This window comes from Pseudomonas aphyarum (genome assembly GCF_028657055.1).
GTDB classification, from domain to species: domain Bacteria; phylum Pseudomonadota; class Gammaproteobacteria; order Pseudomonadales; family Pseudomonadaceae; genus Aquipseudomonas; species Aquipseudomonas aphyarum.
In genome coordinates this window covers 57,672-170,612 of the sequence record NZ_JAMDGS010000016.1, presented here as the reverse complement: position 1 = coordinate 170,612, position 112,941 = coordinate 57,672, and the positions used below count along the sequence as shown (strand labels likewise).

General features: G+C 59.5%; 115 protein-coding genes, 3 tRNA genes, 1 other RNA gene and 2 pseudogenes (2 of these 121 running past the window's edge). 34 read left to right on the top strand and 87 right to left on the bottom strand.

Going from position 1 to position 112,941, the window contains the following annotated elements:
* Positions 1–46: the 5' end (the start) of a tetratricopeptide repeat protein gene (locus tag M5G18_RS25080; protein WP_273898358.1), read on the bottom strand. 713 nt of this gene lie to the left of the window's left edge; only the first 46 of its 759 coding nucleotides appear in the window; it begins with the start codon at positions 44–46; the stop codon falls past the left edge of the window.
* Positions 47–727, bottom strand: coding sequence for a Fe2+-dependent dioxygenase (locus tag M5G18_RS25075; RefSeq protein ID WP_007953697.1), 681 nt, complete (start codon positions 725–727; stop codon positions 47–49).
* 207 nt (positions 728–934) lie between these two features.
* On the opposite strand from M5G18_RS25075, the gene M5G18_RS25070 reads away from it, so the two are divergent.
* Together M5G18_RS25070 and M5G18_RS25065 are read left to right on the top strand one after the other, a co-directional pair.
* Positions 935–3,256 carry a TonB-dependent receptor gene (locus tag M5G18_RS25070; protein ID WP_273898357.1) on the top strand — a complete coding sequence of 774 codons (2,322 nt, stop codon included), beginning with the start codon at positions 935–937 and terminating at the stop codon, positions 3,254–3,256.
* Between the two features lie 132 nt (positions 3,257–3,388).
* Positions 3,389–5,917 carry a sulfite reductase flavoprotein subunit alpha gene (locus M5G18_RS25065; protein WP_273898356.1) on the top strand — a complete coding sequence of 843 codons (2,529 nt, stop codon included), beginning with the start codon at positions 3,389–3,391 and terminating at the stop codon, positions 5,915–5,917.
* A 54-nt stretch (positions 5,918–5,971) separates the two neighbouring features.
* On the opposite strand, the gene M5G18_RS25060 is transcribed toward M5G18_RS25065, so the two are convergent.
* The 4 genes from M5G18_RS25060 to ptsP are packed head-to-tail and all read right to left on the bottom strand — an operon-like array spanning position 5,972 to position 13,117.
* Positions 5,972–7,513 carry an alkaline phosphatase D family protein gene (locus tag M5G18_RS25060; protein ID WP_273898355.1) on the bottom strand — a complete coding sequence of 514 codons (1,542 nt, stop codon included), beginning with the start codon at positions 7,511–7,513 and terminating at the stop codon, positions 5,972–5,974.
* Positions 7,514–7,572: 59 nt separating this feature from the next.
* Positions 7,573–9,306: a PTS fructose-like transporter subunit IIB gene (locus M5G18_RS25055; protein WP_273898354.1), complete on the bottom strand. Its 1,734-nt coding sequence runs from the start codon at positions 9,304–9,306 to the stop codon at positions 7,573–7,575.
* 11 nt (positions 9,307–9,317) lie between these two features.
* Entirely contained in the window at positions 9,318–10,259 is a 942-nt protein-coding gene (pfkB, locus tag M5G18_RS25050; protein WP_273898353.1) for a 1-phosphofructokinase, read from the bottom strand.
* Positions 10,259–13,117, bottom strand: coding sequence for a phosphoenolpyruvate--protein phosphotransferase (gene ptsP / locus M5G18_RS25045; protein WP_273898352.1), 2,859 nt, complete (start codon positions 13,115–13,117; stop codon positions 10,259–10,261). The genes pfkB and ptsP overlap by 1 nt, the downstream gene beginning before the upstream one ends.
* A 306-nt stretch (positions 13,118–13,423) precedes the next feature.
* Here ptsP and cra point away from each other — a divergent pair, with 306 nt between their 5' ends.
* Entirely contained in the window at positions 13,424–14,419 is a 996-nt protein-coding gene (gene cra / locus M5G18_RS25040) for a catabolite repressor/activator (protein ID WP_085647662.1), read from the top strand.
* A gap of 3 nt (positions 14,420–14,422) precedes the next feature.
* Entirely contained in the window at positions 14,423–15,199 is a 777-nt protein-coding gene (locus M5G18_RS25035) for a TatD family hydrolase (protein WP_273898349.1), read from the top strand.
* On the opposite strand, the gene M5G18_RS25030 is transcribed toward M5G18_RS25035, so the two are convergent.
* The 5 genes from M5G18_RS25030 to M5G18_RS25010 form a co-directional block, all read right to left on the bottom strand.
* On the bottom strand, positions 15,200–15,589 hold the full coding sequence (locus M5G18_RS25030) for a hypothetical protein (RefSeq protein ID WP_007953715.1): 390 nt from the start codon (positions 15,587–15,589) through the stop codon (positions 15,200–15,202).
* A gap of 154 nt (positions 15,590–15,743) precedes the next feature.
* Positions 15,744–17,774 carry a methyl-accepting chemotaxis protein gene (locus M5G18_RS25025; RefSeq protein ID WP_273898348.1) on the bottom strand — a complete coding sequence of 677 codons (2,031 nt, stop codon included), beginning with the start codon at positions 17,772–17,774 and terminating at the stop codon, positions 15,744–15,746.
* A gap of 157 nt (positions 17,775–17,931) precedes the next feature.
* On the bottom strand, positions 17,932–18,765 hold the full coding sequence (gene ampE, locus M5G18_RS25020) for a regulatory signaling modulator protein AmpE (protein WP_273898346.1): 834 nt from the start codon (positions 18,763–18,765) through the stop codon (positions 17,932–17,934).
* Positions 18,762–19,322, bottom strand: coding sequence for a 1,6-anhydro-N-acetylmuramyl-L-alanine amidase AmpD (gene ampD, locus M5G18_RS25015; protein ID WP_273898345.1), 561 nt, complete (start codon positions 19,320–19,322; stop codon positions 18,762–18,764). The genes ampE and ampD overlap by 4 nt, the downstream gene beginning before the upstream one ends.
* A 64-nt stretch (positions 19,323–19,386) precedes the next feature.
* Positions 19,387–21,576, bottom strand: a complete 2,190-nt coding sequence (locus tag M5G18_RS25010) for a DUF1631 domain-containing protein (protein ID WP_273898344.1) — start codon at positions 21,574–21,576, stop codon at positions 19,387–19,389.
* Positions 21,577–21,831: 255 nt separating this feature from the next.
* On the opposite strand from M5G18_RS25010, the gene nadC reads away from it, so the two are divergent.
* Positions 21,832–22,680 carry a carboxylating nicotinate-nucleotide diphosphorylase gene (gene nadC / locus M5G18_RS25005; RefSeq protein ID WP_273898343.1) on the top strand — a complete coding sequence of 283 codons (849 nt, stop codon included), beginning with the start codon at positions 21,832–21,834 and terminating at the stop codon, positions 22,678–22,680.
* A gap of 51 nt (positions 22,681–22,731) precedes the next feature.
* On the opposite strand, the gene M5G18_RS25000 is transcribed toward nadC, so the two are convergent.
* From M5G18_RS25000 to rlmE, 17 genes are all read right to left on the bottom strand, one after another.
* Entirely contained in the window at positions 22,732–23,031 is a 300-nt protein-coding gene (locus tag M5G18_RS25000; RefSeq protein ID WP_179692675.1) for a DUF6388 family protein, read from the bottom strand.
* A 248-nt stretch (positions 23,032–23,279) separates the two neighbouring features.
* Positions 23,280–23,355, bottom strand: a tRNA-Thr gene (locus tag M5G18_RS24995).
* A 129-nt stretch (positions 23,356–23,484) separates the two neighbouring features.
* Positions 23,485–25,590 (bottom strand): polyribonucleotide nucleotidyltransferase, encoded by a 2,106-nt coding sequence (gene pnp, locus M5G18_RS24990; protein WP_273898341.1) that lies wholly within the window; start codon positions 25,588–25,590, stop codon positions 23,485–23,487.
* A gap of 194 nt (positions 25,591–25,784) precedes the next feature.
* Complete coding sequence (gene rpsO / locus M5G18_RS24985) at positions 25,785–26,054, bottom strand: 30S ribosomal protein S15 (RefSeq protein WP_011332409.1); 270 nt, start codon at positions 26,052–26,054, stop codon at positions 25,785–25,787.
* A 141-nt stretch (positions 26,055–26,195) separates the two neighbouring features.
* Positions 26,196–27,113, bottom strand: coding sequence for a tRNA pseudouridine(55) synthase TruB (truB, locus tag M5G18_RS24980; RefSeq protein ID WP_221615029.1), 918 nt, complete (start codon positions 27,111–27,113; stop codon positions 26,196–26,198).
* Positions 27,114–27,117: 4 nt separating this feature from the next.
* Positions 27,118–27,519 carry a 30S ribosome-binding factor RbfA gene (gene rbfA, locus M5G18_RS24975; RefSeq protein WP_007953741.1) on the bottom strand — a complete coding sequence of 134 codons (402 nt, stop codon included), beginning with the start codon at positions 27,517–27,519 and terminating at the stop codon, positions 27,118–27,120.
* Positions 27,520–27,678: 159 nt separating this feature from the next.
* Entirely contained in the window at positions 27,679–30,198 is a 2,520-nt protein-coding gene (gene infB / locus M5G18_RS24970) for a translation initiation factor IF-2 (RefSeq protein WP_207985001.1), read from the bottom strand.
* Between the two features lie 27 nt (positions 30,199–30,225).
* Positions 30,226–31,707, bottom strand: coding sequence for a transcription termination factor NusA (gene nusA, locus M5G18_RS24965; protein WP_003221546.1), 1,482 nt, complete (start codon positions 31,705–31,707; stop codon positions 30,226–30,228).
* A gap of 47 nt (positions 31,708–31,754) precedes the next feature.
* The gene (gene rimP, locus M5G18_RS24960; protein ID WP_039769696.1) at positions 31,755–32,213 is read right to left on the bottom strand and encodes a ribosome maturation factor RimP; all 459 of its coding nucleotides are present in this window, start codon (positions 32,211–32,213) and stop codon (positions 31,755–31,757) included.
* Between the two features lie 138 nt (positions 32,214–32,351).
* Positions 32,352–32,428, bottom strand: a tRNA-Met gene (locus M5G18_RS24955).
* 97 nt (positions 32,429–32,525) lie between these two features.
* Positions 32,526–32,611 (bottom strand) — tRNA-Leu (locus M5G18_RS24950).
* Positions 32,612–32,633: 22 nt separating this feature from the next.
* A complete protein-coding gene (gene secG / locus M5G18_RS24945; RefSeq protein WP_011332406.1) occupies positions 32,634–33,017 on the bottom strand; it encodes a preprotein translocase subunit SecG in 384 nt (127 codons plus the stop codon).
* 4 nt (positions 33,018–33,021) lie between these two features.
* A complete protein-coding gene (tpiA, locus tag M5G18_RS24940; RefSeq protein ID WP_007953744.1) occupies positions 33,022–33,777 on the bottom strand; it encodes a triose-phosphate isomerase in 756 nt (251 codons plus the stop codon).
* Between the two features lie 65 nt (positions 33,778–33,842).
* The gene (gene glmM, locus M5G18_RS24935) at positions 33,843–35,180 is read right to left on the bottom strand and encodes a phosphoglucosamine mutase (protein ID WP_115076510.1); all 1,338 of its coding nucleotides are present in this window, start codon (positions 35,178–35,180) and stop codon (positions 33,843–33,845) included.
* Between the two features lie 16 nt (positions 35,181–35,196).
* The gene (gene folP / locus M5G18_RS24930; protein WP_273898335.1) at positions 35,197–36,048 is read right to left on the bottom strand and encodes a dihydropteroate synthase; all 852 of its coding nucleotides are present in this window, start codon (positions 36,046–36,048) and stop codon (positions 35,197–35,199) included.
* Between the two features lie 8 nt (positions 36,049–36,056).
* Positions 36,057–37,964: an ATP-dependent zinc metalloprotease FtsH gene (gene ftsH / locus M5G18_RS24925; RefSeq protein ID WP_011332403.1), complete on the bottom strand. Its 1,908-nt coding sequence runs from the start codon at positions 37,962–37,964 to the stop codon at positions 36,057–36,059.
* Between the two features lie 202 nt (positions 37,965–38,166).
* Entirely contained in the window at positions 38,167–38,796 is a 630-nt protein-coding gene (gene rlmE, locus M5G18_RS24920) for a 23S rRNA (uridine(2552)-2'-O)-methyltransferase RlmE (RefSeq protein WP_007953751.1), read from the bottom strand.
* Between the two features lie 101 nt (positions 38,797–38,897).
* On the opposite strand from rlmE, the gene M5G18_RS24915 reads away from it, so the two are divergent.
* The gene (locus tag M5G18_RS24915; protein WP_007953753.1) at positions 38,898–39,206 is read left to right on the top strand and encodes a YhbY family RNA-binding protein; all 309 of its coding nucleotides are present in this window, start codon (positions 38,898–38,900) and stop codon (positions 39,204–39,206) included.
* A gap of 9 nt (positions 39,207–39,215) precedes the next feature.
* Here the strand turns inward: M5G18_RS24915 and M5G18_RS24910 are convergent, their stop codons facing one another.
* From M5G18_RS24910 to grpE, 8 genes are all read right to left on the bottom strand, one after another.
* Positions 39,216–39,620, bottom strand: a complete 405-nt coding sequence (locus M5G18_RS24910; RefSeq protein WP_007953755.1) for a hypothetical protein — start codon at positions 39,618–39,620, stop codon at positions 39,216–39,218.
* Positions 39,621–39,648: 28 nt separating this feature from the next.
* On the bottom strand, positions 39,649–40,125 hold the full coding sequence (greA, locus tag M5G18_RS24905; RefSeq protein WP_007953757.1) for a transcription elongation factor GreA: 477 nt from the start codon (positions 40,123–40,125) through the stop codon (positions 39,649–39,651).
* Positions 40,122–43,343, bottom strand: coding sequence for a carbamoyl-phosphate synthase large subunit (gene carB, locus M5G18_RS24900; protein ID WP_273898334.1), 3,222 nt, complete (start codon positions 43,341–43,343; stop codon positions 40,122–40,124). Before carB ends, greA begins: the two co-directional genes overlap by 4 nt.
* A 126-nt stretch (positions 43,344–43,469) precedes the next feature.
* On the bottom strand, positions 43,470–44,606 hold the full coding sequence (gene carA / locus M5G18_RS24895) for a glutamine-hydrolyzing carbamoyl-phosphate synthase small subunit (protein WP_273898333.1): 1,137 nt from the start codon (positions 44,604–44,606) through the stop codon (positions 43,470–43,472).
* A gap of 256 nt (positions 44,607–44,862) precedes the next feature.
* Positions 44,863–45,669, bottom strand: coding sequence for a 4-hydroxy-tetrahydrodipicolinate reductase (gene dapB, locus M5G18_RS24890; RefSeq protein WP_273898332.1), 807 nt, complete (start codon positions 45,667–45,669; stop codon positions 44,863–44,865).
* Positions 45,670–45,678: 9 nt separating this feature from the next.
* Positions 45,679–46,803, bottom strand: coding sequence for a molecular chaperone DnaJ (gene dnaJ, locus M5G18_RS24885; RefSeq protein ID WP_007953765.1), 1,125 nt, complete (start codon positions 46,801–46,803; stop codon positions 45,679–45,681).
* A gap of 297 nt (positions 46,804–47,100) precedes the next feature.
* Positions 47,101–49,017, bottom strand: a complete 1,917-nt coding sequence (gene dnaK, locus M5G18_RS24880; RefSeq protein ID WP_221534410.1) for a molecular chaperone DnaK — start codon at positions 49,015–49,017, stop codon at positions 47,101–47,103.
* Between the two features lie 102 nt (positions 49,018–49,119).
* Entirely contained in the window at positions 49,120–49,686 is a 567-nt protein-coding gene (gene grpE / locus M5G18_RS24875; RefSeq protein ID WP_258712887.1) for a nucleotide exchange factor GrpE, read from the bottom strand.
* A 240-nt stretch (positions 49,687–49,926) separates the two neighbouring features.
* Between grpE and recN the strand changes: the two genes are divergently transcribed.
* Positions 49,927–51,600 (top strand): DNA repair protein RecN, encoded by a 1,674-nt coding sequence (gene recN / locus M5G18_RS24870; protein ID WP_273898331.1) that lies wholly within the window; start codon positions 49,927–49,929, stop codon positions 51,598–51,600.
* A 75-nt stretch (positions 51,601–51,675) separates the two neighbouring features.
* On the opposite strand, the gene fur is transcribed toward recN, so the two are convergent.
* Positions 51,676–52,080: a ferric iron uptake transcriptional regulator gene (gene fur / locus M5G18_RS24865; RefSeq protein ID WP_007953774.1), complete on the bottom strand. Its 405-nt coding sequence runs from the start codon at positions 52,078–52,080 to the stop codon at positions 51,676–51,678.
* A gap of 97 nt (positions 52,081–52,177) precedes the next feature.
* Between fur and M5G18_RS24860 the strand changes: the two genes are divergently transcribed.
* Positions 52,178–52,705 (top strand): outer membrane protein assembly factor BamE, encoded by a 528-nt coding sequence (locus M5G18_RS24860; RefSeq protein WP_007953775.1) that lies wholly within the window; start codon positions 52,178–52,180, stop codon positions 52,703–52,705.
* Between the two features lie 61 nt (positions 52,706–52,766).
* On the opposite strand, the gene M5G18_RS24855 is transcribed toward M5G18_RS24860, so the two are convergent.
* From M5G18_RS24855 to M5G18_RS24845, 3 genes are read right to left on the bottom strand one after another with little or no spacing between them, the layout of a single operon-like run.
* Positions 52,767–53,081 (bottom strand): RnfH family protein, encoded by a 315-nt coding sequence (locus tag M5G18_RS24855; RefSeq protein WP_273898330.1) that lies wholly within the window; start codon positions 53,079–53,081, stop codon positions 52,767–52,769.
* Entirely contained in the window at positions 53,074–53,508 is a 435-nt protein-coding gene (locus M5G18_RS24850) for a type II toxin-antitoxin system RatA family toxin (protein WP_003221509.1), read from the bottom strand. The genes M5G18_RS24855 and M5G18_RS24850 overlap by 8 nt, the downstream gene beginning before the upstream one ends.
* A 7-nt stretch (positions 53,509–53,515) precedes the next feature.
* Positions 53,516–54,919: a sodium-dependent transporter gene (locus M5G18_RS24845; protein WP_273898327.1), complete on the bottom strand. Its 1,404-nt coding sequence runs from the start codon at positions 54,917–54,919 to the stop codon at positions 53,516–53,518.
* Between the two features lie 119 nt (positions 54,920–55,038).
* Between M5G18_RS24845 and smpB the strand changes: the two genes are divergently transcribed.
* The gene (smpB, locus tag M5G18_RS24840; RefSeq protein WP_007953781.1) at positions 55,039–55,521 is read left to right on the top strand and encodes an SsrA-binding protein SmpB; all 483 of its coding nucleotides are present in this window, start codon (positions 55,039–55,041) and stop codon (positions 55,519–55,521) included.
* A 50-nt stretch (positions 55,522–55,571) separates the two neighbouring features.
* On the opposite strand, the gene M5G18_RS24835 is transcribed toward smpB, so the two are convergent.
* Positions 55,572–56,339 (bottom strand): FCD domain-containing protein, encoded by a 768-nt coding sequence (locus M5G18_RS24835; protein ID WP_007953782.1) that lies wholly within the window; start codon positions 56,337–56,339, stop codon positions 55,572–55,574.
* A gap of 262 nt (positions 56,340–56,601) precedes the next feature.
* Here M5G18_RS24835 and M5G18_RS24830 point away from each other — a divergent pair, with 262 nt between their 5' ends.
* From M5G18_RS24830 to M5G18_RS24785, 10 genes are all read left to right on the top strand, one after another.
* A complete protein-coding gene (locus tag M5G18_RS24830) occupies positions 56,602–58,296 on the top strand; it encodes a lactate permease LctP family transporter (protein WP_207984991.1) in 1,695 nt (564 codons plus the stop codon).
* Between the two features lie 150 nt (positions 58,297–58,446).
* The gene (locus tag M5G18_RS24825) at positions 58,447–59,271 is read left to right on the top strand and encodes a (Fe-S)-binding protein (protein WP_273898324.1); all 825 of its coding nucleotides are present in this window, start codon (positions 58,447–58,449) and stop codon (positions 59,269–59,271) included.
* Entirely contained in the window at positions 59,268–60,722 is a 1,455-nt protein-coding gene (locus M5G18_RS24820; RefSeq protein WP_085711865.1) for a LutB/LldF family L-lactate oxidation iron-sulfur protein, read from the top strand. The genes M5G18_RS24825 and M5G18_RS24820 overlap by 4 nt, the downstream gene beginning before the upstream one ends.
* Positions 60,722–61,393: a LutC/YkgG family protein gene (locus tag M5G18_RS24815; RefSeq protein ID WP_273898322.1), complete on the top strand. Its 672-nt coding sequence runs from the start codon at positions 60,722–60,724 to the stop codon at positions 61,391–61,393. The genes M5G18_RS24820 and M5G18_RS24815 overlap by 1 nt, the downstream gene beginning before the upstream one ends.
* Positions 61,390–64,212: an FAD-binding and (Fe-S)-binding domain-containing protein gene (locus tag M5G18_RS24810; RefSeq protein WP_273898320.1), complete on the top strand. Its 2,823-nt coding sequence runs from the start codon at positions 61,390–61,392 to the stop codon at positions 64,210–64,212. The genes M5G18_RS24815 and M5G18_RS24810 overlap by 4 nt, the downstream gene beginning before the upstream one ends.
* A 130-nt stretch (positions 64,213–64,342) precedes the next feature.
* A complete protein-coding gene (locus tag M5G18_RS24805; RefSeq protein ID WP_273898319.1) occupies positions 64,343–64,621 on the top strand; it encodes a hypothetical protein in 279 nt (92 codons plus the stop codon).
* A gap of 98 nt (positions 64,622–64,719) precedes the next feature.
* Positions 64,720–65,109: a transfer-messenger RNA gene (gene ssrA / locus M5G18_RS24800) on the top strand.
* Between the two features lie 118 nt (positions 65,110–65,227).
* Positions 65,228–65,968 (top strand): hypothetical protein, encoded by a 741-nt coding sequence (locus tag M5G18_RS24795; protein ID WP_273898318.1) that lies wholly within the window; start codon positions 65,228–65,230, stop codon positions 65,966–65,968.
* Between the two features lie 268 nt (positions 65,969–66,236).
* A complete protein-coding gene (locus M5G18_RS24790) occupies positions 66,237–67,580 on the top strand; it encodes an S-type pyocin domain-containing protein (RefSeq protein WP_273898317.1) in 1,344 nt (447 codons plus the stop codon).
* Positions 67,577–67,825, top strand: coding sequence for a bacteriocin immunity protein (locus M5G18_RS24785; RefSeq protein ID WP_273898316.1), 249 nt, complete (start codon positions 67,577–67,579; stop codon positions 67,823–67,825). Before M5G18_RS24790 ends, M5G18_RS24785 begins: the two co-directional genes overlap by 4 nt.
* A gap of 61 nt (positions 67,826–67,886) precedes the next feature.
* On the opposite strand, the gene M5G18_RS24780 is transcribed toward M5G18_RS24785, so the two are convergent.
* From M5G18_RS24780 to M5G18_RS24645, 27 genes are all read right to left on the bottom strand, one after another.
* Positions 67,887–68,432: a lysis system spanin subunit gene (locus M5G18_RS24780; protein ID WP_273898315.1), complete on the bottom strand. Its 546-nt coding sequence runs from the start codon at positions 68,430–68,432 to the stop codon at positions 67,887–67,889.
* Positions 68,414–69,073 carry a glycoside hydrolase family 19 protein gene (locus tag M5G18_RS24775; RefSeq protein ID WP_273898314.1) on the bottom strand — a complete coding sequence of 220 codons (660 nt, stop codon included), beginning with the start codon at positions 69,071–69,073 and terminating at the stop codon, positions 68,414–68,416. Before M5G18_RS24775 ends, M5G18_RS24780 begins: the two co-directional genes overlap by 19 nt.
* Positions 69,074–69,122: 49 nt before the next feature.
* Positions 69,123–70,172, bottom strand: coding sequence for a phage late control D family protein (locus M5G18_RS24770; protein WP_273898312.1), 1,050 nt, complete (start codon positions 70,170–70,172; stop codon positions 69,123–69,125).
* Positions 70,173–70,265: 93 nt separating this feature from the next.
* On the bottom strand, positions 70,266–70,472 hold the full coding sequence (locus M5G18_RS24765; RefSeq protein ID WP_273898310.1) for a tail protein X: 207 nt from the start codon (positions 70,470–70,472) through the stop codon (positions 70,266–70,268).
* Positions 70,447–71,292 carry a phage tail protein gene (locus M5G18_RS24760; protein ID WP_273898308.1) on the bottom strand — a complete coding sequence of 282 codons (846 nt, stop codon included), beginning with the start codon at positions 71,290–71,292 and terminating at the stop codon, positions 70,447–70,449. The genes M5G18_RS24765 and M5G18_RS24760 overlap by 26 nt, the downstream gene beginning before the upstream one ends.
* 9 nt (positions 71,293–71,301) lie before the next feature.
* Positions 71,302–73,920 (bottom strand): phage tail tape measure protein, encoded by a 2,619-nt coding sequence (locus M5G18_RS24755; protein WP_273898306.1) that lies wholly within the window; start codon positions 73,918–73,920, stop codon positions 71,302–71,304.
* Between the two features lie 150 nt (positions 73,921–74,070).
* Complete coding sequence (locus M5G18_RS28910; RefSeq protein WP_337993680.1) at positions 74,071–74,670, bottom strand: phage tail assembly protein; 600 nt, start codon at positions 74,668–74,670, stop codon at positions 74,071–74,073.
* Between the two features lie 13 nt (positions 74,671–74,683).
* Positions 74,684–75,187: a phage major tail tube protein gene (locus tag M5G18_RS24740; protein ID WP_273898304.1), complete on the bottom strand. Its 504-nt coding sequence runs from the start codon at positions 75,185–75,187 to the stop codon at positions 74,684–74,686.
* Between the two features lie 13 nt (positions 75,188–75,200).
* On the bottom strand, positions 75,201–76,367 hold the full coding sequence (locus M5G18_RS24735) for a phage tail sheath family protein (RefSeq protein ID WP_273898301.1): 1,167 nt from the start codon (positions 76,365–76,367) through the stop codon (positions 75,201–75,203).
* Between the two features lie 103 nt (positions 76,368–76,470).
* A complete protein-coding gene (locus tag M5G18_RS24730) occupies positions 76,471–76,722 on the bottom strand; it encodes a hypothetical protein (RefSeq protein WP_273898299.1) in 252 nt (83 codons plus the stop codon).
* A gap of 4 nt (positions 76,723–76,726) precedes the next feature.
* Positions 76,727–78,397, bottom strand: coding sequence for a phage tail protein (locus tag M5G18_RS24725; RefSeq protein WP_273898297.1), 1,671 nt, complete (start codon positions 78,395–78,397; stop codon positions 76,727–76,729).
* Complete coding sequence (locus tag M5G18_RS24720) at positions 78,390–78,998, bottom strand: phage tail protein I (protein WP_273898295.1); 609 nt, start codon at positions 78,996–78,998, stop codon at positions 78,390–78,392. Before M5G18_RS24720 ends, M5G18_RS24725 begins: the two co-directional genes overlap by 8 nt.
* Position 78,999: 1 nt before the next feature.
* Positions 79,000–79,887 (bottom strand): baseplate assembly protein, encoded by an 888-nt coding sequence (locus tag M5G18_RS24715; protein ID WP_273898293.1) that lies wholly within the window; start codon positions 79,885–79,887, stop codon positions 79,000–79,002.
* Positions 79,884–80,210: a GPW/gp25 family protein gene (locus M5G18_RS24710; RefSeq protein ID WP_273898291.1), complete on the bottom strand. Its 327-nt coding sequence runs from the start codon at positions 80,208–80,210 to the stop codon at positions 79,884–79,886. The genes M5G18_RS24715 and M5G18_RS24710 overlap by 4 nt, the downstream gene beginning before the upstream one ends.
* A gap of 5 nt (positions 80,211–80,215) precedes the next feature.
* Positions 80,216–80,467 carry a hypothetical protein gene (locus M5G18_RS24705; protein ID WP_095189976.1) on the bottom strand — a complete coding sequence of 84 codons (252 nt, stop codon included), beginning with the start codon at positions 80,465–80,467 and terminating at the stop codon, positions 80,216–80,218.
* Between the two features lie 56 nt (positions 80,468–80,523).
* Positions 80,524–81,108 (bottom strand): phage baseplate assembly protein V, encoded by a 585-nt coding sequence (locus M5G18_RS24700; RefSeq protein ID WP_273898290.1) that lies wholly within the window; start codon positions 81,106–81,108, stop codon positions 80,524–80,526.
* Positions 81,105–81,617 (bottom strand): hypothetical protein, encoded by a 513-nt coding sequence (locus M5G18_RS24695; RefSeq protein ID WP_273898289.1) that lies wholly within the window; start codon positions 81,615–81,617, stop codon positions 81,105–81,107. Before M5G18_RS24695 ends, M5G18_RS24700 begins: the two co-directional genes overlap by 4 nt.
* Entirely contained in the window at positions 81,610–82,275 is a 666-nt protein-coding gene (locus tag M5G18_RS24690) for a hypothetical protein (RefSeq protein WP_034155915.1), read from the bottom strand. Before M5G18_RS24690 ends, M5G18_RS24695 begins: the two co-directional genes overlap by 8 nt.
* Positions 82,272–82,592: a head-tail joining protein gene (locus M5G18_RS24685; protein ID WP_034155914.1), complete on the bottom strand. Its 321-nt coding sequence runs from the start codon at positions 82,590–82,592 to the stop codon at positions 82,272–82,274. Before M5G18_RS24685 ends, M5G18_RS24690 begins: the two co-directional genes overlap by 4 nt.
* A gap of 2 nt (positions 82,593–82,594) precedes the next feature.
* Positions 82,595–83,590 carry a major capsid protein gene (locus M5G18_RS24680; RefSeq protein ID WP_150730192.1) on the bottom strand — a complete coding sequence of 332 codons (996 nt, stop codon included), beginning with the start codon at positions 83,588–83,590 and terminating at the stop codon, positions 82,595–82,597.
* Between the two features lie 63 nt (positions 83,591–83,653).
* Positions 83,654–83,998 carry a head decoration protein gene (locus tag M5G18_RS24675; RefSeq protein ID WP_273898288.1) on the bottom strand — a complete coding sequence of 115 codons (345 nt, stop codon included), beginning with the start codon at positions 83,996–83,998 and terminating at the stop codon, positions 83,654–83,656.
* Positions 83,995–85,149, bottom strand: coding sequence for a head maturation protease, ClpP-related (locus M5G18_RS24670; RefSeq protein WP_273898287.1), 1,155 nt, complete (start codon positions 85,147–85,149; stop codon positions 83,995–83,997). Before M5G18_RS24670 ends, M5G18_RS24675 begins: the two co-directional genes overlap by 4 nt.
* Complete coding sequence (locus M5G18_RS24665) at positions 85,146–86,627, bottom strand: phage portal protein (protein WP_273898286.1); 1,482 nt, start codon at positions 86,625–86,627, stop codon at positions 85,146–85,148. The genes M5G18_RS24670 and M5G18_RS24665 overlap by 4 nt, the downstream gene beginning before the upstream one ends.
* On the bottom strand, positions 86,627–86,833 hold the full coding sequence (locus M5G18_RS24660; protein ID WP_034155909.1) for a phage head-tail joining protein: 207 nt from the start codon (positions 86,831–86,833) through the stop codon (positions 86,627–86,629). The genes M5G18_RS24665 and M5G18_RS24660 overlap by 1 nt, the downstream gene beginning before the upstream one ends.
* Position 86,834: 1 nt before the next feature.
* Positions 86,835–88,829 (bottom strand): phage terminase large subunit family protein, encoded by a 1,995-nt coding sequence (locus M5G18_RS24655; protein WP_273898283.1) that lies wholly within the window; start codon positions 88,827–88,829, stop codon positions 86,835–86,837.
* A 4-nt stretch (positions 88,830–88,833) separates the two neighbouring features.
* A complete protein-coding gene (locus M5G18_RS24650) occupies positions 88,834–89,403 on the bottom strand; it encodes a terminase small subunit (protein WP_273898282.1) in 570 nt (189 codons plus the stop codon).
* 351 nt (positions 89,404–89,754) lie between these two features.
* Positions 89,755–90,090: a hypothetical protein gene (locus M5G18_RS24645; RefSeq protein WP_273898281.1), complete on the bottom strand. Its 336-nt coding sequence runs from the start codon at positions 90,088–90,090 to the stop codon at positions 89,755–89,757.
* A gap of 120 nt (positions 90,091–90,210) precedes the next feature.
* Here M5G18_RS24645 and M5G18_RS24640 point away from each other — a divergent pair, with 120 nt between their 5' ends.
* Positions 90,211–90,465 (top strand): hypothetical protein, encoded by a 255-nt coding sequence (locus tag M5G18_RS24640; protein WP_273898280.1) that lies wholly within the window; start codon positions 90,211–90,213, stop codon positions 90,463–90,465.
* 60 nt (positions 90,466–90,525) lie between these two features.
* Here M5G18_RS24640 and M5G18_RS24635 read toward each other — a convergent pair whose 3' ends face one another.
* Positions 90,526–90,945: a hypothetical protein gene (locus tag M5G18_RS24635; protein ID WP_273898279.1), complete on the bottom strand. Its 420-nt coding sequence runs from the start codon at positions 90,943–90,945 to the stop codon at positions 90,526–90,528.
* 219 nt (positions 90,946–91,164) lie between these two features.
* On the opposite strand from M5G18_RS24635, the gene M5G18_RS24630 reads away from it, so the two are divergent.
* Positions 91,165–91,359 (top strand): hypothetical protein, encoded by a 195-nt coding sequence (locus M5G18_RS24630; protein WP_273898278.1) that lies wholly within the window; start codon positions 91,165–91,167, stop codon positions 91,357–91,359.
* 45 nt (positions 91,360–91,404) lie between these two features.
* On the opposite strand, the gene M5G18_RS24625 is transcribed toward M5G18_RS24630, so the two are convergent.
* The 15 genes from M5G18_RS24625 to M5G18_RS24555 form a co-directional block, all read right to left on the bottom strand.
* On the bottom strand, positions 91,405–91,770 hold the full coding sequence (locus M5G18_RS24625; protein WP_273898277.1) for a hypothetical protein: 366 nt from the start codon (positions 91,768–91,770) through the stop codon (positions 91,405–91,407).
* Between the two features lie 398 nt (positions 91,771–92,168).
* A complete protein-coding gene (locus M5G18_RS24620; RefSeq protein ID WP_273898276.1) occupies positions 92,169–92,342 on the bottom strand; it encodes a hypothetical protein in 174 nt (57 codons plus the stop codon).
* A gap of 109 nt (positions 92,343–92,451) precedes the next feature.
* A complete protein-coding gene (locus M5G18_RS24615) occupies positions 92,452–93,369 on the bottom strand; it encodes a hypothetical protein (protein WP_273898275.1) in 918 nt (305 codons plus the stop codon).
* Between the two features lie 164 nt (positions 93,370–93,533).
* Positions 93,534–94,082 (bottom strand): hypothetical protein, encoded by a 549-nt coding sequence (locus M5G18_RS24610; RefSeq protein WP_273898274.1) that lies wholly within the window; start codon positions 94,080–94,082, stop codon positions 93,534–93,536.
* Entirely contained in the window at positions 94,082–94,381 is a 300-nt protein-coding gene (locus M5G18_RS24605) for a hypothetical protein (RefSeq protein ID WP_273898273.1), read from the bottom strand. The genes M5G18_RS24610 and M5G18_RS24605 overlap by 1 nt, the downstream gene beginning before the upstream one ends.
* Positions 94,378–95,751, bottom strand: coding sequence for a replicative DNA helicase (locus M5G18_RS24600; RefSeq protein ID WP_273898272.1), 1,374 nt, complete (start codon positions 95,749–95,751; stop codon positions 94,378–94,380). The genes M5G18_RS24605 and M5G18_RS24600 overlap by 4 nt, the downstream gene beginning before the upstream one ends.
* Entirely contained in the window at positions 95,748–96,548 is an 801-nt protein-coding gene (locus M5G18_RS24595; protein ID WP_273898271.1) for an ATP-binding protein, read from the bottom strand. The genes M5G18_RS24600 and M5G18_RS24595 overlap by 4 nt, the downstream gene beginning before the upstream one ends.
* A complete protein-coding gene (locus M5G18_RS24590) occupies positions 96,529–97,254 on the bottom strand; it encodes a helix-turn-helix domain-containing protein (RefSeq protein ID WP_273898270.1) in 726 nt (241 codons plus the stop codon). Before M5G18_RS24590 ends, M5G18_RS24595 begins: the two co-directional genes overlap by 20 nt.
* Before the next feature lie 2 nt (positions 97,255–97,256).
* Positions 97,257–97,481, bottom strand: coding sequence for a hypothetical protein (locus M5G18_RS24585; protein ID WP_273898269.1), 225 nt, complete (start codon positions 97,479–97,481; stop codon positions 97,257–97,259).
* Complete coding sequence (locus M5G18_RS24580) at positions 97,478–97,768, bottom strand: hypothetical protein (protein WP_273898268.1); 291 nt, start codon at positions 97,766–97,768, stop codon at positions 97,478–97,480. Before M5G18_RS24580 ends, M5G18_RS24585 begins: the two co-directional genes overlap by 4 nt.
* The gene (locus M5G18_RS24575; protein WP_273898267.1) at positions 97,765–98,097 is read right to left on the bottom strand and encodes a hypothetical protein; all 333 of its coding nucleotides are present in this window, start codon (positions 98,095–98,097) and stop codon (positions 97,765–97,767) included. Before M5G18_RS24575 ends, M5G18_RS24580 begins: the two co-directional genes overlap by 4 nt.
* A complete protein-coding gene (locus M5G18_RS24570) occupies positions 98,094–98,828 on the bottom strand; it encodes a Rha family transcriptional regulator (RefSeq protein ID WP_273898266.1) in 735 nt (244 codons plus the stop codon). Before M5G18_RS24570 ends, M5G18_RS24575 begins: the two co-directional genes overlap by 4 nt.
* Positions 98,825–99,115, bottom strand: a complete 291-nt coding sequence (locus tag M5G18_RS24565; RefSeq protein WP_273898265.1) for a hypothetical protein — start codon at positions 99,113–99,115, stop codon at positions 98,825–98,827. The genes M5G18_RS24570 and M5G18_RS24565 overlap by 4 nt, the downstream gene beginning before the upstream one ends.
* Positions 99,112–99,534 (bottom strand): hypothetical protein, encoded by a 423-nt coding sequence (locus tag M5G18_RS24560; RefSeq protein WP_273898264.1) that lies wholly within the window; start codon positions 99,532–99,534, stop codon positions 99,112–99,114. The genes M5G18_RS24565 and M5G18_RS24560 overlap by 4 nt, the downstream gene beginning before the upstream one ends.
* 448 nt (positions 99,535–99,982) lie before the next feature.
* The gene (locus M5G18_RS24555) at positions 99,983–100,312 is read right to left on the bottom strand and encodes a helix-turn-helix domain-containing protein (RefSeq protein WP_273898263.1); all 330 of its coding nucleotides are present in this window, start codon (positions 100,310–100,312) and stop codon (positions 99,983–99,985) included.
* A gap of 387 nt (positions 100,313–100,699) precedes the next feature.
* Between M5G18_RS24555 and M5G18_RS24550 the strand changes: the two are divergent.
* From M5G18_RS24550 to M5G18_RS24510, 9 genes and pseudogenes are all read left to right on the top strand, one after another.
* Positions 100,700–101,188 (top strand): annotated as a pseudogene (locus M5G18_RS24550) (S24 family peptidase); the annotation flags it as partial.
* A gap of 136 nt (positions 101,189–101,324) precedes the next feature.
* Positions 101,325–101,639: a helix-turn-helix domain-containing protein gene (locus tag M5G18_RS24545; protein WP_273898262.1), complete on the top strand. Its 315-nt coding sequence runs from the start codon at positions 101,325–101,327 to the stop codon at positions 101,637–101,639.
* 128 nt (positions 101,640–101,767) lie between these two features.
* Positions 101,768–101,953 carry a carbon storage regulator CsrA gene (gene csrA / locus M5G18_RS24540; protein WP_150730215.1) on the top strand — a complete coding sequence of 62 codons (186 nt, stop codon included), beginning with the start codon at positions 101,768–101,770 and terminating at the stop codon, positions 101,951–101,953.
* Positions 101,954–102,215: 262 nt separating this feature from the next.
* Positions 102,216–102,413 (top strand): hypothetical protein, encoded by a 198-nt coding sequence (locus M5G18_RS24535; RefSeq protein WP_187676640.1) that lies wholly within the window; start codon positions 102,216–102,218, stop codon positions 102,411–102,413.
* Entirely contained in the window at positions 102,406–102,756 is a 351-nt protein-coding gene (locus M5G18_RS24530; RefSeq protein WP_273898261.1) for a hypothetical protein, read from the top strand. The genes M5G18_RS24535 and M5G18_RS24530 overlap by 8 nt, the downstream gene beginning before the upstream one ends.
* A 186-nt stretch (positions 102,757–102,942) precedes the next feature.
* A complete protein-coding gene (locus M5G18_RS24525; RefSeq protein ID WP_273898260.1) occupies positions 102,943–104,172 on the top strand; it encodes an Arm DNA-binding domain-containing protein in 1,230 nt (409 codons plus the stop codon).
* Complete coding sequence (locus tag M5G18_RS24520) at positions 104,114–105,310, top strand: HEPN/Toprim-associated domain-containing protein (RefSeq protein ID WP_273898259.1); 1,197 nt, start codon at positions 104,114–104,116, stop codon at positions 105,308–105,310. The genes M5G18_RS24525 and M5G18_RS24520 overlap by 59 nt, the downstream gene beginning before the upstream one ends.
* 152 nt (positions 105,311–105,462) lie before the next feature.
* Entirely contained in the window at positions 105,463–105,945 is a 483-nt protein-coding gene (locus tag M5G18_RS24515; protein ID WP_273898258.1) for a cysteine hydrolase family protein, read from the top strand.
* Between the two features lie 138 nt (positions 105,946–106,083).
* A complete protein-coding gene (locus M5G18_RS24510; protein ID WP_273898257.1) occupies positions 106,084–106,452 on the top strand; it encodes a DUF6124 family protein in 369 nt (122 codons plus the stop codon).
* A gap of 94 nt (positions 106,453–106,546) precedes the next feature.
* Here the strand turns inward: M5G18_RS24510 and M5G18_RS24505 are convergent, their stop codons facing one another.
* On the bottom strand, positions 106,547–107,125 hold the full coding sequence (locus tag M5G18_RS24505; protein WP_273898256.1) for a GNAT family N-acetyltransferase: 579 nt from the start codon (positions 107,123–107,125) through the stop codon (positions 106,547–106,549).
* Positions 107,126–107,268: 143 nt separating this feature from the next.
* On the opposite strand from M5G18_RS24505, the gene rimJ reads away from it, so the two are divergent.
* Together rimJ and M5G18_RS24495 are read left to right on the top strand one after the other, a co-directional pair.
* Positions 107,269–107,856: a ribosomal protein S5-alanine N-acetyltransferase gene (gene rimJ, locus M5G18_RS24500; protein ID WP_115076483.1), complete on the top strand. Its 588-nt coding sequence runs from the start codon at positions 107,269–107,271 to the stop codon at positions 107,854–107,856.
* 68 nt (positions 107,857–107,924) lie between these two features.
* Positions 107,925–109,358 carry an ArnT family glycosyltransferase gene (locus M5G18_RS24495; protein WP_273898255.1) on the top strand — a complete coding sequence of 478 codons (1,434 nt, stop codon included), beginning with the start codon at positions 107,925–107,927 and terminating at the stop codon, positions 109,356–109,358.
* A gap of 65 nt (positions 109,359–109,423) precedes the next feature.
* Here M5G18_RS24495 and M5G18_RS24490 read toward each other — a convergent pair whose 3' ends face one another.
* Both M5G18_RS24490 and pmrG read right to left on the bottom strand, forming a co-directional pair.
* A complete protein-coding gene (locus M5G18_RS24490; protein WP_273898254.1) occupies positions 109,424–110,245 on the bottom strand; it encodes a phosphatase PAP2 family protein in 822 nt (273 codons plus the stop codon).
* Positions 110,242–110,913, bottom strand: a complete 672-nt coding sequence (gene pmrG / locus M5G18_RS24485) for a lipopolysaccharide core heptose(II)-phosphate phosphatase PmrG (protein ID WP_115076480.1) — start codon at positions 110,911–110,913, stop codon at positions 110,242–110,244. The genes M5G18_RS24490 and pmrG overlap by 4 nt, the downstream gene beginning before the upstream one ends.
* Positions 110,914–111,156: 243 nt before the next feature.
* Between pmrG and M5G18_RS29055 the strand changes: the two are divergent.
* Together M5G18_RS29055 and M5G18_RS29050 are read left to right on the top strand one after the other, a co-directional pair.
* Positions 111,157–112,218, top strand: a pseudogene (locus tag M5G18_RS29055) (methyl-accepting chemotaxis protein); the annotation flags it as partial.
* Positions 112,213–112,941, top strand: the 5' portion of a protein-coding gene (locus tag M5G18_RS29050; RefSeq protein WP_420793312.1) for a methyl-accepting chemotaxis protein. The gene runs 135 nt beyond the window's last position; the window shows 729 of its 864 coding nt (coding positions 1–729); the start codon lies at positions 112,213–112,215; its stop codon lies off the right edge, out of view. The pseudogene M5G18_RS29055 and the gene M5G18_RS29050, both read left to right, overlap by 6 nt.

Here is a 112,941-nt window from a genome sequence, read left to right as displayed (position 1 = left end):
GTTCGCCGTCGAGGACTTCTTCGCGACGTAACCGAAAGTCCGCCACTTACACCTCGACCCAGCGACGCAACAGGTTGTGATAGGTGCCGGTGAGGCGGATCAGCGAAGGGTGATCGGGCATGTCGTGGGTGAGTTGCTGGATCGCACCGTCCATCTCGAACAGCAAGGCACGCTGGCTGTCTTCGCGCACCAGACTCTGGGTCCAGAAGAACGAGGCATAACGCGCGCCGCGGGTGACTGCGTTGACCTTGTGCAGGCTGGTGCCGGGGTACAGCACCATGTCGCCGGCGGGCAGTTTCACCCGTTGGGTGCCGAAGGTGTCCTGGATTTCCAGCTCGCCGCCGTCGTAGTCCTCCGGCTCGCTGAAAAACAGCGTGGCCGACAGATCCGTACGTACGCGCTCGATGCTGCCCTTTGGCTGGCGCACCGCGTTGTCGATGTGGAAATCGAAACTGCCGCCCGCCGTGTAGCAGTTGAGTAACGGCGGAAATACTTTGTGCGGCAGCGCGGCCGACATGAACAGCGGATTTTTCCACAGGCGCTCAAGCATCGCGGCACCGATTTCCTTGGCCAGCGGATGGCCTTCCGGCAGTTGCAGATTGTGCTTGGCCTTGGCCGATTGATAACCGGCGGTGATCTTGCCATCGGCCCAGTCGGCCTGTTCCAGAGCCTCGCGGATGCGCTGCACTTCTTCTTTCGCGAACAGCCCGGGGATGTGCAGCAGCATGGCAATGTCACCTGATGGCAAAGAGGCGGCAATGGTATTGATTCTTATTGGCCGTGTAAAACCCGCTAGACGAATGAACTGGCAAAAACCGTAAGGTTAAATTGTAAAGAATGTAAATTCAGTGCGAATAACAATGTTTCGCAATTGATACGAATACCTGTTTACCCTATATTCCGCCGCCTCAAATCCTTGGGGAGGGGAATAAAAATGGCACGTCAACAAGCACAATTACCGGTCAGTTCACCACGTCTGCTCGCTTCCGCCATCGGCGTGGCAATCACCGCCGGCTCCGCAGGCCACATGGTGTTCGCCGCCGAAAAAACCGACAGCAAAGCCACCGGCAATGCCATCGCCCTGGACGCCACCGCCATCACCGGCGAAGCCCAGGACTCGACGTCCTACCAGGTCGAGAAAGCCTCCTCGCCCAAGTACACCGCGCCGCTGGTCGACACGCCGCGTTCGGTCACCGTTATCCCGCAACAAGTCCTGAAAGACACCGGCGCCCTGAACATGCAGGACGCGCTGCGCACCGTACCGGGCATCACCTTCGGTGCCGGTGAAGGCGGCAACCCGCAGGGCGACCGCCCGTTCATCCGCGGCTTCGACGCCCAGGGCGACACCTACCTCGACGGTGTACGCGACACCGGCTCCCAGAGCCGCGAAATCTTCGCCGTGGAAAACATCGAAGTCAGCAAGGGCCCGAACTCCGCCATCGGCGGTCGCGGCGCAGCTGGCGGCAGCATCAACCTGGTGAGCAAGAAAGCCCACCTGGGCAACTCGTTCGACGGTGGCTTCACCTGGGGCTCCGACCAGACCCAGCGTTACACGATGGATGGCAACTACCAGTTCAGCGACACCGCTGCCGGCCGTCTGAACCTGATGAGCCACGAGAGCAACGTCGCCGGTCGCGACAAGGTCGATTACGACCGTTGGGGCATCGCGCCGTCCCTGGCCTTTGGCCTGGGCACCGACACCCGCGTCAACCTCGATTACTACCATCTCGAAAGCAATGACACACCGGATTCGGGCATCCCTTACACGATTCCTGCCGGTGGCTCGGCGGCGCGCACCAAGTCCAACCCGGACAAGCCGTACGCCGGCGGCGATCACAGCAACTTCTACGGTCTGGACCGCGACTTCCGCAAGGGCCGCACCGACACCGCGACCTTCGCCATCGAGCATGACCTGAGCGACTCGCTGACGATCAAGAACACCCTGCGTCACGGCACCAGCATGCAGGATTACATCCTGACCCAGCCGGACGACAGCAAAGGCAACGTGAACAACGGCAGCGTCTGGCGTCGTGCGAACACTCGTGTGAGCAACACCGAGACCACCACCAACCAGACCGACCTGTTCGGCAACTTCTACGTGGCCGGCTTCAAGAACAGCTTCTCCACCGGTGTCGAATACACCCGTGAGGAAAGCAGCAAATCCTCGTACAACGTCAACACCGACACCACGCCGCGCACCTCGGCCGTGACCACCAACTGCAACCCGGGCCTGATCGGCGCCGCCAGCGGCTACAACTGCACCTCGCTGTCGAACCCGACCCCGAACGATCCGTGGAACGGCGCCATTTCGCGCAACTACGCCGGCACCGACACCCAGTCCGATACCTACGCGCTGTATGCGTTCGACACCCTGGAGCTGTCCGAGCAATGGCTGGTGAACATGGGCCTGCGTTACGACCACTTCGAAACCGGCTACAAGACGTACACCAACGCTGGCCGCACCACCTCCAAGGGTTCGGACACCAGCGAGTTCGTCACCGGCCAGTTCGGCGTCGTCTACAAACCGGCAGAGAACGGCAGCATCTATGCGTCCTACGCAACTTCCGCCACACCGCCGGGCAACACCCTGGGCGAAGGCATGGAAGGCAACCCGCTGGGCGGCACGCCGGATCGCAACGGCAATCTGCTCAAGAGCGACATGGAGCCGGAAACCACCAAGAACTACGAAATCGGTACCAAGTGGGATCTGCTGAACGATCGCCTGTCGCTGACCGCCGACATCTTCCGCACCGAGAAAGAAAACGCGCGTGTCCAGGTTGATACCACCTCGTACGAAAACGCCGGCAAGACTCGTGTACAAGGTATCGAGTTGTCCGCCAGCGGCAAGATCACCGACAAGTGGCAAGTGTTCGCCGGTTACGCCTACATGGACAGCGAGCAAGTGGACGGTGGTGACCTGCCGGCCAACAAGGCCAACAACGGTAACGAGCTGCCTAATACGCCGAAAAACAGCGCCAGCCTGTGGACCACTTACCAGGTCACGCCGAAGCTGACCATCGGTGGCGGTGCGTTCTACGTGGATGACGTGTTCGGCAGCGTGGCCAACACCACCATGGTCGATTCCTACGTTCGCTACGACGCGATGGCGGCGTACAAGCTGAGCAAGAACGTCGACCTGCAACTGAACGTGCAGAACCTGACCAACGAGACCTACTACGACAAGGCCTTCTCGACTCACTTCGCCAACCAGGCGGCGGGCCGTACGGCATTGCTGAGCACCAACTTCCACTTCTGATCGAAGAGGGAAGTACCGAGCCCCGTTCATTCATTTGAGCGGGGCTTTTGTGCGTAATAAAGAACGTTTCTCGATAAGCCACGGCATAATGCACGCCGTGAACACAATTTCCGAACGGACAAGGCAAGCGACGTGTTGAAGAAAACCCTGTTCCAGTTGCACTGGTTTTTTGGCATCACTGCCGGGCTGGTGCTGGCCCTGATGGGCATCACCGGCGCTGCCTATTCGTTTCAGGACGAAATTCTCAAAGCCCTGAACCCAACCGTGTTGCAGGTCGAGAAACAGGTCGCCGGCGTCCTGCCGCCCGCCGACCTGGTGGCGCAGATCGAAGCGGCCTCGGGCAAGAAAGTCTCGATGCTTTCGGTCGAGACCGAAAGCGGCAGCGCCGGCCGCGTCTGGTTCACCCCGCCCAAAGGCGAGCGCCGGGGCGAGATGCGCTACTTCGATCCCTATACCGCCGAGTTCAAGGGCGACGCCACGGGTCAGGATTTCTTCGGCCTGATGCTGCAGCTGCACCGGTTCCTCGCCATGGGCGATACCGGTCGCAACATCACCGGTGCCTGCACCCTGATGCTGCTGTTCTTCTGCCTGTCCGGCCTGTACCTGCGCTGGCCACGCCAGTGGAACAGCTGGCGCGTGTGGCTGACCCTCGACTGGAAGAAAAAGGGCCGCAGCTTCAACTGGGATCTGCACTCGGTGTTCGGCACCTGGTGCATGCTGGTTTACCTGCTGCTGGCACTGACCGGACTGTCCTGGTCGTACGAGTGGTACAACAAAGGCCTGACCAAATTGCTTTCCGACGCGCCGCAAAACGAGCGCGTGCGCGGCGGTCGTGGCCCTGCCCCGGAAGGTCCGGCGCCGACTGCCGATTACGCCGCGATGTGGGTCAGCATCTACAGCGCCGCTGGTCCAGGCCTCGCCTCCTACAACATCCGCATGCCGCCAGTGGCCGGCCAACCGGCGACCGTGTTCTATCTGCTCGACAGCTCGCCCCATGACCGCGCGCTGAACCAGATCACCCTCGACCCGGCCACCGGCGTCGTCAAACGCGTCGACCGCTACGCCGACAAAAGCTTCAAGGCGCAGTTGCTGACCAGCATTTACGCGCTGCACGTCGGCAGCTATTTCGGCCTGGTCGGGCGGATCATCGTCACCGTCGCGGCGGTGTTGATGCCGCTGTTCTTCATCACCGGCTGGCTGCTGTACCTGGATCGTCGGCGCAAGAAAAAGCAGATCAAGGATACCCGCAAAGGCCTCGACCAACCGGCCGGCGATACACCGGCGTGGCTGATCGGTTTCGCCAGCCAGAGCGGTTTTGCCGAGCAACTCGCCTGGCAGACCGCCGGCCAGTTGCAGGCGGCAGGGTTGCCGGTGAAGGTGCAGCCGCTGGCGAATGTCAGCGAGCAGGATCTGCGCGAATCGAACAACGCGCTGTTCGTGGTCAGTACGTTCGGCGACGGCGAAGCGCCGGACAGCGCTCGCGGTTTCGAGCGCAAGGTATTGAAGAACGCCTCGACCCTCGACAGCCTCAACTACGCGGTGCTCGGCCTCGGCGACCGTCAGTATCAGCACTTCTGCGGTTTCGCCCGGCGCCTGCATCAATGGCTGGGCGAGCACGGCGGCAAAACCCTGTTCGCCCCGGTGGAAGTCGACAGCGGCGATCCTTACGCCCTGCGTCACTGGCAGACCCAGCTCGGGCTGATCACCGGGCAAGCGCCGGTCGACACCTGGCAAGCACCGAGCTACGAAAACTGGACGCTGGTGCGCCGCGAGCTGATGAACCCGGACAGCAGCGGCTCTCCGGTCTTCCTGCTCGGCCTGACCGCGCCGACCTCCCGCAGCTGGCTGGCCGGCGATCTGGTGGAAGTGCTGCCGCGCAACTGCCCGTGGGCGATCGAGCATTTCCTCGACGGCCTCGGCATCCGTGGCGAGACCAGCGTGAAGGTCAACGGCCTGGAAGAGTCGCTGGAAGTCGCCCTCGCCACTCGCCAGTTGCCCGAGCACCGCGCGCATCTGGTCGGCCTGCACGCTCAGGCGCTGGTCGATGCGATGGTGCCGCTGGCGATGCGCGAATACTCGATCGCCTCGATTGCCGCCGACGGCGTGCTGGAGCTGATCGTGCGTCAGGAACAGCATACCGACGGCAGCCTGGGCATCGGTTCCGGCTGGCTGACCGAGCATGCTCCGGTCGGCGGCAGCATCAGCCTGCGGGTTCGCCGTAACAGCGGTTTCCATCTACCGAACGCTTCGGTGCCGATGATCCTGCTGGGCAACGGCACCGGCCTTGCCGGGCTGCGCAGCTTGCTCAAGGCGCGGATCGCCGACAATCAGCAGCGTCACTGGTTGCTGTTTGGCGAGCGCAATCGCGAGCACGATTTCCTCTGTCGTGCAGAGCTGGAAGAGTGGTTGATCAATGGCGATCTGGAACGCCTCGATCTGGCGTTCTCGCGGGATCAGGCCGAGAAGATTTACGTGCAGGATCGCCTGCGCGAATCGGCCGGTGAATTGAAGAAATGGCTGGCGGACGGTGCGGTGATCTACATCTGCGGCAGCCTTCAAGGCATGGCGTCAGGGGTGGATCAGGTACTCAATGAAGTGCTGGGCGCTGCCGAAGTCGAACGCCTGATCGAACAGGGTCGCTATCGCCGCGACGTTTACTGATTCACCTTAGGTCACTGTGGGAGCAACCTTGCTCCCACAGGTTCTGCACTGGATTCAGACTGGCTGCAGCTTCTGCTCGAACACCGCAACACCCTCCAGATCCCGCAACACCACGCTCATCTCCCCGCTCTGCCCGTCAATGTTCACCTCACCGAAAAACTGAAATCCGGCAAACGGCGAGGCGTTCTGCACCGCCGGCGCCTTCTCGAACACCACTTGCGGGCCAAAGGTCTTGTCCAGCGGATTGGGCCCGAAACTGCCGGCGTTCAGCGGCCCTGCGACAAACTCCCAGAACGGTTCGAAATCCTGGAACGCCGCGCGATCCGGGTGGTAGTGATGCGCCGCGCAGTAATGCACGTCCGCCGTCAGGAACACGAAATTGCGCACCTGCTGCGCGCGCAAAAAGCCCAGCAGCTCGGCGATTTCCAGCTCACGTCCCTGCGCCGGGCCGGGCTCGCCGTTGGCCACCGCTTCCCAGCGCGCAACACCGGGACTGACCTCGCCATCCGGCACGCCGAGACCGATCGGCATGTCGGCGGCGATGACTTTCCACTGGGCTTTCGAGGCCTTCAATCCACGCTTGAGCCAGTTCAATTGCTCGCGCCCGAGGAACGGTTTTTCCGCCCCGAGATTGTCGTCGTTGGCCCCGCGATAACTGCGCATGTCGAGTACGAACACATCGAGCATCGGCCCGTAACTCAGCTTGCGATAGATCCGCCCACCACCGTCCGCTGCCTGACGGCGCATCGGCGAATATTCGAGCCAGGCCTGACGCGCACGACCGACCAGGGTGTGGATATTTTTTTCCTGATAACGCTCGTCGAGCTGCTTGCCCGGCGACCAGTTGTTGACCACTTCATGGTCGTCCCACTGCCAGATCTGCGGCACTTCGGCGTTGAAGCGACGGACGTTTTCGTCCATCAGGTTGTAGCGGTAATTGCCGCGATAATCGTCGAGGGTCTGGGCGACCTTGCTCTTGGCTTCGGTGGTGAGGTTGCGCCAGATCCGGCCACCTTCCGTGGTCAGTTGCGCCGGCACCGGGCCGTCGGCGTAGATGGTGTCGCCGCTGTGGATAAAGAAGTCCGGCAAGCGCATGCGCATGGCTTCATAGATGCGCATGCCGCCGATATCGGGGTTGATGCCGAAGCCCTGGCCGACGGTGTCGCCGCTCCACACGAAGCGGATATTGCGCCGCGCCGTCGGCGCACTGCGCAAATGGCCAAGCCACGGTTCGCTGGCGACGCCGGTGCGGGCGTCCTTGAAATACACGCGGTAGAAAATTGCCTGATCGGCGGGCAGCCCGGTGAGTTCTACGCGGGCGGTGAAATCGCTGCGGGCATCGGCCAGCGCGGAAATGACCCGGTGCGGATGGCGGAACTGGCTGCGGGTGTCCCACTCCACCACCATCTGCGCCGGGCGGTCGGCGCGGCTCCAGATCATCGCGCGGTCGCCCTGCAAGTCGCCGGATTGCACGCCGTCAGTCAGTTGCGGTCGATCCTTGACCGAGGCGATGACGGCCGGGGCCAGCCCCGGCATCAGCAGTCCGGCGCCGACGGCTTGCATCACGCGCCGGCGACCGGGATTGAAATCGCTCATGGTGTTCTCCCTGAAAAAAGGAAAACTTAAGCACCGCTAGATGAAAGGGGTGTGACACCTCACGCCTTCGCGGGCTCCAGCGCCAGTTCCACGGCCTCCGGCCGCTTGACCAGCGCATACACCACCGCGGTCAGCAGGCTGCCCGCGACAATCGCCAGCAGATACAGCAACGCATGGTTGATCGCATTCGGAATCGCCAGCACGAACAGCCCACCGTGGGGCGCCATCAGTTTGCAGCCGAAGTACATCGACAACGCACCGGTCAGCGCACCGCCGGCAATGCTTGCCGGGATCACTCGCAGCGGATCCTTCGCAGCAAACGGAATCGCACCTTCGGAGATGAAGCACAACCCGAGCACCAGCGCCGCTTTACCCGCTTCGCGTTCAGTCTGGGCGAACTTGCGCCGGGCGATGAACGTGGCGATGCCCAGACCAATCGGCGGCACCATGCCGGCGGCCATGGTCGCGGCCATCGGTGCATAACTCTGCGAGGCCAGCAGCCCCACCGAGAACGCATACGCGGCCTTGTTGATCGGCCCGCCGAGGTCGACGCACATCATGCCGCCCAGCAGCACACCGAGCAGGATCGCGTTGGTGGTGCCCATGCTGTCGAGGAAATGCGTCAGCGCCGCAAGCATCCCGGCCACCGGTTTACCCACCACGTAAATCATCACCAGCCCGGTGAACAGACTGGCGAACAACGGGATGATCAGAATCGGCTTCAGCGCTTCCAGACTTTGCGGCAGCGCCACGTACCGACTGATCGCCTTGGCCGCATAGCCTGCGATAAACCCGGCGACAATCCCGCCGATGAAGCCGGCGCCCAGGGTGCTCGCCAGCAAACCGCCGATCATGCCCGGCGCGAGTCCGGGACGGTCGGCAATCGACCAGGCGATGTAACCGGCCAGCAGCGGCACCATCAATTTGAACGCGGTTTCGCCACCGATCTGCATCAGCGCCGCCGCCAGCGTGCCCTCTTCCTTGAACGCGGTGATGCCGAACACGAACGACAAGGCGATCATCAGACCGCCCGCCACCACCATTGGCAGCATGAAAGAAACGCCAGTCAGCAGGTGTTTGTAGACGCCGCTTTTCTCCTGTTTGGCCGGGGCCTTGCCGTCGCTCGCTGCACTCTCCTGCTTGCCTTCGGCCAGGGCTTTTTTCAGGGTGGCTTCGGACTGCTTCAACGCAATCCCGGTGCCGCAGCGGTAGATTTTCTTGCCGGCGAAACGCTCGGTGGCGACTTCAATGTCAGCCGCCAGCAGCACCACGTCAGCCTCGGCGATGGCTGCCGCGCTCAGCGGATTTCGCGCGCCGACCGAGCCCTGGGTTTCGACTTGCAGATCAAAGCCCAGACGCTTGGCGGCTTGCTGCAAGGCTTCGGCGGCCATGAAGGTGTGGGCGACGCCGGTCGGGCACGCGGTGACAGCGACCAGACGCGGCGCTTGAGCGCTGGCAACCACGGGCGACGTTTCGGCAGCGACGTAAACCTCGGCCTCGACCGCGCCACGCCGCAGCACGTCTTCGACATCCTGCAGGGCTTGCGCCGGCGCGATCCGAAAGACTTTCTTGCCGATGAACCGGGTCATGTCCACAGGTCCCGTGGCCACCAGCAACACCCACTCGGCAGCCTCGATGGTGGCCGCCGACAACTCGCGTTCCGGGTGCGCCGCATCCACCACTTCGACGCTGGTGCTCCAGCCCTGACGCTGAGCCGCGGCATCCAGCAGCCGGGCGCACAGCACACTGGTGACCATGCCGTTCGGGCAGGCCGTGACAATGGCTAACTTCATGACAAACCCTCTTATTGTTCTGTCAGGGGGCGCACGCGCACGCCCTGTTCGAGCTGCGTCAGTTGCGCAGCGTCGTGAATACCGAATCCGATCTGGGTCACCGCCTGCGCCGCAATTGCGGTGGCCGTGCGCAGGGTTTGTTCCGGCGTGTCGGCGCTGAGCAGACCGTGGAGCATGCCGGCCAGCAACGAATCGCCGGCACCGACCGTGCTGGCGACACTGACCTTCGGCGGCGTGGCATGCAACGCCGAGCCGACGCTGAACCAGTTCACACCGTCGGCGCCGTGTGAGATCACCACATGCTCGATGCCCTGAGCGTGCAGCCGATTGGCTGCCTCGGCCTGAGACGCGTGGGACACCACTTCACAGCCCAGCGCATCGGCCAGTTCTTCGGTGTTCGGCTTGATCAGCCACGGACCGGCGTTGAGCGCCGCGCGCAAGGCGTCGCCGCTGGTGTCCAGGGCGACTTTCAGACCCAACGCCTTCAAGCGCTCGACCAGCTCGCGCAACCACTGTGCAGTGACTCCGCGCGGCAAACTGCCGGCGACCACCACCGCGTCATGCCCCGGTGCGATCTGCACCAGTCGATCAAGCAACGCCTGTTGCGCCACCGCGCCGACCACCGGTCCCGGACCGTTGATGTCGGTGATGCGGCCGTCCTGTTCCGCGACCTTGATATTGCTGCGGGTCTCGCCGGGCACCCGGATAAACGCATCGGTAAAACCGCGTTTGGCGAACAGGTTTTCGAACGCCTGCAGATTGTCTTCGCCGAGAAAGCCGCTGACCGTCAGTTGATGACCGAGGTCGGCCAGCACTTGTGCGACGTTGACGCCCTTGCCGGCGGCGTGGGTGTGCATCTCGTCGCTGCGGTTGACCTGACCGGCCTCAAGACGTGGTAATTGCACCGTGAGGTCCAGCGCCGGGTTGAGGGTCAGGGTGAGAATCTTGGCCATTACAGGGCCTCCACTAATGCGCGCACTTCGTTGGCGCTGCCCACGGCCAGGGCTTGTTGAGCAAGGTTTTTTGATTGCGTCAGGCTGAGTTCACGAATGCGCGCCTTGACCTCGGCGATGCTGCGCCCGGAGACGCTCAGTTCATCCACACCGAGGCCGACCAGCACCGGCACCGCCAGCGGATCAGCCGCCAGCTCGCCACACACACCGACCCATTTGCCATGGGCATGGGCCGCGCGCACGGTGATGTCGATCAGTTGCAGCACCGCCGGGTGCAGGCCGTCAGCCTGGGCGGACAGGGTCGGATGACCACGGTCGATGGCCAGGGTGTATTGGGTCAGGTCGTTGGTGCCGACGCTGAAGAAGTCCACTTCTTTGGCCAGCACCGGTGCGAGCAACGCAGCGGACGGCACTTCGATCATGATCCCCAGTTGCAGATCGGCAACCGGGATTTCCAGGCGCAGACGCTCGGTCATGTCGCGGGCCTGACGCCACTCTTCGACGCTGCCGACCATCGGGAACATGATCCGCAATGGCCGGTTGTCCGCCGAGCGCAGCAAGGCGCGCAACTGCGCTTCCATGATCTGCGGACGCTGCAAGGTCAGGCGAATGCCGCGTACGCCGAGGAACGGGTTTTCTTCCTTGGCGATCGGCCAATACGGCAGCGGTTTGTCGCCACCGACATCGAGGGTGCGGACCACCAGCGGCCGACCGGCGAGGCCATCGAGGACGCGGCGGTATTCGGCTTCCTGAGTCGCCTCGTCCGGCGCCTGCGGATGAGCCATGAAAATCAGTTCGGTGCGCAACAGACCGATGCCTTCGGCGCCCTGCTCCACCGCGCTGATCACACCGGCGCTTTCACCGATGTTGGCGAACACTTCCACGGCGTGGCCGTCGGTGGTGTGCGCCGGTTGATGGCGTTGTTCGGCGGCGGCTTTCAGGCGTTGTTCGCGGGTGTCGCGTTCTTCGCTGGCGCGTTGCAGGGTCGCGGCATCCGCGTCCACATGCAGGCGGCCGCGCTGGCCGTCGAGCAGCAGCGGCGTGCCCGGTTTCAGCAGCAATACCGCAGCGCCCGCGCCGACCAGCGCCGGAATGCCCAGCGCGCGTGCCACGATTGCACTGTGCGCGGTGGCGCCGCCACGGGCGGTGAGAATCCCCGCGACCCGTGCCGGATCCAGCCGCGCGACGTCGGACGGGCCGACCTCATCCATCACCAGAATGTACGGTTGCTCAGGCTCGGCGGGCGTCTGCACGCCACACAGTTGCGCCAGCACCCGGCGGCCAATGTCGCGCAGGTCGGCGGCGCGTTCAGCGAGCAAGGCGTCCTGCAACGATTCCTGTTGTTTAGCGGCGGCCTCGATCACGGCCATCCAGGCTGCTTCGGCGCTTTCGCCCTGCTTGAGGCGGGTGTCGACTTCATCGGTGAGTTCCGGGTCGTCGAGCATTTCCTGGTGGGTGATGAAAATCTCGCGGATCGCCTTGGCCTTGCTGCGTTCGATCAGGCCCTGAATGTCCTGACGCACGTCGGACAGCGCTTGCTTGAGACGCTCGCGCTCGATGGCGGCGGACTCGCCACGCAACGGGTAATCGATGGTTTGCTGGACTTGAATGTGCGCCGGGCCGATGGCGATGCCGGGAGCGGCGGGAATCGCTTGCAGCAGGCTGCCGGAGGCCGGGGCGCTCAGGACTTCGGCGATGTCGGCGATCACTTCGCGCTGACTGACTGCTGGCAGCGGCTCGACTTCTTCGCCGAGGCCTTCTTCGATGGCGGCCAGCAACGCCGGCAACGCGTCGGCGGCGATGCTCGGTTCAGCGATGATTTCCAGCACCTGGCCACGACGGGCGCCGAGGCTCAGCAGTTTGCTCAGGCTTTTCACCGATACGGCGCTGTCCTGACCGTCGACGATGCGCACACGGATTTCGCCGTCAAAATTCTTCGCCAGTTGCGCAAGGATCTTCGCCGGCCGCGCGTGCAGACCATGGGCGTTGGCCAGTGCGATACGTGCGCTCGGCCAGTCGGCCGGCAACTCACCGCCGAGCACTTCGAGGACTTTGCGGCTGCTGGTGGCGCGGCCCAGTTCATGGCCGCGACCTTCGATCAGCAACGCGCACAAACGCTCGAGCAACGCCTGATGCGCTTCACCGAGGCTGGCCAGACAGAACAGACCGCTGAGCGGCTGGCCGAGGTAGCGCATCGGTTTGTCCGGCGTGACGAACGCCAGGCCCGGACGCTTCACGGTCTGCTCGCTGTGCAGCCACCACAGGCCATCGCCCAGCGGCAGCGCTTCGACCTGCTGCAACACCCCGGCGAAACCGTTGCTCACGCAATCGGCCTGACGCAGCAGACGCGCACCGCGCCAGACCAGTTCTTCGAAATCGTCGGCGGAAACCCCGAGGCCAATCATCTGCGCATCCAGCGCCAGCTCTTGCGGCGCACCTTGCAGCAGTTTCAGCAGCGCTTCTGGCGAACTCGCGCGGCGCAGGGCCTGGCCCAGATCGGTCTCGCCGAGGGCGCGGGTCAGCAATTGCAGCAATCGCAGGTGTTCGTCGGATTTGGCGGCGATGCCGATGGCCAGATAAACGATCTGGCCGTCGCCCCAGTCCACGCCGTCGGGAAACTGCATCAGACGCACGCCGGTGGCGAACACCTGATCGCGGGTTTCGGGTGTGCCGTGGGGGATCGCAATGCCTTGGCCGAGGAAGGTCGAGCCCTGAGCCTCCCGGGCCTGCAGGCCGGCGAGGTATCCGTCGGCGACCAGACCATCGGCGACCAGATGACTGGCCAGCAATTGCAAAGCGGCGGGTTTATCCACAGCCGACTGGCCCATGGATATCTGCTCTACAGTGAGCTCGAGCATGCGATCTCCTTTTTGGCACTGTTCAATGCCAGGTATTGTTTTGAATGGTTGCAGCTTAGGCGCTGTGAGCCATCCTTTTCAGGAGGCAGTTTTGGCGGTTTCACGGCAGAACCGGCCAAAGGCGTCTAAAACGTAGAAAATACGCTTGCTGAAACGTTTAATCTAGATTGATCGGCACGTTACTCGATAATGTCCCATCCTTGAAGTCCAACTTGTCGGATGCGCTGAGACAATGGTCGCCTGCCTGAATCGGGTAGGATTGGCGAAAATGTCGCGGCAAGCTCGAAAAAACAAGGAAATCCCGGGTTGAAACTCAGTGATATCGCGCGGTTGGCCGGAGTGTCCGTGACCACCGCCAGCTACGTCATCAACGGCAAGGCCGAACAGCAACGCATCAGCACCGCCACCGTCGAGCGGGTGCGGGCGGTGGTCGATCTGCACGGCTTTACCCCCAATCCACAGGCGGCCGGGCTGCGCAGTCGGCACACCCGGACCCTGGGTTTTATCCTGCCGGATCTGGAAAACCCCAGTTACGCGCGGATCGCCAAACTGCTGGAGCAAGGCGCCCGTGCGCGGGGCTATCAGCTGCTGATCGCCAGCTCCGACGATGCACCGGACAGCGAGCGGCAACTGCTGCAACTGTTCCGCGCCCGACGCTGCGATGCGTTGATCGTCGCCAGTTGTCTGCCGGCCGGTGACGACAGTTATCGTCAGTTGCAGGCCAAGGGTTTGCCGATCATTGCCATCGACCGGGTGATGGATGCCGAACACTTCTGCTCGGTGGTCAGCGACGACCGCGAAGCCAGCCTGCACCTGACCGAAAGCCTGCTCGACCCGCAGCCGAAACAGATCGTGCTGTTGGGCGCCCGTCCGGAACTGAGCATCAGCCAGGAACGTGCGGCCGGGTTCAAGCAGGCCCTTGCCGGGTTCAAGGGCGAAGTGCTGATCGAGCACGCCGAATCCTTCAGCCGCGAGTGCGGCAAGCAATTGATGGAAGAACTCCTGCAACGCCTCGGGCATTTACCGGATGCGCTGGTGACCACGTCCTACGTGTTGTTGCAGGGCGTGTTCGACGCGCTGCATGACTTCCCGCTCAAATCCCGCCCGCTGCGCCTCGGTACATTCGGCGACACCCAGTTGCTGGACTTCCTGCCGCTGCCGGTCAACGCCATGGCCCAGCAGCACCAGTTGATCGCCGACAAGGCGCTGGAACTGGCACTCGCAGCCGTCGAGCAATCTGACTACCAGCCTGGCGTGCAGGCCATTGCCCGCACATTCAAGCAGCGTATTCACCGGGACTGAGCCGTGGAGCTGATCGACAGCCACACCCATCTGGACTTCCCCGACTTCGACGCCGATCGCACGGCGCTGCTCACCGAAAGCCGCGCCCTCGGGGTGCGGCGAATGGTGGTGCTCGGGGTCTACGAGGGTAACTGGCAACGGGTGTGGGATCTGGCGCAAAGCGACGCCGATCTGTACGCGGCCTTCGGTCTGCACCCGGTCTATCTCGATCAGCATCGGCCTGAAGATGTACTGGAGTTGGGCGACTGGCTGACACGGCTAAAGGGTCATCGGCAGCTGTGCGCGGTCGGCGAAATCGGCCTGGATTACTTCATCGAAACCCTCGACCGCGAACGCCAGCAAGCACTGTTCGAGGCACAACTTCAACTGGCGGCGGATTTCGAATTACCGGCGCTGATCCACGTGCGGCGCAGCCATGCGGCGGTGATTGCCACGCTCAAACGCTTCAAGCTCAAGCGCGCCGGGATCATCCACGCGTTCGCCGGCAGCCGTGAAGAAGCGCGGGAATACATCAAGCTCGGTTTCAAACTCGGCCTCGGGGGTGCACCGACCTGGCCGCAGGCGTTGCGCATGCACCGGGTGCTGGCCGATTTGCCGCTGGATTCGGTGGTGCTGGAAACCGACTCACCGGACATGGCGCCCGCCATGTTCCCCGGCATTCGCAATACGCCGACGCATCTGCCGGCGATCTGCGATTCACTGGCCGCGTTGATGAACATCAGTGCGCAACAACTCGCCGCCGCCAGTACCGCCAACAGCTGCGACGTGTTCGGCTGGTAGTCAGTCGGCGTGGGCCTTGGCCGCGTCGAGAATCAGGGTCAGGTGCTGGCGCTGCCGGGCATAACGAATCACCGCGAAGTACACGAAAATCGCGATCAGCGATGCGTTCAACTGCTCGGTGACGCTGAGCAACCCCACCCATTCCATCACCAAAGCCACCAGCAACGCGGTGCACACCGTCACCAGCGCACTGGCGCGCATCAGGCCGAGTGAGTCGAGCGAACGAAAGCGTTTGATCTGCTTCGGGCAGCGCAGCTCCAGGCTTTTCTGGCAGTGCGCACAGGTGAACGCTTCGTGGATCGATATGGCGTTGAGCTGCCAGGGTTTAAGCACCAGCGTGGTCTGGCAGTGGGCGCAGCGGCCCTGGACGCCCAGGGTTGCGACGGACATGTGCGATCTCCTCCAAGTGGTCAATGAACTGAGCTTGGTTCATTGAAGACGAAAAACCAGCCCCCGGAGGAAAACAGGATTTTGCTTACAGTTGTAAGCAAAAAAGTACTACAAACCATTCCGAAAAAACCTGCCTCACAGGAGGCAGGTCAATTCAAACCCGGAACGCGCTGATCAACTGCTTCAACTCGACCACCTGCGCCGACAACGCGCGGCTGGCATCTTCGGTCTGATGCGCACCTTCGGCGGTGCGCTCGCCGGCCCGGTTGATCTCGACGATGTTCTGGTCGATGTCGTGGGCGACGGCGGTCTGTTGTTCGACGGCGGCGGCGATCTGCTGGTTCTGGTCGACGATCATGCCGACAGCGCCGAGGATGTTTTCCAGCGCCTGCTGGACCTTTTCCGACTGCCCCACCGTGCCGTTGGCCATCTGATGGCTGACGCCCATGGCCTTCACTGCCGCGCCGACGCCACCGTGGAGTTTGGCGATCATCTGCTCGATTTCTTCGGTCGATTGCTGAGTGCGTTTGGCTAGCGTGCGGACTTCGTCAGCGACCACGGCAAAACCACGCCCCTGCTCACCGGCCCGCGCGGCCTCGATCGCGGCGTTGAGCGCCAGCAGGTTGGTCTGTTCGGCGATGCTCTTGATCACTTCCAGAACGCGGCTGATCGACTGGCTGTCGCTGGCCAACTGGTTAATCACCAGCACCGACTGATCGATTTCGCTCGCCAGTGCCGCGATGCTGCCCTGCTGCGATTCCACCAACCCGCGACCACTGATGGTTTCGTCGTTCACGCTGTGGGCGCTGCTGACCGCTGCCGCTGCACTGCGTGCCACCTCCAGCGATGTCGCCGACATCTGGTTCATCGCGGTGGCCACCTGCTCGATTTGCGTGCGCTGCCCGGCGACTGCCTGATTGCTTTGCGCCGAGACGTTTTCCACTTGCCCCGCCTGTCGCTCGACCTCGCCAACGGTGTGGCCGACCCGTTCGATCAGGTCGTGGATTTTCCTCACCGTACCGTTGAACACTTCGCCCAATTCGCCGAGCTCATCGCGGCTGTTGGCGCGGAAATTCACTGTCATGTCGCCCGCCGCGACTTTATCCATCATGGCGCCGAGGTTTTTCAGGGTGGCGCGGGTCGACGCGTAGAAGCCGCCGTAGAGATAGAAAATCAGCACAAACACCACCGACAGCGCCACGGCTTGCAGCACCATGTGCGTGCGGTTTTGCCCCAGGCGCTGCTGCAACTGGGTGTCGAGGAATTTCAGGGTGGCGTCGTTGAGCTGATAGGTCTGGTCCATCAGCCCGGTGACCTGGTCATAAAACGCCTGCCACGGGGCGTCGAGCGTTTCGGCCATCACCACTTGCTCTTCGATCAGGGTGCTGGCCTGTTTCAGCGTCGCCTTGCTGGCATCCGCCGGAGAGCTCAGAGAATCTCGGGCGGCTTTGCTGGAGCCCAGCGCATCCTGCAATTTCAGGCCGTACTCGGCCTGAAGCTTTTCGATCTGCACCAGCAACTCGTCGAAGCGGGTGCTCGACGAACTGTTGAGAAAACCCTGGCCCAATGAATACGAGCCCATCGCCCGACCTTCGCCCAAGGCCTGGGTGACGGCCGGCGTGGTCGCGGTGATCAGCTCACTGAGCTGGCGAATGTCGCCCTGATTGTCGCGACTCAGTCCGGCCTGACTGGCCACGATCTGGCTGAAAATCTGCGCATTGCCCAGCAGTTTGCCGATCAGCGCACTTTTGCTTTGCAGGGAGTTTTCCGCTTGCTGGTTCTTGAACGCAGCGATCATTTCATCGCGCTTGGTCTCGAAGAACTTGATCTGCTCCGGATCCTCGGTCATGGGCGTCAGTCCTTGCAGGCGCGCCAGGACGTTTTTCTCAAGGCTGGTGATCTGCGCCTCGACATTGCCGGCCTTGCCGGACTGGCCGAGAGTGACGTTGATCTGCACCAGATTGTTGAGGGTTTCGAGATCCCGGCGCAGGGTCAGGCTGCTGCCCAGCAGGTCGAGGCTCTGTAGCTCCACCCGGGTGCCCTGGAATTCGCGATAGGAATCGCGCACCAGATAAAAATTGGTCACCAGCATCGGCACCAGGAACAGCACGCTGATCAGGCTGAACTTCATGCCGAAGCTCAAGCGGTTCATCAGCGAGACGGCGGGATAGAGCAAGCTCTTCACTGGAAGTCTCCCTTGGTTTTTTCTTGTTTTTATTGGCAGGCGCGGGGCGAAAGCAGATAGCCACTATCGGGCGCCATCTCTGTATAGCTCAAATCGAAGGGAGGTTTTGTAACTTAAGGTTAACGAGGGGGCTTGCCCCCCTCGTCACGTGAACGGCCTACGCCAGCACTGTCCACAGGGCAAAGCCGGCATACCACAGCACCGCTGCCCGCAGCAGCAGTTCCCACAGGCAGTCGAGGGTGTTGATGCCTTCGGGACCGACGGCGGCCGGCGGGATTTCCCCGGCAGCCAGCCCGACCTTGGTGATCAGTTGCGCAGCGCTGATGTTCCAGTTCAGCAGTTCGTGCAGCATCACCCGGCTGACCGCGACGAAATTGCCGACCAGGGCAAGGCTCGCCGCCAGCAGACGCACCGGCACCCAGTCGAAGGCATGACGCAGTTGCCCTGCCCGCTCGGCCACCGCCGGGTTCTGGGCGTGTTCTTCCGCCAGCGCCAGCAGGCGATAACTCAGCGCCGCGACCGGGCCGAGCAGGAAGTACCAGAAAATCACCGCAAAGAAACTCTGGTAGGCCTGCCACAACAGATGCCGCTGCACTTGCTCCAGCAATTGTTCGCCGCTTTCGGCGCAGATGTTCAGATCACGCTTGGCCACATGGGCGGCGGCCTGCAGGTCCTCGCGGCGCCAGGCGTCGCGAAACGGTCCGAGCTCGCCGAGCAGATCACCGCGCCCCAGGCTGTAAATCACCACCAGCAAATGCACCGGCAACGCCAGCAGACCGTAGGCCACCGGGTCCAGCACCACCAGCAGCAATCCCAGCAGCGCCACCGGCAACAACACCAGGACGGTCAGCACCAGCCACGGCTGTTTGGCCAGCCCGCCGGTTTCCAGCTTGTGCAGTTCGCGAATCCATCCGCCATCGCGTTGAACCCGTTGGCGCAGGGCCGAGAACTTCTCGATCCATACCGCCAGCAGTAACACCAGAAAACTCATTGTCCTTCCTCTTGTGCCAGGGCGGCGCGGTAGCGTGCCCAGTCGAATGCGGGTCCGGGGTCGGTCTTGCGTCCGGGGGCGATGTCGCTGTGCCCGCAGATGCGCTCGACGGTGATCGCCGGGAACGCTTTTTGCAAATGGCGGGTCAGCAGGGTCAACGCCCGATACTGCGCATCGGTGAACGGCAGATCATCGGTGCCTTCCAGCTCGATGCCCACCGAAAAATCGTTACAGGTTTCCCGTCCTTCGAACACCGAAACACCGGCATGCCAGGCACGCTCAAGACAGGAGACAAACTGGGTGACCTTGCCGTCACGTTCGATCAGAAAATGCGCAGACACGCGCAGGTCGGCGATCCCGGCAAAGTAGGGATGTTCTGTGACATCCAGACGATTCTGGAAAAATTCCTGCACCTTGCCGGTGGCGAACTGCGCCGGTGGCAGGCTGATGTTGTGGATGACCAACAGGGAGACTTCGCCCGCCGGGCGTTCATTGAAGTTGGGCGAAGGGCAGACCTGCACCCCGTGACACCACCCGCTTGCGGGATCCAACTGCATACCGATTCCTTCAACGCCGACTGTGTTGGCGACCAGTATGCCGTGATCGGCCCCCGGCGCGCGATCACTTGCCGCGATTGAGCCGCCGCAGATTGCCGATTACCGACTCCAGCGCACGGTCGAACAACAAGGTGTCGTCCAGCGTCCGCACCGCGCCGCGACGGAACGCCATGGCCAGTTCAGTGCGGTCGCGCTCCAGCACTTTCATCCCGGTGCGGTCGACGAACACGTACTTGTTGGTGGCCTCGATGATCGCCGCCAGTTTGCAGCGCAGGGTGTGTTCTTCGTCTTCCTCGAACGCCACCCAACTGCCCAGGCGCAACTGATCGACCTGACGCAAACCTGCGTCGTCGGCCGGCAAACGCGCCGGCGTGCGTGGCTGAAGCCCGTCGTCGGCCATCTGCAAGACAATCGCCTGCGACACTTCGATCATTTCCGGCAGTGCGGTCTGATCCGGCTCGCTGGACGGTTCGAGCAGGCGTACATGCAGCGCTTCCAGTTCACTGAAGAAGCCGCTGGTGGCAAACGGATCGAAGGCTGAACTGCTCAGGCCATCGCGCAATGACTTGAGCAAACCCGGCACCAGCGCCAGCAGACGCAGGCCGGCTTCGGCGTCGTCGTGGCGCTGCACGCTCCAGATCAATTGCTCCATGGTCTGCACGTCGGCCTGCCATTCGGCAGACTGATCGCCGTGCTTGAGGCACGTCAGCAGCAACACCTTGCTCCAGGCCTCCTGCACGAACGTCACCACCGACGGTGGCAGGACTTTGCCCAGCAACGCCTGATTCAGCGCCTGCTCGACACGCTGGCGGGCCAGTTCGGTTTTCGCCCGGCCCTCTTCGGCATCGCGCAAACGCTGTTCCAGCAATTCGCTGCGACGGCGCTCGTCACTGGTGAACGCGAGGAAGTCCGCCAGCAACTCGGAAAAAATCGCCGGGTCATCGACGAAATCCGTCAGCAGGCGCTGCACCACTTGCTCGATGCGCAGGTACAGGCTGTCGCGCGCATTGCCGTCGCACTCGCCCCAGCCCATCGCCGCTTCGGCGATTTCATTGAGCAGGCGGCGCGCCGGGTGGCTGCTGCGGCTGAAGAAGCTTTTGTCGATCACCGCGACCTTCAACATCGGGATCTGCAACCGGGCGATCAGCGCCTTGAGCGAATCCGGCAGATTGCGATCATCGAGGATGCAGTCGAAGACCATGGCCACCAGATTGATCACGTCCTCGTCAGCCCCGCCGACGATTCGTGATTTGCCGCTGCGCACGCTGACCCGGGTCAGCAACTGTTCAAGCTGATGGCGCAGGTCGAAGTCGTCCTGCACCGCCAGCGCCGGTACGTATTGCTGCAAATGCGAGAGCAGGCGCAGCAGGTCGCGGGTGGAGATCGGTTGGGCGGGAGCGCTGGGCTCAAGGGTCGGCGCAACGGTGCCGCGAACGTGCAGCAGCAATTCCTGCAACGCGGCGAAGACCTCCTGCACGCCGGCATCGGTCTGAGGCTTGTCGACGCCTTCGAATTCGCTCTGCACGCTGGCCACGGCCTGATCGATGGCGCGACGGGCCGGTGCCGGCTTGAGCTCGGGCAACACGCCCGTGGCGATCAGCAGTTGATTGGCTTCGGCGTAGAGTTGATCGGTATCGGCCAGCACATAGCGCTCGAACAGTTTGAGCAGGATCAGTTTGACTTTGATCTCCACCCCCAGATTGCGCCCGGCCTGCAGGAAGTACTCGCAAAGCATCGCCGGGCCCAGCGGGTTGTATTGATCGTCCAGGGTCTTGCCCAACAGCGCATTGAATCGCGCAGTCAGTTGATCGAGGGCAAAACCATCACGATTCAGCACGCGGCCGACCATCGTTTCGATCGCAACGCTGCGCTCCATGTCATCGGTGCGCGCGGTGCTGTCCTCATTCTGCAAAGCATGAGAGAGGACGGTGGGGACGGGATCGAATTGAGTGAGGCCGACAAAGGCCTCGAAGAATTGCTCGAGAAAACCGCGCTCGATGTTCTTGCGCTTGAGGCGCAGGTCGCGCATGGCTTCGAAAAAGATGTTCTGCTCGACGTCGTTACGCGCCCGGTCGGCCATTTCGAACAGGGTGTCGTCGGCGTTATCGAACAGCTCCTGCAAACCGTTGCGCAGGCGCTGGGCAGCCTTGTCGCGAACCTGAAGCAGAATCACAGGCAGGCGGGCGAGCGGCGAGTGAGTCGCCTGATCGGTAGTGGCCTTGTGCAAAGGCACTACATTCCCGTCGTTGTGCATCCAAGCCTCCTGAAACGGTGATTTGCCGACGTCAAAGTCATGGCGTCAAATGCAAGGCGGATTATCTTGCAAAAGATGTCCCCGGCGCCAGAGCTGTCAGGGTTTCCCCTATGCGCCGACACCTTGCAGTGACCACGACAGAATCGGGTTTGCTCAAAGAAAATCGACCGGATGCAGCGCTGCGTGGCTGTTCTCGCCTTGGGTTGGCCGACGCCATGCCCCTATAATCGGGCCACTTAGTTTGTGGAGCCCGTTATGCCGAATCTACGTCTCGCCGATTTGACCGCCGAAATCGAAGCCAACGTGCGCCGTGCGTTGCTCGAAGACATCGGCAGCGGCGACATCACCGCGCAACTGATCCCGGCCGAACGCTTGGCCAAAGCCACCATCATCACCCGCGACGCTGCCGTCATCAGTGGCACGGCGTGGGTCGATGCGGTGTTCCGCCAGCTCGATCCACGAGTGGCGGTGCATTGGCAGGTGCGCGATGGCGAACGGGTTTCGCCGAATCAGCCGCTGTTTCATCTGGAAGGCCCTGCCCGTTCGCTGCTGACCGGTGAGCGCAGCGCCCTGAACTTCCTGCAATTGCTGTCCGGCGTGGCGACCCGCGCGCAGTACCTGGCAGACTTCGTCGCCGAGACGTCGGTGAAACTGCTCGACACCCGCAAGACCCTGCCGGGCCTGCGTCTGGCGCAGAAATACGCGGTCACTTGCGGCGGTTGCCATAACCATCGCATCGGCCTGTACGACGCGTTCCTGATCAAGGAAAACCATATCGCCGCCAGCGGTGGCATCCCGCAGGCCATTGCCGCTGCGCACAAGATTGCCCCGGGCAAACCGGTGGAAATCGAAGTGGAAAGTCTGGAAGAGCTGAAAGAAGCGCTGGCCGCCGGTGCCGACGTCATCATGCTCGACGAACTGAGCCTCGATGACATGCGCGAAGCCGTGCGCCTGAACGGCGGCAAGGCGAAACTGGAAGCCAGTGGCGGCATCAACGAAAGCACGCTGCTGCCGATCGCTCAGACCGGGGTGGACTACATCTCGATCGGCGCGATGACCAAGGATGTGAAGGCTGTGGACCTGTCGATGCGCCTGAGCATCTGAGTCGGCCACGCAATAAAAAACGCCAGCCCTTTCGAGGCTGGCGTTTTTGTTTCAGACCACCAGATTGTTCATCTCGCAGTATTCATCCCACTCGACGCCCAACACTTCGGCCGCTTCCTTATGCAGTTCCAGGCGCTTGGCCTCGAACTCCTCAGGGGTGCTGGTGTACTTGAGGGTCAATTCCCAAGGTTGCAGGCCCTGGGCTTCGGCTTCGTCTTCGAACGCCCACTGGATCTGATCTTTCTGATCATCGGGACTGAGATCCTTGATCTCGTCCATCAGCTCCGAAGCATCAAGCTTGTACTTTTCCAGCGCTTGTTCGTGGCGTTGCTCTTGAGTTAACTCGGTCATGGCGTTCTCGCTGATCATAAGAATGGAAGATGGATGTGGATCATCAAGGATCTCTCTGACGCGGATTGTCCGGCCTTCGGAACCATTCGGGATCATCTGAAAACTGCTGGGCGATGCTCATGCAGACAACGAATATAGGACGTTTGGCGAGCGAATTACACGGGACTTTACATCTCTCCCACAAAAAGTTGACCGGGGGAACATAAAACCGGATTTCGAGGGAAGAACAGGGAGAAGGAAAAGCGAAGTGGTGCCCGAGACAGGAATCGAACCTGCGACCTTCGCGTTACGAGTGCGCTGCTCTACCGGCTGAGCTACACGGGCGGTGGGCTAAACCTAGCACCGGTATTGAAGGTCGGCAACTTCGTAGAATGACTCGATATTTCGCAGACAAAAAAATGCCCCGCCGTTTTCACGGCGGGGCATTTTCATTGCGCTAGGACTGCGGGGTGATTAAACGCCCGAAGCCTTGGCCGCTGCCACGTCTTTGATGGACAGCTTGATACGGCCGCGGTTGTCCACGTCCAGTACCAGCACTTCCACTTCCTGGCCTTCTTTCAGGATGTCGGTCACTTTCTCTACGCGAGCGTCGCTCAGCATCGAGATGTGAACCAGACCGTCCTTGCCCGGCAGGATGTTGACGAATGCGCCGAAGTCGACGATGCGCTCAACCTTGCCGACGTAGATCTTGCCGATCTCGGCTTCCGCGGTAATACCCAGAACGCGCTGACGTGCTGCTTCTGCAGCTTCCTTGGTTTCGCCGAAGATCTTGATCGAGCCGTCGTCTTCGATGTCGATCGAAGCCTTGGTCTCTTCGCAGATCGCACGGATGGTCGCGCCACCTTTACCGATAACGTCACGGATCTTGTCGGTGTCGATCTTCATCGCGATCATGGTCGGAGCGTTGGCCGACAGTTCGGTACGCGACTGGCCGATGATCTGGTTCATCTGGCCGAGGATGTTCAGGCGCGCTTCCAGGGCTTGGCCCAGAGCGATTTCCATGATCTCTTCGGTGATGCCCTTGATCTTGATGTCCATCTGCAGCGCGGTCACACCTTTGGCGGTACCGGCTACTTTGAAGTCCATGTCGCCCAGGTGGTCTTCGTCACCCAGGATGTCGGTCAGGACGGCGAATTTCTCGCCTTCTTTAACCAGACCCATGGCGATACCGGCAACCGGCGCCTTCATCGGAACACCAGCGTCCATCAGGGCCAGGGAAGCGCCGCAAACGGAAGCCATCGAGCTCGAACCGTTGGATTCGGTAATTTCCGAAACCACACGGATGGTGTAAGGGAACACGTCAGCGGCTGGCAGCATGGCCGAAACCGAACGACGGGCCAGACGGCCATGACCGATTTCGCGACGACCGGCGCCACCCATGCGACCACACTCGCCCACCGAGAACGGAGGGAAGTTGTAGTGCAGCATGAACGGGTCTTTTTTCTCGCCTTCCAGAGTGTCCAGCAGTTGTGCGTCACGGGCAGTGCCCAGAGTTGCAACGACCAGAGCCTGGGTTTCACCACGGGTGAACAGCGCCGAACCGTGAGTCTTCGGCAGAACGCCGACTTCGATGTTCAGCGGACGTACGGTGCGGGTGTCGCGACCGTCGATACGTGGCTTGCCGTTAACGATGTTTTCGCGAACGGTGCGGTATTCGATTTCGCCGAATGCAGCTTTAACGTCGGAAGCCGAAGGCTGGCCTTCTTCACCGGACAGCTTGGCAACAACCTGATCCTTCAGCTCACCCAGGCGAGCGTAACGGTCGGCCTTGATGGTGATGGTGTAAGCCTGGGAGATCGCTTCGCCGAACTCGGAACGGATAGCGCCCAGCAGCTCGGTGGCTTCTGGAGCAGGTGCCCAGGTCCAGGTTGGCTTGGCAGCTTCGGCAGCCAGTTCTTTAACGGCGTTGATTACGACCTGGAACTCGTCGTGAGCAAACAGTACCGCGCCCAGCATCTGGTCTTCGGTCAGCTCTTTGGCTTCCGACTCAACCATCAGCACGGCGTCCGAAGTACCGGCAACAACCATGTCCAGGCTCGAAGCAGCTTGCTGCTCGTAGGTCGGGTTCAGCAGGTAGCCGGTGCTTTCGTGGAAAGCAACGCGAGCGGCGCCGATCGGGCCGTCGAAAGGAATGCCGGAAATCGCCAGGGCAGCCGAGGTACCGATCATCGCAGCGATGTCCGGATCGGTCTTCTTGCTGGTGGAAACGACGGTGCAGACAACCTGCACTTCGTTCATGAAACCTTCCGGGAACAGCGGACGGATCGGACGGTCGATCAGTCGGGAAGTCAGGGTTTCTTTCTCGGAAGGACGGCCTTCACGCTTGAAGAAACCGCCAGGGATCTTACCGGCAGCGTAAGTCTTTTCCTGGTAGTGAACGGACAGAGGGAAGAAGCCCTTGCCCGGATCGGCTTGCTTGGCACCGACTACGGTCACCAATACGCTGACGTCGTCGTCAACGGTGACCAATACTGCGCCGGAGGCCTGACGGGCGATACGGCCAGTCTCGAGGGTAACGGTCGACTGACCGAACTGGAATTTTTTGATTACCGGGTTCACGGTGTCCTACCTTCTTTGTGGCTCTTGGGGGAACTGGTTTCTTGCGAAATTCTTGGGCAATGCCGGGAATCGGCCCGACGCCTGTCCAGGGTAAAACGTGCATCCAGATAAAACTTGAGGCTGGGAGCCTGCCGGACGCCGGCGGAAACCCGCTGACGTCTGACAGACAACCAACCTCATAGCGCAATCGCTGATTAGCGACGCAGACCCAGGCGAGCGATCAGAGCGCTGTAACGGCTCACGTCCTTGCCTTTCAGGTAGTCCAGCAGCTTGCGACGCTGGTTAACCATGCGGATCAGACCACGACGGGAGTGGTGGTCTTTACCGTTGGCCTTGAAGTGACCTTGCAGTTTGTTGATGTTGGCGGTCAGCAGTGCAACTTGCACTTCTGGCGAACCAGTGTCACCAACAGCTTGCTGGTAGTCGGCAACGATTTGAGCTTTTTCTTGAACGTCGAGAGCCATGAGGCAATCCTTTTATCAGGAAACTGTTTCAAAAACAGTTTCAACAGGCCAGGGACAAATCCCTGTATCTATAAATGAGTAGTGACCGTGCCTGTTGACAGCCACACTCGCCGGCCTGCTGTTACACAGACCGGTTTCCGGTCATTCTGACCGAATCAGTCGACGCGGCGCGATCCGCCCGTCTTCGCTCACTTCACCGATACCGATGAAGCGACCATTGTGATCCTGTACCCGCACCATGCCGAACTTCGGAGCATCCGGGGCACGTACCGGCTGGCCGTTGAGCCAGTAGAACGCGCTCGCTTCCGAGAACTGCAGCAACGGCCAATCCTGCAGGCCGCTGTCCGATGGCATCAGGAAGCGGTCGACCGCTTCGTTGCCGCCTTCGGCATGTACCGCTTCCAGCTCTTCGAGGGTCACGGTCTGCGCCAGGGTGAAAGGCCCGGCCTGGGTACGACGCAATTCAGCGACGTACGCACCACAACCGAGTTGCTCACCGATATCCTCCACCAGGGTGCGAATATAGGTGCCCTTGCTGCAATCCACCGCAAGACGCGCAGTATCGCCTTCGAAGGCCAGCAATTCCAAGCGCGCAATAGTAACAGAACGCGGTTCGCGCTCCACTACTTCGCCTGCACGGGCCAACTTGTACAACGGCTGGCCATCACGCTTGAGAGCGGAGTACATCGGCGGTATCTGACTGATTTGCCCACGAAATTTCGGCAGAACCGCTTCAACGTCGGCCTGACCAACGGTCACCGGACGCTCCTGCAAAACCTCACCTTCGGCGTCCGCCGTGGTGGTGGTCTTGCCCAGTTGCGCCAGGGTTTCGTAACCCTTGTCGGAATCGAGCAGGTACTGCGAGAACTTGGTCGCCTCGCCAAAGCACAGCGGCAGAACGCCGGTGGCCAGTGGGTCGAGACTGCCGGTGTGACCGGCCTTCTCGGCGTTGAGCAACCAGCGAACCTTCTGCAACGCGGCGTTGGAGGTAAACCCCAGCGGCTTGTCGAGCAGGATGATGCCGCTGACGTTACGACGGATACGTTTGACCTGAGCCACCGAGTTACTCCTTGGTGTCTTCGGGTTCTGCCGCAGCCACGTGCTGATTGTCCTCAGCCACGGCGCGCTCGATCAGGGCCGACAGGTGCGCACCACGCACGACGCTTTCGTCGTAGTGGAAGTGCAATTGCGGCACGCTGCGCAGCTTCATTTCGCGGGCCAGCTGCATGCGCAGGAAACCGGCGGCAGCATTGAGCACCTTGATGCTTTGCGCGATGTCTTCGGCGTTGTCCTGCCCCATCACGGTGATGAAGATCTTCGCGTGACCGACGTCACGGCTGACTTCCACAGCGGTAATGGTGACCAGGCCGACGCGCGGGTCTTTGACTTCACGACGGATCAGTTGGGCCAGCTCACGCTGCATCTGATCGCCGATACGTTGGGTACGGCTGTATTCTTTTGCCATGATTTGTTACCTGTTACTGCCCCGCGGTGAAACCCGCAAGGTCTGAAAGCGGCAAACGCCCGGCCTGACAAAAGCCAGACCGGGCGTTGCGTTTAGAGTCCTGACGCCGTGCCGCGCACTTGCGTGCGGCGGCCCGACGTGGCCCTTGAAGTGCGCGAGTCAGAGGCTGCGAGCAACCTGAACCTTCTCGAAGACTTCGATCTTGTCGCCGACTTTGACGTCGTTGTAGCTCTTCACGCCGATACCGCATTCCATGCCGGCACGTACTTCGGAAGCGTCATCCTTGAAGCGGCGCAGGGATTCCAGCTCGCCTTCGAAGATAACGATGTCTTCACGCAGTACACGGATCGGACGGTTACGGTGAACAGTACCCTCGATCACCATGCAGCCGGCGATGGCGCCGAACTTAGGCGAACGGAACACGTCACGGACTTCGGCCACACCGAGGATGTTCTCGCGAACATCGCTGCCAAGCATACCGGTCAGGGCTTTCTTGACGTCTTCGATGATGTCGTAGATCACGTTGTAGTAACGCATGTCCAGACCTTCCTGCTCGACAATCTTCCGTGCGCCGGCATCGGCACGCACGTTGAAGCCGAACAGTACAGCGTTGGAAGCCAGTGCCAGGTTGGCATCGGATTCGGTGATACCACCGACGCCGCCACCGACCACGCGCACTTGCACTTCGTCGTTGCCCAGGCCGTTCAGAGCGCCCTGCAAGGCTTCCAGCGAACCACGGACGTCGGATTTGAGGACGATGTTGAGCGTCTTCTTCTCTTCCTGACCCATGCTTTCGAAGATGTTTTCCAGCTTGCCGGCGTGAGCGCGAGCCAGTTTGACTTCGCGGAACTTGCCTTGACGGAACAGAGCCACTTCACGGGCTTTCTTCTCGTCGGCAACCACGCTCATCTCGTCGCCAGCGTCAGGCGTACCGTCCAGGCCGAGGATCTCGACCGGAATGGCCGGACCTGCTTCCTTGATCGGCTTGCCGTTCTCGTCGAGCATGGCGCGCACGCGGCCATAGTTCGAGCCAACCAGCACCATGTCGCCTTGACGCAGCGTACCGTCCTGAACCAGAACAGTCGCCACCGGACCACGGCCCTTGTCGAGGCGCGATTCAACCACGACACCACGGCCAGGAGCCGAAGGAGTGGCGGTCAGTTCGAGAACTTCGGCCTGCAGCAATACAGCTTCGAGCAGTTCGTCGACGCCGGTACCCATCTTCGCGGAAACCGGAACGAATGGAGTGTCGCCACCCCAGTCTTCAGAGGTCACGCCGTGGGCCGACAGTTCGCTACGGATGCGATCGAGATCTGCACCCGGCTTGTCGATCTTGTTCACCGCAACTACCAGCGGAACGCCAGCAGCTACAGCGTGCTGAACGGCTTCGATGGTTTGTGGCATCACGCCGTCGTCCGCCGCAACCACCAGGATCACGATGTCGGTCGCCTTGGCACCACGGGCACGCATGGCGGTAAACGCGGCGTGACCAGGGGTGTCGAGGAAGGTGACCATGCCGCGTTCGGTTTCAACGTGGTATGCACCGATGTGCTGGGTGATACCACCGGCTTCGCCAGCAGCTACCTTGGCACGACGGATGTAGTCGAGCAGCGAGGTCTTACCGTGGTCAACGTGACCCATTACGGTCACAACCGGCGCACGAGGAACCGCTTCACCTTCGAACTTCAGGGACTCGGCCAGGGAATCTTCCAGGGCGGTGTCGCTGACCAGGGTCACTTTGTGGCCCAGTTCTTCGGCTACCAGTTGAGCAGTTTCCTGATCAAGCACCTGGTTGATGGTCGCTGGAGTACCCAGTTTGAACATGAACTTGATGATTTCGGCAGCTTTAACCGACATCTGCTGGGCGAGATCGCCAACAGTGATGGTTTCGCCGATCTTCACTTCACGCACGACAGGGCCGGTCGGGCTCTGGAAACCGTGGGCGTTGCGTTTTTTCAGCTTGGCCTTGCCGCGACCGCCGCGACGGAAGCCATCGCTTTCTTCGTCGGTAGTGCGTGGCGCCACACGTGGAGCCGGAGCCTTTTCCTTGACCGATGCGCGATGCGGAGCGTTTTTGCGCTCGCCATCACCACCGCCACGACGGTTGTTGTCGTCGGCACGTGGCTTGTCCGGACGGCGCTGTTCGTCACGCTTGCGAGTGTCGGCAGCTGGGGCAGCAGCCACAACCGGCGCGGCTTCGCGCACTGGTTCGGCCACTGGCGCAGGTGCAGCGACGGCTTCGGCAGGAGCGGACGGCGCAGCAGCAGGCTGGCGACGCGCTTCTTCTTCGGCGCGCACGCGGGCTTCTTCTTCAGCCTTCTGACGGGCAGCATTTTCTACTGCGCGACGTTCATCCAGTTCACGCTTGCGCTCGGCTTCGATTTCTTCCGGGCTACGCTGTACGAAAACTTTCTTCTTGCGGACTTCAACACTGATGCTTTTGCTGCCAGCCACACGCAGGGTGCTGGTGGTTTTACGCTGCAGCGTGATCTTGCGTGGTTCTTCCACTTTCGCCTTGTGGCTGCTTTTCAAGTGGGTCAGCAGGGATTGCTTCTCACTGTCAGTCACATTTTCTTCGGCGGCGGTGTGCGGCAGACCTGCCTCACGCATCTGCTGCAACAGGCGCTCTACCGGTGTTTTGACCTCATCGGCCAGTTGTTTCACCGTGACTTGCGTCATGCACTTCTCTCCTCAGGCCGCGCCTAATTACTCGAACCAGTGGGCTCGGGCGGCCATGATCAACTTGCCGGCACGATCATCGTCAATGCCGTCGATGTCGAGCAGGTCGTCAATAGACTGCTCGGCCAGGTCTTCGCGGGTAATTACGCCGCGCACCGCCAGTTCCATCGCCAAATCCTTGTCCATACCCTCAAGCGAGAGCAGGTCTTCGGCCGGATGGGCGTCTGCCAGCTTTTCCTCAGTAGCGATGGCTTTGGTCAACAAGCGATCCTTGGCACGAGCGCGAAGCTCGTTGACGATGTCTTCGTCAAAGCCGTCGATGTTGAGCATTTCTTCCAACGGTACGTAGGCAATCTCTTCCAGGCTGGTGAAGCCTTCGTCTACCAGCACCTGAGCCAGCTCTTCGTCGACTTCCAGCTCGTCGATGAAGTTGCGCAGGATGTCGCCGGTTTCCGCTTGTTGCTTAGCCTGGATGTCCGATTCGGTCATCACGTTCAGGGTCCAGCCAGTCAACTGGCTCGCCAGACGCACGTTCTGACCACCACGACCGATGGCCTGAGCCAGATTGTCTGCGCCAACGGCGATGTCCATGGCATGGGCATCTTCGTCAACGATGATGGCCGCCACTTCTGCCGGCGACATGGCATTGATCACGAACTGGGCCGGGTTGTCGTCCCACAGGACGATATCGACACGCTCGCCACCCAACTCGCCCGACACGGCCTGGACGCGCGAACCGCGCATACCGATGCACGCGCCTTGCGGGTCGATGCGTTTGTCCTTGGAACGGACAGCGATCTTGGCACGCGAACCCGGATCACGGGATGCGGCCATGACTTCGATCAGGCCTTCAGCGATTTCCGGCACTTCGATACGGAACAGCTCGATCAGCATTTCCGGCGCGGTACGCGACAGGATCAGCTGAGGGCCGCGGTTCTCGGTGCGGATTTCCTTGAGCAGCGCACGCAGACGCACGCCAACACGGAAGGTTTCGCGAGAGATGATGTCTTCACGGGCCAGCAACGCTTCAGCGTTATTACCCAGGTCGACGATCACGTTGTCGCGGGTCACTTTCTTCACGGTGCCGGAGATGATTTCTCCCAGGCGCTCGCGATAAGCGTCAACCACTTGAGCGCGCTCGGCTTCGCGCACTTTCTGCACGATGACCTGCTTGGCGGTCTGCGCAGCGATGCGGCCAAACTCGATGGACTCGATCTTTTCTTCAACGACGTCGCCAACCTTGGCGCCAGGGTGCGTTTCAGCAACCTTGCTCGGCCAGGTTTCGATGGCCGGATCATCGAGATCATTCTCTTCGACGACCGTCCAGCGACGGAAAGTTTCGTAAGAACCGGTGTGGCGGTTGATTTCCACACGCAGATCAACTTCGTCTTCAAAACGCTTTTTGGTAGCAGTGGCCAGAGCCAGCTCCAGCGCTTCAAAAATTACGCTTGCCGGTACACCCTTTTCATTGGATACCGACTCAACAACCAGCAGTACTTCTTTGCTCATCGTACGCCTCGCCTTTCGCAAGCCATTGGATCCGCGGGATCCGCGTCTCAGTCAAAACTGGGAATAATGTTGGCCTTGTCGATCATATCGATCGGCAACAGGAACTCATGGTCATCTACCTGCACCACGACGTCCTGTTCTTCTACACCGCGCAGAAGGCCCTGAAAGTTGCGTCGACCTTCAAAAGGCGAGCGCAGCTTGATCTTCACTTGTTCACCGACATATTTGGCAAACTGCTCAAGAGTGAACAGTGGGCGTTCCATGCCTGGCGAGGAAACTTCAAGGGTGTATTCAACGGAGATCGGATCTTCAACATCCAGCACACCGCTGATCTGACGGCTGACGATGGCGCAATCGTCCACCAGTACGCCGCCTTCCTTATCGATATAAACGCGCAACATTGAGTGGCGACCTTGAGCCGAAAACTCAATACCCCAGCATTCATAGCCTAGGGCCACGACCACCGGGGCCAGCAAGGCCTGCAACTCTTCTAGCTTGCTCGACACCTGAACCCCCTCGTGCATGTATGTGCATGCTATGCAAAATAAAAAAATGGGCGAAACGCCCATCCTTGAAACGCCGTCGAACAGCGGCGTTGAAAGTGTCCAGCTAACAAAAAGCCCCTTAAAAGGGGCTCCTTAAACTGGTTGCGGGGGCCGGATTTGAACCGACGACCTTCGGGTTATGAGCCCGACGAGCTACCAGACTGCTCCACCCCGCGACAAAGCTGGGGCGGAAGTATACGACCGATCCCTTATAGGGTCAATGTAACCTTCCACCTGCAAGAAAGCCCGCAACAGCGGGCTCTCCTGACTAATTGGTACCGAGAAGGGGACTCGAACCCCTACACCCTATGGGCACAACCACCTCAAGGTTGCGTGTCTACCAATTCCACCACCTCGGCAATACTACGTTTGAAACCCTTCTTACTTCTGCTCTTGAGCTGGAGGTACGTCAGTCGCTGGAGTAGCCGACTTTTGCTCTTGAAGCACCGGGACATCATCAGAAGCCGGTTGTTGCTTTGGAACTTCCAACACTGCCGGGTTTGGCAAACCTGCTTGAGTCAGCTGATGAGCCTTCTCTTTAGCAAAGTATCCTAACCCCAAGCTGGTTATGAAGAAACCGGCGGCAAGTATAGCAGTAAACTTACTAAGAAAGGTAGAGGAACCTTGGCTTCCGAACACAGTATTTGAAGCACCTGCTCCGAAAGACGCGCCAGCATCCGCACCTTTACCCTGCTGCAGCAAAACCAGAGCAACTACGCCCAATGCACCCAGCAGATGAAAAACGACTACGACTGTTTCCAGCATTTTTTCAGTTTCCCGCGGCGCGACAAATCGCACCGAACTCATCTGCATTCAGGGAAGCTCCACCAATGAGCCCCCCATCGATATCCGGCATGCCGAACAGTTCGACCGCATTGGCCGCCTTCACGCTGCCGCCGTATAGAAGCCGCACACCTCGTGCCACTTCAGAATTCTCTGCCGCCAACTGCTCGCGAATGGCTTTATGCACATCCTGAGCCTGTTGCGGCGTTGCAGTCAGCCCGGTACCAATCGCCCAGACCGGCTCGTAAGCGATCACTGCGTTGGCAAAAGCACCGACACCCAGCTCCTCGATGATACTGCCCAGCTGACGCCCGACAACCTCAAGAGTTTTTCCGGCTTCACGCTGCTCCAGGGTCTCCCCTACGCACAACACCGGAATCAAGCCACATGCCTGTGCCGCTGCGAACTTGCGATTCAGCATTCCGTCTCGCTCGCCCATGATCTGGCGGCGTTCGGAGTGCCCGACAAGCACCAGGGAACAACCTGCATCCACCAACTGACTCGGCGCAATCTCGCCCGTCAACGCACCTTGCATGGATTCCACCGCAGAGTTCTGCGCACCGACCGAAATCGATTTGCCTTTCAAGCCATCAATCACTTGATTGATATACAAGCAAGGCGGGAATACCGCGACATCAACACCGCTTGGCAAGGCCAGATGACGAAGGCCGTTGATCAGCTCAGCGACGCTGGCGCGGGTACCGTGCATCTTCCAGTTACCAGCTACCATAGGGCGACGCATGCTGTACCTCGTCGGTCAAAGTGGGCGCAGATGTTACCCAACACAATCATGGCTGGCAAGCCGAATCAGGCAGAAACTTCAGTTACCAGTTTTGCCAGTTCTTCGGCATAGCCGCGAACCTGGGTTTCATCCTCACCTTCGACCATCACACGCACCAGAGGCTCTGTCCCGGACTTGCGCAAAAGCACGCGACCACGACCCGCCATCGCCTGGGTTACGCGCGCACTCGCTTCCTTGACAGCCGGGTGTTCCAGCGGGCTTTCGCCCCCCCCGAAACGCACGTTGATCAGCACCTGAGGACACTTGCGCAACGCCTGGCGAGTTTGAGCAAGACCCTCGTTACGCGTCTTCAGCGCCATCAGCACTTGCAACGCAGCAATGATCGCATCACCCGTGGTGGTGTGATTGAAACACACGACATGCCCCGAGTTCTCGCCACCTACCAACCAGTTACGCTCCAGCAGTTCGGCGATCACATACCGGTCACCGACATTGGCGCGCACGAAAGGAATACCCAGATCTGCGAGCGCGAGCTCAAGTCCGAGGTTACTCATCAAGGTACCGACCACACCACCCTGCAACTTGCCGCGCTCATGCAGATCGCGCGCAATGATGTACAGCAGCTCATCACCATCGACAATCGCACCGGTGTGATCGACCATCAGCACCCGATCACCATCGCCATCAAAAGCGATACCCAGATCCGCATGCTCGGACAACACCGCCGCCTGCAATTGCCCCATGTGCGTGGAGCCACAGTTGTCATTGATGTTCAGACCGTTAGGCTGAGCCGACAGAACGACGACCTCGGCACCCAACTCACGGAAAACACTCGGCGCAACTTTATAGGTGGCACCGTGTGCGCAGTCGATGACGATCTTCAGGCCGGAGAAACTGGTGCCGGTCGGCACGGAGCTCTTGCAGAACTCGATATAACGACCTGACGCATCATTGATGCGCGACACCTTGCCGATCTTGCTCGACTCGACAACGGTCATTGGCGTATCGAGCAACTCCTCGATCATCAGCTCCAGCTCATCGGGCAGCTTGGTGCCCTTGCCGGAGAAGAACTTGATGCCGTTATCGTCATGCGGATTGTGCGATGCACTGATCACGATCCCGGCTTCAGCCTGGAACGTACGCGACAAATAGGCGATGGCCGGAGTCGGCATCGGGCCGAGCAGCATTACATCGGCGCCCGCAGATGTCAGGCCTGCCTCGAGGGCCGACTCAAACATGTAGCCAGAAATCCGCGTGTCCTTGCCGACCAGCACCTTGCAGGCACCCATCTTGCGAAAGGCCATACCGGCAGCCCAGCCAAGCTTGAGCATGAAGTCCGGAGTGATCGGGTATTCCCCGACACGACCACGAATGCCGTCAGTACCAAAGTATTTCTTGCTCATAAGTGCTCCATCATTCTTATTCGGCTGATTCCACGGCCGCGAGCATTCGCACCACGTCCACCGTTTCCGCCACATCATGGACGCGCAATATACGCGCACCTTTCACCGATGCCAGTGCAGCCAGTGCCAGACCACCGTAAAGACGCTCACCCACAGGGCGATTCAATGCATGACCGATCATGCTTTTGCGCGAAACGCCCACCAACAGTGGCCGCCCCAGCGCATGCAGGGCTTCCATATGCTTGAACAAGCTTAGATTGTGCTGCAGGGTTTTGGCGAAACCGAAGCCCGGATCGAGAATGATCCGCTCGGCCGGAATGCCTGCCACCTCACACTGAGCCATGCGTTCGGCAAGAAACTCACGCACTTCCCGGGTGACATCCTGGTAACGCGGATCATCCTGCATATCGCCAGGTTCGCCGAGCATATGCATGAGGCAAACAGGCAGCCCGGTGGCAGCAGCAGCATCCAGTGCACCATCCCGCCGCAGCGAACGAACGTCGTTGATCAAGCCAGCGCCCAACCGCGCCGTTTCGCGCATGACCGCCGGAGTGGATGTATCGACCGATATGACCACATCCAGTTCGCGATTGATCAGCTCGACGACGGGAGCGACACGCTCCAGCTCCTCCAATGGAGAAACCGCCCGCGCACCTGGCCGGGTCGACTCCCCGCCCACATCGATCAGCGTTGCACCCGCCGCAACCATCGCTTCGGCATGACGCAAAGCAGCATCGAGCTGGCTATATCGGCCACCGTCGGAAAAAGAATCGGGAGTGACATTGAGAATGCCCATGACATGCGTCCGGGCCAAATCAAGAACCCGGTTGCCGCAAGGCAACCGGGTCAGGGACTGTACAGAAGTCATTTCAAACCTTAAACGTCGGCAGCCGGACCGCCAATCGGTGTTTCCGGACGCTCGCCCTGAATGACAGGCGGCGTGCCAGTACCGGTACCGCCCGACCAATCGCGAGGCTCGCGAGGTGTACGACCGGCCATGATGTCGTCGATCTGCTCGGCATCGATCGTCTCGTACTTCATCAGGGCATCCGCCATGGCATCGAGCTTGTCGCGATTGTCCGTGAGGATCTGCTTGGCCGTGCCGTAGCACTGATCGATGATGCTGCGTACTTCGGAGTCGATCAGCTTGGCTGTCTCACCGGAGAAGCTGGCATTCTGACCGCCACCGCCGCGACCGAGGAATACTTCACCCTCTTCTTCGGCGTACATCAACGGACCGAGTTTTTCCGACAGCCCCCACTTGGTCACCATGTTCCGCGCAATCTGACTCGCACGCATGATGTCGTTGGAAGCACCCGTGGTCACACCGTCAAAGCCCAAAGTCATTTCTTCAGCAATACGACCGCCGTACAGCGAGCAGATCTGACTGATCAGCGCACGCTTGGACAGGCTGTAGCGATCTTCTTCCGGCAGGAACATGGTCACGCCCAACGCACGACCGCGCGGAATGATCGACACCTTGTAGACCGGATCATGCTCGGGCACGACGCGACCAACAATGGCGTGGCCTGCTTCGTGATAAGCGGTGTTCTGCTTTTCCTTCTCGGACATGACCATGGATTTGCGCTCGGCGCCCATCATGATCTTGTCTTTGGCCAGTTCGAACTCTTTCATTTCGACGATGCGCTTGCCGGCACGGGCAGCGAACAGCGAAGCCTCGTTGACCAGGTTCGCCAGATCGGCACCGGAGAAGCCCGGCGTACCACGTGCGATAACGGCCGGAGCAACGTCGTCACCCATTGGCACTTTACGCATGTGAACCTTGAGGATCTGCTCGCGACCACGGATATCCGGCAAACCAACCACCACCTGACGGTCGAAACGACCAGGTCGCAGCAACGCAGGGTCCAGCACGTCAGGACGGTTGGTTGCAGCAATGACGATGATGCCGTCATTCATTTCGAAACCATCCATCTCGACCAGCAACTGGTTGAGCGTCTGTTCGCGCTCGTCGTGACCGCCGCCCATGCCAGCGCCACGATGGCGACCAACGGCGTCGATCTCGTCGATGAAGATAATGCACGGAGCGTGTTTCTTGGCCTGTTCGAACATGTCACGAACGCGGCTGGCACCCACACCTACGAACATTTCAACGAAGTCGGAACCGGAAATGGTGAAGAACGGCACTTTGGCTTCGCCGGCAATCGCCTTGGCCAGCAAGGTTTTACCGGTACCCGGAGGACCGACCATCAGCACGCCGCGAGGAATGCGGCCGCCCAGGCGCTGGAACTTGCCCGGATCACGCAGGAACTCGACCAGCTCGCCGACTTCTTCCTTGGCTTCGTCGCAACCGGCAACGTCCGCCAGGGTGGTTTTCACCTGATCTTCGGACAGCAGACGCGCCTTGCTCTTGCCAAAGCTCATCGGCCCGCCCTTGCCGCCCGCACCGCCCTGCATCTGGCGCATGAAGAACATGAACACCGCAATGATCACCAGGATCGGGAAGCTGGCCACCAGAAGCTGGGTCCAGATGCTTTGCTGCTCAGGCTGCTTGCCTTCGACCACAACGTGGTTGTCGACCAGGTCGCCGATCAGGCCATTGTCCTGGATTGCCGGACGAATGGTCTTGAAGCTGTCGCCATCGTTGCGCTTGCCGGTAATCACGTAACCGTCGACGGCCACGCGCTCGACCTTGCCATCCTTGACCTGCTGGATGAAGTCGGAATAGTTGAGGGTCTGCGGCTCGTTAGGGCTGGAGAAGTTGTTCATCACCGTCACCAGGACAGCCGCGATGATCAACCACAGGATCAGATTCTTTGCCATATCGTTCAATTAACTACCCTCTGAAGCAAGCTCCGCTACTGGCGCGCGCTTCGCATGATATTCACCGGCCTAACTTACTACATTACCTACAGCTCTGGCAGGCGCCGTCTGTAACCCTTTGTGAAACACTTTCTACACAATATTCGCTTATGCGCGCGGGGCGAAATACGAAAAACCTATCACCCCGCCAAAAAACCTCGTTTTACTCGCTACGACCGCGGTAGCCCCAAGCCAGCATGTATTGCTCACGAGAGCTGCCACGAGAGGAGTCCGGCTTGATCATCTGGATCTTGTCGAACTTCTTGCGAGCATCCTTCAGGTAAACATCGAACCCTTCGCCCTGAAAAATCTTGATCACGAAATTGCCACCCGGCTTGAGTATCCGTTCCGCGAGATCAAGCGCCAGCTCGCAAAGGAACATGGCTTTCGGCATGTCCACTTCAGGCGTACCACTCATATTGGGGGCCATATCGGAAATCACAAGGTCCACCTGCGAATTACCCACAGCCTCAAGGATCTGAGCGAGCACTGCATCCTCGGTGAAGTCACCCTGGATGAAAGTCACGTCCGGAATGCTGTCCATTTCCAGGATGTCCGAAGCGATCAGGCGCCCTTGGCCGCCGATCAGCCGGCTGGTGACCTGCGACCAGCCGCCAGGCGCCGCGCCGAGGTCGACGACGTTCATGCCCGGACGGATCAGTTTGTATTTCTCCTGGATCTCCAGAAGCTTGTAACTCGCACGCGAGCGGTAGCCATCCTTCTGCGCCTGCTTCACATAGGGGTCATTGACATGTCTTTTCAGCCAACCAAGGCTTGTCTTGGAACGCGCCATTGGGCACCTCGTTGATTAGGGTCGTGATTAATTGGGCGGATCCACGAGCCCTCGGGTAAAATGGCCGCCATTTTACAGAATCCAGACGAAAGGGTCAGATTATGCCGCTCACTCCAGAGCAGAAGAAACAGTACAAATCCATTGGCCACCACCTGAAACCGGTTCTGACTGTGGCTGACAACGGTTTGACTGAGGGTGTTTTAGCCGAACTCGAACGCGCATTGGCAGATCACGAGCTGATCAAGATCAAGCTCAACATCCTCGATCGCGAGGCGCGCCTGGCGTCCGTTGCAGAGCTGTGCAAGACCGGCAAGGCCGATCTGGTTCAAGTCATCGGCAAGATGGCACTGATTTACCGCAAGAACTTCAGCGTCAACAAGCAGCTGTCGAACGTCCATCGCTTCAAGTGATGGCAAGGGTCAAGGGTGTGCTTCGCGCACCCTGCCACTCCATCCCGGCACCGGCTGCAATACCAGCACCAACCCGGAAAAACCCAACACAAGAAAGCTGAACACCTGCCAGCGCTGCGCATCCGGCCAGCCGACACGCACTGCGACAAACATCGCACACGCATACAACGCCATCAACAATACCTGCCCGCGAAAATCCCGCCATAGACTGGCAAGGCCCTCGGCCTGTACCAGCACCAAAGCCTGAAATATCACGCACGCGACGGCAAAACCCACCACCGCCACTTCAAACGTACTTGCAACCTCATCGATCAGCAGCGGAGCCAGGCCAATTTGACCCAGCACCGGCCGCAGACCGAGATGTACCAGCCACAGACCACCGACCCACAACATCTGGGCCAGTTGCCAGAGCATCGCGCCCGCATGCAGCGGGCGCCCACCCTCAGATATGACGGACTTCGACAATCTCGTACTCGATATCGCCACCTGGCGTTTTCACGACGACCGTATCGCCCTCTTCCTTGGCAATCAAGGCGCGAGCGATCGGCGAGCCGACCGAAATCTTGCCGAGCTTGATGTCTGCCTCGTCCTCACCCACGATCTGGTAAGTGACGCTTTCATCAGTCTCGACGTTGGCGATTTCGACGGTGGTGCCGAAAATCACCTTGCCGGTGTGCGGAATGGTCGTCACGTCGATGATCACCGCGTTCTGCAGGCGACCTTCGATATCACGGATCCGCGCCTCGACCATGCCTTGCTGTTCGCGCGCGGCATGGTATTCAGCGTTTTCTTTCAAGTCACCCAACTCGCGGGCCGTACCGATGTCCTGGCTGAGCTTCGGACGAACGACCTTGGTCAGGTGAGCATGCTCTTCCTCCAGGGCCTTGGAGCCCTGGACGGTCATTGGGTATTTATTCATGCCTTCAATCCTGCGTGTAGATCCTGCAAGCGGCGCACGGTCTTCTCGGGACCGAACTTCAGCGCTTCACAGATAGCTTCGCCAGCAGCAATGGTGGTGGTGCAGTAAATCTTGTGCTGCAGGGCGTTACGGCGAATGGAATAGGAATCGGCGATCGACTGGCGACCTTCGGTGGTGTTGATGATCAGGGTGACTTCGTCATTCTTGATCATGTCGACCACGTGCGGACGACCCTCGGTCACCTTGTTCACGCGACGCACTTTCAGACCTGCGGCTTCGATCAGCTTGGCAGTGCCGGCAGTGGCGACGACTTCGAAGCCCAAGTTGATCAGATCACGAGCCACGCCTGCAACCAGCGGCTTGTCATCGTCGCGCACGCTGATGAATGCAGTACCGCCGGTCGGCAGCACTTCGCTGGCGCCCATCTGGGCTTTGGCAAAGGCTTCGCCGAAGGTGTCGCCGACGCCCATCACTTCACCGGTGGACTTCATCTCCGGGCCGAGGATCGGGTCAACGCCAGGGAATTTGGCGAACGGGAACACCGCCTCTTTCACGCTGTAGAAGTTCGGGATGATTTCCTTGGTAAAGCCAATTTCCTTCAGGGTTTTACCGGCCATCACGCGAGCCGCGATCATCGCCAGGGAAACACCGATGCACTTCGACACGAACGGTACGGTACGGGAAGCACGCGGGTTGACTTCGATGACGTAGATGTCTTCGCCTTGCAGCGCCAACTGAACGTTCATCAGGCCGACCACGCCCAGCTCCAGGGCCATTTTCTTGACCTGTTCGCGCATCTCGTCCTGGATGTGCGCCGGCAGCGAGTACGGCGGCAGCGAGCACGCGGAGTCACCGGAGTGAACGCCCGCCTGTTCGATGTGCTGCATGATCGCGCCGATCACTACGTCCTTGCCGTCGCAGACCGCATCCACGTCCATCTCGATGGCGCAGTTGAGGAAGTGGTCGAGCAGCACCGGGCTGTCGTTCGACACTTGCACCGCGTCACGCAGGTAACGCTTGAGTTCTTCTTCCTTGTAGACGATTTCCATCGCCCGGCCGCCCAGTACGTAGGACGGACGCACCACCAGCGGGTAACCGATCTTCGCGGCAGCGCGAACGGCTTCGTCTTCGCTGCGCACGGTGGCGTTTGGCGGCTGACGCAGGTTCAGGCGCTCAACCATTTGCTGGAAGCGCTCACGGTCTTCGGCACGGTCGATGGCGTCAGGGCTGGTGCCGATGATCGGCACGCCGGCTGCTTCGAGGGCGCGAGCCAGTTTCAGTGGAGTCTGGCCGCCGTACTGGACGATCACGCCTTTCGGCTTCTCGACGCGGCAGATTTCCAACACGTCTTCCAGGGTCACCGGCTCGAAGTACAGACGGTCGGAAGTGTCGTAGTCAGTGGAAACGGTTTCCGGGTTGCAGTTGACCATGATGGTCTCGTAACCGTCATCGCGCAGCGCCAGTGCCGCGTGTACGCAGCAGTAGTCGAACTCGATGCCCTGACCGATACGGTTCGGACCACCGCCGAGGATGATGATCTTGTCGCGACCGGACGGCGCGGCTTCGCACTCTTCCTCGTAGGTCGAGTACAGGTAGGCGGTGTCGGTGGCGAACTCGGCCGCGCAGGTGTCGACGCGCTTGTAGACCGGGAACACTTCCAGCTTGTGGCGGTGAGTGCGCAGGTTCTTCTCGGTGACGCCCAGCAGCTTGGCCAGACGCTGGTCGGAGAAACCTTTGCGCTTGAGCTTGTACATCAGGTCGCGGTCGATAGCGGACAGACCGAGGGTCTTGACCTTTTCTTCGTCCTTGATCAGATCTTCGATCTGTACCAGGAACCACGGATCGATCATGTTCATGCCGAAGATTTCTTCGACGGTCATGCCAGCGCGGAAGGCGTCCGCCACGTACCAGATACGCTCGGCGCCCGGCACGGTCAGTTCGCGCTTGAGCACGCTCATGCTTTCCGGGTTGCTCAGGTCGACCTTCTCGTCCAGACCGCAAACACCCACTTCCAGACCGCGCAGAGCTTTCTGCAGGGATTCCTGGAAGGTACGGCCGATGGCCATGACTTCACCGACCGACTTCATCTGAGTGGTCAGGCGCGCGTCAGCGTTGGCGAACTTCTCGAAAGCGAAGCGCGGCAGCTTGGTCACGACGTAATCGATGGACGGCTCGAAGGACGCCGGGGTACGGCCGCCAGTGATGTCGTTCTGCAGTTCGTCGAGGGTGTAACCGACTGCCAGCTTGGCCGCGATCTTGGCGATCGGGAAACCGGTGGCTTTCGAGGCCAGAGCCGACGAGCGGGATACACGCGGGTTCATCTCGATCACGACCATACGGCCGGTGTCCGGGCAGATACCGAACTGAACGTTGGAACCGCCGGTCTCGACGCCGATCTCGCGCAGTACCGCCAGCGAGGCGTTACGCAGGATCTGGTATTCCTTGTCGGTCAGGGTCTGGGCCGGGGCCACAGTGATCGAGTCACCGGTGTGCACGCCCATCGGGTCGAAGTTTTCGATCGAGCAGACGATGATGCAGTTGTCCTTTTTGTCGCGGACAACTTCCATTTCATATTCTTTCCAGCCGATCAGGGATTCGTCGATCAGCAGTTCCTTGGTTGGCGACAGGTCCAGACCACGGGCGCAGATTTCTTCGAACTCTTCACGGTTGTAAGCGATACCCCCACCGGTGCCGCCCATGGTGAAGGACGGACGGATGATGCACGGGAAGCCCAGGCGCTCAAGCACCGCGTTGGCTTCTTCCATGCTGTGGGCGATACCGGAACGCGGGCATTCCAGGCCGATGGATTTCATCGCCTTGTCGAAACGCGAACGGTCTTCAGCCTTGTCGATGGTGTCGGCGTTGGCGCCGATCATCTCTACGCCGAACTTCTCCAGAACGCCTTCGCGCTCCAGGTCCAGGGCGCAGTTCAGAGCAGTCTGGCCGCCCATGGTTGGCAGCACGGCATCCGGACGCTCTTTTTCGATGATCTTGGCAACGGTCTGCCACTTGATCGGCTCGATGTAGGTCGCGTCGGCCATGTCCGGGTCGGTCATGATGGTGGCCGGGTTGGAGTTCACCAGGATGACGCGATAACCCTCTTCGCGCAGGGCTTTACAGGCCTGGGCGCCGGAGTAGTCGAATTCGCAGGCCTGGCCGATAACGATCGGGCCAGCGCCGAGAATCAGGATGCTTTTAATGTCTGTACGTTTTGGCATGGGTTTGTCACTCAAATCCGCAGGTCAGTCGGCAAGCCGTCTTGATCGATTTCTGAAGTCCCGAGGGGGCCGCCGGTTCCGGGGCCGCCCTCGAGGGGCTTCTCGCTACAGTCTCAAGGCGAGCGCTTAGCGTCGCTTGGCCATCTCGTTGATGAAGCGGTCAAACAGAGGGGCCACATCGTTCGGGCCCGGGCTCGCTTCAGGGTGACCCTGGAAGCTGAACGCGCTCTTGTCGGTGCGCTCGATACCTTGCAGGGTGCCGTCGAACAGCGATTTGTGGATCGCGCGGACGTTGGCTGGCAGGGTTTCTTCGTCAACCGCGAAGCCGTGGTTCTGACTGGTGATCATCACGACGCCAGTGTCCAGATCCTGAACCGGGTGGTTGGCACCGTGGTGGCCATGGCCCATTTTCAGGGTCTTGGCGCCGGAGGCCAGAGCCAGCAGTTGGTGACCGAGGCAGATGCCGAAGACCGGAATTTCGGTTTCCAGCACTTCCTTGATCGCCTTGATCGCGTAGTCGCAAGGCTCCGGATCACCAGGGCCGTTGGACAGGAACACGCCGTCCGGTTTCAGAGCCAGTACGTCGGCAGCCGGAGTTTGCGCTGGAACGACAGTGACGCGGCAGCCGCGCTCGACCAGCATGCGCAGGATGTTGACCTTGACGCCGTAGTCGTAGGCAACCACGTGGTAGGGCAGCTCGGAGGCTTCGATGGTCGCGTGGCTGTCGGTTTTCAGATCCCAGACAGTGGAGCGCCATTCATATTGGGTCTTGGTGCTGACGACTTTCGCCAGGTCCATGCCCTTCAGGCCCGGGAAGCCTTGCGCCGCGGCGATGGCCGCTGCTTCGGAGATGTTGTCGCCGGCCATGATGCAGCCGTTCTGTGCGCCTTTTTCACGCAGGATGCGGGTCAGGCGGCGGGTGTCGATACCGGCGATCGCCACAACGTTGTTGGCTTTCAGGTAATCGGACAGGGACATCGTGTTACGCCAGTTGCTCGCTACCAGCGGCAGGTCACGGATGACCAGGCCAGCGGACCAGACGCGATCGGACTCGGCGTCTTCCGGCGTGGTGCCGGTGTTGCCGATGTGCGGGTAAGTCAGGGTAACGATCTGTTGGGCGTAGGAAGGATCGGTAAGGATTTCCTGATAGCCGGTCATTGCGGTGTTGAACACCACCTCACCAACGGTCTGACCGTCGGCTCCAATGGCTTCGCCGCGAAAAATGCTGCCATCAGCAAGGGCGAGTATGGCTGGCTTAGTCAAGAAGACCTCCCGTAAATAACGCATGAAAGGGCAATCGCAGGTTGTAAAAAAGCGGAGTGACGTATGGACACGTCACCCCGCTTCTTCACTGAATTATTCTGCGCGCTTTTAGTGGACACACTAAAGCTGTAGCTTACAGAAAAAGGGATTTTTGGTCTACCGCCAATGAGGCCGAAAGGCCGGAGAATGCGACAGGGCGTCGCTCGGCGGAGCAAAACCGGCACAAACAGGGCGTTTGCGCCGGCTTCAGAACATCTCAATGCAGGTCGAGCACGTCCTGCATGTCGTACAAACCAGGCTCGCGAGCATCCAACCACAACGCCGCACGCACCGCGCCCTTGGCGAACGTCATGCGACTCGAAGCCTTGTGCGTGATCTCCAGGCGCTCGCCCTCACAGGCGAACAGCACCGTGTGATCACCCACCACATCACCACCGCGAACAGTGGCGAAACCGATGGTTTCACGCTCACGGGCACCGGTATGGCCTTCACGACCATAGACCGCGACTTTCTGCAGATCACGATCCAGTGCGCTGGCAATCACTTCACCCATGCGCAGGGCCGTACCCGACGGCGCATCGATCTTGTGACGGTGATGGGCTTCGATGATTTCGATGTCCGCATCTTCCGCCAGCACCCGCGCCGCCATATCGAGCAGCTTCAGCGACAGGTTGACGCCGACACTGAAGTTGGCCGCGAACACGATCGGAATATCCTTGCCCGCCTCGGCCAGCAGCTGCTTCTGCGCAGCGTCCAGCCCGGTCGTGCCGATCACCATCGCCTTGCCGGCCTTGCGGCAGAAGGCCAGGTTTTTCAGCATCACTTCCGGCAGGGTGAAGTCGATCAATACATCGAACTCTTCCGCCACCGACTCCAGATTCCCGGACAGCGGCACGCCGATTCGACCCAGCGAAGCCAGCTCACCGGCATCCACACCGATCAGCGTACTGCCAGGGCGGACAATCGCGGCCGTCAGACCGGTCAGCGGCGCGCGCTGCTGCACCGCCTCGACCAGAATCTTGCCCATGCGCCCGGCAGCGCCCATCACAGCTATACGTCGCATGCCGACTCCTTACAGATCGCCGAAGAAGCGTTTCACACCGTCGAACCAACCGGTGGTTTTCGGGGAATGGCTGTTGTCATCCGCCAGGGAGCTGCGGAACTCTTCCAGCAGTTCACGCTGACGACGGTTCAGATTGACCGGTGTCTCTACGGCCACACGGCACATCAGGTCACCCGCACCACCGCCACGCACTGGCGCAACGCCTTTACCGCGTACGCGGAACTGCTTGCCGGTCTGAGTCCCTTCCGGAATCTTCAGCTTGACGCGACCGTCGAGGGTCGGAATTTCCAGCTCGCCGCCCAGGGCTGCGTCGACGAAGCTGATCGGCACTTCGCAGAACAGGTGCTTGCCGTCACGCTGGAAGATGTCGTGCTCGCGGACGTTGATCACCACGTACAGGTCGCCGGTCGGGCCACCCTGAGTGCCCGCCTCGCCTTCGCCGGACAGACGAATGCGGTCGCCAGTATCGACACCGGCCGGCACTTTGACGGAGAGGGTTTTGTATTCTTCGACACGACCGTCACCGTGGCAGGAGTCGCACGGATCGGAAATGATCTTGCCCTGGCCATGGCAGCGCGGGCAGGTCTGCTGCACCGAGAAGAAGCCTTGCTGCATGCGGACCTGACCGATGCCGCCGCAAGTCGGGCAGGTCGAAGGCGACGAGCCTTTCTTGGCGCCCGAACCATCGCAAGGCTTGCAGTTGACCAGTGTCGGAACGCGGATATTCACGGTCGTGCCGCGCACCGCTTCTTCCAGGTTCAGCTCCAGGGTGTAGCGCAAATCGCTGCCACGCTGGGCGCCGCCACGGGAACCGCCGCGACCGCCACCGAAGAAGTCACTGAAGACATCGCCGAAGATGTCGGAGAAGTTCTGACCGCCGAAGCCTGCACCGCCGCCGCCCATGCTCGGGTCGACGCCGGCATGACCGTACTGGTCGTACGCTGCACGCTTGCTGGAATCGGACAGCACTTCGTAGGCTTCGTTGGCCTCTTTGAACAGCTCTTCCGACGCTTTGTCATCGGGATTACGGTCCGGGTGATGCTTCATCGCCAGACGGCGATAGGCCTTTTTCAGGTCTGCTTCGCTTGAGCCGCGCTCAACACCCAACACTTCGTAATAGTCACGCTTAGCCATAAGTTCTTCATACTCTTGAGGACGTTCGGCAAACCCCTCCTGAGCTTCGCCAAACTCGTTGAGCCCCAATACAGGCCCGGACCCAACTCACGTCAATTCAACGATCCTGGTCTTTGGTTCATGCGGTATTTGCGGCGCGAAAAGCAGGAGCATTCCCGGCCATACCGCCAGCACCCGAACCTTGTCGCATGCTGTAAAAATTCGCGTATTCCAGATACGCCAACGCGGGAGCAAGCTCCCGCGCGGCGACATCCTACCAGTCAGTGCCCAAAGGCAGTCAACCGGCCGACCAACAACTTACTTGTGGTCTTTGACTTCTTCGAACTCGGCATCGACAACATCGTCAGCCTTTTCAGCTTTCTCGTCGTGCGGTGCCGCGCCTTCTGCAGGCTGAGCCTGTTCGGCGTACATCTTCTGGGCAACCGGCGCAGAGACTTTCGACAGCTCTTCAACCTTGGCGTCGATGGCAGCCTTGTCGTCGCCTTTGACGGCGGCTTCCAGGGCAACCACGGCCGCTTCGATTGCAGTCTTCTCTTCTGCAGTCACTTTGTCGCCAGCGTCAGCGATCATCTTGCGAGTCGAGTGAACCAGTGCATCACCCTGGTTACGGGCAGCGGCCAGCTCTTCGAACTTGCGGTCTTCCTCGGCATTCGCCTCGGCGTCACGCACCATGCGCTCGATTTCTTCGTCGGACAAACCGGAGTTGGCCTTGATCACGATCGACTGGGTCTTGCCGGTAGCCTTGTCCTTCGCACCTACGTGCAGGATGCCGTTGGCGTCGATGTCGAAGGTCACTTCGATCTGCGGCACGCCACGTGGAGCTGGTGGAATGTCGGCCAGGTCGAACTTGCCCAGGGACTTGTTCTGTGCGGCTTGCTTGCGCTCGCCTTGCAACACGTGAATGGTCACGGCGCCCTGGTTGTCGTCGGCAGTCGAGAACACTTGCGATTTCTTGGTAGGAATCGTGGTGTTTTTCTCGATCAGCGCGGTCATCACGCCACCCATGGTTTCGATACCCAGGGTCAGCGGGCTAACGTCGAGCAGCAGAACGTCTTTCACGTCACCGGCCAGAACGGCGCCCTGGATAGCAGCACCCATGGCAACGGCTTCGTCCGGGTTCACGTCTTTACGTGCTTCTTTACCGAAGAAATCGGTCACCAGCTTCTGAACCAGCGGCATACGGGTCTGACCGCCGACCAGGATCACGTCGTTGATCGCGCCAACATCCAGACCAGCGTCTTTCATGGCGATACGGCAAGGTTCGATGGTGCGCTGAACCAGGTCTTCAACCAGAGCTTCGAGCTTGGCACGCGAAATCTTCACGTTCAGGTGCTTAGGACCGGTAGCGTCTGCAGTGATGTACGGCAGGTTCACGTCGGTCGACTGAGCGGACGACAGCTCGATCTTGGCTTTCTCGGCAGCTTCTTTCAGACGCTGCATCGCCAGCGGGTCACCCTTGAGGTTCATGCCGCTTTCTTTCTTGAATTCGTCGACGAGGTAGTCGATCAGACGAATGTCGAAGTCTTCACCGCCCAGGAACGTGTCACCGTTGGTGGCCAGCACTTCGAACTGGTGCTCGCCGTCAACTTCAGCGATCTCGATCACGGATACGTCGAAAGTACCGCCACCCAGGTCATAAACGATCACGGTGTGATCGCCCTTGGCCTTGTCCATACCGTAAGCCAGAGCGGCTGCGGTTGGTTCGTTGATGATACGTTTTACGTCCAGACCCGCGATGCGGCCGGCGTCTTTGGTCGCCTGACGCTGGCTGTCGTTGAAGTAGGCCGGAACGGTGATTACCGCTTCGGTCACTGCTTCGCCGAGGTAGTCTTCGGCGGTCTTCTTCATCTTCTTCAGAATTTCAGCCGAGATTTGTGGCGGAGCCATTTTCTGGCCGTTCACTTCAACCCAAGCGTCACCGTTGTCAGCCTTGGCGATCTTGTAAGGCACCATCTGAATGTCTTTCTGTACCACTTCTTCTTCGAAGCGGCGACCGATCAGACGCTTTACCGCGTACAGGGTGTTGTGCGGGTTGGTCACTGCCTGACGCTTGGCGGACTGGCCGACCAGGATTTCGCCATCGTTGGCGTAAGCGATGATCGACGGCGTGGTACGCGCGCCTTCGGCGTTTTCAATAACTTTGGCTACGCCGTTTTCAAGAATGGAGACGCAGGAGTTGGTAGTCCCCAGGTCGATACCGATAATTTTGCCCATGTTCACTCTCCCGAAACTTTGGATTTGGTTGCCGCAGTGGTTGTGGCCAACTGCGGTAGCACTTAAACGCTTGACTTCTAAATGGGGGCCTTGCGGCTAATTTCAAGCCTTCTCGTCAATCGAAGGCGAAACTGGCGCCGGCGCCTTGCTGACCACGACCATCGCCGGACGCAACAGGCGACCGTTGAGCTGGTAGCCCTTCTGGAACACCTTCAGAACACTGTTCGGTTCCAGGTCTGCACTTTCCTGCATGGCCATTGCCTGATGTTCCACGGCGTTGAACGGCTCGCCTTCCTGCGGGCTTACAGCGACAAGCTGATAGCGCGCGAGGGTGTCGTGAAACATTTTCAGGGTCAGCTCGATGCCTTCGCGCATCGGACGGATGCTCTCGTCATCCGGGTTCGACAGCTCGAGGCCGCGCTCCAGGCTGTCGACGATCGGCAGCAGGTCGCCGGCGAATTTTTCCAGCGCAAACTTGTGCGCCTTCTCGACATCCTGCTCGGCACGGCGGCGGACGTTCTGCAGATCGGCAGCTACGCGCAGCGATTGATCCTGCGCGGCGGCCAATTGCTCTTCGAGCACTTGTACACGGGTCGCCAGGTCATCACCCGAAGTCTCGGGCGCCTGATTGGCTTCTGGTTGCGTATCTACTGTCTGTTCGTCAGCCATAGAATTCTCCTTTCAATATCGTCCGCGAGTTCGATTCGCGCTTCTGCCCCGGTATATGGGGCCGCAAAATCAGGCTTCAAGGGCTGACAATGATTAACCCTACAAAAAAGTGCTGCATTGTCATTCCCGGGCGCGATAAGCATTTGATCGGATCATCCCCATCGAGCTAAGCGAGGGCATTGTCAGCCTGAAACAAAACACTGTATAAATAACCAGACCTGAAGCCTGGGAGCGGCCTTTATGCTGGTGCACCTGTCCGTAAACAACTACGCCATCGTTGAACATCTCGATCTCGAACTCGATCGCGGCATGAGCGTGATTACCGGGGAAACCGGCGCCGGCAAGTCGATCATGCTCGACGCCCTGGGCCTGACGCTCGGTGATCGCGCCGACAGCGGCGTGGTTCGACCGGGCGCCGACAAGGCCGATATCCTGGCGACCTTCGATCTGGCCGACATCCCCGAGGCCAGCGCCTGGCTGGCGGAACGCGACCTGGAAATCGACGGCCCGTGCATCCTGCGCCGGGTCATCACTTCCGAAGGTCGCTCACGCGGCTATATAAATGGCACGCCCTGCCCGCTTGGCGACCTCAAGGCGCTCGGCGAGCTGCTGATCGATATCCACAGCCAGCACGAACACCAATCCCTGCTCAAGACCGACACCCACCGACGCCTGCTCGACGAGTACGCCGGGGCCACCGATCTGGCGCGACAGGTGCATCTGGCCGCCCAGCGCTGGCGCCAGACCCGCCAGGAGCTGGAACGGCTTTCCAACTCCGGCGACGAACAGCGCGCACGCCATCAGTTGCTCAGCTACCAGCTCGAAGAACTGGAAAACCTCGGCCTCGGTGAAAACGAGCTGGAAGAACTGGAGCAGGAACACAAGAACCTGACCAACGCCGAAACCCTGCTTGGCATCTGCCGACAAGTGGTCGAGCAATGCAGCGAAAGCGATTCCGGCAACGTGCTGAATGCCCTGACAGCCAGCCTCAATCGCCTGTCGAGCGTGAACAATTCGGTCGGCGCGCTGGGCGAGGCGAGCAGCCTGCTGACCAGCGCGCAGATCCAGGTCGAAGAAGCCGTCGGCGAACTCAATCGTTTTCTCGACAACTTCGATGCCGATCCGGCGCGCCTGCAATATCTGGAAGAACGTCTGGACTCCATCTACACGCTGGCACGCAAACACCGTATTCAGCCGACAGAAGTGGCGGAGATGCAGCAGAAGCTGCTCGACGAAATCGAAGCCCTGGACGCCAACGATGAATCCATCGAGCGCCTCGCCGAAGAACTCGCATCCTATGCCCGCCACTATCAGGAAAAGGCCCGGGAACTGAGCGAGCTGCGTCATCAGGCAGCCGGCAGCCTGGCCAGCGCGGTGGAGCAGGAGATTCAACGTCTGGGCATGCCCGGCGGTCGCTTCACCATCGAATTGCGCGCCAACAACAGCAGCGAACTGCAACCCAATGGCCTGGAACAGGTCGAGCTGCTGGTCAGCGCCAACCCGGGCCAACCTTTGAAGGCGCTGGCCAAAGTGGCGTCCGGCGGTGAGCTGTCACGGATCAGCCTGGCCATCCAGGTGATTACCGCCCAGACCTCTCGCGTACCGACGCTGGTGTTCGACGAAGTGGACGTGGGGATTGGCGGTCCGACGGCCGAAATCGTCGGCCAGTTGCTGCGCCGCCTCGGGGATCGCGGACAGGTACTGACGGTCACGCACTTGCCGCAAGTCGCGGCTCAGGGGCATCAGCATCTATTCGTGCACAAGGTGCGAGGCGAGCAGGCGACTCACACGGCTGTTTCGAAGCTAAGCAAGAATGACCGGATAGAAGAAGTTGCGCGGATGCTTGGCGGCATCGATCTGACCAAAGAGTCCTTGGCGCACGCGAAAAAGATGGTCGTTACTGCAAAGGTTTAAGCACGGCAGAAAGCACGAAGGCGACCCTTGGGTCGCCTTCGCTCGTTTCGCGAACCTGAAATTCGCGCGACATGCTTACTTTTTCTTGCGTACGTACAGCACCAGGTTGTGATCCACCAACTCGACACCGTGCTCCTCGGCGATTGCCTTCTGGAGTTTTTCGATTTCGGTGCTGACGAATTCGATGACCTCACCGGATTCCACGTTGACCATATGGTCGTGGTGGCCACCGTCGGCCAATTCGAATACCGCGTGGCCGCCGTCGAAGTTGTGACGGACCACGAGGCCAGCCGCTTCGAACTGGGTCAGAACACGGTAAACCGTGGCCAGACCGACGTCCTCGCCAGCTTCCATCAACGCCTTGTAGACGTCCTCGGCACTCATGTGACGCTGCTCTGTAGAGTCGAGCATTTGCAGGATCTTGACCCGTGGCAGGGTCACTTTGAGGCCGGCTTTGCGTAGTTCGCTATTTTCAACCATGGTCAGCTTTCTCGCGATGCTGCTTCGCAGCTTCTCTTAATGCGGGTATGATCGGCGTTTACGTTGTCCCAGCCAAGATAGTGGAAGTCGCCCACCGATGCAAAACACCAAGCTCTTGCTAACCAGTTTCACCTTTGTGGGACTGCTCGCACTCGCCGGTTGTTCATTCCCCGGGGTTTACAAAATCGACATCCAGCAGGGCAATGTCGTCACGCAGGACATGATAGACCAGTTACGCCCGGGAATGACCCGGCCGCAAGTACGGTTTATCATGGGTAACCCTCTGCTTGCCGACACGTTCCATGCCAACCGCTGGGATTATCTGTACAGCCTGCAACCTGGTGGCGGTGAACGCCAGCAGGAACGCATGAGTGTCATTTTCGACTCGAATGACCGCCTTGTCAGCCTGTCCGGTGACTTCATGCCGGGCGTCAGCCGTGACGAAGCCATTCTCGGCAAGGACAGTGGCACCAGCGTGACCGCTCCTGCTGAAAACGTCGAGCAGCCGAAACCGGAAAAACCGGCCAAGCCAGGCTCCTTGCTGGATCAGATCCAGAAGGACGTCGATGGTGTGGAAACCGTTCCGGTTCCTACGCCAGAACCGCTGGACACCTCGCCGCAATAATTTGCGACGCAATAAAAAACCCGGAAATTCCGGGTTTTTTATTGCCTGCCGTTTGGCCAGCCTACTGATTTCGCGCCTTGGCTTCGGCAGCCTTGGCGGCACGCAGGCGGCGCACCTCTTTCGGATCTGCCAACAGGGGCCGATAGATCTCGATGCGATCGCCTTCCTGAACCCGTCGAGCATCCGGATCCGCAATCACTTTGCCGAAGATCCCCAAAGGACAGCTCTTCAGATCCAGCTCCGGAAATTCAGCGTTAATCCCGGACACCATCAGCGCCGCACGCACCGTCGTACCCTCAGCAACACTGATTACACGCAAAACCTGACGATCAACGGCGGCATACACCACTTCGATTTCGATCACCGGCTCAACCATGCATCTGCTTGGCACGCTGGCAGAACGCATCCACCAGCGTATTGGCCGCCTGATTGAACAAAGGACCGAGCGTCGCGCGGACCAGAGGCCCGGCGTAGTCGAAGGACAGATCCAGACTGATCTTGCAGGCCTTCTCGTTCAGCGCCTTGAACACCCAGACGCCGTGCAGCTGATTGAACGGCCCCTCCTCCAGGTTCATCTCGATCGACTGCCCCGGCACCAGTGTGTTGCGCGTCACGAAGTGCTGACTGAGACCGCCCTTGGCCACGCCGACACTGGCGCGCATGTGTTCAGGCGAGCTTTCCAGAACCTCAGCAGACGAGCACCACGGCAAAAACTCCGGGTAACGCGCCACGTCATTGACCAGGTCGTAGAGAAATTGCGCCGGGTAAGGCAGCAGCGCCGATCGTTGAATATGTGTCGTCATGTAAGCGTCACTTCCAGAGCTGGGCGGCAAACACTACAAGAATGCCGATGGGCGCCACATAGCGCATCAAGAACAGAGACAGGGCGAACAGCGCCGGGCTGCGAATCGACAATTCGTCACGCACCGCTTCACGCCCCATCACCCAACCGGCAAACAGCACGAAGCACAGCCCGCCGAGCGGCAACATGATCCGCGAGGTGAAGAAGTCGATCACACCAAAGAAGTCCAGGCCACCGGCCGCACCCCATTGGTAGAGATGGAACACCCCGCCATCGTTCACGAAAAATTTGGCTTCCTTCCAGATATTGAAGGAAAACACCGTACCCAGGCCGACGAACCAGCAGGTGAACGCCAACCAGAATGTCACCCAGGCACGACTGATTTTAGTCCGTTCGACCAGATAGGCGACCATCGGCTCCAACAGGGAAATCGCCGAACTCCAGGCGGCAATCGCCACCAGAACAAAGAACACCACGCCCATCAACTGACCGAAAAGCACGTTACCGAACGCAAATGGCAGGCTGACGAACATCAGCCCCGGGCCTTCGCTCGGGTTCAAACCACCGGCGAACACAATCGGAAACAAGGCCAGACCGGCCACCAGCGAAACAAAGGTATCGAGCAGCGCCACACCCACGACCGTGCCGGACAGCGAAGCTTCCTTGGTCATGTAGGCGCCGTAGATCATGATCGAGCCCACGCCCACGCTCAGCGAGAAGAACGCGTGGCCCATGGCCGGCAGCAAGCCGTCGAGGACTTTTTCCGGATGGAAGTCGAACATGAAGTGCACGCCTTCCATGAAATGCCCGGTGGTCATGCTGTAACCCAGCAACACCAGCACCATCACGAACAGCAGCGGCATCATGATCCGCAGGCTGCGCTCAAGCCCGGCGACCACACCTTTGGCGATCACTACGGCCGACAACAGCATAAAAACCGTGTGCCACAGCGTGATGCGCCACGGATCGGCGATGACATTACCGAAGTACGCCCCGACCTGATCGGCCGTCGCACCCTGGAAGTCCCCGCGCCCCATATCAATGATGTAATCCAGCGACCAGCCGCCGACCACACTGTAGAAAGACAGGATCAGCAACGCCGTGATCATCCCGGCGAACGCGCCCCACGACCACTTGCCCGAATGCCCGGCTTCGATTGCCAGCACCTTCAGGGCATTCGCCGGACTCTGACGGGCACGCCGGCCGATCAGGGTTTCGGCGAGCATCACCGGAATGCCGATCAGCGCGATACACGCCAGAAACATCAGCACGAAGGCGCCGCCACCGTAGACCCCGACCATGTAGGGGAATTTCCAGATGCTGCCCAATCCCACGGCCGAACCGGTCGCGGCGAATATGAAAACCCAGCGGCTAGCCCAACTGCCGTGGACAGAAACCTTGTCTGTCGACATCGTTTATCACGCCCAAGCGTTAGAAAAAGAGGCCGCATTGTCCGGGATTCACTCAACCTGCTCAAGCACGCAGCATCACCGTAGCCGACAGCCGTTTATCTCCATATAATGCCGCCCCTATGGCTAAACAGAAGAAACACCCAACAGGGACCATCGCGCAAAACAAAAAGGCGCGACACGATTACTTCATCGAGCACAAGTTCGAGGCTGGTCTGGTCCTGGCCGGCTGGGAAGTAAAAAGTCTGCGGGCAAGCAAACTGCAACTGGTCGACAGTTACGTGTTGCTCAAGGATGGCGAAGCCTGGTTGCTCGGCAGCCACATCACGCCTCTGATGACCGCCAGCACCCACGTCATTGCCGACCCGGTGCGTACCCGCAAGCTGCTGCTCAACCGCCGCGAGCTGGACAAGCTCGCCGCCGCCGTGCAGCAAAAGGGTTACGCCTGCGTGTGCCTGTCCTGGTACTGGAGCAAGCACATGGTCAAGTGCGAGATCGCACTGGGCAAGGGCAAGAAGGAATACGACAAGCGTGATACCGAACGCGAACGCGACGCCGGTCGCGAGTTGCAGCGTGCGGTGCGCAACAAGGGCAAGGAAGACTGATTCTTCTGCCCTGATGACCGTTCCCGCGCCCGGCACGGGAACGGTCATGCCTACATCCCTTTGCGTCGCTCGGCGCGAGCCATGCGTTGTACTTCCTGACGCACCTCTTCCAGCACTTCCTGCACATACAGAATATGTCGGCTGGACACCTCACGCGCCTGTTCCGCGCGCCCCTCGATAATCGCCAGATACAATTCCCGATGCTGCGTGATCAGCATGTCGCGGGTTTCCGTGCGCTGCTTGTACATGCCACCGATGTTGGTCACCACGTTGCGCTTGAGCAGATCGAACAGCCCGCGAATGGTGTGCAGCAACACCGCGTTGTGACTGGCTTCGGCAATCGCCAGATGGAATTTCGCATCCGCCGCGCCCTCTTCCGCCCGGCTCACTTCGTCATGACGCGAATAGCAGTCCTGTAACTCTTCAAACGCAGCCGTCAGCCGCTCGCGATCCACATCCGTGGCGCGCAATGCCGCGTAATAGGCACACGATGCCTCCAGCGTGTGGCGAAATTCCAGCAGATCGCGCTGCGCCTCGGGATTGCTTTCCAGCAATTGCAGCAGCGGATCGCTGAACGTCGAACCGAGGCTTTCCACAACATAGTTGCCGCCGCCCTGCTTGCTGACCAGCAAACCCTTGGCCGCGAGTTTCTGAATCGCCTCGCGCAACGATGGCCGGGAAACGCCGAACTGTTCCGCCAGCGCCCGCTCGGCCGGCAGACGCTCGCCGGACTTCAACGTGCCCTCGAGAATCATCCCTTCCAGCCGCTCGACAATGTCGTCAGACAAACGGCGCTGACGTATCTGATCAAACCCCATCACTCAAATCTCCACCATCCCGACCGCTCGCCGGGCTCTCTATTCTGGCCTATCGACGCTGCGCCGACACCTGCCAGATGACGCCAATTCAACCGGTGCAATCCGACTCACCGTCCGGTTGTTCGACAAAAGTTTTAGGGCGGCAAATTGACACACCGATATCAAGGCTTTTACCCTAGCCAACAGCGATTGTAAATTGGTCTTACCAATTAACCAAGAACGCTGACAGTGCCTGACCAACAACAATTAGGGGCCACCCCATATGCAAACCTGGCAACAGCTCTACAGCCCGCTCGGCAGTCTCGGCGTGTCCGCACTCGCGGCCGTCATCCCCATCGTTTTCTTCTTCCTCGCTCTGGCGGTGTTCCGCCTCAAAGGTCATGTGGCCGGCAGCATCACGCTCGCCCTGGCGATCCTTGTGGCGATCTTCGCGTTCCAGATGCCGGTCGACATGGCGTTCGCTGCCGCCGGATATGGCTTCGCCTATGGTCTGTGGCCGATTGCCTGGATCATTGTGGCGGCGGTGTTTCTGTACAAACTGACGGTCAAGAGCGGTCAGTTTGAGGTCATCCGCAGCTCGGTGCTGTCGATCACCGATGACCAGCGTCTGCAGGTGCTGCTGATCGGTTTCTGCTTCGGTGCATTCCTCGAAGGTGCCGCCGGTTTCGGCGCGCCAGTGGCGATTACCGCTGCGCTGCTCGTAGGCCTGGGTTTCAACCCGCTGTACGCCGCCGGCCTGTGCCTGATTGCCAACACCGCACCGGTAGCGTTCGGCGCACTGGGGATTCCGATCATCGTGGCCGGGCAAGTCACCGGCATCGACGCGTTCAAGATCGGCGCCATGACCGGCCGCCAGTTGCCGCTGCTGTCGCTGTTCGTGCCGTTCTGGCTGGTGTTCATGATGGACGGCCTGCGCGGCGTGCGTGAAACCTGGCCCGCAGCACTGGTCGCAGGCTTGAGCTTCGCCGTTACCCAATACTTCACTTCGAATTTCATCGGCCCGGAGCTGCCGGACATCACGTCGGCCCTGGCCAGTCTGATTTCGCTCACCCTGTTCCTGAAGGTCTGGCAGCCGAAACGTGCCGCCGGCCAGCACATTGCCGGTGCCGTTTCCGCTTCGGTGGTGACTGCCAGCGTCGGCGGTTTCGGCCAGAAGCGCACCACCGTCGCTTCGCCTTACAGCCTCGGGGAAATTTTCAAGGCGTGGTCGCCGTTCCTGATCCTCACCGTGCTGGTGACCATCTGGACCCTCAAGCCTTTCAAAGCCATGTTCGCCGCTGGCGGTTCGATGTACGCCTGGGTGTTCAACTTCGCGATTCCGCACCTGGATCAACTGGTAATCAAGACCGCGCCGATCGTGGCCGCCCCGACCGCGATTCCAGCCGTGTTCAAACTCGACCCGATTTCCGCGACCGGCACGGCGATTTTCTTCTCCGCGCTGATCTCGATGCTGGTGCTGAAGATCAACTTCAAAACTGGTCTGACCACTTTGAAAGAGACCTTCTACGAACTGCGTTGGCCGATCCTGTCGATCGGCATGGTGCTGGCGTTTGCCTTCGTCACCAACTATTCCGGCATGTCCTCGACCATGGCTTTGGTGCTGGCCGGTACTGGCGCGGCATTCCCGTTCTTCTCGCCATTCCTCGGCTGGCTCGGCGTGTTCCTGACCGGTTCCGATACCTCGTCCAACGCGCTGTTCAGTTCGCTGCAAGCGACCACCGCGCACCAGATTGGGGTCAACGACACTTTGCTGGTGGCGGCCAATACCAGCGGCGGCGTGACCGGCAAAATGATTTCGCCACAATCGATCGCCGTCGCCTGCGCCGCGACCGGTCTGGTGGGCAAGGAATCCGATCTGTTCCGCTTCACCCTCAAGCACAGCCTATTCTTTGCCACGATTGTCGGCCTGATCACTTTGGCTCAGGCCTACTGGTTCACCGGCATGCTGGTGCATTAAGACTACAAGCGACATGGAAATAACCGACGCCGGTTCGTGATTCCGGCGTCAGCAATTCACAACCCGGTCTGTAAGGCTGCTGAAAGCAACGCGCTCTATATTCGGCAGCCTCAACAGACGGATAACCGGGCCCACCCGGAGACACGCCTGATGAGCGAGCTTTTTTACAACGCTGTGCCCAACGCCACTCGCGTCGCACCGCCACTGCCCGAACCCCGGCAATATCCCAGCGAGAAACCGTCGCGGGTCTACCTGTTCGGCACGTGCGTGGTCGACCTGTTCTACCCGGAAGCCGGGATGGACGCGATCCACTTGCTGGAACGCGAAGGCATCCGGGTCGACTACCCGCAAGGGCAGAGCTGCTGCGGACAACCGGCCTACACCTCGGGTTACACCGAGCAGGCACGGACGGTGGCTCGCTCGCAACTGGCGCTGTTTGCCGGGGACTATCCGGTGGTGGTGCCGTCGGGTTCGTGCGCCGGGATGATCCGCGAGCATTACGCCGACTTGTTCAAGGACGAGCCGGAAACGCTGAAACAGGTTCAGGCCCTCGCGGCCCGCACCTATGAATTGGCCGAGTTTCTGCTGTTCGTCTGCAAGGTGCAGCTCAAGGACAGCGGCGATCCGGTCAAAGTGGCGCTGCACACCTCGTGTTCGGCGCGACGGGAAATGAATACCCACCTGCATGGCCGCGAGTTGTTGGCGCAGTTGAGCAACGTGGAACGGGTCAACCACGATCACGAAAGCGAATGCTGTGGCTTCGGTGGGACATTCAGCGTCCGTATGCCAGACATTTCCGGCGCGATGGTGGCTGACAAGACCCGGGCGTTGAAGGAGTCCGGCGCGCATCAGGTACTCAGTGCCGACTGCGGCTGTTTGATGAACATCAACGGCTCGCTGGAAAAACAGAAGGAAGCGCTGCGCGGGCAACACCTGGCGAGCTTTCTCTGGCAACGAACCGGAGGTGCGCGATGAGCACTTCCACGATTATTCCTACGGTCGCCGTAGAAGAGGATTTCCGCACCCGGGCACACAACGCCTTGGGCGATTCGCAGTTGCGGAACAACTTCCGCACCGCGATGGACTCATTGATGACCAAGCGGGCAGCGGCTTTCAGCGATGCCCACGAAAGAGAACACCTGCGTGAACTGGGCAATGCAATCCGTGCCCGCGCGCTCTCCAAGTTGCCCGACCTGCTCGAGCAACTGGAACAGAACCTGACCCGCAACGGTGTGACAGTGCACTGGGCGGAAACGGTGGACGAGGCCAATGGCATCGTCCTTTCGATCATCCGCGCTCACGAGGCGCGGCAAGTGATCAAGGGCAAATCGATGGTCAGCGAAGAGATGGAGATGAACCATTTCCTCGAGGCTCGGGACATTGAATGTCTGGAGTCCGACATGGGGGAGTACATCGTCCAGCTCGACCACGAGAAGCCTTCACACATAATCATGCCGGCAATCCACAAGAATGCCGGTCAGGTCGCGTCCTTGTTCCACGACAAACTTGGCGTGGAATACACCAAGGACGTTGACCAACTCATTCAGATCGGTCGCAGGGTCCTGCGGCAGAAATTCTTCGAAGCGGACATCGGTGTCTCCGGTGTCAACTTCGCCGTGGCCGAAACCGGCACCCTGCTGCTGGTGGAAAACGAAGGCAACGGCCGCATGACCACCACCGTGCCGCCGGTGCACATCGCCGTCACCGGCATCGAAAAAGTCGTCGAAAACCTGCGCGACGTGGTGCCGCTGCTGTCATTGCTGACCCGCTCGGCGCTGGGCATTCCGATCACCACCTACGTCAACATGATCTCCGGCCCGCGCAAGGAACACGAACTCGACGGTCCGCAGGAAGTGCATCTGGTATTGCTCGACAACGGTCGCAGCCAGGCCTTCGCCGACAGCGAACTGCGTCAGACGCTGAACTGCATCCGCTGCGGCGCGTGCATGAATCATTGCCCGGTCTACACCCGCGTCGGCGGCCATACCTACGGCGAGGTTTACCCCGGCCCGATCGGCAAAATCATCACCCCGCACATGGTCGGCCTGGCGAAAGTCCCGGATCACCCGAGTGCGTCTTCTTTGTGCGGCGCCTGCGGTGAAGTGTGCCCGGTAAAAATTCCTATTCCCGCACTGCTGCGCCGCCTACGCGAAGAGAACGTCAAAGCCCCCGACAGTCCTCATCAAGTGATGCGCGGTCAGGGCAGCAAGTATTCGCGCAAGGAACGCTTCATCTGGAACGCCTGGGCGAAGCTCAACAGCTCACCGACTCTGTATCGGCTGTTTGCGTTTTTCGCCACGCGTCTGCGCGCACTGGCGCCAAACAATGTCGGCCCGTGGACGCAGAATCACAGCGCGCCGAAACCCGCTGCCCGCTCATTGCATGACATGGCTCGCGAACACCTGGCCAAACAAGGAGACCGTTGATGAGCGCCAAGCAAAACATCCTCGGCAAGTTAAGGAGGAGTCTGACCGGCACCACACCGATTGCCGACAACTTCGACGTCGATCTGGTGACCCAGCCTTACACCTACAGTGCCGAACAACGGATCCCGCAACTGCGCAAACTGATGGAAGCGGTGCACACCGAAATCCACCTGACCTCTGCTGAAGCGTGGCCGGCGCTGCTGGCGCAATTGCTGCGCGACCGTCAGTTGCCGAGCCTGCTGATCGCACCGACTACACCTCACGGGCAGCGCATCACACAGCACTGGGCGAACAATCCTGATCTACCGACGCTGAAGTCCTACGACCGGCCGATGGAGGAATGGAAAGCCGAGTTGTTCAACGACACCCCGGCCAGCCTGACCGGCACCCTCGGCGCCATTGCCGCCACCGGCAGCCTGATTCTCTGGCCGACCCGCGAAGAACCTCGGCTGATGAGCCTGGTACCGCCTGTGCATTTCGCCCTGCTCAAGGCCAGCCAGATCCGCGACAACTTCTATCAGGTGCAGCAGGAATTCGAGTGGGCACAAGGCATGCCGACCAACGCGCTGCTAGTGTCCGGCCCGTCGAAAACCGCCGACATCGAACAAGTCCTGGCCTACGGCGCCCACGGCCCGAAAGACCTGGTGGTGTTGATCCTGGAGGACCAATGACCTTACCGGCGACTTTCCTGCGCGATGCGCAGCAGCTGATTCCGGCCGAGCGCCGTTTCGACGATCCGCTGTCGACCCTGGCCTTCGGCACCGACGCCAGCTTCTACCGGTTGATTCCGAAACTGGTGATCCGCGTCGAATCCGAAGATGAAGTGGTGGCGCTGCTGAAACTGGCCCAGCGCAATCAGGTCCCGGTGACCTTCCGCGCCGCCGGCACCAGCCTGTCCGGCCAGGCGATCAGTGATGCGGTGTTAATCGTGCTTGGGGATAACTGGAACGCCCGGGAGATCCGAGGGCAAGGCACACAAATCCGCTTGCAACCGGGTGTGATCGGCGCCCAGGCCAACGCATGGCTGGCGCCATTCGGACGCAAGATCGGTCCGGATCCGGCGTCGATCAACGCCTGCAAGATCGGTGGCATCGTCGCAAACAACGCCAGCGGCATGTGCTGCGGCACCGCGCAAAACACCTATCACACGCTGGCGGGAATTCGTCTGGTGTTGGCCGACGGCACACGTCTCGACACCGAAGATGCCGCCAGCGTCGCGGCGTTTCGAATCAGCCACGGTGAGTTGCTGGAACGCCTAGCGACCTTGGGCCGCGAAACCCGCGCCAATGCCGAACTGGCCGCGCGAATTCGCCACAAATACCGTCTGAAAAATACCACCGGCCTGTCGCTCAACGCCCTGGTGGATTTCGATGAGCCTGTGGATATCTTGAGCCACTTGCTGGTCGGTTCCGAAGGCACCCTCGGCTTCATCAGCGCGGTGACTTACGACACGGTGATCGACCACCCGAACAAGGCCTCGGCGCTGATCGTTTTCCCGGACGTCGAGACCTGCTGCAACGCCGTCACCGTGCTGAAAAGCCAACCGGTGTCCGCCGTGGAGCTGCTCGACCGCCGCAGCCTGCGCTCGGTGCAGGACAAACCCGGCATGCCGGCTTTCGTACAGCAGCTGTCGAACAATGCCTGCGCATTGCTGATCGAATCCCGCGCCGCCTCTTCCACTTTGCTGCAGGAACAACTCGCGCAGATCATGGCGTCGCTCAGCGCCTTTTCGGTGGAAAAGCAAGTCGACTTCACCGAGGACCCGGTCGAAAACGCCCGCCTCTGGGCGATCCGCAAAGACACCTTCCCTGCCGTCGGCGCCGTGCGCAAGACCGGTACCACGGTGATCATCGAAGACGTCACCTTCCCGGTGGAACAACTGGCCATCGGCGTGAACCGCCTGATCGAGCTATTCGACAAACATCACTACGACGAAGCGATCCTTTTCGGACACGCTCTGGAAGGCAATCTGCACTTCGTCTTCACCCAAGGCTTCAACAGCCCGGAAGAAGTCGCACGCTATCAGGCGTTCATGGACGACGTGGCGCAACTGGTGGCCGTGGAGTTCGGCGGTTCGCTGAAGGCGGAACACGGCACCGGACGCAACATGGCGCCCTTCGTCGAACTGGAATGGGGCAGCGACGCCTATCAGTTGATGTGGCAGCTCAAACGCCTGCTCGACCCCAACGGCATTCTCAATCCGGACGTGGTGCTCAGCGAAGACCCGCAGATCCATCTCAAGCACCTGAAACCGCTGCCGGCGGCCGACGAGATTGTGGATAAATGCATCGAGTGCGGTTTCTGCGAGCCGGTCTGCCCTTCGAAAGGCCTGACCCTGAGCCCGCGCCAGCGCATCGTGATCTGGCGCGACATTCAGGCGCGAAAGCGCGCCGGAATCGACACCACCGAACTGGAAAAAGCCTACGAGTACCAAGGCATCGATACATGCGCCGCGACCGGTTTGTGTGCGCAACGCTGCCCTGTAGGCATCAATACCGGCGAGCTGGTGAAAAAGCTTCGCGGCCGTCACGCCACGCATACGAAAACCGCCAACTTGATCGAAGGAAATTTCGCCACCACCCTGCAAGGTGCGCGTTTCACCCTGCATGTGGCCAACGGTGCGCGGATGTTGTTGGGAGCACCGCGGCTGGCGAAGCTTTCGGCGACCCTGACGCGGCTGTCCAAAGGTCAGGTGCCGCTGTGGACCAACGCGATGCCGCAACCGGAAAAAGCCATTCGCTTCAGTCCGGCCGTGTCGGACGAACGCCCGCGCGTCGTGTATCTGGCGGCCTGTGTATCGCGGGTGATGGGGCCGGCGGCGGGCGACAAGGAGCAGATGTCGCTATACGACAAAACCCGTGGACTGCTGGAAAAGGCCGGTTATCAGGTGGTGTTCCCGGACAATCTGGACAACCTCTGCTGCGGCCAGCCCTTCGCGTCCAAGGGCTATGCCGAACAGGCCGAGCACAAGCGTCAGGAGCTGATCGGCGCATTGCTCCAGGCCAGTCGCGGCGGGCTCGATCCGATCTATTGCGACACCAGCCCCTGCACGTTGCGGCTGGTGCAGGATGTGGGAAATGTTCGCCTGGATCTGTATGACCCTGTGCGATTCATCCGTACGCATCTGATGGACCGTCTGGATTTCACTCCGCAGGAAGCACCGATTGCCGTTCACGTGACCTGCAGCACTCAGCATCTGGGGGAAAGCCAGGCGCTGATCGACCTGGCGCGCAAATGCAGCAAGACGGTGGTGATCCCGGAAGGCATTCACTGCTGCGGGTTCGCCGGCGACAAGGGTTTCACCACGCCGGAGCTCAACAGCCATTCGCTGCGAACGCTCAAGGATGCGGTGCAACAGTGCAGCGAGGGGATTTCCACCAGCCGCACCTGTGAGATCGGTCTGACGCAACACGGTGGAATCGACTACCACGGTCTGGTGTATCTGGTGGACCGGGTGACCCGCGCCAAAGCCCCCGCAAATGCCCTCTGAAGAAAAATAGAACCCTTGCGAGCGACCGCAGTCCACAGAACAGGCCCCGAACAATCGGGGCTTGTCCTCCATTCGGTTGCCCGTCCTGACGGCCAGCGAAGTCTGGATCCCTCAGTTCAAGGAGATACACATGAAACGTTCTGTACTGTTAGGTCTGTTCGTTACTGCCTCGATGATGGCTTCCACTTCGTTCGCCGCAGATAAACCTGCTGACTTGTGCGACGCCAACATCCAAGAGATCAATAACCTCAAAGGGCAGTTGTCATCGTCGCCGGAAAAAACCCAGATGGTTGAAACCAGCCTGAGCAAGGCCAAAGCCCTCAAAGCTCAAGGTAAAATTGATGACTGCGTGGCAGAAACCTCGCAAACGAAGCTTGAGCTGCAGAAAGCCAGCGGCACCAACAACTGATCGATGCTGACGGGCCAACCTGCGGGTTGGCCTTGTCAGCAGATTGACGTACACTGTGCACGCTTGTTGCCTGATCAGATTTACCAGGCAATGAGTTCGGGGCCGTTTAGGATTCGACGCCGGTTGCGAAACTCTAGGTGCATGCCGACTTGGTAACAGAAGTCGTAAATCCACTGTTGCAACTTCTTATAGTTGCCAATGACGACCAATACGGTGCTGCTCTCGCTGCTTAATTGCAGCTGACATGCACTCCTGGTACCTTCGGGTCCAGCAATCATCAGGGGATGTCTGTAAACCCAAAATGATTGTCATATAGAACAGAATCGCCGTGCAGTACGTTGTGGACGAAGCGGCTAAAACTTACACAACTCGCCCAAAGCACCCTGCCCGTCGGGTCGCTGAGGGTTAACTTAATAGACACGGCTACGCATGTAGTACCGACAGCGGAGTACTGGCGGACGGGGGTTCAAATCCCCCCGGCTCCACCAAACAAGCTATACAAATCAGGCACTTAGCGAATCTCGCAAGTGCCTTTTTTGTGCCTGAATGGGTGGTTTTGGCTCGGTTATGCCAGCTTAATGACAGCTTTTTATCGAGGTGGGAAAAATGAACGAGTTGAGAAATCCCTTTGCTCGACTGCACGAACAACTGGCTACCGCTCGAGCTCAGCCGGGAAGCACAACTGTCCTGAGGGTATTGGCTAATGCCTTAGACGTTCCTCACACGAATGTCTTGGCCTTCGCCACCGCGTTGACTGAATTCCACGACAACATTCACCAATGCCGTCACTTGGCTGAAAAATTTATTCCTGGCGATCGTGAGAAATTTATTGCACCACTTGATCGCGTGGAGGCGATGTTCAAGGGTACTGATATGAACTCCCAATGGGCCTCCTACTCCGGCCACCTTGATGAAGCGACCATGCTCGCATTGGAGTTCGGCATATATGCGATGTCACAGTTTCATCCTGGGGTATCCAGTGAAAAATCAGGTCAAATAAATGGGTTCGTCCAAAAGCTCAATCAACTTTTAGACGAGTGCCTAGCTTCAGATATGTCCCCCGAACTGAAAAAGGTTTTTGTTAGGCACCTCGAGGCTATTCGGGCAGCGATTCTGAATTTCTTGGTGGATGGATCTGCAGAGCTAGAGGCAGCTATAGATGGCGCGGTAGGTGCGATGCTCCGACATGGGGAATCCATAAAATCAGAATCAGGAACTGGGAAAGCTTTCGTCGGAGATTTTTTTGATGTCTTGGGCAAGGTCAATGATCTAGTGTCGGGTTATCAGACCGCTACCCAGATTGCATCTTCAGCAGCGTTGACTCTTTTATTACCGCTGATTAGCTAATTTCTACCTGTCATTGCTCAGTCTCTAGAATCCCTTTGACATGGCCTTGGCACGCCTGCAGCGCAATCAATCCACGGTCTCCGGCGCCGGTGATGGCGATAATTCGTTGAGCATACGCAGGGGCCAAGTCGGGTTTGACCTAGCCTCAGTCGGCACGTTGCTGGCGCAATACCAAAGTGCCTGCATTCAAACTCGCCAACCATAGCGGTAACATCGCGCTCCGATTTGCTTCGGGACGAAAAACCTCAAGGACGAACAAGGATGTTGCATGAGTGGTTATGTTCCAAACCCGCCGAAGGGCTATCGCAACCAAGGCGTAGAGCCTGTTGATATCCATGCCCAGCGTTGGGCTGAGTACAAAGACCTCCCATTAAAGGAAGACGCCAAGCCCAACCCCGTGGGCTGTGTGTTCGCGAAAAGCTGTGATCTCCCTGACGGTGTGATCGATCACAAAAAGCCATCCGGCTTCATTCCTGTCGAGAAAATTGCCGATTTCGGCAAGTTCGCGATTCTCGGCGGCCGTGAAACTGATGCACAAGGAAACATCCCCCTCAAGAAAGTCAGCGGAGCGCTACCCGCAACCTTGGGAACACTTCTGCTGGGCGGGGCTGCCGCTTCGGTTGCGGGTGTGTCTTGCGGTGGATTATGCAGTGCTGGTGCTGCTGTTGCGACAGGGAGCACCGCAACCGGTGCAGGTGCTGCTGGCGGTACCAGCGTCGTCACTGCCGGTGTAGCGGCTGGTGCTTTGGTAGGTGTAGTTGCACTACTGTGGCCTTCGAGCTTGGGTGATAGCGCCCTATACACCGAAGAACAGCTCCAATCACTCAAAGAAGGCCGTACTCGAGTTCGAATACATGTCGAACAGCAGGCTGATGGCACCCTGAAGGGGTATGGCTACAACACACAAAAGCGCACCGACTGGGAGATGATCCCAGTGGTAGAGTTCGTTGAGCAAGGCTCTAAGCAAGTGGCAGACTTTGGGGACGGCGTAACACTGATCTGGACTCCAGCAGTTGATCCATCCAGCACCTCGGGGATTCCCCCTTTGGAGGCCGCCCCCCAAGCGCCTCAGATATGGATTTATCCACCCACCGAACAGGCTGATACCATCATCGTCAGCCCAATCTACCCGGACACTTACAAAGATTTCATCTTAATATTCCCAGCGGGATCAGGTGTACAACCGCTGTACATTGTCATCAATGCTCGCTACTCCCCTGGCGCAGTGACTGGACGAGGGCAAGATGTGTCCGGTATCTGGCTTGCTGGAGCTGGCGCAGGCCTTGGCGCACCGATTCCGTCAAGAATTGCTGATCAGTTACGGGGGCAAAAATTTAAGAGCTTCGACGATTTCCGGGCAGCGCTATGGACTGCCGTGAGCAATGATCCCGAATTGCTCAGCCAGTTCAAGCCCACCAACCAAGAGTGGTTAGCAAAAGGCAATTCTCCATTCGCGCCGAAAGCAGAACGAAACGGAAAGAACGGTCGCTACGAGATCCATCACATAGAACATATTCAACATGGTGGGGCTGTCTACGACGTTGATAATCTCTGTGTAGCAACGCCTAAACGCCACGCTGAAATTCACAAGGAAGACCGGCAAAAATCATGAAAAACACATTCAATGAATATACTGAAGGTGAGTTCGTAGCCCTCCTGCAGCGCATCATCAGCCACGATGGAACAGAAACGGAAGTGGATGAATTAGTGTTCCACTTTGAGGAAGTGAGCGAGCACCCGGGGGGCTCTGATCTGATCTTTTACCCGGAAGACGGAGCTGATGATTCAGCGGAAGGCATCACTGAAACTGTAAAACAGTGGCGTGCTGCGCAAGGTATGCCAAGCTTCAAAGCGTAGTTGCTGAGTAAGGTGTCGACTGCCGGAGTTGTGTTTGCGCATCAACTCCGGTCGCTCTTTTCTACTTCGGTGCTGACACTTCTTTTGCGTAGGCCTGACAGGCCTGCAGCGCGATCAATCCTCGATCGCCATCGCCGGTGATACCGACAATTCTTTGAGCATGCGCTGGGTCAAGTTCGGCTCTTGCGCTTCCATGAACCACGCCGCCGGCGCTGGTGGTGGCTGACACCGCGTCACAACGGGCGGCGCTGCTGCCGGCGTTGAGTAGGACTGACAGCCGGACATCAGCAGTGGCAAGGCGATCAGACAAGCGTTGCTGAGCTTTTTGCGCATCAGATAGATCCTTGTAGTGAGTTTGGTCGTTGTCTTTCAGGCGCTGCTCCAGCGCCTGGCGCTTGTCCTGCTCGATCACCAGCGCGCCCACCGTTGCCTCGGCGGCCGCCCGGGCCACGTCGGCGGACTGGCGGGCCTGCTCGGACAGCGAGTTACCGTAACGCCAATCCTGAATCACCCAACTGCCGGCAGCGCCGGCGCCGGCGATCGCCAGCAGTGCCAGGGCGATCGCCCACGGCCGCACCGGCGCCGGAATCAGATCGAGGATTGACATAACACCGCCTTGGCCTTGGCCCACAGCTCGCGGCGATCGGCCAGACCGGCGCTGGCCACGTTGATTTTCCGGGTGATGCCGTCGAACAACCCCGCGTCGGCCAGATCGTTAAGCCCTCGATCCCACCAGTACCAGGCCGCCGACAGCGCGGCGTATTCCGGCTGTTCCAGCAGCTCGGGCCGCTCGAGCAACGGCAAGCCGAGCGCCTTGCCGCACAGACGGTAATTGTCGCGGCCGGTGATCTGGATCAGACCGCGCCCGCGATAGCGGTAGCCATCGCCCGAGGCCTCGGGGCCGTTGCCCATGCGATCGGCATAGACGCGGTTGGCCAGCTTTTCCGAGTTGCACAGATAAGCTTTTGCGGCCTCGATCTCGGCCGGATCTGCTCGGCCGTTACGGTTGTCATCAAAACCCGACTTGAACAGCCGCGCGACCCTCTCGGCGTCCTTGTAGTAGAGGCTTTCCGACAACTTGGTCAGGTGTTGCGACTCGTGCCCGCACTGCGCGATAAACGCCGCTTGGCGAACTGGCGAGGTGATGCGGAACCGCGCTATGGCCGCCTCAAGCACGGACACAAAAACGCCCGCGACGGGGCGGGCGTTGGGGAGGATTTGCAGCAACTGCTGCTCGGTGATGGCCATACAAACTCCAGACACAAAAAAGCCGCACTCAGGCGGCGATAGGATGCGGTTACTGCTTCTCGATGTTCACCACCTTGAGCGGTGCTTTAGCCTCTTTCTTTTTCTTGCCCTTGGATTTACCGGCTTTGCCGGCGTTGCATTCGACCGTGGTCGACCAGCCGGACTGTGTGAATACCTGCTCGACCGAATCCGCCAGGTATTCGCCATCAAGCCCGACCTTGAACCCCTGAGCGATGATGGGACGCTCGGCGAAGATGTCCGTGCGGCCGGGCATTTCAAGCCGCACATCGGCGGTCGAGCGGTTGAACGCCGACAGACGTGCCTTGGCCGCCGCTTCAGCAGCGCCCTTGTCTGGGTAGATATGACGGTCGGTATGCACTGCCGGCAGGCCATCCGGCGCGTCGTCGTTGTCGATGGTGACCACCGCAAGCTTGCCGTGCTTTTTATCCTGATGCTTGGTCGCAACCGCCTTGTGTGAGTTGCGATCGCCTAGACTGAATTGCCAGCGGCTGAGGTCGCGACGGGTCAGGGTTACAGCGCCAAACGCCTTACCGCTGGCCGTCTGGCCACCTTGGCGCGGCATCACCAATAGTTTGCCGTCGGCGACCTTGGCCGTGCAGTCGTACTGTTTGGCCAGCCGGGTGATGAAATTAAAATCAGACTCGTTGAGCTGGTCGACCCGGGCGACCTTGGTCGACACCGGACACACCGGCGTCCAGCCATTGCGCGCGGCCACGTCAGCCACGATCTTCGACAACGGCACGCCCTCCCAGCTTCCGCTGCGGATAGTCTTGCCGCTGCCACGCATGTCGCTGGCCTTGCCCTTGATCACGATGGTATCCGGCGGGCCTGACACCTCGACCGTGTCGACGGTGTAACTGCCCATACGCGTCAAGGTCGTTTCGGCATAACCCAGGTAGATCTCGATTGAACTGCCACGCCGTGGCAATTGCACTTGCCCATCACGGTCGTCGATTCGCAACTCAAACTCGTCGGACTCCATGCCCGGCTTGTCAGAAGTGCGCAGCAACAACAGCCGATCATTGATCTTGGCCGTGACATCGGCCCCATCGGCGACAATTCGAAACATCGGAGTCATGGTTTTTTTCCAATAAAAAACCCGCACAAGGCGGGCCAAAAAAAACAAGGCGTCGTTACGCGTAACGTGGCGCGGCGCCGGCGAAGGCAGAGGTCAATCCCACAAGCTGACGCCTTCACTGGTCGGGCTGGGCAGATCCGGCAGGACGATGATCACGCCCGACCGGAACGGCTGAGGCTCATCAGCCAGCCCCTGATTGGCATCGAGCACAGCCTCGACGCTGCCATTCAGATGGCCGTAAACGTTGTTGCAAATGACATCGAGAATGTCGCCCTCAGACGTCCTGCATGTCTTCGCCATAGCGCTCAAACTCCAAAGTGAACCCCTGTTTGCGAGCAATCCCGCCGTGCAGCAGCGCGGACTGTTCCTCGTTGATGTTTTTCAGGCACCACGTCCCGATCACCTCGCCATAGCCCGTGGTCAGGGTCAGCGGTTGCAGCCTGGCCCCGATGGATCGCAGCGTGTCGAGCTGCTTTAAACCGCCTTTGAAGCCCGGATAGATCGTGCCCTTGAGCGTCAACTTTTCATCGCCCATACCGATGGCCTGCTTCGCGGGGCGGCGCGTCAGCCGCTCCTGCGAAGCCCAGCGGAATTCGGTCGAACGGCTCAGCTCGTCGAACGCTGCCGTGTCCAGGTTGAAGTAATACGGCTCAATCTTGGGATCGCGCGGCTGAATGATCATCAGATGCGGGAACGGCTTCACCGCCTCCGGCGCCGGCGTGGCCTCCACGGCAAAGGAACTGGTGGGCACGATGTTGGCCAGCGACGGACTGACCTTGCCGGCAACGTTGTTGATCGCCGTGGCCGCCTTGCCCGCCTGCTCCTTCAATGTGCCCAGCCGATCCTGCACTTCAGCCGCCGCCCGGGTGGCGCGGCCGTACACCGCTACCACCTGACCGACCTTGGCCTGAGCCGCGTCGACGCCACGCATCACTCGCTGAAGTTTGGCGCCGATGGCCGGACCAACAAACGGGATGTTTTCCAGTTCGGATGCGGCGCCGGTCAGTTCGCGGATCGCGCCATTGACCGGGGACAGCATGCCATCCGCGCTACGCCGCCCGGTTTCAGCCGCATCCACCAGATACTTCAGACTTGATTGCATCTGCTCCATGTAAGCCATGAAACCTCCTTAGACATGGGGTTCGTCGTACAGCTTGGCGGCGTTACTCCTCGCCGCGTCCGCCATCATTCGTTGCATGTGCGGCATCAAATCCTGCGCCAAGGTTTGCGGGTCTTTCACGTCCCCCTGCACCGTGACCGGCATGTTCAGCGAGTACTGAAACTGCTGATCCACCTTGGCCGGAACTGGCTTCTCCGCCTCCTTAGGCTGGATGGCCATCGCCGCCGACTTGAGCGGCGCCGTCACCGCCATCGAGCGCGCGACATCCCCCAGCACCGGGCCTTGCTGCGCCGCTGACGCCATCATGAGCGGCGTGGACGGCACCGGCGCCTTTGCCGTTTGCTCAAGCTTTTCATCCTCACCGCCGAACAGCGACTTACCCAACGACCCGCCCAGCGCCGCACCGCCCTGACTGCCCAGGTAAGCACCGATCATGCCGCCGATAGCGGTGCCGATGATCGGCACAACCGAACCGATGGCGGCGCCTGCTGCTGCACCGGCCATGGTGCCGGCCAGGTTGCCAGCGGCCGAACCGTAACCTTCGGCTTTTTCGTCCTTGGTCTTGGCGTTTTGAAAGGTTTCAAAAGCCATCGCGCCGGACTCCAGCAGCGTGCCGCCAGGTATGACCTTGGCCGCCTTGCCGACCTTACCGACGGTTCCTGCGACGACGCCGAGCTTGGACAATGCCCCACTTTGAACGGAAGGGACTGATGGCGATGGGATCGAAACAGGGGGACGAGGCACAGACGGGCGAGGCCCCCTCGAACTCGGCAACGACCGGCGCCGAGCGCTGCGCCTTGACCCACGTCCACGTCGGCGCGATTCGCCCGACGCATCCACACCGCCACCCATAGCGCCGGCATTGACGACGAAAACCTTCTTGACGCCGTCGTTACCTGAACCACTTTCAGCACCAAGGCCACCGCCTGCTGCCGCTTCCTTCACCCGCGAAACAACATCTAGGCCAGTCGCTACCAGATCAAGTTCTCCGGGGTTTTTATTTGGGGCTTCGCTTCCATTCCTGCCACCGCGAGCCCCACGCGCAAGGTTTAGCAGCCCCTTGCTGATCTTGATCGTGTTGAAGATACCTTTTAAGGCGATCAGCCCCGCCCCGACCGTGGCGATACCGGCAACCACCCCGGGCGCGCTATCCGTCAGCGACGTGATGCCTTTAGTAACCTTGGTCAACGACTCGGCCACGGTGTCCGTGACCGGGCGCAGCGCATCACCGATGCTGCGCATGGCGTCATCCATCGACTGGGCCATTTCCGCCCATTTCTGCGATGACGACTCGCGTCGCTCGGCGAGGTTCTTGTCGAGGATCCCGGTCGCTTCGCGCGAATCGTTTTTGAGCTGGCTATACAGCGCCTTGTTCTGCATGTAGGCCGACAGTGCGGCCTTGACCTGCATATCGGCGAACAGGTCACCCGTGCGCAAGGATTCTTCCAGCGAGGCCATCATGGCCTTGGCCTTTTCTGGATTGGCTTCCTTACTGATTTTTGACGTCGCTTCGGCCATGGCCGCCGCGCGCTTAGGATCGGTCGCCTGAATGTATTTCTGAGCCAGCGCCATGCTGGTCTCAAGCGTCGACATACCGTTTTGCAAACCGGTCTGCATCGATCCCTTGTAATCGATCCCGGCTTTTTCGTAGGCCTTGACCGTATCGGTCGAACCGATTTTGCCCATCCAGTTTTTCAGGTTGTTGGCCGCTTCGTCCGAACTGCCAGCCTGCTTCATCTGGACCTGCAGCATGGCGCCCAATTGCGTCACCGCATCCAAGCCGGTGATGCCGTTGCTGGCCATATTGGCCAGCAGTTCAGGAAACCACTTGGCCATGTCGGCCGCTTCAAAGCTACCCGCTTGCCCTTGATAGGCAATCGCCTCCAGCGCCTGCTGCATCTGCTTGGGGTCGGTGATCTTGGCGTTCTGCCCCAGAGCGTTGATCATCTTCGCCGTATCGACGCCGCTGGATCCCTGCCCCACGACAAACTTGGCCGCGACAGGCGCGTATTCCAGCGCCTTGCTCAGGTCCATACCGGCGCCGACCAACTGATTGACCACGTCGGCCACATCGTTGCGCGCCATGCCGGTGTCGCGTGAAGTGTCGATGATCTTGCGCGACATCTCCTGCTCTTGCGGCTTGTTGGCAATGCCGGCCTTGATCGCGATGTCACGCACAATGGCGCCAAAATCAGCGCTGACCTTGGCCGGTACCGCCATGGCACCGACACCGACGACCGCAGCACCGACGGCGCCCTTCATGCCCTTTACGCCAGAATCGATCTGCTGATGACCCTTGGCTTTCAGCTCGGCTTTGTTGGCCGTCTGCCCCATCGAGCGATAGGCTTTTTCCAGCCGGCCGACCTCGACCCCCTGCTTTTTCAAGCTGTCGAGGTTCGAGTTCAAACGGCTGAGTAATTTGGACGCACCGGCAGCGCCGGTGTCGTGAGCCTTTTTCCATTCTTCGCGCAGGCGGATGGTGTCGCCAATCGTGCGCTGCAGCACGCGCGCTTTGTTGCCCTCAGCCTCAAGGCGCTTGATGCGCCCGGTCACGTCCTTGAACGCGGCACCGACCGTGGAACTGACGGCGCCGCCGATCACCAGCCCGAGGGCGAGTTTGTTTGCCATGTCATGGCCCTCATGTGCCCAGCACTACCGATGGCGGCTCAATCCGTGAGCCACCACACCATTTCCGCAAACGGCATCGACTGGATCTCGGCGGCGGAAAATCCGGTTTCCGCCGCCAGACGTTTCGCCGCCGACTTGATCACGCTGGGGTTAAAGCCCGTCGTCGTTGTCCATGCGAAAATAGCCGGCCTGCAAGCGGTTAAAATCCACCAGCTTCAGCCCCTCCAGATCCGCGACAGGCGCACCGGACAACGCAGCAAACAACACCAGCTCGCGCTGCTCATCGTCGCCACCCACCTCACGGTTAGCGGCACGCACGTCGCCCACGGTCGGCGAACGCAAGGCCAACTTGTCGACGGTCACGCCGTTGATCTCGCTCGGGCACGACAGCGTCACCAGCACCTGGTCGCTGGTCAGCGACAACCACGCCGGCATCGAGTCCGAATAATCGGTTTTCGGTACCAGGTGCGAATACGCCGTCTGCACACGGCGATAGTCCGTCAGCTTGAGGCCTTCCAGATCCTTCAGTCCGACTTCGGCCAGACCTGCGAACAGCATCAGTTCGCGCTGTTCATCATCGCCGTTGGCAGCACGATCAGCCGCGCGCACTTCACGCACGGTCGGGTTGCGCAGGTTCAACGTCTCGACGTCGATGCTATTGGCTTGGCTTGGGCGGGTCAGCGTTACGACGGCACCGACTGCACTGAGCGACAGCCAGGCCGGCAGGTTTTTAGCGATTGCTTGAGTCATCTGAATCTATTCCTTACAGGCCGAGTGCCTGGCGCACTTCGAGCAGTTGGTCTTTGCCGTCGATCACCTGAATGCCGGCAACCATGTCGATCTCGTACATCAGGCGCCCGTCGATTTCGAGCTTGTAGTAGGTGACCGCAACGGCGTGTTTGATCTCGGCAGCATCACCGGCTTTCCAGTCACCGAGATCGACCTCTTTGAGGCGACCGCGCAGGGTGGCAACGACCGCTGTCACCGCGCCCTTGTGCCCCCTGAAAGCGCCACGGAACGTTGCGTTAAACGCCGTACCGTCGGCAATACCGAAGTATTTGAGCGACTCGCGGCGTACGCCCTTGGTGACAAACGAGGCCTCCATTTTTTCCAGCCCCTGATCCATCTCGATGGGGCCGGCCATGCCGCCGCCACGGTATTCGTCGGTCTTGGTGGTCAGCTTGGGCAGCGTCAGGCTGGGCACGTCGCCGGAGAAGTTCACGCCGTCGACGAACAGGTTGGTGTTGTACAAAGTCTGAGGAATCATTGGTTACGCCCCCTTAGGCTGCTTCAAGCACTTCGGTCATCCACTGATCGGTGACTTCGAAAAGGAAATTCGGGTTTTCTGCCGGCGGCACGTCGGTGAAACGGATACGCCAGAACACCTTGCCCTGGGCAATCTGGCTGGCCGTGTTCAATTCGGTGTCGGCGAACACTTCAAAGTTGATGATTGCTCCCTGGGCTTTCAGGTCGCGCATGAACGCATCCAGACCGTTGGTGACATCGGTCACGTAGGTCTTGGTGATCGAACGGTCGACGGCCCACTTGTGCCCGGCCTGCACCGCGTCCATGAGGATGAAAAGCGTGCGAACGCGGGTAACGAATGCCCACTTCAGATCGCTCGACAGCGTGCGGTTACCCCACAGGCGATAACCGTCATCGCGAATGATCGTGGTGATATTGGCGTTGTTGAGCAAGTTGGCCCGGCAAGTCTCGTCGCCGTCCAGGTACTCGACCGCGCGGCCGGTGCCGGTGATGCCAGTCAATTCCTTGTTCGATGGCGAGGCCCAGAAACCGTATTCAGCATCCGTCCAAGCAAACAGGCCTGCCGCCCAAGCCGAGCCAGGCGCGTCGACCGTGGCGCTGGTGACGGTGTCCCAGTACTTCACGCCCGGGTCGACCATGAACAAGTTGCGACTGCCGAAGTTTTCGGCGTAAGCAATAGCAGCCTCGTCGGTCGTACCCGGGCCGTCGATGATGCCGATAGCGCGCAGTTTCTGTGCCACGCTGTCGATGGCCGTAGCCACCGCCTGCGTCGCCGTATGGCCCGGCGCGATCAACAACCGCGGCTGTGCGTTGAACAGGCTTTTACCGTCGAGCAGCGCCTGCAGGCCGGTACGCTGACCCGAGAGCAGTTCGCCGCCGATGATCGCCGAAGTTTGCAGCGCTGCGTCTTCCAGCTTGGGTACGCCGATGGCGACGATCACCGCCTTGGCTTTGACGTAGATCGCCTGACAGGCCTTGGTGATTGCCGAGTCGGGGCCAAAGGCTGCAATGGCTTCGCGCTCGGTGGTGATCAACTTCAGCTCGCCGGCCTTAGCAGTACCGCCGCCGAGGACGCCCGGGGTGAAGGTGTCGCACAGGCCGATGATCGACGACGACGGCAGCGAGATGGTGCGCGCTCCCGTCTTGACTTCAGTGGTCGTGACGCCGTGAAAGAAACTCATAAGGCTCGTTCTCCAGAAACGAAAAAGCCCCGCATGAGCGAGGCTGTAAGGGTGTTCGTGTTACGCGTAACGGAAAAGAAAACGCCCCGTCAGTGCGGGGCGTCTATTGCTGCTCGGCCAGGGCTTTAGCCTCTTCCTCCGTCATTGGCTGCGCCGGCGGTGCCAAAAGACCAGGATCAACATCGGTCAATTTTTTATTGACCACCCATTTAAACCTTGCCTGAGCAGCCCACTGCGCCGGGGTAACGGCCAGCACGCCATACCCTTCGATCAATGCGGGGTACTCCCATTTATCGGTATCTTGCCACTGGCCAACAGTCCCGACCGAAGTGCTGTAAATCACTTGGAGCGCCATTTCATCACCACTCAATAATCAAAAGGCCAGGAGAGCCGTTACCACCTGGACTTCCATAACCCGAACCAGAAAGGTAGTAACCGCCAGCACCGCCACCGCCAGCGCCAAAACCGTGGGCCGTCCTGTTCACCAGCGTTCCGCCGCCGCCAGCAGATCCACCACGAGATCTTGCACCACCGCCGCCAAATGGGCCGCTCGCGCCATGGCCACCGGCGCCGCCATGATTGTTAGGAATAACATCGTCAGCATCCGAGCCAGACGGGTATCCAACACCACCAAATGGGCCACCAATAGCACCAGCCGCATTCGAGCCGGTAATACCTGCACCACCGCCGAGCAGCTTCAACAACGCCCCGGCCTCACCGAGCATCGTGCTACCGCCAGCCGTTGCAGGGGAAAGATAATTGGCTGAACCAACACCTGCCGCGCCAACGGTATAAGGAATGACTTGGCCCTGCGTAACCGCAATAGGTAACCGCATCACTGACTGACCTGCTCCGCCGCCAGACCCACCGGTAGCACACGCACTAGAGCCCCCCGGGCAAGATCCACCGCCACCGCCACCAGCGCAGCCGCTGGCATAGATCGTTGAAATCCCAGGCGGAATCACCAGCGTTCCGCTGACAGTGGCCCGCAAGATTCCCTTGGCACTGGCCAGCGCTTGGCCGAGACCTTTAGGCGTCAAAGGCTTGGTATCGTTGGTCATACCCACTGCCTCAGCCTGACTGGCTGGTGCAATTTCATAGCCTGCCAAACTGTTGGGATTCGTCCCTGCCGTCACACGACCTTTCTTATCGACGGTGACGCTTCGATACGTCCCAGCAACAATACCTGTTGGGCCGGCCAGCATTTCGAATGTCAGCGCCGTAGTCCCCAAGACAATCGGCCCATTGGTCACCAACTGCCAAAGGCTATCGCCGTTGACGGCTCCGTCTTCGACTGGTACGAGCATCGAGGCAGCAACCTCGGCAGACAAGTCCGCATCAGCCGATCGCACCCAAGCGCCCGCTGCAACGACATAAATGCCATTGTCTTTGGCAGCAGCCTGAAACGGCACCAACACTCGATCACCCGGCACTAACGCCACACCATCAATTGTTTGCAAACCAGACAGCACGACGGCAACGGGGGCGGCCGCCCTGACTGATTGCTTGAAACCCAAACGAGCCAGCCCAGCTACCACCGTTTCATCCACATACCCACGAGTCGCCAAGACCACTGACGGATCAATCTTGAGCTGAATATTACCGGTGCTGGTGACAATGAAATTCATACGCACGATTTGCGTGCGGCCTGAACCTTGCGACAGCAACGGCTTGAAGCTCGGCGCGCAGTTGGCCACCGCCACCAGATCACCGTCCGCATCGTATAGGCCGATTTCGCGAATCCACTTACCGCCTTCATCGGCGGGAATGATCTGCTCGGCGATGATCACCGCCGGGTTGACCGGGTCAATCTTCAGTTGGTTGAGAGGCTTTCGGCGCCACTCATTGAGCAGCCTGGTCTGGCTGGCCGACGGCACTGGATTAGGCGGGTCGGCCAGCCCGCCCGGGTTGGCATCCCCCACGCCCATTTGGGTGAGCAGCCAGGGAATGCCGAGCGCATCGGCATTCGCCTGCTTGGCCATCCCCACGTTCGTGAGGATCGCGAAAAACTGCGAATTCGCATCAATCATAATAAACGTCCAGGGTGTCTATGGAGTGTTCACGACCGACCACGCCGAAGCTGCCGGTGACCTCGATGTCACGCATAACGGGCGGGTAAACGTCGATTTCGTCGCCCTCGTAAAGGGATACGGCGATGTTTAAATTGCCTTGGGTTTCCAGGCTGATCGCCAGCCCGGTCAGATGCCGGGTGACGGGCTTGGCGTCGTCGATCAGGCGTTCCAGCTCCTGATACATTTCTTCGGTGATACCGGTGTCGAGAACGCCAACCTTCAGCGCGAAGGTGCCCGGCACACCCTCGGGAACGGTCTTGAACCACTCGACAATCTCGATCAGATAGCCCAGCGGCTCGACCACACGACGCAGCGCGCCGATCGTGCCCTTGTGCTTGTGGATGTAAAACGACGCCTTGATGGCCGCGCGCTTGGTCGCCTCGGACCATCGGTAATCCCAGCGATCGACCGACCACGCCCACGCCAGATGCGGTAGCAGATGCACCGGACAGGTGTCGGGGTTGTAGAGGTCGCGCAGCGGGACAATCGTCTTTTCGAAAAACGCGGCCTCCATGGCCCGTTCCAGTTGCGTGCTGTTGATCGGCAGAAAGCTCTTCATGTCAGCCCGCCATCGTCACGGTGTAGCCCACGCAGTACGCCGCCTGCTCTTCCGTCGGGGCCAGATCCACCCAGCCGGGCAACTCCACCCGGGAAACACCGGCAACGTGCAATTGAGCGTCGACCGCAGAACGTGCGACCTCCACGCCCAGGCGCTTGCGGGGATTGATCCACGCCGCTAGCCGGGCTTTGGCTTCCGCTAAACTGGCATCCATTTCGGGGCCGGCGCCGGCCATATGCAGAATGGCGTCAATGCGGTAATCAATGATTTCCGCACTCTTGACCGTGACCCGATCGCCGACCGGACGCACGTCGTCGTCGTTTAGCTCAGCCCGCACCGTAGCCAACAACTCAGGACTGGCCACACCGCGCCCATCACCCTCAGAACTCAGCACCGTTACCGTAACGTAACAAGGCGCCGGGCTTTCGGCTGACGCATCCGCCACCAGCCCCGAGGCATTGCGTGCGTGCAGGATGTAGCTGTTACGCGGGCCGGCCGTGGTCAGGCCTTCATAGGCCAACTGGATGCGCTCGCGAAACGGGTCGTCTTCTTCCTTGACCTCGGGCACCGGTGGCACGGCTTGCAGATCCGCCGCCTGAATCACCAGGCGCTTCAAATTGACGTTGGCCCCGAGGTGATCGAGGTCGCCGCGAATGGCGTACGCCAGCAGCAGACCCTTGCCGGCGTCGTTGACCCGGGCGCGGTTGCCGACCTTGATATAGGCACCCGTCTCCAGAACTTTGACCACCGGATCACTCTCCAGCGAGGCCGTCCAGTTGTCGCCCATGTATCCGCGAAAGACCCCTAGCGTGTCTTGATAGGTGTCCTCGAAGTCGAGCGGCTCCAGCACGGTCGGCGCCGGCAACGCCGACAGATCCACGATATTCATACGGCCACCTCTAGCGTGACGCTGTCGCCCAGGTACTGACCGGCGATTTTCAGATTGATTTGCCCGCCGATAACCGAAACGACGCTCACCCGGTCCAGCTTCAAACGCGGCTCCCAGCGGCCCAGCGCGCGAGCGACTTCAGCCTGCACGGAGCTGATCCACCCCTTGTTAACGGGCAAGTCGATAAATCGCCGGAGCTTGCTGCCGTACTCGGGCCGGTGCCGCCGGCTACCCAGCGGCGTGCCCAGAATGTCGGGAATCGACTGGCGCAAGTGAGCGATGCCGGAAATGGGTTGGCCGGTGTGGCGATCCATTCCGATCATCTATGTCACTCCAGCGGTTCAAGTTCGGGATGCGTCTTCAGGAAGCTGACCGCCTGCTCATCGGACGCCGACACCTCGACCACATGCTTCGCCACTGCCAGCGTGCGATCCGTTCCAGGAATGCACAGGGTGCGTGAGGTGTAGAGCTTGTCGCGAAACTTCAGCAGCAGATCCGGCGCTCGCAGGAGAGCGGTAGCGGGCTGTCGAGTTAATGGCAGCGATTGCTCCTCGACAGACTGGTCATTGATCTTGGCCATGTATTTTCTCCAGGTACAAAAAAGCCCGCACGCGGCGGGCTAGATGAATGTTTGGGTTAATGCTTATGGTGGTTGTCGCTGTTGCCGGCGGCCATGATGTTGCCAGCGCCGTCGATGTTGCCCGTTACGGATAACGGGCCGTCGATATTGACAGGCCCTTTGATATTCACGATCGCTTCAAGATCGATCGTTCCCGACTTCACCGTTACCGCGTTATCCGTAACGACGACGTCCGTGCCGCCGACCTTGATCGCCACCGTGCCACTCGGCAGGGTGATGGTGTAAGACTTCGCCTGCCAGTCGTAGATCAGCGAGCCGCCATCATCGAAACGCCAGACCTCGACGTGGTCGCGGTTGTCCGGTGGTGGACCGGCATTCCCGTACAGGCCCGGCACGAACGTGCCTTGCGACACGTCACCGCTGGGACTGATCAAGCTGCCCTGCTCGCCCAAAGACGGTGCCCGCCAGTGCCTGGCCTTGCCCGCTGCAATGCTGTGCCACCGCACCCAAGCGCTGACCCATTCACTGCCATCCGACACGCGACATACCGGCGGCGAAGCGGACAGATCCACCGCGACCACGTAGCAAGCCTTTACCGCACCCGCGATCATGCGGTCATGCTGCGCGCTTGCGTAACTCACGGCAGATCCTCCGGCCTGAATTGCCCGTCACCCGGATCGACTTCCAACACCAAAGACCCCGGCGGCTCGTCCGGCCACGGCCATTCCTCAAGGCCGAGATAAACTTGCTGAGTCCACTCCACCAGCCACACCGTGTATCCATCCAGGTGCGGCTGGGTCCAGTCCTGCAGCGATTGCACAAACTCGGCGGGTTCAACTGCCAACCCCCACGTCTGCGAACGCAGCAACACCGCCAACTGCGTCGCCAGTTGCACGGCCTGTTGATGATGGTGCGCCTTGATCGGGTCAACAATGATCCGAGCCTCGAACTTGCACACCAGCGAAGTTTCGCCGGTGCCGATATCTTTACCCGGCTCGATCTCGGCCACCTCCAGAAACACCGCTGGCAGCAACACGCGATCCTTAATGTCTGGCCAGGCTGTGACGGTTTGCACGCCAGGCAAGTGGGTACGCAGATGCTGTTCTACCGCCCGATAAAACTGGTCCAGGCTGAACGGTTCTTCAGACATTGCCGATCCTCTTAAGGTATTTCTGCAGCTCAAAGTTGAGTTCTTGTTTGAGAATCTCCAGCAGACGCTCATCTGCCTTTTTGACCCAGCTGTCGAAATGCGGCCGGGCTTGCTCCAGCGACACCTTGGCTTTGGCCAGCGGGAAACGACTACCGTTTTCGGCGACCCAACCCGAACTCGGCCCGCGACCGGGGGACACCGTGCTGTCCGGGTAGTCGTCTCCGTTGAAATGCTTGCTGGCTGTGCGGATCCAGATGTCGGGTTTGTTGCCGTAGACCTTCTTGAGAAAGGCACCTTCGTAACGCCGCCCCGCCACCGACACACCGCTCCCGGTCTGCCGCGCCCGGCCGATCCGGCTGGATTCGATGGCGTTCAACCCGAACCACAGTTTGCCGCTCGCGGCACCGCCGGAAACCGGATAGCTGCGCAACCGCTGACGCACCGCTGCAACAGCAATGCGCTCTGACCGGCTGACGGCTCGGGCAATGTGCGTGCGCAACCAGCCCAACGTCTTGTTGATTGCGCGTCGATGCGCCGCAGCGGCCGCTTTTGGCACCACCTTGGCAAAGTCCTGGAACGCCTGAAAATCTGCGGCCGAGGACTGGATAGAGATCATCCCGCCCCCGGCCGAGGGTTTGAAATAGCTACCGACGCTCACGGCCGCAACCTCAGAATAAGGGCGACCAGCCCGTCACCGCTCGGTTCGAGCTGGATCAGGTCGTAGTCACCGCCGCCATCCAGGGCAGGCAGGTCAACGCTGACCAGCATGCCCTGTTCCAGACCTTGCGAATCGCTGACGCGGATCTCGAAGCGAGGCTCGCGCAACCCGGTATTGAGCTTGCCGAACTTGGGTTGCAGCCAGGGCGCGGCAAACATGCCGAGCACTGGCTCTTCGCGACCCTCGATCCGTGCGGTGTCGCCGAGCGTTTCGAACACCACCGCGTCAACCTCGGCGATCAGATCGCGAAAGCCCATGGTCAGAGTTCCAGCAGGATCTGGGCGCGCGGTCGAGTGCACAGGTGCAGCGGGTTGGACTGAGCTTCACCGGCCATACCTTTGTTGAAGGGCAGCGGCTCGATCATGCTGTAGTACGGGATGCCTTGGGTGTTGACCGTTTCCATGTAGTCGGCCGGTGCAAACACCGAGATGTATAGATCTGGAACGCCTTCAGGAACCAGCAGCGCCTTGTCGTCATGGACAAAAGACACGCCGGCGACCTTGCCACGGTAACGCTCCCAGATGATGCCGCCGAACTCGAAACTTTCCCGGGCGTCACCACGCAGCGCTGCCGCTTGCTGACTGTTGAGGTAGGTCTCTTTGACCGACTTGTGAACAATCAGCTTGTTCCAGAAGTTCTTGCCGCAGAAAGCGCGCGAACCGGTACTGGTCACGCTGCCCAGCGCATCCTCCTGCATGTCCAGCGCCTCACCGCACATGACCCGCAGCTCGGTATCGGCCTTAGTCAGCCCCATGGACATCTTCTGACGCTGCACACCGAAGCGCTCATACAAGTCCAGCAGCACCGTCGAACCATCAGCGTCGAGGATCTGGCCGTTGAGTGCGCCCATGCGCTGGAACTCATGCGTGGCGTCCAACTGACGACGCGCCTTTGCCAGACGTGCATTGACCACATCCTGAACCGCCTGCAGCTCAGTGCGAGTGCCGAAGGCGCGGATGCCTTGGATCTCATCCGCCTTGATGGTGAAACGCTCCGGCAGGTGCACGGTGTTGAACGGGATCAGGTTGCGCTTGCTCGCAGCAACCACCAGGCCAGAACCACCGCGCTCACCGGCCGGCACCAGTGCCAGGGTGTCACCGTCCTTTTCAATCTGCACGGTCAGCGTGGTAATGCCTTCCTCGCGGAACAGGCCCAACGCGCTGATGCGGCCCGGCAGGTAGGGTTGATCATTGAGTGCAGCGGTCAGCGAGGTAACGGTAAATGCTTCGTCGTCAAAAATGGCGATATCGGCCATGGGTACTCTCCAGAAACGAAAAATCCCGCTCGCGGCGGGATGCATATGAAAAAAGGAAACGTCTTAGCGGACGATCACCGAATGTGCGGCCAAGGCTTTCTCGGCAGCCGGATCGAGGCCGGTCAAATGCGCTTCGCTGACCTCGGCCAACCGCACCACGGCGCGACCGCGACGCACCACATCAGATTCGCCAAGCGGGCCGTAGAGAATGGCGACAGCGTTTTCAGTGCCGTCCTCAGCCGTCGGTTTGTACGGTGCGAATTCGCCGGAGGCGGTCACCAGCCCGAGGATTTGTCCCGGCCACAACTCTGGACCGGCCGCGACGTTGATCGCTTCACGCGAAATGGTGCCGGCGCCTTCGGACAGCAGAAATTCACCTGCGTGCATCGGTTCCTGTTTGATGGTCATGCTCTTGCTCCTTTCGCGCCGCGCGCGGTTCCAGTTTGGGCCGCTTGTCGCGAAGCCCAGATCGAGGTGGGATCAGGTTGTTTGGCCAGCACCTTGGACGCTAGATCGTCCGCCAGCGGCAAACTGTTGTCGATTTCGAAGCCCTTACCGCTGGTGACAATCTTGTCGAACAGACGCGCCCGCACCGCCGCCTCGTCCAGACCTGCCGCGACATACTCGGCGCTGAATTCCGGCAACCGCGCGGCCACGCAGAGGTCGTTTACCGCCTTGGCGCGTGCCAGACCGGCTAAAACGACCTCTTCGCTTTCAAGCTGGGTGGACTTAAGCAGCGGCTCGACCAGGTTGCTGATGCCCGCCGCCGTGCAGCGCTGAGTGACCATCAATGCCAACTTGGCCGAGTCGACTACAGGCGGCACCAGCGGCGGATCGACAGGATCAAGATCAGGATCCGCTTCAGGTGGCTCGTCGAGCTGGGCCAGCAAATCAGCCGGTGCGTTCTGGAATCGTTGCAGCACCGCGCCTTGACCGAGACAGGCTTTGACCTTGACGCCGTCGCCCACTTCATCGGCCAGCCCCAAAGCCACCGCTTCGTTGGCGGTCAGCCAAGTTTCAGCATCAACCATTCGCCGCAGTTCGGCGTCATCAATGTCGGGCGCCTTGGCCTTATAGGCCGCGATGATCGCCTCCAAGGTCTGATCCAATACATCAGCAACCCGGCGGAAGTCCTCAGCGCTACCGCCTGTATAGGTGTATGGGTTGTGAATCATCAACATGGCGTTGGCCGCGATTACTACGCGGTGTGCGCCGCACACGGCCACACTGGCGGCACTCGCTGCCAGTGCATCGATCCGGCCGGTGCAGCGCTCGCCCAGCCGCGACAGCGCGTTGTGCATGGCCAGACCGTCGAACAGGTCACCGCCGATACTGTTGAACGCGGCGACCACCGGCGACACACCATCATCCATGGCGCGCAGATCCTGCACGAACTGATTGGCGGTGATACCCCACGCGCCGATCTCGCCATAGACAAAGACTTCGATCACTCGCTCGGCGGCCTCGCCGCTGGCATGAACGGCGTACCAGGTCTTGTCCTTGACCTCGACGCGTTTGCCGGCGCGGTTGTAAATACGCGGTTTCGCGCTCTTGCTCATGGTTGCTCCTTGTCGTCGGTGTCTTCGACGGCATCCAGGGTGTTGTAGTTGAGGCCCAGCTCTGTGGCCCGCTTCAGATCGGCGGCGTTTTCCAGATCGACCGTTTCGGCGTCGTAGCCGGTACGCAGGACCATCTCGCTGCGCGACGAAAAACCGGCTCTAACCTCCATCGCTCGCGCCTGCACGTCCTGCACCGGCTGGATGTAAGCCCAGCCTTGTGGCACCCAGCGGGTGCGCAGGTATTGGCGGCGCTTCTGTGCGTAATCGTCCAGCACCAGGGCACCCGACAGCACCGCCATGTCCATCCACGCGGCCCGCACCGGGCGGCAAAGTTGATGCACGTACACGCTGAATTGCAGTTGTTCCAGGCGGCGCCGGAACTCGTTGAGCACCACCCGCAGCGCTCGGTCGTTGATACCTCGCATGTCGCCGGTGAGGATCTCGTAAGGCGTACCACTACCGGCCGCTGCAGCCATCAATTGCTGACGCATGAAGTCCGGGTAGTTGTTGCCCGCGTCTGGCGGTTTGGAAAATTCCACCTCTTCGCCCGGACCGAGTTCCTGCATGGTGCCGGGTTCGAGCGCAACCATGGGCGTGAAGCCGTCGCGGTCCAGATCCAATAACGCGCCGGTGATCGGATCGCGTGGCGCCGGACCCGAGTCAGGCGGCGGGCGCTTGATGAAACCGGCGAAAAGGTTGGCCACCTCCTGACGGAACAGCACCGCGTCGTCGTAATTGTCGAGACTGCGCAGGCGCTTAAGCACCGGCGACAATCGAGGCACACCGCGCAACTGGCCAGGTTCGACCGGTTCGAAGATGTGCAGCACCTGAGCAGCCGGCACCCGCACCAGTTGGTTGTAACCAGCATTCAGCGAGGCCGCATCGCGCGGATGCGACAAGTACATCCAGTACGCCACCCGCTTGCCACCGGGCGTGAACTCAATGCCGGCGCGGATGACGTTGCCGTTCTTGGTGCTCTCGAACTTGTCGTGCGGCACGAACTCCGGCGCAAGGATCTGCAACTGCAGCGGAACCGCCAGACCTTCATCCAGACTGCGAGGACGCAAGCGGACGAAGCATTCGCCCGAGGTTTCCACCGTGCGCGCCACCAGCGCCTGCTGGCCGTAGAAGTCAGTACGGTCATCCGCATCCGACTCATCGACCCAATCTCCCCACAGCTCCTGTTCCAGTTTGCGTAAAGCATCGTCGTCAGTCATCGGCCGTGGGGTTATGCCGGTGCCGATCAGGTTGCTGACGCGCTTATCGATGACGTTGAAGGCATACGGGTCATTGCGAACCGCTGCCCGGGAGCGCGACCGCAAATTGCGCAGTGCCGGGGTGTTGATGCTGTTGATCCCGTTGTCGGGAGCGTCCCAGTTAGCGGATCGGCGGCCTTCACCAGCGCCTTCGTAACTGGCCTTGATGTTGGACGGCAGCACAAAGCCGTTACGGGTCAACGTAGGAAAATGTCGCGCCATTAAAGTCCCCTGCCCCCGTGATAAAGGCGAACCACGCGCGAACGTGGCCCGGCGGCGCTGGCCAGCGACGAGCGTATTTCTTCGCGCGCCTTGAGCAGCTCATCGACCGTGCGGTATTCCACGGTACGGTCGGTGTAGCGCACAGTTTTTTCACCGCGAGCAATGGCCGCCTCAACCGCGTCGAGGTGCTTTTTCGTAAATGACATATCAGCGTCTCTTCAGGTAGCCACTGGTGGAGCTGCGGCGTTGTGGGGGGGCCGTTGTCGGACGTGATTTCACGGCTGGTTGCGGCGCCTGTGGTGCTGCCGGTGTTTCGACTGGCCGGCTGAGCCGCTCGCTCTGAACGGGTTGGCCACTATCGCCCGAAGCCGAATGGATGATCGCCTGCCGAATCCGCGCCCAATCGTGATCTTGGTAGCGATTGATGCCGAGGTAATGGGCCATGGCCAGGTTGTAAACCAACAGGTCGAGCGCTTCGTTGCGCTCGGACTTGCCTTTAGTCCATTCGATGCGTTTATGCCCCCTGACGTAACGGGTGACTTTGCGCTCAGCCACACACTGGGCGAAAAAGTCATCCGGCAGGTCGTTGGCAAAGTGCAGCGCTCCCGGGCCGGTGTCGAATGCATAGCGGTTGTAGATCCAGTCCTTCGCCGTGTCGGTACCGACAATCCATAGCTCAGCGCCATGCCGTTCAGTCAGGCCCTTCCATGTCACGTCGACCATCGAAGGTCGCTGCGCGATCACCGGCCGGCCCCGCTTGCTCGCCCCCTTGATGGCGAACACGCTGCGCCAGCGGCGCATACGACAGAACTGATAGACCTCATCCGTATGGTTACCACCGGAGTCGACCGCAGTAGCCATGATCATCAGCTCAGCACCACAAGGGTGTCGGTAACGGGCCTTGAGTAACTCATCCAGCGCCACCCAGGTGCGCTCATCGGCAGGGTCGCCGGAGATCACTTGAAAGTCGACCACCCAGCGCTCCATGCCAGCGCCCCAACCCATCACCATCAGCTCCAGGCGGTTGGCTTGGGTGTCAACGGAAGCGGTCAGCATCAATACGCCGTCGGGCATTGAGCCAAGCCCGTAGCTTTCCAGTCGCGCCCGATCCATCAGCACACCGGCAGAGGTTTGCTCCTGAGCGCTATCCCAGACCTTGGCCAGACGGGTGTTATAAAACACCTGCATCGGCTCCAGATCGCCTTTGGCCTGAGCCTTTTTAGCCTTCTCGAATTGCTTGGCCAACGACGCCCAACCCGTCCAGCCGGGCGGCGAGTACAGCGCATTCAAGTTAAAACCAATGGTTTCGCCATCGCCTTGGGTGTGTGCCCGCCACTCCCCTTTCGCGAGCATCTCGCCCTTATAGCGCTCCTCGATCAGGACGTCGCAGTCGGGGCCGGCACATTGGTAATGCACAACCTGAAAATCCGCCGAGTAATGCAAACGCTCCCATTCGAGAACCTGCATGTGGTCACAGGTTGGACACGGCACGTAGTAGTAACGCTGATCGCTGACCTCAAACAGATCAGCGATCCGTGACGCCCCCCTGACCGTCGGCGAACTGGAAAAATAAAATTTGGCGTTACGGCCGAAAGTACTGCCGCGAGTCTCGGCCAGTTCGACCGGGTCGCCCTCTTCGCCCACGTCCACACTCCAGCGATCAACCTCGTCGCCGTAGATGTAGCGTGCGGAAAGCTCCGCCAGGTTGGCCGCTGAACCGGCCGTGGTGATGTACAGCGAACCACCCTCGAACTCCTTCGTGTCCATGGTGTTGCGCGCATCCCGCGAGCGGTTGGACGCCACGCGCTCACGCAGCACCGGCGTGGCCTTGATGGTTTTACCAATCCGCGACGATACCCGCTTGGCCAACCCAAGACTGGGCAACAACGTGAGGATGTTGGACGGGGCCATATGGATCAGGCCGCCGATCCAGTTCAAGGCGATCTGCGTTTTCATCAACTGCGAAGCCACCATAGTCACCACGCGTTTGCACGGGTGGGCTGGTGACAGACAGCGCATCGGCTCACGCGCATAAGGGGTGCGCGAAGTGTGGTATTGACCAGGCTCGGCCGCACCCGTGTCGCGAGGAATGCGCATGTACTCGTCGGCCCACTGATCAATCCAGACATCTGGCTCTGGTCGCTGCCCACGGAAATACGCTTCGCGGTACACCGTCGCACCGTTCGACATTTCTAAGGACATAGGTTTAGCTCGGGGTAATGGCTTTTTCTAAATCTGCTGTAGACAGCCGCTCAGCATCTTCCAGTGTTTGTCGTAAAGCCGCCGTCAGACGCTTTTCGATTTGCCATGGATCAGACAGCGAGGCCAGTTCAGGCGATAGCTGTGGAGCCATTCCAAGCAAAAGATCGCGCAGTAAGCGACCGGCGTTATAGGCCGCATCTTCGACCGCTTTGCGCTCTACCAAGGTGCCTTGGGCTTTAAGGAAGTTGTTTTTTTCCTGAAGCGACAGGTAGTGCTCACGAAGCGCGCGTGACTTTTGAAAGTCGGGTACCTGACCAGAGGGGTCATCTACAAAGTCTGCGATGACTATTTCCAGCGGTGGCTGATCACCCCGCTTCGGGCGATTGCGCTCATGTCGAGCGGCGACGGCGGCCTTGCTCGGGTCGCTCGTCATGGCCAGAAGCTTCTCGCTGGCCTCCACGTCAATCTGCCCGGCAGCATTCAGAACCAGTCGTTCATTCTTGACCAGCTTGCCGACGTACTGCCTCGACCACCCCTTCAGCTCGCAGTACTCCTTGCGAGTTACAAAAGCCATGCGGCCTCCATCGTCGTGGCTTGTTAAGCCTGTCAACTAACCCGGCTTAGTTGACAAGCCTTCTGGCCATTGCACAGGGGCTGCTGTTCAAGAAATTGAACAGGCATGAAAACGCCTACAGCCCAATAGAACCGGGGGGACTTCACTAAAAACCTTTGTTTTGATCACGCAAATTCTGTCGCTGAAAACCCGGCATTCCTTGTCAACCTGTCAACCGCTGTCAACTAACTTTCCAGCCCTGCGGCTAACGCTTTCCCGCGGGTTTGCGACCCCGTACCCTTCGAAAAGCCCCAGGGTCCCCGGCGGTTCTCGGCGCCAAAACGGTGCAACGCTGCTCGTGCATCCCGATTGCTACTCATTGAGTACGCGCTCCCAAGCCATGGCTACGCAGGTGATCCACGCCGGTTTGCACTGCTGACGCTCCCCACAATCAAGCTCAACCACGGTGTAGTCAACGGTGTAGAAGCCGTCCCGTTGACGCCATAGCAATGAGGCCTCATCCACCGCCTGCTTACGATCCTTGGCCTCCAGCTCGACAGTTTCGAAACACTTGCTCTCAACGGTTTGACGCTGAAAGACCGCGAGAAAGCGTTGATCATCGAGCCCCCGCGGCGCGCGGCTGTCATCTGCAATACGAACAGGCAAAAAGCGATCAGGGATAAACACTGTGTGCGTGGTCTGGCTCATTGGTGCGCCTCATTTACGAAAAAGCCCGCAAGGACGCGGGTTGTGAAGAATGGACTGATCGTGATAACAGGTCTGGTTGGGAGGCGTCACTCCGACGCCCTCATAAAAAAGGACTTAGGAATGCAGCTCGATATCTACCGTGATCAGGCACTTGAGAAACTTCTGATCGTGGAGCGCGGGACAAACATCAATCAGCTCACTGGCCTAAGGCTGGGCTTTCTAAATGGCTTGGATCGTCCCAACCAAATCGACAGCGAATTTGACAAACTTCCCACTAGGATCAAGCTGGATGAAGTGCTACAAGCCGTAAAACAACACGGTTTCTTCGCCTCCACCCACGTGACTCGCGCCCGTGAGATTGATTTGTCCAATTGACGTAAAGCAGCAACGCCGTCGACGAGCGCGGCGACAGTCATCTCTGTCGCCGCCTTGAACTCACTCGCCGGTGTCTGACTTACTACCCTTCAGATTTTTGCGTAGATTCGCCACGTCCTGCATGAGCTGCCCCAGATCCTTGTCCTTGCGTGCCTCAGCCCACTTGAACCAAGCGCGGACCAGCACCCATGCCGGCAGACCACACACAAAGATCAAACCGCCGATAGCAATGAGTCCCACATCGTCGTTTGCCCAGTCGCCAATACCCAACCAGCGCACGACGAAGGCACCGCCACAAATGCTGGAGACTGTGGTGCTGATCATCGCTACGCAGAACTCACGCACCGTCTTCGGGAGTGTCATCGCCATTACGACAACTGCGGCAAGCACGGCAATGAAGCCAAAGGCGCCCAGCTTGTACAGTGCAATACCACCAGCGGCGGTGAGTGGACCGGGTTCGGACATATTGGTGACTCTCATAGGCCACTCCCGGCCGAGGCCTGGGGTGTCGGGAATAGATCCGGCTCCAGCAGCACTCCCAGCTCGGAGCGATGGGTGTGGTAGAACCGAAAACGAAAAAGCCCCGGCAAATGCCGAGGCTCAGAAAGGTGCTGGACTACCGTGACAGTCACGACAACCATGCGAAACGCTGCTTTTTCAGTCATGACAAAATAGCGCCTCAATTATCTGGAGTGCGCTATGAAAGAAGGACGAAAAATTACTGTGGGCGAGTTGCTTGACGCACTGAATAAAGAATCAAGGGACACCGAGGTCATCTTTCAGGGCGGGTTGAATTTCTACCGTTTGAAGCAGCGAGGCGACGATTTGATTCAGGTTGAGTTCAACGAACCCGTATCCGACGCAATGAACTACTACTTCAAGCATCACAAGTAGAATCACCACCACAAAAAGCCCAGCTCGATGGCTGGGCTTTTGCACTCAAGAAACCTGTCGGCTGTTGTGCCAGTAGAGATACGCCAGGCCAACCGGTGCAATGAAAATTGCAAACGACCAGCACATCGCCATCGTGAACCCTTTCACCATCAGCATAAGGATGGCGTTGACGAAAAACACGTTGTTGCCCATCACGTAGCCCACAACGCTCTCATATACGAACCGAGAGTACGGGTAGAGCAGCGTGCAGATGACCGACATCACAATCAGCCCAGGCTTACCCATCAGGCCGGTTGGGCTATTGGCCGCGACCGACAAAATCAGAATCGTAAACAACGAACCAAAAATAAGCTGCCGGATATAGTAGCTGGGGGTCAGCCCGCCAAAAGCTTTCGACAAAAACGAGTGCATAAGATCCCTCTAAACGCTGACTTTGGTGGGGGCCATCATAACAGCATCACCCTCCAGAATCAGAACCGGCGTTCAAGAACGACGCATCCATAGCGCCACGAATTGAAACCCTCGAAAATGTGGCGCGGATCAACCAGGGTTCATTATCAAGCTTCCGAACGAAGGCAACCGGCACATAGTCATGGCTTCGCGTCGAATGCTCCAGAAACGAAAAAGCCCCGGCAAATGCCGAGGCTTAAATTGGTGCAGATGGCCGGTGCTGGTGTCCGGCGCTCGGTTCGGTGTATGCCCGTGGAGGCCCTTTCCGATGCCTGGGCTCGGCAGCACATCAGCCTGCGCATTCATCTGCATAAAGCAAAAAGCCCAGCGGGTTGGCTGGGCTTTCGGTTGTTTCTCGCTCAGCGAGAGCTGGCGATCTTACTGAGCTTGATGAGGACCTGCTTCAGTTTCTCATCGTTGATTCCGAGCTTTTCCAGAGTTTGGTCTGGGTTTTCAGTCAATGGAGCGAGGGCTTTGATGTCTCCAAACGAAACAGTCGCAGCCGGCTCACCCTGCTCATCAAAGAATTCCATCATTGCTACTCCTTGCGATTGGGTTGGGCGTCTTTACGCCGATGACAATCCTATAGGAATCGCGAATAAAAAACCCGGTGCGCTGGCCGGGTTACGAATGTGGGCCACCTCAATATATTTTGGTGACAGTGATGCTTTTGGGTATCAAGATTCCCCGGTTGAAATCTGTTGCCATCACAACTTCAACGTCCGCCTGAACCGCTTCCAGAGTTACCGCTTTGGTGATGTCTAATCCATCAGCGAAGTACAGAGGGAGCCTTTTCTCTCCGGTCGCCTGCGGCAGCGCCCCTCGCCACCCGCTATCAGACTTGTCACGATCCAAGGCTCGAATTTCCAACCTGGTGTTTGTGTAAGCAACATTGGTGTCCTTTACGCGAAAATCAGGTGTTGCAGGAGCATCGGTCGCGGCTTGGTGCGAGAACTCAACACCCGTCGCCTCTTCACCAGCATGCAGCCCTCCTCGACCCTCTCCAGACGCAGGTCGGACGAAATCCAAGGCAGCCTTCACCATCTTCTTGCGATCACCTGTCAGCGCGCCATCAATGGCCGCGCGTAACTCAACAACACTTGCACCCGTTGCTTCGCTGCCAATGTTTATCAGGACATTGTTGTTGGCCTGGATGCTGGGAGTCTCTCCCTCAGCCCCCTTGCCCTTGAAGGTGTCGTAGAGGGTGATTGACTCACTGGCAAGCAGCAGCAACAGAAGGCCTCCAAGGCCGTACTTCGCATATTTTCCCATTTTCGTCTCGTTGAGCCACTTGATGCATTTGTCTCTGTCTACTGCCGAGCTGAAAAGCAACGTCAGTACCAAAACTTCAAGCAAGCTACCTGACTCGATCTTCGCAACCTTCAAGCTGTCGAGATCAATCTCATACTCTACGTCACAAAGATTGCCGACAAGTAATGGCACCTTAGAGGCTAGCTTCTGCAGCCCTAGAAGCGAGGAAACAATCTCATCGATCGGAATCGGCTCTACCGACTCAAAGTAGAAAGAGATAGGGAGATCGAGCGTTAACTGATCCGTCACCGGGAAACTCCATTGATTTTTTCAAGAGAATTTACCCCACGCTCGCAGCTGATAGCTATCTAATGGCAAATAAAAAGCCCGACACATGGCCGGGCTTTCTGGTTGTGCATCTTCAAGACGCAGAACCGCAATGTTGGGTATTAAATTCTCATTTTCTCAGCGGGTCAAGCTGCTTCCGCAATCAATTCCGCTTCGTTGAGAATCACCCATGCTGAAGCAACTGCCGCATCGCGCTCAGACTCCAGCCACTTGCGGATATCCGACCGCCATCGATACAGCGTTTTCTCAGGCGTTGGCGTGTCGGCATTGTCCCAGCTGTGCAGCACCATGAAAGACTCAGGTAGGCGCGGCGTCGCCCAAGCTGTCACGCACTTCGTTCTGAAGAGATGGTGAGCCTTCCCGGGCGCGGATCGGGCCAAGTGGGCGATCGCCGCTACCCGCTGCTGCTGCGTTGAGCCGTCCAGATCCACCATGAAATGCGCCACCAGCACCTGCCAGTGATGCGGCACCAAGACACGACGCAGCAACGATCGGGTCATGCTGTCTTGGGTGAGCTGGTCGAACCGATCCATTGGGCATGGATTGTCGGCCCGAGCTGCCTCCCACGCATCCGGCTCGTACTTGTTCTGCCAGCCAGCCCCCTTGTGCAGAGAGATCGAGTCGACGTTCATCGCTCGCATAACGCCGTGTTCGGCGCTTCGGTAAACCGTCATCAAGCAGCCCTCCGGATGCGGCGCGGCGGCGGTGCATCGTCCAACCCCAGCAGATTGCGCAGCAGACGATCTGCTGTCTTGCTCTTGGCATTACCCTCGGCAACCCAGCGCTTGCAGTAATCACCGAATCCGATGTTGACCCGCGTTGCGTGCCAACTGGCGACCATATCCAACAGGCAAGCCATCGCGGCGGGACCGCCAACTTTCTCCTGCGCCAATCCCTCGCCGGCGATCTTCAAAAACTTGCGCTCATGCTCGAGCAGACTTTTGCGCGGCGATGCCGCGGTAACGTTACTCATCGGGATGCTCCCCTGTACTGACTGGCGAACGAGCGGCCCATTTCGACCTCCTCGTTACTCGGCTCACGGTTGCCGGCGAAGTTGACGAATCGGGCATACTGGCCCTGTTGCTGGACGAGGCACGAACCGACAGGCGCGTGCCTGCACTTCGGCATGATTAACTCGGTAACGCCGTTCTGGCCTTCCTCCGAGTCGTTGTCGCGGTGAACGAGGATGATGCAGTGAGCGTCCGCTTCGATCTGGCCGGAGTCGCGCAGATCGGAGGCGATCGGCTTTTTGCCCGGGCGGTTCGTCGAGTTGCGGTTCAATTGCGCCAGCAAGATCACCGGCACATCCAACTCCTTGGCGATGTTCACGATGCCGGTCGAGATCTTGCCGAGCTCCGAGGTGCGGTTGAACGACTTACCGTCAGAACCGATCAGGCCGATGTAGTCGATCACCACGACGTCGAGGCCGTGAGCGCGTTGCACCTGGCGCGCGATGCTGCGGATGCGTGCCACCGTCAGACCGGACTTGTCGCAAACGAACAGCGGCACGTCGAGGATCTTGCTCACCGCCGAGGTCAATCGAGGCCAGTCATCGTCCTGCAGTTGCCCGTCGTCGAGTTTTCGCAGGTCGATACCACCGATGGATGCCAGCGCGCGGTTGCCCAGCTCTTCCTCTGGCATTTCCAGCGAGAACACCATGCCGACACCGGCACCGGAGCAAGTGATGTGCTGGGCGATCTGTAAGCCGAGCGTCGTCTTACCGCTACCGGGAAGGCCAGCAACTATGGTTACGGTCTTTTTGCGAAGGCCACGAATCAGCTTGTCCAGATCCACCAACCCGGTCGACAACCCAGACTGCACGGTGCCGTTGAACTTGGCGTCGATGACGTCGATGTTGCGCGCCACCACCTCGTCCATTCGTTTGTAATCTGGCTCGTCGGTTTGCAGGTCACGCAGATCTGCGATTGCCTGTTGAGCGCTGGCGACGATCTCGGCGACAGGCCTGTTCTCAGTGGCCAGCTCGCGTACGGCGTCGGCGGCATCCACCAGCCGACGCAGCACGGCGCGCTCGGTCACGACCTTGGCGTATGCCCTCCAGTTGGCAGTGCTCGGCGTGTTCTTCGCCAGCTCGCCGGCGTAGGCCATTGTGCGCGTGCCGCTAGGCAGGTACTCAGCGAAGTCATGAAGCGTTACCGGGTCGACTGGATTACCTGTCAAGTGACATCCAATCATTATTTGGAACAGCGCAGCATTCTCCGGATCGTGGAAGTCCGCCACCGATACCTGACCGGTGATGGCGTCGAACAGCTCGCCATCCAGCAGCATTGCGCCCAGCAATGCGTGTTCAGCCTCATCGCTGAAAAGTTCGCGATATTCGCTCATGCGGTAGCCCTCATCGAGGACCAACTGAAGCCGACTGCTTGACCACCATTCTGGCGCAGACGATCAAGAGCGCGGTCGCCGATGAACTGGCCAAGGGTGCTGGCCGGAAGGTTTGACACAACCACGGTGGGGCGCACCAGCTGATACCGGCGATCGATGACTTCGTGCAGCAGTCCAAGCTCGTATTCGCTGCCCTTCTGCGCGCCGATCTCGTCGATCACCAGCAGGTCCAGCCCGGCCAGTTCGTTGATCACGTCGCGCTCGGTGTATTCGGCTCCGCGCACCATCGCGCCCTTGGCGATGCGGATGACTTCAGCAGCCGAAACGATGTGCGCCACCGCGCCGAACTTCCGGATCACCTGCTGCACGATGCCGCTGGCCAGGTGAGTTTTCCCGGTACCGACATTGCCGGTCAGCAACAGTCCGCGACCGGCGCGGTAGTTCTCCTCGAACTGACCTGCGTAGGCCTGGCACACGATCAGCGCTGAGGCCATATCGGCAGTGCTGGTCCGGTAGTTGTCGAGCGTGCATTCAGCAAAGCGCGGTGTGATGCCCGATCCGATCAGCAGCTCGTTCAGCGCCGTAGCCTTGCGGCGAGCCAGTGCCTGCGTGTGGGCCTCGCTGCGGGTGTCGGCTGTGTTCATCGCCTCCCACTGGCACCGACGGCAAGCGCGCACCAGGTACGAGCCGTCGAACTGCTCGACCTCGGCACCGTCGACCGTGCCGTGTACCGGGCATTGGGCTTCGAAGAAACGAACATCCGGCACGCGGCTGAAGTTAGAAATTGGTTTGGCCATGTGGCACCTCCGGATAAGCGTTTGGTTCGTGTTGCGGCAAGTTGGTGAAGGTCGAGATTTTCCCAGTCGCCGGCGCGAGCTCGTCATGCCAGCGCTCGCCGTTGAGCCAGGTCGCGGCGTTCGGGATGTAACGCCCGCCATCCTTCGCCCAGTCCTCAGAGATGCAATGGCGGCCCAAAGCGGTGATCAAGGTCTGGCGTAGCTCATCGTTCGGCTTCAGCTTCGCCCATGCCTTAAGGGCGTCCTTGCGCGATTTCTTCTTCGGGTACAGTTTCCAAAACTGATCAAAGCCTTCCATCGAGTCAGTGCCCATAGATTTAGGTTCATTGACTGGTTCAGAAGAGTGACTGGTTCTGGTGCTTTCTGGGCCTACACCCCCTGTAGGCTGTGGGCCTACACCTGTGCTTTCTTGGCCTACAGGGGTGCTTTTTTGGCCTACAGCCCAAAGGTTCAGGAAATACAGATTCGTTGAGTTGCCTTTCGGGCCTTCCCGGTTCTCGATACGCAGCAGCCCCTGAGCCTCAAGCTGCTTGATGTGCTTGCGCACCGTACTCCGGTCGATCTCGCACTGGTCAGCGATGTGCTGGTAGGACGGCCAGCACTCTCCGATATCGCTGGCGTTGTCTGCCAACTTGATCAGCACCAGCTTGCGCAGCGGGTTTCCCACCTTGGTTTCCAAAGCCTTGACCATCAGATTCATGCTCATGGTCAGATCTCCAGCTCGGCGCAGACGCGGCGGATAAAGGCATCGTAGGTCTCGCTCATCACCAGGCCCTGATCCTCCAGCGCCTGACGGTAAGCCTTGGCGCTGCCGTACAGAACCCAGCGATCACGCTCTGGCAGGTCCTTGAACGCCGTGTAACTCGGCCACGGGCCGGCGATCACCGACACCGGACCTTTCTCCGCGTTTGTAGTTTTCGATTGGTTGATCATTGCAGCGTCTCCCCCTCCATCAGGTAAACGCCAGCCGCCTGCGCTTCTCCGGAGCTACTGCTCAGTCTCAACACCAGAACGCGAAGCGCCATGTTCGCGTTGGCTATGGAAGCCGACAGGTTCCAAGCCGTGTCCGACTCCAGAAGCAGGTCCCGTGAGTGAGTCAACTCGTCATAGGCTTCGTCGGTGAGGTTGTAGCCCATCGCCGCCAGCGTAAGGTTGTCGAACTGCTCGAAGTACTGCTGATCATGGGCAACCTGACGTTCGATTTTGATTTGAGCGCTCATGCCTCACCCCCGTCGTTTTGAATACCGAGCTCCGCGCGCAAGCGCCGCGTTTGCTCGATCTGAATTTCACGTGGCTCGACGCCGATGATTTCTCGAGCCAGCACCCTCGCGCATATCTGCGCCTCAAGAGCACTCCCGAAAGCCTCTTGCTGGTTGAAATGCCAATGCTCGCGTGAGCCTGGATCGTCTGGACTGCCGATGATCTCGACCGTGCTGTCGAGCAGCTCCCAGATGCGATAGGCAAGCTGCTCGTTGGTGAGAAGGCTCATTGTTTCGTCGTTGATGTGCACGGTCGCTTGAGGCTGCGGAAAGTTGAGTACGTTGCTCAATGGGGCACCTTCTGGACCAGGCGGAACCGGCCCTCAAAATATGGGTGGGTCGCTTGGGTGGCGGTGACCATCGTGGATTCGAAAACAAAACGGTGGAAGGCGGCTGTAACGTGGCTCTTGGACCAGACTAGGTACTGCGAACCCAGTGCTTCCTCATGGCCGTTGCGGACCATGCCAGCGGGGTTCGGCTGGTTTGGCCAGACCTTCAGCACGTAATCGACGACAGCGCCGGACAGGCCGTGGCGCGCCAGCATAGTTTCCTTGATGCGGGTCAGGGACTGACAGTTCTGCGGGCAGTAATCCCACATGGTTGTCTGGCTCAAGTCCTCGACGCGACGCTCGATCCGCTCCAGCGCCAACTGCTGCTCCCGCTGCTGACGCTCCACAGCCACCAGATGGTTCGCGTTGGCGGCGGTGATCTCGGCCTGGGTCATAGGGCGCGCGGCCCGTTCCTCCAAAGCCTGCCAGCGATCAACCAATGCCGCGGTGAACTCGGGGCTGAGCTGGGCCACGATGACGTAGCTGTCACGCTTGCTGACTCGGTACTCCTGAACTACGACGCCGTTACCAGCCTTTGGTCCATCCGCCATTGGCGGTTGGGAGATCACACCTCGAGCTACAAGCCGATCGATGGAGCGCTTGACGTCGTCATGGCGTGAGCCGACCAGATCTGCGATCTCTTGCGAGGACATGGTGACGGCAGCACCGCCTTGGAATTTGGCTATGGTCATTGAACACCCTCGACGTTGATCGCATCGTGCGCGGCGCCGGCGTGGCGGCTCTTCCAGAAAAAATTGCCGGTAGCGAAAGTAATCGACTCCAGCCGACTCTCGATCTCGGTGGCAAGTGGATTGCTCCAGCCGCCTTCGAGCGATGGCACGATATGCGCGAGCAAAATTGATCGCAGCTCACCGAAGGTCGCTCGGGCATTATTCAGCGTGGCCATTTGCTTAGCAGTGACCGTCACGTCCGTCAGCAGCTCGCCCTCAATAACGAGAACAGAAGGAAGATTGTTCATGACCGCTCCTCCAATTCCCGCGCCACGCTTTCGGATTCGCCGTTTTGTGGCGCATAACCCTCGTACGGGCCGAATTGACCAAGACGTGCAAGAAATTCGTGGCCTGGTCGCTCGGCGGAGCGAACTGAGCGAACCATGTCCGTCATGCGTTCATCCATCTTGAGGAAGCGATCAAAGTCTTGAGCCCAGCCAGCAGCCCAGACTATGCGCACAGTGTTGTTTTCAACTTCAGGCTGGAGCATCCCCTGAAGCTCAATGGCCAAGGTTTCATCTAGGAGGCCCGGGTAGCTAACCTTAAAGCCCTCGCTCGCGTAGACCGCTTGGACTTCGTAGTAGTCAAAACCCGCACAGGATTCATAGGGGCGTTTCGGCGCAAGTTGTTGCGCTCCGGGTGGGGCGATGCTATTTTTCGGGTGCATAAAAGCGTCCCTTTGTATTGACGACAAAGTGATTGTTTGGAACTCGTTGGCGCGAGTACCGATGATTAAGCTCAGCCAAGGCTGGGCTTTTTTGTGCCTGGCGTTTAGGTTTCCCCATCATCCACGACACAAAATTAATGCAACCCCCTCCCCTGAGAGGGTTGTCACTTACCCTGGACGGGCTGGCGGAATAGCTGTTCGAGCGCGCATATCACATCTCCAAAAATTGCAACTCATGCCTAAACAGTGCGAAGGCAGGGGTCCGCTTTAACGATTAAATATTCGCTAAAAGATGAATATGTCGCCTTTTCGATTTAATTAGTCGCAATTAGCAAAATCACTGGAGGGGTGAGAGGCCGCGCATTGCGCGGATAAATGTTTGCGCATGCGGAAACTTTCGGCTGGGTGCTCAGTTTCCAGTGAATGCGATGCTCGGCAGTCTGAGAAGTCATCTCGCTGATGCCTCTAGTGCACTGGATGGATTACCAGCACCGTCAGCGGACTGATGCGCTGACGCCTTTGGGCGTACATTTGCGTTCAAGGTCGACGAGTGCTCTGCCAGTTCGGGCCAGATAAGCTCCCAATCAGAAACTCTTAGCGTTTTCCTGGTAACGGCGCCGATCGTTGCTCGCTCAATACCAGATGACATTTCGGCGGAAGCAGTTTTCTGACCATAGGCAATTCGCCGGAGATATCCGCGAGTGGTTCCAGTCTCAGCGACATCGTTATCGCTGGCAGTTTTCAGCCAATCGAGCAAGGGCTGGATCTTGGTGTGCATAGGCGCTCCTTCGGTTATGCACAAAAGATAACCTGAAGGTTACAGACATTCAATACCCACAGGGAATTTACCTATGGGTCACAATCACGGATCATCATCCCTATGGATATTTATGAAATTCGCCGCCAAAACCTAAGGGACCTTGTTAGCTCACGCTTCAACGGCCGTATAGCCGCGCTTGCCGAGGCAGTCGGAAAAGCGGCCAGCTACATTTCTCGGTGCCTAAGCGCCAAGCCAGAACATCGAAAACGGATTGGCGAGCAGATGGCGAGGGATATCGAGAAAACCCTGAACCTTGGGCATCTCTGGCTTGATCGCCCCTTGCATGGTCAAAGCCCATCAACGGAGCACCACGATCGCCAAAACTACGCAAATGACGAGCACAGCCATCCCGAACTTCGAGATATCTCCGCTTGGGATAATTCTTCTCCCGTGCTGGATGATGAAGTCAACGTGCCCTTTCTCCGCGAGGTTGAATTGGCTGCTGGATCAGGAAGATTTGTCATAGAAGAGAGCGAGCGCTCTGGTCTACGCTTTGGCAAGCGCAGCCTTCGTCATAATGGTGTGCAGTTCGACCAGGCCAAATGCGTGACCATACGAGGCAACAGTATGTGGCCGGTACTGCGCGACGGAGCCACAGTCGGTGTCAATACCGGACTGCATAGTGTCAGAGACATCGTTGATGGCGACCTATACGCGATCAATCACAACGGCCAGTTGCGAGTAAAACAACTCTATCGTCTGCCCACTGGCATCCGCTTGCGCAGCTTCAATCGCGACGAGCATCCTGATGAGGACTACACATTCCAGGATATGCAGGACCAGCAAATCGTTATCATTGGTCACGTCTTCTGGTGGGGTATGTACGCCAGGTAACGATCAAATCTTGATAAAAAGACCGCGGACCTAGCGGTTTTTTTTCGTCAACTGCAAATTAATAACCTGTAGGTATTGACCAAATCATAACCCATAGGTAACTTTACTCCATCGTATTTTGCATGGAGCTCCCAACATGAACACCCCAACCCTCACCGCACACGGCTTCATCGGCTTTCTTGGCCGAGGCGCCGCACCTCGCGAGCTGGAATGCCTGATGGCGGTTGCTGGTGGCGCTACAGGAAAAGAAGCAGCACGCGCTCTTGGCGTTACCGAAGACACAATCAAGAAACGCCTTTTGGCTCTGACCACAAAGCTGGGGGTAACTCGCCGAGCCGCCTTAGTCGCCAAGGCCTTCGCCATTGGCTTGATCCAGCCCGCCAGTGCGCCTACTCCAAACCCAAAGCAGCAACGAGATCACGATCAGTATCAAGGCGTGTTTATCGCGTGATCAGCGGCGTGTGCCTGTGCGCGGGCGCAGTCCGGTGATCAGCGAAGCCTGACCCACTCCAAGACGATTTTTTTGCGAAAGCCAACAACGCGGCCGGGATTCGCTCGGCCTGAAAAAGGAGCAATGCAATGCTGATCCTCACCCGGAAAGCTGGTGAAACCATCCGCATCAATGACGACATCAGCATCACAGTGCTTGGCGTCAGCGGTCAGCAAGTGCGCTTGGGTGTCACGGCACCGGCGAACGTTGAAGTGCATCGCGAGGAGATCTACCAGCGTATTCAGGCCGGTGTGCCGAAGGGTGGCCAACGATGACTCGCACTTTTTTAATCTCTCTACTGCTGACGGCGGGCCAGGCAAGCGCCAGCGAACAGCTCATCAGTGTGCAGCACGACAGCCAGCGCGGTGTTACTTGCTGGATCTTGAACAACAACGGCATCAGTTGCCTGCCGGATAGCTCGCTCCCACAGCAGGCCACCTCATCACGCGACGCGGGCCGGGCCTCGCAGGCTAGTTTGCCTCAAGAAAACGCGTTGTTCGTGGGCCCCCCGCTCCCACAGGTTGAGAGGTTCCAGCTATGACGATCGTGACTCAAGGAACGCATCTGCACCTGCAAAGCGACCTAGAAAAACTCGGCGAGCGACTGATCCGCTTCGGCCAAGCACTCAAAAGCCCTGACACCACTGTCGGGCAGTTGACCGCGCTGGCCAGCTCTTGCGGCATCAAGTTGAAATTGCGAGCGGTTGCTGAGTCGGAGGCTCGCAGTGATGGCTAAAACAATCCTGCGCGTGCGCCAGGGCGCGATCGCCTACTACTTGAACGAGTCATCGGTAGGAGCCAAGAACAGCGGGCGTAGGTTCATCCTGAGCCGCACCACCGACCACGGGAAAACGAAAGACGGTTGGATCAAGGTCAACTCGACAGAGCATCAGCTACTGATCGATGCAACGGGCGATGCCGAGCGGTTCGCCGCCTGCGCCAACTTGTATGCAAGCAAACCGCGTCGCCCGCACATCGACCGTCACCATATTCGTGGGATGGCCGGAAAGTGGGAAGGCGTGGCATTTCCAGCTCGCGTGACGCATGGCCGTGACGCGACACAAAACGCGAACGATTAAAAAGTGTCGCGACACGAGACACGGTGAAGTCATGCGCTATGTGACTGTCAGGAAATTTGCCAGCGAGTCTGGCTACACAGAAGACGCGATCCGCTCAAAGATCCGTGACGGGATCTGGCGGCTCGGTGAGATATGGATCAAAGCGCCGGATGGCCGGACGCTTCTCGACATAGAAGGATATGAGTCATGGGTAGAGGCGGGCGGGGAGTTCGGGCGGTCTCCGATACGAGTATCGAAATCACGTTCATGTATCGGGGCGTCCGGTGCCGCGAGCGGATCACGCTCAAGCCCACCGCCACTAATCTGAAGAAAGCCGAGCAGCACAAGGCTGCGATCGAGCACGCGATATCTATCGGCAGCTTCGACTACTCGGTGACGTTCCCTGGCTCGGCCCGGGCAGCGAAGTTCGCGCCCGAGGCCTCCCGCGAAACCATGAATGGCTATTTGACCAGGTGGCTCGAGGCGAAGAAGAAGCACGTCGCGAGCAGCACGTTCGATGGTTATCGAAAGCTGGTCACCCTGCGCCTGATCCCCGCTCTGGGCGACATCATGCTCGTTGACTTGAAGCGGAAGGCGGTGAGGGACTGGCTCGACACCCTGGAGGTGAGCAACAAGACGTTGAGCAATATCCAGAGCTGTCTGCGGTCTGCACTCAATGACGCTACTGAGGAGGAGTTGATCGAGCTGAACCCGTTGGCCGGCTGGACCTATTCACGCAAGTCCGCACCGCCGAAAGAGGATGATGTGGACCCATTCAGCCCCGAAGAGCAGCAGGCGGTGCTGGGCGCCCTCACCGGCCAGGCCCGCAACATGATGCAGTTCGCGTTATGGACAGGCCTGCGCACCAGCGAACTGGTCGCGCTCGATTGGGGCGACATTGATTGGCTTCGCGGGGAGATGATGGTCAGTCGCGCAATGACCCAGGCGAGCAAAGGAAGGGCCGAGGTCACGAAGACTGCCGCCGGGCGCCGAAGTGTGAAGCTGCTCAGGCCGGCGCTCGAAGCATTGAAGGCACAGAAGGCACACACGTTCCTAGCAGATGCCGAGGTCTTCCAGAACCCTCGTACGCTCGAGCGCTGGGCGGGCGATGGCCCGATCCGCAAGACGATGTGGGTGCCGGCGATGAAGAAGGCCGGCGTCCGCTATCGCAGGCCATATCAGACTCGTCACACATATGCCTCGATGATGCTTTCTGCTGGTGAGCATCCGATGTGGGTGGCAAAGCAAATGGGGCATTCAGATTGGACTATGATTGCACGAGTTTATGGCAGGTGGATGCCAAATGCAGATAATTCAGCAGGAGAAAATGCGGTACGGGTTTTCTCGGAACAAACTCGCTTAAACGGAGCAAGTCACGATGGGCTCGATTGTAAGCCTCACGATTGGCGGAATAGAAATCGATTGGGGGAAAAATAACGGATACATCAACCACTCAAAACTATTTACTCCCTCAGATAGAACCCTACTATCCATTACGAAAGATGATGATTGCGAGTACGAGAACTATGGCTACCGGCGAACACTTCGCGATGCAAAGCCCAGATTAGAACTGTACGGGTACAACGAATACACGATCAGGGAAATTTTTAACGAACACAAATTAAACTACCCGGAATATCTTCCGCCTTTAGATATTGACTTTGACACTTTTGCAAGCGTTGTGAAAAAGATTGTTATCGTGCCTCAGGAACATCCGGAAGAAGATGGAAACTACGATCTCGGCGAATATGCCCAGATGATGCTTGGGCTACCAGAATTTGCTGATTTAAGAGAAGCCGTGGGCACCAGTGATAGAGACACGCTTTCTTTTTTTGAAAACCTTAATCCCTATATTCAGTTGTGGTTGCTCTCAACAAATCCTGAGAATCTTGATTTGCAGCTTGAATGGCACACTGGTGGGATAATTGGCGGAGGCTGGACAAGCGACGAGGAACTTTTTCGTGATTGGGAGCATGAGCACTCCTATTTAATTATCACTGAAGGCTCCAGCGATACATTCGTCATCAAAGAGGCTATTAGCTATTTGCGCCCTGACATCAAGGACTTCTTCAAATACATAGACATGACTGAAAACTATCCCTTCACAGGCACCGGCAACCTTTTTAATTTCTATCAAGGCCTGGCGAGAATAGGGGTTGAAAACAAATGCCTTGTGATATTTGACAATGACACCGAGGGATTAGAAAAGCATCAAAAGTGTTCGAATATAAAAACTTTAAGCAATCTCAAAACCACTACGCTACCGCCACTCCCAGATTTTGAAAGCGTCGATACAATTGGACCGAACGGTTTGTTTCGAGCAAATATTAACGGAAGCGCAGTCTCAATCGAATTATTTCTTGATCTTCAATACAAGAACTCGAAGCCGCCAATTGTAAGATGGAGTAATTTTAACAACAACATGCAATGTTACCAAGGCGCGCTAGCAGATAAGGAATTCTACGTTTCGCAATTCCGAAAGGCTCTTAAAAAACCTTCAGGTTATGACTTCAGAAAGCTACATGCCTTGATTGACCACATAGTATCGTGCTGCGGATCAATGACAGCCCGATGATCAATGGCAGCAATATGGCAGCATTGGATCTGAAAGCCTTTCAGAATAAGGCTTAGACGGGGGTTCAAATCCCCCCGGCTCCACCAACTCTCAACGACAAGGCCCGCCAAGTGCGGGCCTTGTCGCATCTGGGGATTTTATCCGGAGAGCTCATGCGCCAGGCACTGCTGATCATCGACGTCCAACCCTGCTTCTCCCCGCCGCAATGGCTGGTCGACGGCATTCAATCGCTCATCGGCAAACTGCCGAGCGTCGCCACGGTCGAGCGCCATGATGAAACTCGCACACCGTTCCAGCGCCAGCTCGGCTGGCACCCGGCGGCGGACGATGACAGCCTGATCACCGCAGACCGCATCTTTATCAAATACGGCTACGCGCCCTCCCCGGACACGATCGAATACCTGAAAAGCCTGAATCTGGATCGCGTGCAGGTCTGCGGTCTGCAAACCGAAACCTGCTGCCTCGCCGCTGGATTTTCGCTGTTCGATGCCGGTTTACAGCCGACGTTGCTCACGGATCTGACGGTGGGTTCGTCGCTGGATCGCTCGGGCAGGCTAGGTGTGCGGTTATGGGAACATCACTTCAAGCACACGCTGACGTCGGACGAACTTCGCTCCTGCCTGCAGACGTCCTAGGAAATTTCCCGCAACCCGCGTCGACTTCCATGAACTGGTTCAAGATGCTTCCAAACGCTAGTCTTCGCGCTCCGCTGCAACCCGGCAGATGGTTTACCAAAGGGATTCGCCGGGAGCCCGAAACCATGGAGCCTCGTCATGAAAAAAGACACCCCAAGCCTGCCTGATCAAATACCGCCTCACGAAACCGAATCGAAAGAACCGGCTGTGCTTGCCCAGCCTCAGGAATACGTGAGAAAGCCACGTCGAACCCTGCCTTTCAACGAGATTTTTTCCGTGCGCACCGACGTGGACACGGCCACTCTGCTGACCCATGCCTGCGAAACCCTGGCGGCGCTGAACATGGTGACGGCCAACATCGCCGATGATTTCACGGGCTCTCAACGCAGCCGGTTGCTGGCGATCCGGCAGCTGTCGATCATGACCGAAATGCTGGTCAATCGTGCCGTGGAGAACCTTGATCCGGTGAATCTGGTGCCCCGTACGACGGCGCCTGTCGTGCACTGAAAACGACCGCTCGTCGATGACGCAAGTCGTTCATCGACATGAACTTTTCTTCACCCCGGCGGCGGTGATGGCCGTGTACATTGGCCTCGCTCATTCAAGAAACTACGGTTCGCCCGCGCTCCTGCGGGCTTTTTTTCGCCTGCGTTTCGCCGGGCAGGCGATAGACGCAGGTGTCTTGCTCGCCGTGCCGCTCCGATTGCCGGGCCCCTGGGTGGATCCTGATCAACACAAACCCCACGGCCTCGGCCAGACGCCGGCTTCGCGCATTGGCGGAGGACGCGGTCAGGTAAAAGGTGAATTCAGAAAGGTTGTTGAGCAGATGTGTAAGGGCGGCGCGCATGTATCCCTTGCCCGATTGCTCGGTGTTGGCCCAATAGCCTACGACGTAGCGGTTGCGCGAGCGGGGTTTGAGTCCGATGCAACCGATCAGCGCTTGCCCGTCCTCGGTCACGATCAGCCATCGTCGCTCGCCGGTTTCGCTGTTGAACTCTTTTCGGGCCTTCAGCAGAAACTCGAGCGCCTGCTCTGCGTTGGTGTACTCACACGGCCAGGGCAGAAACTCAGAATGATCGAGGTAGCTGGCGTTCAGCGCCTGCTGAAACAATGAGTAAAACGCCGGATCCGCCGGTATCAGTCGCAGCGACTGCTCCCCCGCCTTGAATGCCCATTCCATCATGTCCTCCTTGAACGACTAATCACATAACCGGATGTGAAGTGAATCAGCGAAATTTATAGGGTTCTGCGGTCGGCTATCCAGTTGTGTTTTCCGTTCGGCCGGACAATTCTGTCTATCACTTCATGCCTCCGGAGCACCCGATGCCGCTGCTGACCCTGCCCTGTCAACGCCTGACGCTCGCGGTACTCGACCCGGATCAGGCGCCGCTGGAAAGCGCTTTTTACCAGCGCAATCAACGTCACCTCGCCCCGTGGTCACCGATTCGCACCACCGACTATTTCTCCACCGAACAGATCCGCCGACGCCTGGAGATACAGGCCAGCGCCTTCGAAGCCGGGCTGGCGGTGCACATGGCGTTGCTGACTCCGGATGGCGAGCAAATGATCGGCGCCTGCAATTTCAGCGGAATCATCCGTGGTGCGTTCCAGGCGTGTTATCTGGGTTATCACATCGACGAGGCGCATCAGGGCAAGGGGTTGATGCAGGAAGCGCTGGAGGCGGCCATCGCCTACATGTTCGACACCCAGAACCTGCACCGGATCATGGCCAACTATATTCCCGGCAATGAACGCAGCGCCCGGTTGCTGGAGCGCCTCGGTTTTGAACGTGAAGGTTATGCCAAGGCCTATCTGAATATCGCCGGGCGCTGGCAGGATCATGTGCTGACGGCGCGGGTCAATCCGCGTTTCGAAACGCCGGAGCAACGCTGGTCACGACCGCTGTCCTGACGTTCACAAATTATTAAGGATTGGCCGCGTAAGCTCGGGTTTCCGCTCATTTCCGGTTGCCTGAACCCATGTCGCGTGCCGCCTCTTCCCTGCTTCTGCTTGCCGCCCTGCTGTTCTTTTTCGCCCTTGGCAACCATCAACTGCAAGGCTCCACCGAGGCCCGGGTCGCGGGCATTGCGATGGAAATGCACCTGGACAACGACTGGGTGACACCGCGTCTGTTCGGCGAGCCCTTTCTGGAAAAACCGCCCCTGAGCCTGTGGCTGGACGCCGGCGCCCTGCGTGTTTTCGGCGTCTCGCCCTGGGCAGTGCGACTGGCGTCGGCGGTGGCCGGGTTGCTTAGTGTGATGCTGCTGTATGCAATGTTGCGCCGCTTCGAACGCCCGAAGGCCATCGCCTGGACGGCGGGGATTCTGCTGGCGACCATGGCCAGCTATTGGAGCAACGTGCGTGGGGTCGGCGAGGATGCGTTGCTCGCCCTCGGTGTGACCACGGCGCTGTTGGCGTTCTTCCAGGCGCAGCGAGCACCGACTCCGGCCAATTCGTTGTTGTTTGTAGCCGGGATTGCCATCGCCACGCTGAGCAAAGGCGTGCTCGGGCTGGCGATGCCGGGGGTGGTGATTTTCGCTTATCTGCTGGCCGACAATCTGATGGACAAGCGCTTCAAACTGACGGACTGGCTGCGTCCGGGTTTGCTGACCCTGGTCGGCCTGATCCCGCTGATGATCTGGCTCGCCGTGCTCTATCAGCGCGGCGGCGTCCAGGCGGTCAGCGAAGTCTTGCTGACCAACAGCGTCGGGCGTTTCAGCGGATCGTTCGTCGAAGCCGGCCACTACGAGCCGTTTTACTACTACCTCGCCAAACTGCCGCAGGCGTTCCTGCCCTGGAACATTCTGGTGTACCTGGGCCTGTGGCATTTTCGCAAGGAACTGAAGGCCAACCGTTACCTGCTGTTTTTCAGCCTGTGGATCATCGCGCAATTCATCCTGCTGACCCTGGCTTCGAGCAAACGCACGGTGTACCTGATGTCGATGACACCCGCAGCGGCAGTGATTGCAGCGGAATATGCGGGCGTGCTGTTCGACAAGCTGAAGGATCACAAGAATGGTTTTGTCGGACGAATCGCCCGTCATCGTCAGACACTGGCGGCGGGGATACTGACGATTGTCATCACCAGCTATCTAGGTGCCGCGCAATGGGCACTGCCAAACGCCGATAAACATCTGTCGTTCCTGCCGCTGACCGATCACATCCAGTCGCTGCAAGCGAGCGGCAATCAAGTCGCGCTGTTTCAAGCCAACGAACGTGTCGGCGGCGCCAGCGTGTTCTATACCCAGAGCGTCCTCAAGGGCCTGGACACCGATGCACAGCTACGGGACTTTCTCAGTGCATCGCCATCGAACATCGCCGTGATCTCGGGAGACAGCGAACCCGCCGCCCCGCTGAAAGTCCACAAAACCATGATGGTCGGGCGCCAGGCGTATTACTTCGTGGGCTATTGATGCCACGACAGCACAAACGAAAAACCCGCCGGTGATGGCGGGTTTTTCATTTCAGCGGCGAGGACTCAAAGAGAAACCTCAGGCTGCGCGCCGAACACCTTCCGCTCACGCATGCTCAACACCGGCAATTCCAGACGAGACCGCCCGTAGAACGCCAGCGCCGTCAGCAAACACGCCAGCCAGACGAAGATACCGGCCCAGAACGTGTGGGACATGTAGTGCCAGCCCTGTAGGACTCGCGTAGTGCCGTAGACAAAACCGAGCAGCAGCGAGCCCCACAGCAACGCGCTGGAGAAACGCCACTGATAACGACGCGCCACGAAATACAGCGCCAGCATGGTGAAGCCACCGGAAGCATGACCGCCCGGCCAGCAACGCCCTTCACCCGCTTCGTGGAACAGCTGGAAATTGTTGTACCACTCGATGTGCGGCATCTTTCCACCGTACAGCGTGGTCTCGATCGGGCAGTAAACGCTGGTGTGCGCCTTGAGGAAATGGATCACCCCGGTGCAGACCGCGAAAGCCACCACCACAAACAGAAAATCCCTACGATGATCGGCGGCAAAACGCAGCACCGGCGCGACTTTACAGCGCTCGAGAAAACCGCCCAGACGCGGATGCTTTTGCGGTTTCACCAGCGGCCAGACAAACGACAGCATGGCGCCGATCAAGGCGATTTCGGCGGTCCAGTTCGGAATGATCCGCGCCCACTTGTGGGTCAGTTTTTCGAAGAAGTGGATCTTGTCGAGCGGGAACGTCTGGCTCAGTGGATCGAACAGAAGGTTGCTAAAAGCGATGTCGATACGGGTCATGTCGAACATCAGGAACACCAGCGCGGCACACAGCAGCGGGATGCCGAAGTTGTAAGCATAAAAGCGGGATTTCATTGGGTGGTCACCGTGCGCCAGTCGGAGGCTTCAATGAAGCCGAGCATCTGTGGGGCCGCCGGGCTGGCGGCGGAAACAAACAGCGATGCGCCGTACCCGAGGGTCGAGGCCGGCACCTTGAGGTCTTTTTCCAGCTGCGCCATGCATTCGCTGTGGGTCACCAGAATCAGGTTGCGTCCCGGTACTTTGTGCGCGAGCGCGTCCTGCAGCATCCGGCCCTTGCAACTGATCAGCCAGTCTTCGCCGGTCGCGGCCTTGTTGAACATGTAGCCGGCGGTCTGCACGGTGCGCATCATCGGGCTGTTGTAGACGTCGGCCTTGTCCAGGCCCAACTGCTCGAACTGCGCGCCGACGCTCACCGCGACACTGCGCGAACGGTCGGTGATGCCATCATTGCCACTCAGGCACGGGGCTTTCGAGTGGTCGCAGCGCTCGACATGGCGTACCAGCACGATCATCTCGCCCTTGTCCCAGCCGTCCTTCAGCGCCTGCGCCCCGGCCACATTGCCGTGGGCAAGGTCAGGCACCGCCGCCGGGGCGAGCAGCCAGAGGGTCAGCGGAATCACCAGCGCCGACGCCGCCAATACCACCCAGGTGTTTCGAAAACGGGCCAGACCGCTCAGATCAATCGAGCGCTTGACGCCGAACAGACTCAGTCGCAATTCCACAAAAAGCCGCCATCACTTGTCATTCGATGCGGCGAGGTTAAAGAGCACGGCGTGGGCAGGCAGTGAAACCCATGTGAAAAAAGTCTTGGGGGCGCTTGTTACAAATTCCGTAGGACAAAATCCTTTCAGCTATCGGATTTGCGGCCGATACAGTCCTGCTAACACCCTTGCTGGCTCAAAAAAACAACAATCTTCCAGCCTGACCGACGATCAAGACGCACAACGTTTTCTGGAGGATTTGTGATGAATAGCTGGTTCGGCAACATCAGCGTTAACCTGAAACTGGGGCTCGGATTCGGCCTCGTCCTGGCCCTGACCTGCATCCTGGCGCTCACCGGCTGGACCAGCCTGGGCGGCCTGATTGACCGCAGCAACTGGATGAGCGACATCACCCAGCTCAACGCTGGCCTGACCAAACTGCGCGTGGTGCGCCTGCAATACATGCTGACGAATGGCGATGAAACCGCCGCGCAGAACGTGCAGACTACCCTCGACGGTTTCGCCGCCCAACAGCAGAAGCTGATCAGCAGCTTCAAGAGTCCGGAAAACGTCAAGCTGCTCAAGGAGCAGGCGGCGACCATCGCCGAGTACCAGACGTCCCTGAACAAGATGCGTAACGCCTACCGCACCGGCAACACGGCGCGCGACACCATGGCCGCCAATGCCGAGACCGCGTACAACCTGATCGAATCGATCAGCGCCCGCGTCCAGCAGATGGACATGAGCGAACAGCGTTTCGAGCAGTTCCAGGCCATCACCGCCGCCAAGGAAGCCTTCATCCTGGCGCGTTACGAAGTGCGCGGCTACACCGCCACCACCAACGCCGAGACCGAGCAGAAAGCCGTCGGCCAACTGGACGTGGCCATCACCAGCCTCAAGCAGCTGAACGTGCATTTCGCCAGCTCGCAGCAGGACGCCCTGCGTCAGCTGGAGACCGCGCTGACCAACTACCGCAGCGCCTTGCAGGCCTTCAAGAATGCCAACACCGATGCCGTGCAGGCGCGCAAGGAAATGACCGATCAGGGCGCGACCATCGTGACCCTGAGCGAGCAGCTGTATCAGATCCAGCTTGACCGTCGTGACGTGGAAAGCGCCCAGGCCCGCACCCTGCAACTGATCAGCACCCTGCTGGCCTTGCTGGTGGGTGTCATCGCAGCGTTCATCATCACCCGTCAGATCACCCGTCCGCTGCAGGAAACCATGGCCGTGGTCGACCGCATCGCCAGCGGCGACCTGAGCCACAACGTGATCGTCACCCGCCGCGACGAACTCGGCGTGCTGCAACAAGGCATCGCGCGCATGGGCGTGACCCTGCGCGACCTGATCAGCGGCATCCGCGACGGCGTGACCCAGATCGCCAGCGCCGCCGAAGAACTGTCGGCCGTGACCGAACAGACCAGCGCCGGCGTGAACAGCCAGAAGGTCGAGACCGATCAGGTCGCCACCGCGATGCACGAGATGACCGCCACCGTGCAGGAAGTCGCGCGCAACGCCGAAGAAGCCTCGCAAGCCGCAGCCGCCGCTGACGGCGAAGCCCGCGAAGGTGACAAGGTGGTCAACGAAGCCATCGCCCAGATCGAGCGTCTGGCCAGCGAAGTGGTGCGTTCCACCGAAGCCATGAGCGTGCTGCAACAGGAAAGCGACAAGATCGGCAGCGTCATGGATGTAATCAAGGCCGTGGCCGAACAGACCAACCTGCTGGCCCTCAACGCCGCCATTGAAGCTGCCCGCGCCGGTGAAGCCGGTCGTGGTTTTGCCGTGGTCGCCGACGAAGTCCGTGGCCTGGCCCAGCGCACACAGAAATCCACCGAGGAAATCGAAGGCCTGGTGGCCGGTCTGCAGAACGGCACTCAGCAAGTCTCGGCCGTGATGAACAACAGCCGCGCCCTGACCGACAGCAGCGTCGCCCTGACCCGCAAGGCCGGCTCGTCCCTGGAAAACATCACCCGCACGGTGTCGAATATCCAGTCGATGAACCAGCAGATCGCCGCAGCCGCCGAACAGCAAAGCGCCGTGGCCGAAGAAATC

Excerpts from the sequence above, each read along its gene's own strand:
- M5G18_RS25075 (WP_007953697.1), bottom strand. The coding sequence starts at position 727 with ATGCTGCTGCACATCCCCGGGCTGTTCGCGAAAGAAGAAGTGCAGCGC.
- M5G18_RS25070 (WP_273898357.1), top strand. The coding sequence starts at position 935 with ATGGCACGTCAACAAGCACAATTACCGGTCAGTTCACCACGTCTGCTC.
- M5G18_RS25060 (WP_273898355.1), bottom strand. The coding sequence starts at position 7,513 with ATGAGCGATTTCAATCCCGGTCGCCGGCGCGTGATGCAAGCCGTCGGC.
- M5G18_RS25055 (WP_273898354.1), bottom strand. The coding sequence starts at position 9,306 with ATGAAGTTAGCCATTGTCACGGCCTGCCCGAACGGCATGGTCACCAGT.
- pfkB (WP_273898353.1), bottom strand. The coding sequence starts at position 10,259 with ATGGCCAAGATTCTCACCCTGACCCTCAACCCGGCGCTGGACCTCACG.
- ptsP (WP_273898352.1), bottom strand. The coding sequence starts at position 13,117 with ATGCTCGAGCTCACTGTAGAGCAGATATCCATGGGCCAGTCGGCTGTG.
- M5G18_RS25030 (WP_007953715.1), bottom strand. The coding sequence starts at position 15,589 with ATGTCCGTCGCAACCCTGGGCGTCCAGGGCCGCTGCGCCCACTGCCAG.
- ampE (WP_273898346.1), bottom strand. The coding sequence starts at position 18,765 with ATGAGTTTTCTGGTGTTACTGCTGGCGGTATGGATCGAGAAGTTCTCG.
- ampD (WP_273898345.1), bottom strand. The coding sequence starts at position 19,322 with ATGCAGTTGGATCCCGCAAGCGGGTGGTGTCACGGGGTGCAGGTCTGC.
- M5G18_RS25010 (WP_273898344.1), bottom strand. The coding sequence starts at position 21,576 with ATGCACAACGACGGGAATGTAGTGCCTTTGCACAAGGCCACTACCGAT.
- nadC (WP_273898343.1), top strand. The coding sequence starts at position 21,832 with ATGCCGAATCTACGTCTCGCCGATTTGACCGCCGAAATCGAAGCCAAC.
- M5G18_RS25000 (WP_179692675.1), bottom strand. The coding sequence starts at position 23,031 with ATGACCGAGTTAACTCAAGAGCAACGCCACGAACAAGCGCTGGAAAAG.
- rpsO (WP_011332409.1), bottom strand. The coding sequence starts at position 26,054 with ATGGCTCTCGACGTTCAAGAAAAAGCTCAAATCGTTGCCGACTACCAG.
- rbfA (WP_007953741.1), bottom strand. The coding sequence starts at position 27,519 with ATGGCAAAAGAATACAGCCGTACCCAACGTATCGGCGATCAGATGCAG.
- infB (WP_207985001.1), bottom strand. The coding sequence starts at position 30,198 with ATGACGCAAGTCACGGTGAAACAACTGGCCGATGAGGTCAAAACACCG.
- nusA (WP_003221546.1), bottom strand. The coding sequence starts at position 31,707 with ATGAGCAAAGAAGTACTGCTGGTTGTTGAGTCGGTATCCAATGAAAAG.
- secG (WP_011332406.1), bottom strand. The coding sequence starts at position 33,017 with ATGCTGGAAACAGTCGTAGTCGTTTTTCATCTGCTGGGTGCATTGGGC.
- tpiA (WP_007953744.1), bottom strand. The coding sequence starts at position 33,777 with ATGCGTCGCCCTATGGTAGCTGGTAACTGGAAGATGCACGGTACCCGC.
- glmM (WP_115076510.1), bottom strand. The coding sequence starts at position 35,180 with ATGAGCAAGAAATACTTTGGTACTGACGGCATTCGTGGTCGTGTCGGG.
- folP (WP_273898335.1), bottom strand. The coding sequence starts at position 36,048 with ATGACTTCTGTACAGTCCCTGACCCGGTTGCCTTGCGGCAACCGGGTT.
- ftsH (WP_011332403.1), bottom strand. The coding sequence starts at position 37,964 with ATGGCAAAGAATCTGATCCTGTGGTTGATCATCGCGGCTGTCCTGGTG.
- rlmE (WP_007953751.1), bottom strand. The coding sequence starts at position 38,796 with ATGGCGCGTTCCAAGACAAGCCTTGGTTGGCTGAAAAGACATGTCAAT.
- M5G18_RS24915 (WP_007953753.1), top strand. The coding sequence starts at position 38,898 with ATGCCGCTCACTCCAGAGCAGAAGAAACAGTACAAATCCATTGGCCAC.
- M5G18_RS24910 (WP_007953755.1), bottom strand. The coding sequence starts at position 39,620 with ATGCTCTGGCAACTGGCCCAGATGTTGTGGGTCGGTGGTCTGTGGCTG.
- greA (WP_007953757.1), bottom strand. The coding sequence starts at position 40,125 with ATGAATAAATACCCAATGACCGTCCAGGGCTCCAAGGCCCTGGAGGAA.
- carB (WP_273898334.1), bottom strand. The coding sequence starts at position 43,343 with ATGCCAAAACGTACAGACATTAAAAGCATCCTGATTCTCGGCGCTGGC.
- dapB (WP_273898332.1), bottom strand. The coding sequence starts at position 45,669 with ATGCGACGTATAGCTGTGATGGGCGCTGCCGGGCGCATGGGCAAGATT.
- dnaJ (WP_007953765.1), bottom strand. The coding sequence starts at position 46,803 with ATGGCTAAGCGTGACTATTACGAAGTGTTGGGTGTTGAGCGCGGCTCA.
- dnaK (WP_221534410.1), bottom strand. The coding sequence starts at position 49,017 with ATGGGCAAAATTATCGGTATCGACCTGGGGACTACCAACTCCTGCGTC.
- grpE (WP_258712887.1), bottom strand. The coding sequence starts at position 49,686 with ATGGCTGACGAACAGACAGTAGATACGCAACCAGAAGCCAATCAGGCG.
- recN (WP_273898331.1), top strand. The coding sequence starts at position 49,927 with ATGCTGGTGCACCTGTCCGTAAACAACTACGCCATCGTTGAACATCTC.
- fur (WP_007953774.1), bottom strand. The coding sequence starts at position 52,080 with ATGGTTGAAAATAGCGAACTACGCAAAGCCGGCCTCAAAGTGACCCTG.
- M5G18_RS24860 (WP_007953775.1), top strand. The coding sequence starts at position 52,178 with ATGCAAAACACCAAGCTCTTGCTAACCAGTTTCACCTTTGTGGGACTG.
- M5G18_RS24855 (WP_273898330.1), bottom strand. The coding sequence starts at position 53,081 with ATGGTTGAGCCGGTGATCGAAATCGAAGTGGTGTATGCCGCCGTTGAT.
- M5G18_RS24850 (WP_003221509.1), bottom strand. The coding sequence starts at position 53,508 with ATGACGACACATATTCAACGATCGGCGCTGCTGCCTTACCCGGCGCAA.
- M5G18_RS24845 (WP_273898327.1), bottom strand. The coding sequence starts at position 54,919 with ATGTCGACAGACAAGGTTTCTGTCCACGGCAGTTGGGCTAGCCGCTGG.
- smpB (WP_007953781.1), top strand. The coding sequence starts at position 55,039 with ATGGCTAAACAGAAGAAACACCCAACAGGGACCATCGCGCAAAACAAA.
- M5G18_RS24835 (WP_007953782.1), bottom strand. The coding sequence starts at position 56,339 with ATGGGGTTTGATCAGATACGTCAGCGCCGTTTGTCTGACGACATTGTC.
- M5G18_RS24830 (WP_207984991.1), top strand. The coding sequence starts at position 56,602 with ATGCAAACCTGGCAACAGCTCTACAGCCCGCTCGGCAGTCTCGGCGTG.
- M5G18_RS24825 (WP_273898324.1), top strand. The coding sequence starts at position 58,447 with ATGAGCGAGCTTTTTTACAACGCTGTGCCCAACGCCACTCGCGTCGCA.
- M5G18_RS24820 (WP_085711865.1), top strand. The coding sequence starts at position 59,268 with ATGAGCACTTCCACGATTATTCCTACGGTCGCCGTAGAAGAGGATTTC.
- M5G18_RS24815 (WP_273898322.1), top strand. The coding sequence starts at position 60,722 with ATGAGCGCCAAGCAAAACATCCTCGGCAAGTTAAGGAGGAGTCTGACC.
- M5G18_RS24810 (WP_273898320.1), top strand. The coding sequence starts at position 61,390 with ATGACCTTACCGGCGACTTTCCTGCGCGATGCGCAGCAGCTGATTCCG.
- M5G18_RS24805 (WP_273898319.1), top strand. The coding sequence starts at position 64,343 with ATGAAACGTTCTGTACTGTTAGGTCTGTTCGTTACTGCCTCGATGATG.
- M5G18_RS24795 (WP_273898318.1), top strand. The coding sequence starts at position 65,228 with ATGAACGAGTTGAGAAATCCCTTTGCTCGACTGCACGAACAACTGGCT.
- M5G18_RS24790 (WP_273898317.1), top strand. The coding sequence starts at position 66,237 with ATGAGTGGTTATGTTCCAAACCCGCCGAAGGGCTATCGCAACCAAGGC.
- M5G18_RS24785 (WP_273898316.1), top strand. The coding sequence starts at position 67,577 with ATGAAAAACACATTCAATGAATATACTGAAGGTGAGTTCGTAGCCCTC.
- M5G18_RS24780 (WP_273898315.1), bottom strand. The coding sequence starts at position 68,432 with ATGTCAATCCTCGATCTGATTCCGGCGCCGGTGCGGCCGTGGGCGATC.
- M5G18_RS24775 (WP_273898314.1), bottom strand. The coding sequence starts at position 69,073 with ATGGCCATCACCGAGCAGCAGTTGCTGCAAATCCTCCCCAACGCCCGC.
- M5G18_RS24770 (WP_273898312.1), bottom strand. The coding sequence starts at position 70,172 with ATGACTCCGATGTTTCGAATTGTCGCCGATGGGGCCGATGTCACGGCC.
- M5G18_RS24765 (WP_273898310.1), bottom strand. The coding sequence starts at position 70,472 with ATGGCGAAGACATGCAGGACGTCTGAGGGCGACATTCTCGATGTCATT.
- M5G18_RS24760 (WP_273898308.1), bottom strand. The coding sequence starts at position 71,292 with ATGGCTTACATGGAGCAGATGCAATCAAGTCTGAAGTATCTGGTGGAT.
- M5G18_RS24755 (WP_273898306.1), bottom strand. The coding sequence starts at position 73,920 with ATGGCAAACAAACTCGCCCTCGGGCTGGTGATCGGCGGCGCCGTCAGT.
- M5G18_RS28910 (WP_337993680.1), bottom strand. The coding sequence starts at position 74,670 with ATGACTCAAGCAATCGCTAAAAACCTGCCGGCCTGGCTGTCGCTCAGT.
- M5G18_RS24740 (WP_273898304.1), bottom strand. The coding sequence starts at position 75,187 with ATGATTCCTCAGACTTTGTACAACACCAACCTGTTCGTCGACGGCGTG.
- M5G18_RS24735 (WP_273898301.1), bottom strand. The coding sequence starts at position 76,367 with ATGAGTTTCTTTCACGGCGTCACGACCACTGAAGTCAAGACGGGAGCG.
- M5G18_RS24730 (WP_273898299.1), bottom strand. The coding sequence starts at position 76,722 with ATGGCGCTCCAAGTGATTTACAGCACTTCGGTCGGGACTGTTGGCCAG.
- M5G18_RS24725 (WP_273898297.1), bottom strand. The coding sequence starts at position 78,397 with ATGATTGATGCGAATTCGCAGTTTTTCGCGATCCTCACGAACGTGGGG.
- M5G18_RS24720 (WP_273898295.1), bottom strand. The coding sequence starts at position 78,998 with ATGAAGAGCTTTCTGCCGATCAACAGCACGCAACTGGAACGGGCCATG.
- M5G18_RS24715 (WP_273898293.1), bottom strand. The coding sequence starts at position 79,887 with ATGAATATCGTGGATCTGTCGGCGTTGCCGGCGCCGACCGTGCTGGAG.
- M5G18_RS24710 (WP_273898291.1), bottom strand. The coding sequence starts at position 80,210 with ATGATCGGAATGGATCGCCACACCGGCCAACCCATTTCCGGCATCGCT.
- M5G18_RS24705 (WP_095189976.1), bottom strand. The coding sequence starts at position 80,467 with ATGGCCAAGATCAATGACCAGTCTGTCGAGGAGCAATCGCTGCCATTA.
- M5G18_RS24695 (WP_273898289.1), bottom strand. The coding sequence starts at position 81,617 with ATGTCTGAAGAACCGTTCAGCCTGGACCAGTTTTATCGGGCGGTAGAA.
- M5G18_RS24685 (WP_034155914.1), bottom strand. The coding sequence starts at position 82,592 with ATGGGCTTTCGCGATCTGATCGCCGAGGTTGACGCGGTGGTGTTCGAA.
- M5G18_RS24680 (WP_150730192.1), bottom strand. The coding sequence starts at position 83,590 with ATGGCCGATATCGCCATTTTTGACGACGAAGCATTTACCGTTACCTCG.
- M5G18_RS24675 (WP_273898288.1), bottom strand. The coding sequence starts at position 83,998 with ATGACCATCAAACAGGAACCGATGCACGCAGGTGAATTTCTGCTGTCC.
- M5G18_RS24670 (WP_273898287.1), bottom strand. The coding sequence starts at position 85,149 with ATGAGCAAGAGCGCGAAACCGCGTATTTACAACCGCGCCGGCAAACGC.
- M5G18_RS24665 (WP_273898286.1), bottom strand. The coding sequence starts at position 86,627 with ATGGCGCGACATTTTCCTACGTTGACCCGTAACGGCTTTGTGCTGCCG.
- M5G18_RS24660 (WP_034155909.1), bottom strand. The coding sequence starts at position 86,833 with ATGTCATTTACGAAAAAGCACCTCGACGCGGTTGAGGCGGCCATTGCT.
- M5G18_RS24655 (WP_273898283.1), bottom strand. The coding sequence starts at position 88,829 with ATGTCCTTAGAAATGTCGAACGGTGCGACGGTGTACCGCGAAGCGTAT.
- M5G18_RS24650 (WP_273898282.1), bottom strand. The coding sequence starts at position 89,403 with ATGGCTTTTGTAACTCGCAAGGAGTACTGCGAGCTGAAGGGGTGGTCG.
- M5G18_RS24645 (WP_273898281.1), bottom strand. The coding sequence starts at position 90,090 with ATGAGCCAGACCACGCACACAGTGTTTATCCCTGATCGCTTTTTGCCT.
- M5G18_RS24640 (WP_273898280.1), top strand. The coding sequence starts at position 90,211 with ATGCAGCTCGATATCTACCGTGATCAGGCACTTGAGAAACTTCTGATC.
- M5G18_RS24635 (WP_273898279.1), bottom strand. The coding sequence starts at position 90,945 with ATGAGAGTCACCAATATGTCCGAACCCGGTCCACTCACCGCCGCTGGT.
- M5G18_RS24630 (WP_273898278.1), top strand. The coding sequence starts at position 91,165 with ATGAAAGAAGGACGAAAAATTACTGTGGGCGAGTTGCTTGACGCACTG.
- M5G18_RS24625 (WP_273898277.1), bottom strand. The coding sequence starts at position 91,770 with ATGCACTCGTTTTTGTCGAAAGCTTTTGGCGGGCTGACCCCCAGCTAC.
- M5G18_RS24620 (WP_273898276.1), bottom strand. The coding sequence starts at position 92,342 with ATGGAATTCTTTGATGAGCAGGGTGAGCCGGCTGCGACTGTTTCGTTT.
- M5G18_RS24610 (WP_273898274.1), bottom strand. The coding sequence starts at position 94,082 with ATGACGGTTTACCGAAGCGCCGAACACGGCGTTATGCGAGCGATGAAC.
- M5G18_RS24605 (WP_273898273.1), bottom strand. The coding sequence starts at position 94,381 with ATGAGTAACGTTACCGCGGCATCGCCGCGCAAAAGTCTGCTCGAGCAT.
- M5G18_RS24600 (WP_273898272.1), bottom strand. The coding sequence starts at position 95,751 with ATGAGCGAATATCGCGAACTTTTCAGCGATGAGGCTGAACACGCATTG.
- M5G18_RS24595 (WP_273898271.1), bottom strand. The coding sequence starts at position 96,548 with ATGGCCAAACCAATTTCTAACTTCAGCCGCGTGCCGGATGTTCGTTTC.
- M5G18_RS24590 (WP_273898270.1), bottom strand. The coding sequence starts at position 97,254 with ATGAGCATGAATCTGATGGTCAAGGCTTTGGAAACCAAGGTGGGAAAC.
- M5G18_RS24585 (WP_273898269.1), bottom strand. The coding sequence starts at position 97,481 with ATGATCAACCAATCGAAAACTACAAACGCGGAGAAAGGTCCGGTGTCG.
- M5G18_RS24580 (WP_273898268.1), bottom strand. The coding sequence starts at position 97,768 with ATGAGCGCTCAAATCAAAATCGAACGTCAGGTTGCCCATGATCAGCAG.
- M5G18_RS24570 (WP_273898266.1), bottom strand. The coding sequence starts at position 98,828 with ATGACCATAGCCAAATTCCAAGGCGGTGCTGCCGTCACCATGTCCTCG.
- M5G18_RS24565 (WP_273898265.1), bottom strand. The coding sequence starts at position 99,115 with ATGAACAATCTTCCTTCTGTTCTCGTTATTGAGGGCGAGCTGCTGACG.
- M5G18_RS24560 (WP_273898264.1), bottom strand. The coding sequence starts at position 99,534 with ATGCACCCGAAAAATAGCATCGCCCCACCCGGAGCGCAACAACTTGCG.
- M5G18_RS24555 (WP_273898263.1), bottom strand. The coding sequence starts at position 100,312 with ATGCACACCAAGATCCAGCCCTTGCTCGATTGGCTGAAAACTGCCAGC.
- M5G18_RS24545 (WP_273898262.1), top strand. The coding sequence starts at position 101,325 with ATGAACACCCCAACCCTCACCGCACACGGCTTCATCGGCTTTCTTGGC.
- csrA (WP_150730215.1), top strand. The coding sequence starts at position 101,768 with ATGCTGATCCTCACCCGGAAAGCTGGTGAAACCATCCGCATCAATGAC.
- M5G18_RS24535 (WP_187676640.1), top strand. The coding sequence starts at position 102,216 with ATGACGATCGTGACTCAAGGAACGCATCTGCACCTGCAAAGCGACCTA.
- M5G18_RS24530 (WP_273898261.1), top strand. The coding sequence starts at position 102,406 with ATGGCTAAAACAATCCTGCGCGTGCGCCAGGGCGCGATCGCCTACTAC.
- M5G18_RS24525 (WP_273898260.1), top strand. The coding sequence starts at position 102,943 with ATGGGTAGAGGCGGGCGGGGAGTTCGGGCGGTCTCCGATACGAGTATC.
- M5G18_RS24520 (WP_273898259.1), top strand. The coding sequence starts at position 104,114 with ATGGGCTCGATTGTAAGCCTCACGATTGGCGGAATAGAAATCGATTGG.
- M5G18_RS24515 (WP_273898258.1), top strand. The coding sequence starts at position 105,463 with ATGCGCCAGGCACTGCTGATCATCGACGTCCAACCCTGCTTCTCCCCG.
- M5G18_RS24510 (WP_273898257.1), top strand. The coding sequence starts at position 106,084 with ATGAAAAAAGACACCCCAAGCCTGCCTGATCAAATACCGCCTCACGAA.
- M5G18_RS24505 (WP_273898256.1), bottom strand. The coding sequence starts at position 107,125 with ATGGAATGGGCATTCAAGGCGGGGGAGCAGTCGCTGCGACTGATACCG.
- rimJ (WP_115076483.1), top strand. The coding sequence starts at position 107,269 with ATGCCGCTGCTGACCCTGCCCTGTCAACGCCTGACGCTCGCGGTACTC.
- M5G18_RS24495 (WP_273898255.1), top strand. The coding sequence starts at position 107,925 with ATGTCGCGTGCCGCCTCTTCCCTGCTTCTGCTTGCCGCCCTGCTGTTC.
- M5G18_RS24490 (WP_273898254.1), bottom strand. The coding sequence starts at position 110,245 with ATGAAATCCCGCTTTTATGCTTACAACTTCGGCATCCCGCTGCTGTGT.